This window comes from Pseudonocardia thermophila, assembly GCF_900142365.1.
GTDB classification, from domain to species: domain Bacteria; phylum Actinomycetota; class Actinomycetes; order Mycobacteriales; family Pseudonocardiaceae; genus Pseudonocardia; species Pseudonocardia thermophila.
This window is the reverse complement of sequence record NZ_FRAP01000001.1, coordinates 1-112,339: the sequence shown is the minus strand read 5'-3', so window position 1 is coordinate 112,339 and position 112,339 is coordinate 1. Positions and strand designations below refer to the sequence as shown.

108 protein-coding genes and 2 pseudogenes (1 of these 110 cut by a window edge) are annotated in these 112,339 nt (G+C 73.3%); 49 read left to right on the top strand and 61 right to left on the bottom strand.

The window, feature by feature from the left end; genetic code table 11:
• The 3 genes in view from zwf to tkt are tightly spaced (at most 11 nt apart) and all read right to left on the bottom strand, a layout consistent with a single transcriptional unit that may run on beyond the window.
• Positions 1-970: the 5' portion of a glucose-6-phosphate dehydrogenase gene (gene zwf / locus BUE41_RS00565; RefSeq protein WP_073454824.1), read on the bottom strand. It extends 557 nt beyond the left edge of the window; the window shows 970 of its 1,527 coding nt (coding positions 1-970); it begins with the start codon at positions 968-970; the stop codon falls past the left edge of the window.
• 10 nt (positions 971-980) lie between these two features.
• Complete coding sequence (gene tal / locus BUE41_RS00560; protein WP_073454823.1) at positions 981-2,087, bottom strand: transaldolase; 1,107 nt, start codon at positions 2,085-2,087, stop codon at positions 981-983.
• 11 nt (positions 2,088-2,098) lie between these two features.
• Entirely contained in the window at positions 2,099-4,210 is a 2,112-nt protein-coding gene (gene tkt, locus BUE41_RS00555; protein ID WP_234996856.1) for a transketolase, read from the bottom strand.
• 240 nt (positions 4,211-4,450) lie between these two features.
• Here tkt and BUE41_RS00550 point away from each other — a divergent pair, with 240 nt between their 5' ends.
• Positions 4,451-5,374: a heme o synthase gene (locus BUE41_RS00550; RefSeq protein WP_268794430.1), complete on the top strand. Its 924-nt coding sequence runs from the start codon at positions 4,451-4,453 to the stop codon at positions 5,372-5,374.
• Between the two features lie 391 nt (positions 5,375-5,765).
• Here BUE41_RS00550 and BUE41_RS00545 read toward each other — a convergent pair whose 3' ends face one another.
• From BUE41_RS00545 to mptB, 6 genes are all read right to left on the bottom strand, one after another.
• Complete coding sequence (locus BUE41_RS00545; protein ID WP_073454821.1) at positions 5,766-7,709, bottom strand: prolyl oligopeptidase family serine peptidase; 1,944 nt, start codon at positions 7,707-7,709, stop codon at positions 5,766-5,768.
• A 38-nt stretch (positions 7,710-7,747) separates the two neighbouring features.
• A complete protein-coding gene (locus BUE41_RS00540) occupies positions 7,748-8,692 on the bottom strand; it encodes a quinone oxidoreductase family protein (protein WP_073455113.1) in 945 nt (314 codons plus the stop codon).
• On the bottom strand, positions 8,692-9,612 hold the full coding sequence (locus tag BUE41_RS00535; RefSeq protein WP_073455112.1) for a COX15/CtaA family protein: 921 nt from the start codon (positions 9,610-9,612) through the stop codon (positions 8,692-8,694). The genes BUE41_RS00540 and BUE41_RS00535 overlap by 1 nt, the downstream gene beginning before the upstream one ends.
• A gap of 126 nt (positions 9,613-9,738) precedes the next feature.
• Complete coding sequence (locus BUE41_RS00530; RefSeq protein ID WP_073454820.1) at positions 9,739-10,518, bottom strand: ABC transporter permease; 780 nt, start codon at positions 10,516-10,518, stop codon at positions 9,739-9,741.
• Positions 10,515-11,438 carry an ABC transporter ATP-binding protein gene (locus tag BUE41_RS00525; RefSeq protein ID WP_073454819.1) on the bottom strand — a complete coding sequence of 308 codons (924 nt, stop codon included), beginning with the start codon at positions 11,436-11,438 and terminating at the stop codon, positions 10,515-10,517. The genes BUE41_RS00530 and BUE41_RS00525 overlap by 4 nt, the downstream gene beginning before the upstream one ends.
• A 10-nt stretch (positions 11,439-11,448) precedes the next feature.
• Positions 11,449-13,059 (bottom strand): polyprenol phosphomannose-dependent alpha 1,6 mannosyltransferase MptB, encoded by a 1,611-nt coding sequence (gene mptB, locus BUE41_RS00520; protein ID WP_073454818.1) that lies wholly within the window; start codon positions 13,057-13,059, stop codon positions 11,449-11,451.
• A 266-nt stretch (positions 13,060-13,325) separates the two neighbouring features.
• Between mptB and BUE41_RS00515 the strand changes: the two genes are divergently transcribed.
• From BUE41_RS00515 to BUE41_RS00485, 7 genes are read left to right on the top strand one after another with little or no spacing between them, the layout of a single operon-like run.
• A complete protein-coding gene (locus BUE41_RS00515) occupies positions 13,326-14,087 on the top strand; it encodes a helix-turn-helix transcriptional regulator (RefSeq protein ID WP_073454817.1) in 762 nt (253 codons plus the stop codon).
• Positions 14,071-15,498: a Fe-S cluster assembly protein SufB gene (gene sufB, locus BUE41_RS00510; protein WP_073454816.1), complete on the top strand. Its 1,428-nt coding sequence runs from the start codon at positions 14,071-14,073 to the stop codon at positions 15,496-15,498. Before BUE41_RS00515 ends, sufB begins: the two co-directional genes overlap by 17 nt.
• On the top strand, positions 15,495-16,661 hold the full coding sequence (gene sufD / locus BUE41_RS00505) for a Fe-S cluster assembly protein SufD (protein WP_073454815.1): 1,167 nt from the start codon (positions 15,495-15,497) through the stop codon (positions 16,659-16,661). Before sufB ends, sufD begins: the two co-directional genes overlap by 4 nt.
• A gap of 30 nt (positions 16,662-16,691) precedes the next feature.
• Positions 16,692-17,456: a Fe-S cluster assembly ATPase SufC gene (gene sufC, locus BUE41_RS00500; protein ID WP_073454814.1), complete on the top strand. Its 765-nt coding sequence runs from the start codon at positions 16,692-16,694 to the stop codon at positions 17,454-17,456.
• On the top strand, positions 17,453-18,721 hold the full coding sequence (locus BUE41_RS00495) for a cysteine desulfurase (protein ID WP_073454813.1): 1,269 nt from the start codon (positions 17,453-17,455) through the stop codon (positions 18,719-18,721). Before sufC ends, BUE41_RS00495 begins: the two co-directional genes overlap by 4 nt.
• The gene (gene sufU / locus BUE41_RS00490) at positions 18,721-19,164 is read left to right on the top strand and encodes a Fe-S cluster assembly sulfur transfer protein SufU (RefSeq protein WP_073454812.1); all 444 of its coding nucleotides are present in this window, start codon (positions 18,721-18,723) and stop codon (positions 19,162-19,164) included. Before BUE41_RS00495 ends, sufU begins: the two co-directional genes overlap by 1 nt.
• Entirely contained in the window at positions 19,161-19,583 is a 423-nt protein-coding gene (locus tag BUE41_RS00485) for a metal-sulfur cluster assembly factor (RefSeq protein WP_073454811.1), read from the top strand. The genes sufU and BUE41_RS00485 overlap by 4 nt, the downstream gene beginning before the upstream one ends.
• Positions 19,584-19,662: 79 nt before the next feature.
• Here the strand turns inward: BUE41_RS00485 and BUE41_RS00480 are convergent, their stop codons facing one another.
• Positions 19,663-20,112, bottom strand: a complete 450-nt coding sequence (locus BUE41_RS00480) for a universal stress protein (protein ID WP_073454810.1) — start codon at positions 20,110-20,112, stop codon at positions 19,663-19,665.
• A 74-nt stretch (positions 20,113-20,186) separates the two neighbouring features.
• A complete protein-coding gene (locus tag BUE41_RS00475) occupies positions 20,187-21,368 on the bottom strand; it encodes a lycopene cyclase family protein (RefSeq protein WP_084754112.1) in 1,182 nt (393 codons plus the stop codon).
• A 64-nt stretch (positions 21,369-21,432) separates the two neighbouring features.
• Between BUE41_RS00475 and BUE41_RS00470 the strand changes: the two genes are divergently transcribed.
• Complete coding sequence (locus tag BUE41_RS00470) at positions 21,433-22,890, top strand: deoxyguanosinetriphosphate triphosphohydrolase family protein (RefSeq protein ID WP_073454809.1); 1,458 nt, start codon at positions 21,433-21,435, stop codon at positions 22,888-22,890.
• A gap of 14 nt (positions 22,891-22,904) precedes the next feature.
• Here the strand turns inward: BUE41_RS00470 and BUE41_RS00465 are convergent, their stop codons facing one another.
• Positions 22,905-23,138 carry a ribbon-helix-helix domain-containing protein gene (locus tag BUE41_RS00465; RefSeq protein WP_073454808.1) on the bottom strand — a complete coding sequence of 78 codons (234 nt, stop codon included), beginning with the start codon at positions 23,136-23,138 and terminating at the stop codon, positions 22,905-22,907.
• 313 nt (positions 23,139-23,451) lie between these two features.
• Between BUE41_RS00465 and BUE41_RS00460 the strand changes: the two genes are divergently transcribed.
• From BUE41_RS00460 to BUE41_RS00450, 3 genes are all read left to right on the top strand, one after another.
• Positions 23,452-24,033 (top strand): GNAT family N-acetyltransferase, encoded by a 582-nt coding sequence (locus BUE41_RS00460; RefSeq protein ID WP_073454807.1) that lies wholly within the window; start codon positions 23,452-23,454, stop codon positions 24,031-24,033.
• Between the two features lie 258 nt (positions 24,034-24,291).
• Entirely contained in the window at positions 24,292-24,609 is a 318-nt protein-coding gene (locus tag BUE41_RS30600) for a protein kinase domain-containing protein (RefSeq protein WP_073454806.1), read from the top strand.
• A gap of 17 nt (positions 24,610-24,626) precedes the next feature.
• Positions 24,627-24,851 carry a protein kinase family protein gene (locus tag BUE41_RS00450; protein ID WP_143171893.1) on the top strand — a complete coding sequence of 75 codons (225 nt, stop codon included), beginning with the start codon at positions 24,627-24,629 and terminating at the stop codon, positions 24,849-24,851.
• 683 nt (positions 24,852-25,534) lie between these two features.
• Here the strand turns inward: BUE41_RS00450 and bfr are convergent.
• Positions 25,535-26,020 (bottom strand): bacterioferritin, encoded by a 486-nt coding sequence (gene bfr, locus BUE41_RS00445; RefSeq protein WP_073454804.1) that lies wholly within the window; start codon positions 26,018-26,020, stop codon positions 25,535-25,537.
• Positions 26,021-26,111: 91 nt separating this feature from the next.
• On the bottom strand, positions 26,112-26,309 hold the full coding sequence (locus BUE41_RS00440) for a (2Fe-2S)-binding protein (RefSeq protein WP_073454803.1): 198 nt from the start codon (positions 26,307-26,309) through the stop codon (positions 26,112-26,114).
• 115 nt (positions 26,310-26,424) lie between these two features.
• On the opposite strand from BUE41_RS00440, the gene ligD reads away from it, so the two are divergent.
• The 4 genes from ligD to BUE41_RS00410 all read left to right on the top strand — a co-directional run bounded on the left by ligD (position 26,425) and on the right by BUE41_RS00410 (position 31,231).
• On the top strand, positions 26,425-28,329 hold the full coding sequence (gene ligD, locus BUE41_RS32600; RefSeq protein WP_327194722.1) for a non-homologous end-joining DNA ligase: 1,905 nt from the start codon (positions 26,425-26,427) through the stop codon (positions 28,327-28,329).
• A 52-nt stretch (positions 28,330-28,381) separates the two neighbouring features.
• A complete protein-coding gene (locus tag BUE41_RS00420) occupies positions 28,382-29,179 on the top strand; it encodes a glycerophosphodiester phosphodiesterase family protein (protein ID WP_073454802.1) in 798 nt (265 codons plus the stop codon).
• Between the two features lie 72 nt (positions 29,180-29,251).
• Positions 29,252-30,565, top strand: a complete 1,314-nt coding sequence (locus tag BUE41_RS00415) for an MFS transporter (RefSeq protein WP_073454801.1) — start codon at positions 29,252-29,254, stop codon at positions 30,563-30,565.
• 321 nt (positions 30,566-30,886) lie between these two features.
• Complete coding sequence (locus BUE41_RS00410; RefSeq protein ID WP_073454800.1) at positions 30,887-31,231, top strand: RNA polymerase-binding protein RbpA; 345 nt, start codon at positions 30,887-30,889, stop codon at positions 31,229-31,231.
• A 141-nt stretch (positions 31,232-31,372) separates the two neighbouring features.
• On the opposite strand, the gene BUE41_RS00405 is transcribed toward BUE41_RS00410, so the two are convergent.
• The 5 genes from BUE41_RS00405 to BUE41_RS00385 all read right to left on the bottom strand — a co-directional run bounded on the left by BUE41_RS00405 (position 31,373) and on the right by BUE41_RS00385 (position 35,513).
• Complete coding sequence (locus tag BUE41_RS00405) at positions 31,373-31,879, bottom strand: phosphoribosyltransferase (RefSeq protein ID WP_073454799.1); 507 nt, start codon at positions 31,877-31,879, stop codon at positions 31,373-31,375.
• Positions 31,876-32,634 carry a polyprenol monophosphomannose synthase gene (locus tag BUE41_RS00400; RefSeq protein WP_073454798.1) on the bottom strand — a complete coding sequence of 253 codons (759 nt, stop codon included), beginning with the start codon at positions 32,632-32,634 and terminating at the stop codon, positions 31,876-31,878. Before BUE41_RS00400 ends, BUE41_RS00405 begins: the two co-directional genes overlap by 4 nt.
• Entirely contained in the window at positions 32,631-34,277 is a 1,647-nt protein-coding gene (gene lnt, locus BUE41_RS00395; RefSeq protein WP_073454797.1) for an apolipoprotein N-acyltransferase, read from the bottom strand. The genes BUE41_RS00400 and lnt overlap by 4 nt, the downstream gene beginning before the upstream one ends.
• A gap of 10 nt (positions 34,278-34,287) precedes the next feature.
• Positions 34,288-35,133 carry a PIG-L deacetylase family protein gene (locus BUE41_RS00390; RefSeq protein ID WP_073454796.1) on the bottom strand — a complete coding sequence of 282 codons (846 nt, stop codon included), beginning with the start codon at positions 35,131-35,133 and terminating at the stop codon, positions 34,288-34,290.
• A 182-nt stretch (positions 35,134-35,315) separates the two neighbouring features.
• Positions 35,316-35,513, bottom strand: a complete 198-nt coding sequence (locus tag BUE41_RS00385) for a PspC domain-containing protein (RefSeq protein ID WP_073454795.1) — start codon at positions 35,511-35,513, stop codon at positions 35,316-35,318.
• A gap of 245 nt (positions 35,514-35,758) precedes the next feature.
• Between BUE41_RS00385 and BUE41_RS00380 the strand changes: the two genes are divergently transcribed.
• On the top strand, positions 35,759-36,817 hold the full coding sequence (locus BUE41_RS00380) for a GDSL-type esterase/lipase family protein (protein ID WP_073454794.1): 1,059 nt from the start codon (positions 35,759-35,761) through the stop codon (positions 36,815-36,817).
• 249 nt (positions 36,818-37,066) lie between these two features.
• Here BUE41_RS00380 and BUE41_RS00375 read toward each other — a convergent pair whose 3' ends face one another.
• Entirely contained in the window at positions 37,067-38,206 is a 1,140-nt protein-coding gene (locus tag BUE41_RS00375) for a M24 family metallopeptidase (RefSeq protein ID WP_073454793.1), read from the bottom strand.
• Positions 38,207-38,255: 49 nt separating this feature from the next.
• On the opposite strand from BUE41_RS00375, the gene BUE41_RS00370 reads away from it, so the two are divergent.
• The gene (locus BUE41_RS00370; RefSeq protein WP_084754219.1) at positions 38,256-39,206 is read left to right on the top strand and encodes a 5'-3' exonuclease; all 951 of its coding nucleotides are present in this window, start codon (positions 38,256-38,258) and stop codon (positions 39,204-39,206) included.
• A gap of 6 nt (positions 39,207-39,212) precedes the next feature.
• Here BUE41_RS00370 and BUE41_RS00365 read toward each other — a convergent pair whose 3' ends face one another.
• From BUE41_RS00365 to BUE41_RS00310, 12 genes are all read right to left on the bottom strand, one after another.
• The gene (locus BUE41_RS00365) at positions 39,213-40,421 is read right to left on the bottom strand and encodes a GNAT family N-acetyltransferase (RefSeq protein ID WP_073454792.1); all 1,209 of its coding nucleotides are present in this window, start codon (positions 40,419-40,421) and stop codon (positions 39,213-39,215) included.
• Positions 40,422-40,449: 28 nt separating this feature from the next.
• Positions 40,450-41,520: a DUF4333 domain-containing protein gene (locus BUE41_RS32340; RefSeq protein WP_084754108.1), complete on the bottom strand. Its 1,071-nt coding sequence runs from the start codon at positions 41,518-41,520 to the stop codon at positions 40,450-40,452.
• A gap of 221 nt (positions 41,521-41,741) precedes the next feature.
• Positions 41,742-44,486: a DEAD/DEAH box helicase gene (locus BUE41_RS00355; RefSeq protein ID WP_143171891.1), complete on the bottom strand. Its 2,745-nt coding sequence runs from the start codon at positions 44,484-44,486 to the stop codon at positions 41,742-41,744.
• 48 nt (positions 44,487-44,534) lie between these two features.
• A complete protein-coding gene (gene aroC, locus BUE41_RS00350; protein ID WP_073455108.1) occupies positions 44,535-45,725 on the bottom strand; it encodes a chorismate synthase in 1,191 nt (396 codons plus the stop codon).
• Positions 45,726-45,793: 68 nt separating this feature from the next.
• Complete coding sequence (locus tag BUE41_RS00345; protein WP_159444832.1) at positions 45,794-46,474, bottom strand: prepilin peptidase; 681 nt, start codon at positions 46,472-46,474, stop codon at positions 45,794-45,796.
• Positions 46,475-46,606: 132 nt separating this feature from the next.
• Complete coding sequence (locus BUE41_RS00340) at positions 46,607-47,350, bottom strand: urease accessory protein UreD (RefSeq protein ID WP_073454789.1); 744 nt, start codon at positions 47,348-47,350, stop codon at positions 46,607-46,609.
• 7 nt (positions 47,351-47,357) lie between these two features.
• A complete protein-coding gene (gene ureG, locus BUE41_RS00335) occupies positions 47,358-48,020 on the bottom strand; it encodes an urease accessory protein UreG (RefSeq protein WP_084754103.1) in 663 nt (220 codons plus the stop codon).
• On the bottom strand, positions 48,010-48,693 hold the full coding sequence (locus tag BUE41_RS00330; protein WP_073454788.1) for an urease accessory UreF family protein: 684 nt from the start codon (positions 48,691-48,693) through the stop codon (positions 48,010-48,012). Before BUE41_RS00330 ends, ureG begins: the two co-directional genes overlap by 11 nt.
• A gap of 28 nt (positions 48,694-48,721) precedes the next feature.
• A complete protein-coding gene (locus BUE41_RS00325; RefSeq protein ID WP_073454787.1) occupies positions 48,722-49,006 on the bottom strand; it encodes a hypothetical protein in 285 nt (94 codons plus the stop codon).
• A 120-nt stretch (positions 49,007-49,126) separates the two neighbouring features.
• The gene (locus BUE41_RS00320; RefSeq protein WP_073454786.1) at positions 49,127-50,857 is read right to left on the bottom strand and encodes an urease subunit alpha; all 1,731 of its coding nucleotides are present in this window, start codon (positions 50,855-50,857) and stop codon (positions 49,127-49,129) included.
• Entirely contained in the window at positions 50,854-51,138 is a 285-nt protein-coding gene (locus BUE41_RS00315; RefSeq protein ID WP_073454785.1) for an urease subunit beta, read from the bottom strand. Before BUE41_RS00315 ends, BUE41_RS00320 begins: the two co-directional genes overlap by 4 nt.
• Positions 51,138-51,440, bottom strand: coding sequence for an urease subunit gamma (locus BUE41_RS00310; protein WP_073454784.1), 303 nt, complete (start codon positions 51,438-51,440; stop codon positions 51,138-51,140). Before BUE41_RS00310 ends, BUE41_RS00315 begins: the two co-directional genes overlap by 1 nt.
• A gap of 88 nt (positions 51,441-51,528) precedes the next feature.
• Here BUE41_RS00310 and BUE41_RS00305 point away from each other — a divergent pair, with 88 nt between their 5' ends.
• Positions 51,529-52,383, top strand: coding sequence for a spermidine synthase (locus BUE41_RS00305; protein ID WP_073454783.1), 855 nt, complete (start codon positions 51,529-51,531; stop codon positions 52,381-52,383).
• Here the strand turns inward: BUE41_RS00305 and mltG are convergent.
• The 6 genes and pseudogenes from mltG to shbA all read right to left on the bottom strand — a co-directional run.
• Positions 52,380-53,639 carry an endolytic transglycosylase MltG gene (gene mltG, locus BUE41_RS00300; RefSeq protein WP_200803701.1) on the bottom strand — a complete coding sequence of 420 codons (1,260 nt, stop codon included), beginning with the start codon at positions 53,637-53,639 and terminating at the stop codon, positions 52,380-52,382. The two genes, BUE41_RS00305 and mltG, sit on opposite strands and share 4 nt — an antisense overlap.
• Before the next feature lie 37 nt (positions 53,640-53,676).
• Positions 53,677-54,129 (bottom strand): Holliday junction resolvase RuvX, encoded by a 453-nt coding sequence (ruvX, locus tag BUE41_RS00295; protein ID WP_073454782.1) that lies wholly within the window; start codon positions 54,127-54,129, stop codon positions 53,677-53,679.
• Positions 54,126-56,786, bottom strand: coding sequence for an alanine--tRNA ligase (alaS, locus tag BUE41_RS00290; protein ID WP_073454781.1), 2,661 nt, complete (start codon positions 56,784-56,786; stop codon positions 54,126-54,128). Before alaS ends, ruvX begins: the two co-directional genes overlap by 4 nt.
• Before the next feature lie 63 nt (positions 56,787-56,849).
• The gene (locus tag BUE41_RS00285) at positions 56,850-57,158 is read right to left on the bottom strand and encodes a hypothetical protein (protein WP_073454780.1); all 309 of its coding nucleotides are present in this window, start codon (positions 57,156-57,158) and stop codon (positions 56,850-56,852) included.
• On the bottom strand, positions 57,155-57,574 hold the full coding sequence (locus BUE41_RS00280; RefSeq protein WP_073454779.1) for a DUF948 domain-containing protein: 420 nt from the start codon (positions 57,572-57,574) through the stop codon (positions 57,155-57,157). Before BUE41_RS00280 ends, BUE41_RS00285 begins: the two co-directional genes overlap by 4 nt.
• A gap of 214 nt (positions 57,575-57,788) precedes the next feature.
• Positions 57,789-58,364, bottom strand: a pseudogene (gene shbA, locus BUE41_RS00275) (RNA polymerase sigma factor ShbA); the annotation flags it as partial.
• A 414-nt stretch (positions 58,365-58,778) separates the two neighbouring features.
• Here shbA and BUE41_RS31035 point away from each other — a divergent pair.
• Positions 58,779-59,480 carry a TetR/AcrR family transcriptional regulator gene (locus tag BUE41_RS31035; protein ID WP_084754215.1) on the top strand — a complete coding sequence of 234 codons (702 nt, stop codon included), beginning with the start codon at positions 58,779-58,781 and terminating at the stop codon, positions 59,478-59,480.
• A 48-nt stretch (positions 59,481-59,528) separates the two neighbouring features.
• On the opposite strand, the gene rocD is transcribed toward BUE41_RS31035, so the two are convergent.
• The 3 genes from rocD to BUE41_RS00255 all read right to left on the bottom strand — a co-directional run bounded on the left by rocD (position 59,529) and on the right by BUE41_RS00255 (position 62,289).
• Positions 59,529-60,761: an ornithine--oxo-acid transaminase gene (rocD, locus tag BUE41_RS00265; protein ID WP_073454776.1), complete on the bottom strand. Its 1,233-nt coding sequence runs from the start codon at positions 60,759-60,761 to the stop codon at positions 59,529-59,531.
• Complete coding sequence (ddaH, locus tag BUE41_RS00260) at positions 60,758-61,531, bottom strand: dimethylargininase (protein WP_084754213.1); 774 nt, start codon at positions 61,529-61,531, stop codon at positions 60,758-60,760. The genes rocD and ddaH overlap by 4 nt, the downstream gene beginning before the upstream one ends.
• Positions 61,532-61,833: 302 nt before the next feature.
• Complete coding sequence (locus BUE41_RS00255) at positions 61,834-62,289, bottom strand: Lrp/AsnC family transcriptional regulator (RefSeq protein WP_073455104.1); 456 nt, start codon at positions 62,287-62,289, stop codon at positions 61,834-61,836.
• Positions 62,290-62,328: 39 nt separating this feature from the next.
• Between BUE41_RS00255 and BUE41_RS00250 the strand changes: the two genes are divergently transcribed.
• From BUE41_RS00250 to BUE41_RS00240, 3 genes are all read left to right on the top strand, one after another.
• Positions 62,329-63,591, top strand: a complete 1,263-nt coding sequence (locus BUE41_RS00250) for an arginine deiminase (RefSeq protein ID WP_073454774.1) — start codon at positions 62,329-62,331, stop codon at positions 63,589-63,591.
• A complete protein-coding gene (locus BUE41_RS00245) occupies positions 63,588-64,628 on the top strand; it encodes a DUF4185 domain-containing protein (protein WP_084754101.1) in 1,041 nt (346 codons plus the stop codon). The genes BUE41_RS00250 and BUE41_RS00245 overlap by 4 nt, the downstream gene beginning before the upstream one ends.
• Positions 64,629-64,775: 147 nt before the next feature.
• Positions 64,776-65,036 (top strand): hypothetical protein, encoded by a 261-nt coding sequence (locus BUE41_RS00240; protein WP_143171890.1) that lies wholly within the window; start codon positions 64,776-64,778, stop codon positions 65,034-65,036.
• Between the two features lie 3 nt (positions 65,037-65,039).
• Here BUE41_RS00240 and BUE41_RS31575 read toward each other — a convergent pair whose 3' ends face one another.
• Positions 65,040-65,546, bottom strand: coding sequence for an excalibur calcium-binding domain-containing protein (locus BUE41_RS31575; RefSeq protein WP_234996853.1), 507 nt, complete (start codon positions 65,544-65,546; stop codon positions 65,040-65,042).
• 86 nt (positions 65,547-65,632) lie between these two features.
• Positions 65,633-66,596 (bottom strand): annotated as a pseudogene (locus BUE41_RS32755) (helix-turn-helix transcriptional regulator).
• Here BUE41_RS32755 and BUE41_RS00220 point away from each other — a divergent pair.
• Entirely contained in the window at positions 66,542-66,718 is a 177-nt protein-coding gene (locus BUE41_RS00220) for a hypothetical protein (RefSeq protein ID WP_200803729.1), read from the top strand. The pseudogene BUE41_RS32755 and the gene BUE41_RS00220 sit on opposite strands and share 55 nt — an antisense overlap.
• 32 nt (positions 66,719-66,750) lie before the next feature.
• On the opposite strand, the gene BUE41_RS00215 is transcribed toward BUE41_RS00220, so the two are convergent.
• Positions 66,751-67,206, bottom strand: a complete 456-nt coding sequence (locus BUE41_RS00215; RefSeq protein ID WP_073454770.1) for a MarR family winged helix-turn-helix transcriptional regulator — start codon at positions 67,204-67,206, stop codon at positions 66,751-66,753.
• Positions 67,207-67,360: 154 nt separating this feature from the next.
• Here BUE41_RS00215 and BUE41_RS00210 point away from each other — a divergent pair, with 154 nt between their 5' ends.
• On the top strand, positions 67,361-69,112 hold the full coding sequence (locus BUE41_RS00210) for an ABC transporter ATP-binding protein (protein ID WP_084754100.1): 1,752 nt from the start codon (positions 67,361-67,363) through the stop codon (positions 69,110-69,112).
• A 14-nt stretch (positions 69,113-69,126) separates the two neighbouring features.
• On the opposite strand, the gene BUE41_RS00205 is transcribed toward BUE41_RS00210, so the two are convergent.
• The gene (locus BUE41_RS00205; RefSeq protein ID WP_073455101.1) at positions 69,127-70,338 is read right to left on the bottom strand and encodes an alpha/beta hydrolase family protein; all 1,212 of its coding nucleotides are present in this window, start codon (positions 70,336-70,338) and stop codon (positions 69,127-69,129) included.
• A 269-nt stretch (positions 70,339-70,607) separates the two neighbouring features.
• On the opposite strand from BUE41_RS00205, the gene BUE41_RS00200 reads away from it, so the two are divergent.
• The 8 genes from BUE41_RS00200 (at position 70,608) to BUE41_RS00165 (ending at position 77,050) form a co-directional block, all read left to right on the top strand.
• Positions 70,608-71,075, top strand: coding sequence for a cupin domain-containing protein (locus BUE41_RS00200; protein WP_073454768.1), 468 nt, complete (start codon positions 70,608-70,610; stop codon positions 71,073-71,075).
• 5 nt (positions 71,076-71,080) lie between these two features.
• A complete protein-coding gene (locus BUE41_RS00195) occupies positions 71,081-72,319 on the top strand; it encodes an MFS transporter (RefSeq protein WP_073454767.1) in 1,239 nt (412 codons plus the stop codon).
• Positions 72,316-72,681 carry a DUF3870 domain-containing protein gene (locus BUE41_RS00190; RefSeq protein ID WP_073454766.1) on the top strand — a complete coding sequence of 122 codons (366 nt, stop codon included), beginning with the start codon at positions 72,316-72,318 and terminating at the stop codon, positions 72,679-72,681. Before BUE41_RS00195 ends, BUE41_RS00190 begins: the two co-directional genes overlap by 4 nt.
• Positions 72,682-72,690: 9 nt before the next feature.
• Positions 72,691-73,590, top strand: a complete 900-nt coding sequence (locus BUE41_RS00185; protein ID WP_073454765.1) for an MBL fold metallo-hydrolase — start codon at positions 72,691-72,693, stop codon at positions 73,588-73,590.
• Positions 73,572-74,555 carry a quinone oxidoreductase family protein gene (locus BUE41_RS00180; RefSeq protein ID WP_073454764.1) on the top strand — a complete coding sequence of 328 codons (984 nt, stop codon included), beginning with the start codon at positions 73,572-73,574 and terminating at the stop codon, positions 74,553-74,555. Before BUE41_RS00185 ends, BUE41_RS00180 begins: the two co-directional genes overlap by 19 nt.
• Positions 74,555-75,562, top strand: a complete 1,008-nt coding sequence (locus BUE41_RS00175) for an NADPH:quinone reductase (RefSeq protein WP_073454763.1) — start codon at positions 74,555-74,557, stop codon at positions 75,560-75,562. Before BUE41_RS00180 ends, BUE41_RS00175 begins: the two co-directional genes overlap by 1 nt.
• 148 nt (positions 75,563-75,710) lie before the next feature.
• A complete protein-coding gene (locus BUE41_RS00170) occupies positions 75,711-76,331 on the top strand; it encodes a LysE family transporter (protein ID WP_073454762.1) in 621 nt (206 codons plus the stop codon).
• A gap of 29 nt (positions 76,332-76,360) precedes the next feature.
• A complete protein-coding gene (locus BUE41_RS00165; RefSeq protein WP_159444831.1) occupies positions 76,361-77,050 on the top strand; it encodes an HAD family hydrolase in 690 nt (229 codons plus the stop codon).
• A 13-nt stretch (positions 77,051-77,063) separates the two neighbouring features.
• Here the strand turns inward: BUE41_RS00165 and BUE41_RS00160 are convergent, their stop codons facing one another.
• From BUE41_RS00160 to BUE41_RS00150, 3 genes are read right to left on the bottom strand one after another with little or no spacing between them, the layout of a single operon-like run.
• Complete coding sequence (locus BUE41_RS00160; RefSeq protein WP_073454760.1) at positions 77,064-77,801, bottom strand: dienelactone hydrolase family protein; 738 nt, start codon at positions 77,799-77,801, stop codon at positions 77,064-77,066.
• 37 nt (positions 77,802-77,838) lie between these two features.
• Positions 77,839-78,564, bottom strand: a complete 726-nt coding sequence (locus tag BUE41_RS00155; RefSeq protein WP_084754098.1) for an HlyD family secretion protein — start codon at positions 78,562-78,564, stop codon at positions 77,839-77,841.
• Between the two features lie 15 nt (positions 78,565-78,579).
• Positions 78,580-80,160, bottom strand: a complete 1,581-nt coding sequence (locus BUE41_RS00150) for an efflux RND transporter periplasmic adaptor subunit (protein ID WP_073454759.1) — start codon at positions 80,158-80,160, stop codon at positions 78,580-78,582.
• A 197-nt stretch (positions 80,161-80,357) separates the two neighbouring features.
• Here BUE41_RS00150 and BUE41_RS00145 point away from each other — a divergent pair, with 197 nt between their 5' ends.
• The gene (locus BUE41_RS00145) at positions 80,358-81,011 is read left to right on the top strand and encodes a TetR/AcrR family transcriptional regulator (RefSeq protein ID WP_073454758.1); all 654 of its coding nucleotides are present in this window, start codon (positions 80,358-80,360) and stop codon (positions 81,009-81,011) included.
• 4 nt (positions 81,012-81,015) lie between these two features.
• Here BUE41_RS00145 and BUE41_RS00140 read toward each other — a convergent pair whose 3' ends face one another.
• Positions 81,016-81,846, bottom strand: a complete 831-nt coding sequence (locus BUE41_RS00140) for a PhzF family phenazine biosynthesis protein (protein ID WP_073454757.1) — start codon at positions 81,844-81,846, stop codon at positions 81,016-81,018.
• Between the two features lie 88 nt (positions 81,847-81,934).
• On the opposite strand from BUE41_RS00140, the gene BUE41_RS00135 reads away from it, so the two are divergent.
• Complete coding sequence (locus BUE41_RS00135; protein ID WP_073454756.1) at positions 81,935-82,447, top strand: mycothiol transferase; 513 nt, start codon at positions 81,935-81,937, stop codon at positions 82,445-82,447.
• Between the two features lie 505 nt (positions 82,448-82,952).
• Complete coding sequence (locus tag BUE41_RS00130; RefSeq protein WP_159444830.1) at positions 82,953-84,269, top strand: diguanylate cyclase; 1,317 nt, start codon at positions 82,953-82,955, stop codon at positions 84,267-84,269.
• Positions 84,270-84,502: 233 nt separating this feature from the next.
• Here the strand turns inward: BUE41_RS00130 and BUE41_RS00125 are convergent, their stop codons facing one another.
• From BUE41_RS00125 to BUE41_RS00115, 3 genes are all read right to left on the bottom strand, one after another.
• A complete protein-coding gene (locus BUE41_RS00125) occupies positions 84,503-85,375 on the bottom strand; it encodes an amidohydrolase family protein (protein ID WP_073454754.1) in 873 nt (290 codons plus the stop codon).
• A gap of 7 nt (positions 85,376-85,382) precedes the next feature.
• Entirely contained in the window at positions 85,383-86,939 is a 1,557-nt protein-coding gene (locus BUE41_RS00120; protein WP_084754092.1) for a flavin-containing monooxygenase, read from the bottom strand.
• Between the two features lie 98 nt (positions 86,940-87,037).
• Positions 87,038-87,892 (bottom strand): ketopantoate reductase family protein, encoded by an 855-nt coding sequence (locus BUE41_RS00115; RefSeq protein WP_073454752.1) that lies wholly within the window; start codon positions 87,890-87,892, stop codon positions 87,038-87,040.
• A gap of 101 nt (positions 87,893-87,993) precedes the next feature.
• On the opposite strand from BUE41_RS00115, the gene BUE41_RS31570 reads away from it, so the two are divergent.
• Together BUE41_RS31570 and BUE41_RS31565 are read left to right on the top strand one after the other, a co-directional pair.
• On the top strand, positions 87,994-88,362 hold the full coding sequence (locus tag BUE41_RS31570) for a DUF6027 family protein (protein WP_073454751.1): 369 nt from the start codon (positions 87,994-87,996) through the stop codon (positions 88,360-88,362).
• Between the two features lie 26 nt (positions 88,363-88,388).
• Complete coding sequence (locus BUE41_RS31565) at positions 88,389-89,207, top strand: methyltransferase domain-containing protein (RefSeq protein WP_073454750.1); 819 nt, start codon at positions 88,389-88,391, stop codon at positions 89,205-89,207.
• A gap of 42 nt (positions 89,208-89,249) precedes the next feature.
• On the opposite strand, the gene BUE41_RS00100 is transcribed toward BUE41_RS31565, so the two are convergent.
• From BUE41_RS00100 to BUE41_RS00075, 6 genes are all read right to left on the bottom strand, one after another.
• Positions 89,250-90,458 carry an RtcB family protein gene (locus BUE41_RS00100; RefSeq protein ID WP_073455099.1) on the bottom strand — a complete coding sequence of 403 codons (1,209 nt, stop codon included), beginning with the start codon at positions 90,456-90,458 and terminating at the stop codon, positions 89,250-89,252.
• 49 nt (positions 90,459-90,507) lie between these two features.
• Positions 90,508-91,452 (bottom strand): 2-hydroxyacid dehydrogenase, encoded by a 945-nt coding sequence (locus BUE41_RS00095; protein ID WP_200803698.1) that lies wholly within the window; start codon positions 91,450-91,452, stop codon positions 90,508-90,510.
• A gap of 60 nt (positions 91,453-91,512) precedes the next feature.
• Positions 91,513-92,100, bottom strand: coding sequence for a globin domain-containing protein (locus tag BUE41_RS00090; RefSeq protein ID WP_073454749.1), 588 nt, complete (start codon positions 92,098-92,100; stop codon positions 91,513-91,515).
• A 471-nt stretch (positions 92,101-92,571) separates the two neighbouring features.
• Complete coding sequence (locus tag BUE41_RS00085; RefSeq protein WP_073454748.1) at positions 92,572-96,954, bottom strand: hypothetical protein; 4,383 nt, start codon at positions 96,952-96,954, stop codon at positions 92,572-92,574.
• 23 nt (positions 96,955-96,977) lie between these two features.
• A complete protein-coding gene (locus BUE41_RS00080; RefSeq protein ID WP_073454747.1) occupies positions 96,978-97,691 on the bottom strand; it encodes a hypothetical protein in 714 nt (237 codons plus the stop codon).
• Positions 97,688-99,106 (bottom strand): hypothetical protein, encoded by a 1,419-nt coding sequence (locus tag BUE41_RS00075; RefSeq protein WP_073454746.1) that lies wholly within the window; start codon positions 99,104-99,106, stop codon positions 97,688-97,690. The genes BUE41_RS00080 and BUE41_RS00075 overlap by 4 nt, the downstream gene beginning before the upstream one ends.
• A gap of 369 nt (positions 99,107-99,475) precedes the next feature.
• Between BUE41_RS00075 and BUE41_RS00070 the strand changes: the two genes are divergently transcribed.
• On the top strand, positions 99,476-100,051 hold the full coding sequence (locus BUE41_RS00070) for a CGNR zinc finger domain-containing protein (RefSeq protein WP_073454745.1): 576 nt from the start codon (positions 99,476-99,478) through the stop codon (positions 100,049-100,051).
• Positions 100,048-101,232: a winged helix DNA-binding domain-containing protein gene (locus tag BUE41_RS00065; protein ID WP_073454744.1), complete on the top strand. Its 1,185-nt coding sequence runs from the start codon at positions 100,048-100,050 to the stop codon at positions 101,230-101,232. Before BUE41_RS00070 ends, BUE41_RS00065 begins: the two co-directional genes overlap by 4 nt.
• Here the strand turns inward: BUE41_RS00065 and BUE41_RS00060 are convergent.
• The gene (locus BUE41_RS00060) at positions 101,163-101,606 is read right to left on the bottom strand and encodes a hypothetical protein (protein WP_073454743.1); all 444 of its coding nucleotides are present in this window, start codon (positions 101,604-101,606) and stop codon (positions 101,163-101,165) included. The genes BUE41_RS00065 and BUE41_RS00060 overlap by 70 nt on opposite strands.
• A gap of 11 nt (positions 101,607-101,617) precedes the next feature.
• Entirely contained in the window at positions 101,618-102,265 is a 648-nt protein-coding gene (nth, locus tag BUE41_RS00055; RefSeq protein WP_073454742.1) for an endonuclease III, read from the bottom strand.
• A gap of 49 nt (positions 102,266-102,314) precedes the next feature.
• On the opposite strand from nth, the gene BUE41_RS00050 reads away from it, so the two are divergent.
• The 4 genes from BUE41_RS00050 (at position 102,315) to BUE41_RS00035 (ending at position 107,089) form a co-directional block, all read left to right on the top strand.
• Positions 102,315-104,423 (top strand): NAD(+) synthase, encoded by a 2,109-nt coding sequence (locus BUE41_RS00050; RefSeq protein ID WP_084754090.1) that lies wholly within the window; start codon positions 102,315-102,317, stop codon positions 104,421-104,423.
• The gene (locus BUE41_RS00045) at positions 104,420-105,829 is read left to right on the top strand and encodes a protein adenylyltransferase SelO (protein ID WP_073454741.1); all 1,410 of its coding nucleotides are present in this window, start codon (positions 104,420-104,422) and stop codon (positions 105,827-105,829) included. The genes BUE41_RS00050 and BUE41_RS00045 overlap by 4 nt, the downstream gene beginning before the upstream one ends.
• Positions 105,830-105,952: 123 nt before the next feature.
• Positions 105,953-106,132 carry a hypothetical protein gene (locus BUE41_RS00040; protein ID WP_073454740.1) on the top strand — a complete coding sequence of 60 codons (180 nt, stop codon included), beginning with the start codon at positions 105,953-105,955 and terminating at the stop codon, positions 106,130-106,132.
• Between the two features lie 66 nt (positions 106,133-106,198).
• A complete protein-coding gene (locus BUE41_RS00035) occupies positions 106,199-107,089 on the top strand; it encodes an NmrA family NAD(P)-binding protein (protein ID WP_073454739.1) in 891 nt (296 codons plus the stop codon).
• On the opposite strand, the gene BUE41_RS00030 is transcribed toward BUE41_RS00035, so the two are convergent.
• The gene (locus BUE41_RS00030; RefSeq protein ID WP_073454738.1) at positions 107,072-107,422 is read right to left on the bottom strand and encodes a DUF3140 domain-containing protein; all 351 of its coding nucleotides are present in this window, start codon (positions 107,420-107,422) and stop codon (positions 107,072-107,074) included. The genes BUE41_RS00035 and BUE41_RS00030 overlap by 18 nt on opposite strands.
• A 326-nt stretch (positions 107,423-107,748) precedes the next feature.
• Between BUE41_RS00030 and BUE41_RS00025 the strand changes: the two genes are divergently transcribed.
• The 5 genes from BUE41_RS00025 (at position 107,749) to BUE41_RS00005 (ending at position 112,175) form a co-directional block, all read left to right on the top strand.
• The gene (locus BUE41_RS00025) at positions 107,749-108,525 is read left to right on the top strand and encodes an enoyl-CoA hydratase/isomerase family protein (RefSeq protein WP_073454737.1); all 777 of its coding nucleotides are present in this window, start codon (positions 107,749-107,751) and stop codon (positions 108,523-108,525) included.
• The gene (locus BUE41_RS00020; RefSeq protein WP_073454736.1) at positions 108,522-109,274 is read left to right on the top strand and encodes a creatininase family protein; all 753 of its coding nucleotides are present in this window, start codon (positions 108,522-108,524) and stop codon (positions 109,272-109,274) included. Before BUE41_RS00025 ends, BUE41_RS00020 begins: the two co-directional genes overlap by 4 nt.
• On the top strand, positions 109,271-110,221 hold the full coding sequence (locus tag BUE41_RS00015) for a zinc-binding dehydrogenase (protein ID WP_073454735.1): 951 nt from the start codon (positions 109,271-109,273) through the stop codon (positions 110,219-110,221). The genes BUE41_RS00020 and BUE41_RS00015 overlap by 4 nt, the downstream gene beginning before the upstream one ends.
• A gap of 84 nt (positions 110,222-110,305) precedes the next feature.
• Positions 110,306-111,346 carry an ABC transporter substrate-binding protein gene (locus BUE41_RS00010; RefSeq protein ID WP_073454734.1) on the top strand — a complete coding sequence of 347 codons (1,041 nt, stop codon included), beginning with the start codon at positions 110,306-110,308 and terminating at the stop codon, positions 111,344-111,346.
• A gap of 10 nt (positions 111,347-111,356) precedes the next feature.
• Positions 111,357-112,175 carry an ABC transporter ATP-binding protein gene (locus BUE41_RS00005; protein ID WP_073454733.1) on the top strand — a complete coding sequence of 273 codons (819 nt, stop codon included), beginning with the start codon at positions 111,357-111,359 and terminating at the stop codon, positions 112,173-112,175.
• Positions 112,176-112,339 lie beyond the last annotated feature (164 nt).

Here is a 112,339-nt window from a genome sequence, read left to right as displayed (position 1 = left end):
CCTCCTTCAGCCCGGGCACCCACTCGCCGCCCTGCCAGCCGCCGAGGTACTGCCCGCGCGCGGTCGTCTCGTCGAGCGGGCCGACGAGCCGCGTCGCGTTGAGCACCTTGATCTTCTCGGTGCGCAGCTCGGCCGCGGAGAACGAGGTCGGCTCCTCCATCGCGGTGAACGCGAGCAGCTGCAGGAGGTGGTTCTGGATGACGTCGCGCGCCGCGCCGATGCCGTCGTAGTAGCCCGCGCGGCCGCCCAGCCCGATGTCCTCGGCCATCGTGATCTGGACGTGGTCGACGTAGTGGGAGTTCCAGATCGGCTCGAACAGCTGGTTGGCGAACCGCATCGCCAGGATGTTCTGCACCGTCTCCTTGCCGAGGTAGTGGTCGATGCGGAAGACCGCGTCCTCGGGGAAGACGTCGTTGACGATCGCGTTGAGCTCGATCGCCGACTTCAGGTCGTGGCCGAACGGCTTCTCGATCACCACCCGGCGCCAGTGCTCGCCGTCCGAAGCGGCGAGGCCCGAGCGGGCGAGCTGCTTGCACACCACCGGGAACGCCGACGGCGGTATCGACAGGTAGAAGGCGTGGTTGCCGTTGGTGCCGCGCTGGGCGTCGAGCTCGCGCACGGTCTGTGCGAGCCGGTCGAACGCCTCGTCGTCGTCGAACGAGCCCGGAACGAACCGGAACCCCTCGGCGAGCCGGTCCCACACCTCCTGGCGGAACGGAGTGCGGGCGTGCTGCTTGACCGCCTCGTAGACGATCTTGCCGAAGTCCTCCGCGGCCCAGTCGCGGCGGGCGAAGCCGGTGAGGGCGAAACCGGGCGGCAGCAGCCCGCGGTTGGCCAGATCGTAGATCGCCGGCATGAGCTTCTTGCGGGACAGGTCCCCGGTGACGCCGAAGATCACCAGGCTGCAGGGCCCGGCGATCCTCGGCAGCCGCTTGTCCCGCTCGTCGCGCAGCGGGTTCGTCCAGGTCATGGCTTCGTGATCAGCTCTTCGCGCCGTCTAGCTGGCCCTGCACCGTCTCGAGCAGCTCGGCCCAGGACTTGTCGAACTTCTCCACACCCTCCTTCTCGAGGGTGAGGAACACGTCGGTCAGGTCGACACCGGCGTCGGCGACCGCGTCGAAGACCCGCTGCGCCTCGTCCGCCCGGCCGGTGACGGTGTCACCGCGCACCTCGCCGTGGTCGGCGAACGCGTCGAGGGTCTTCTCCGGCATCGTGTTGACGGTGCCGGCCACGACCAGTTCGGACACGTAGAGCGTGTCCGGGTAGGCCGGGTTCTTCACGCCGGTGGAGGCCCACAGCGGCCGTTGCACCTTGGCGCCCTGCGCCTCCAGCTTCTTCCACCGCTCGCCGGAGAAGATCTCCTGGTATGCGGCGTAGGCGAGGACCGAGTTGGCGATCGCGGCCTTGCCGCGCAGCTCCAGCGCGCTGCCGCCGATGGCCTCCAGGCGCTTGTCGATCTCGGTGTCCACGCGGGAGACGAAGAAGCTGGCCACCGAGGCGATGCCGGACAGGTTGTGCCCGTTGGCCGCGGCCCGCTCCAGGCCCTCGAGGTAGGCGTTCATCACGTCGCGGTAGCGCTCCACGGAGAAGATCAGCGTCACGTTCACGCTGACGCCCTCGGCGAGCGCCTGCGTGATCGCCGGCAGCCCCTCCTTGGTCGCCGGGATCTTGACCAGGAGGTTGGGCCGGTCGACGGCCTTCCACAGGTCCAGCGCCTCGGCGACGGTCTTCTCCGTGTCGTGGGCCAGCCGCGGGTCGACCTCGAGCGACACCCGCCCGTCGATCCCGCCGGTGGCCTCCCACGTACCCGAGAAGACGTCGCAGCCCTGCTGCACGTCGGCGACGGTGATCTCGCGCACCGCGTCCTCGACGGAGGCGCCGCGGGAGGCCAGCTCGCGCACCTGCGCGTCGTAGGCGGCTCCGTTCGCCAGCGCGTTGGCGAAGATCGTCGGGTTCGTCGTGACCCCGACGACGTGCTTGTCGGTGATGAGCGACTGCAGGTTGCCGCTGTTCAGGCGCTCGCGGGACAGGTCGTCGAGCCAGATGGAGACACCGGCGGCGGCCAGGGCGCCCAGTCGGTCGGTCATGTCCAATCCCTTCAGGAGTTCGTGCCGGTCACTCGGGCGAGGCTGCGGCGGGCAGCGGCGACCACGTTCTCCGTGGTGAAGCCGAACTCCCGGAACAGCGTCTGGTAGTCGGCGCTGGCGCCGTAGTGCTCGATCGAGATCTGCTCACCGGCGTCGCCCGTGTACTTGAACCACGGCATCGCGATCCCGGCCTCGACGCTGACCCGGGCGCGCACCGCGGGCGGGAGCACCGAGGCTCGGTAGTCCTCGTCCTGCTCCTCGAACCACTCCAGACACGGCATCGACACCACCCTCGTGGCAACGCCGTCGGCCTCCAGGACCTTCCGCGCCTCGACCGCGATCTGCACCTCCGAACCGGTGGCGATGAGGATCACCTGCGGCTCGCCCGTGGACGCCTCAGCCAGCACGTACCCGCCGCGGGCCACGCCCTCGGCGGACGTACCCTCCAGGACGGGGACGTTCTGCCGGGTCAGCGCGATGCCCTTGGGGCCCTCCGGCCGCTCGAGCGCCGCCTGCCACGCGTACGCGGTCTCGTTGGCGTCGGCTGGCCGGATGATGTCCAGGCCGGGGATCGCGCGCAGCGCGGCCAGGTGCTCGATCGGCTGGTGCGTGGGGCCGTCCTCGCCGAGGCCGATCGAGTCGTGCGTCCACACGTAGATGACCGACGACTTCATCAGCGCCGCCAGCCGCACGGCGCCGCGCATGTAGTCGCTGAACGTGAGGAACGTGCCGCCGTAGGGGCGGGTGGGGCCGTGCAGCGCGATGCCGTTGAGGATCGCGCCCATCGCGTGCTCGCGGACGCCGAAGTGCAGCGTGCGGCCGTACGGGTGGGCCTTCCACATCTTGGTGGCGATCGACGCCGGGCCGAACGAGTCGGCGCCCTTCATCGTCGTGTTGTTGCTCTCCGCCAGGTCGGCCGAGCCACCCCACAGCTCCGGCAGCACGTCGGCCAGCGAGTCGAGCACCGCTTGAGACGCCTTGCGGGTCGCCAGCCCCTTCGGGTCCGGCTCCCAGCTCGGCAGCGCCTTCGCCCAGCCCTCGGGGAGGGTGCGGCCGAGCATGCGCTCGAACAGCTCCTTGCGCTCGGGCTCGCGGGCAGCCCAGTCGTCGAACGTCTTCTGCCAGGCGGCGCGCGCCCCGCGGCCGCGGTCGACGACCTTGCGAGCGTGCGCGAGCACCTCCGGCTCGACGACGAACGACGTGTCCGGGTCGAAGCCGAGGATCCTCTTGACCTCCGCCACCTCGTCCTCGCCGAGCGCGGCACCGTGCGCCTTGCCGGTGTTCTGCTTCGTCGGCGCGGGCCAGCCGATGATGGTGCGCAGCACGATGATGGACGGCCGGTCGGTGACCTCGCGGGCCTTCGCGATCGCGTCGAGGATGCCGGTGACGTTGTTGCCGCCCTCGACCTTCTGCACGTGCCAGCCGTAGGCCTCGTACCGCTTCGCGACGTCCTCGGTCAGCGCGATGCGGGTGTCGTCCTCGATGGAGATCTTGTTGTCGTCGTAGATGACGGTGAGGTTGCCCAGCTGCTGGGTGCCGGCGAGCGAGCAGGCCTCGGCGGTCACGCCCTCCTCGATGTCACCGTCGGAGGCGATGACGTAGATGTGGTGGTCGAACGGGCTCTCCCCGGCCGGGGCGTCGGGGTCGAACAGCCCCCGCTCCCGGCGCGCGGCCATCGCCATGCCGACGGCGGAGGCGAGTCCCTGGCCGAGCGGCCCCGTGGTGATCTCCACCCCGGGGGTGTGCCGGTGCTCCGGGTGGCCGGGGGTCTTCGAGCCCCAGGTGCGCAGCGCCTCGATGTCCTCGATCTCCAGCCCGTAGCCCGAGAAGAACAGCTGCAGGTACAGCGTGAGGCTGGAGTGTCCGCAGGAGAGCACGAACCGGTCGCGACCGATCCAGTCGGGATCGGTCGGGTCGTGCCGCATCACGCGCTGGAACAGCACGTAGGCCAGCGGGGCGAGGCTCATCGCCGTGCCGGGGTGCCCGTTCCCCACCTTCTGCACGGCGTCCGCCGCGAGCACCCGGATCGTGTCGACGGCCCGCGTGTCGAGCTCGGTCCAGTCGTCGGGCACGCTGATCTTCGTGAGACTCTCGATCGACGTCTCGGATGTCGGGTCGGCCACAGCTCTCCTCGTGGGTCACAGCAGGTAGGACGGACGGGCGGCGCTCTCGGTGCGGCGAGGCAAGCCGGCTCGGGGACACCCTAGCCGCGCAGCCACGTGCTGTGTGATCTCTTGCCGTTCGATTCACCTCACGGCTACCCGCGAACCGGTCCGGTCATGCGCCGGGCTACCATCGACACGTCGTAGAAACAACGCCGTGGAAAAGCGGTCCCACCACACGCGAAGAGGTTGCCGGTGAGCGTGCTCGTGTCCCGACGGGGCCCCACGCGGACACGGCGCATGCGCGACACGATCGGCGCTTATGTCGGTCTGACGAAGACGCGGATCATCGAGCAGCTGCTCGTCGTCACCGTCCCCGCGATGTGCCTGGCCCAGCGGGGGTTCCCGTCGGTCTGGCTGGTCGTCGCCACCCTGCTCGGCGGGGCGCTCGCCGCCGCCAGCGCACACGCGCTGAACTGCGTCGTCGACGCCGACATCGACCGGATCATGAAGCGCACTGCGCGCCGCCCGCTCGCCAAGGGTGAGGTGCCGCCGCTCAACGCGCTGGTCTTCGGCCTGGTGCTCGGCGTGGTGGCGACGCTGTTCCTCGGCTTGACCACCAACTGGCTCGCCGCGTCGCTCGCGCTCGCCGCCATCGCGTTCTACGTGCTCGTCTACACGCTGCTGCTCAAGCGGCGCACGGCGCAGAACATCGTGTGGGGCGGGGCCGCCGGCTGCATGCCCGTCGTCATCGGGTGGGCGGCGGTCACCGGCACCGTCGAGTGGCCCGCGCTGGTGATGTTCGCGGTGATCTTCTTCTGGACGCCGCCGCACTTCTGGGCGCTCGCGATGCGCTACCGCGACGACTACGCGAAGGCGAACATCCCCATGCTGCCGGTGGTGGCGACCCCGGTGCAGGTGTCGCGGCGCATCCTCGCCTACACGTGGGTGATGGTGCTGACGACGCTCCTGCTGCTGCCCGTCACCTCGTGGATCTACGCCGGGGCGGCCGTCGCCGGCGGGGGGTACTTCATCTACCAGGCGCACCGGCTGCACCGCGCGGTCGTGACCGGCGCCGACCCCGCCCCGATGAAGCTGTTCCACCTGTCGAACGGCTACCTGTGCGGCCTCTTCGCGGCCATCGCCGTCGACGCGATCATCGGCCTCCCGCCGCTGTTGGGCTGACGCACCCGCAGGTCCCGACACCGCTTCAGGTCGCCGCGCTGAATCCGGCCGTCCCGGGTGCACGTGCCGGCGAGTCGTGGGTCCCACGCCGGCGAGTTGCCCCTTCCGGGCCGGCGAGTTGGCTTCCCCGGGTTGGTGAACTGCCCGGACGGGGTGCCGAGCGGCTGAGGGGAAGACGCCTGGCGGGGCCCGGTACCACCGCGGTCACACCGGGCGACTCGCGGTTCCGCACAGGCAACTCGCTGTCGCGCTGGGAGCAACTCGGTGTCCTTCACGGGGCAACTCGCTCGCCCGGAGCGGGCAACTCGCCGGTGCGTGGACGGGGCAACTCGGCGTCGTGGAGCCCGCGGCCCGTCGTCGTCAGCTGCGAACCCCGCGCCGAGCGCGGGCCTCAGGTGAGGTCGTCCGGGGTCTGCCACTCCTCGCCCAGCACGTGGTGGTCGAGGAAGGCCAGCACCGTCTGGTACCAGACCACCGCGTTGCCCGGCGTGAGGATCCAGTGGTTCTCGTCGGGGAAGTACAGGAACCGGTGCGGGAACTCCTCCGGTGGTCCGTCGTGCCCGTTGACCAGGTCGTACCAGAGCCGCAGCGCCTCGCCGATCGGCACCCGGTAGTCCCTGTCGCCGTGGATCACCAGCATCGGCGAGGTGATCTTCTCGGCGAACCGGTGCGGGCTGTTGGCCTGCTCCATCGACGGAGACATCTCGTGCCGCCAGTACGTCGCCACGTCGGTGGTGGGTCCGAACTGGTCGAGCGCCCACAGGCTCGCGTGCGTGACGATCGCGCGGAACCGGTCGGTGTGCCCGGCGATCCAGTTCGCCATGTACCCGCCGAACGAACCGCCCGCGGCCGCGGTGCGGGTCTCGTCGATGTCCGGGCGGGCCACGGCGGCGTCGGTGAGCGCCATCAGATCGGTGTACGGCGCGGCACCCCACGCACCCCAGCCACGCTGCACGAAGTCGGAGCCGTACCCCGTGGAGAGGGCCGGGTCGGGCAGCAGCACCGCGTATCCGCGGGCCGCGATGAGCCACGGGTTCCACCGCCACTGCCAGGCGTTCCAGCTGCCCAGCGGACCGCCGTGGATCGCGAGCACGAGCGGGGCGGGCCGCTGCGCCGACGCGCCCTCGGGCAGCACCAGCCACGACCGCAGCGGCGTGCCGTCCTCGGCGGTGGCGGTGACCTCGGTGAGCGTGCCCGGCAGCTCGGGCGTCTCGGCCGGGGCCGGCAGGCCCACGGGCTCCTGCTCGGGCGTGGTCGGGTCGAGCCGGACGGGCGCCGGCATCCGGTCGATGCTGCTGCGCAGCGCGTACACCGCCGATCCGTCCGGGGCCACGACGAGATCCGTGTACGCGCCGTCGTCGCCGGTCAGCTTCGTGACGGCGCCGTCGAGCTCCAGGCGGAACACGGGGGAGCGGCCGCGGTCGTCCGCTGTCACGATCAGCGCCGCCGAGTCCGCGGTCCAGCGGTACCAGATCGGCCAGCGGTCCCAGCCCTCCGTGACGACGCGCGGCTCGGCGCTGCCGTCCACCGCCAGCACGACGAGGTCCTGCTCGGGGCAGCGCGTCGGCGTGGGCAGGGTGGAGCGGCTGCAGACGACCCGACGGCCGTCCGGGCTGACGACCGGGCCGCCGTAGTCGTGGGCGGCGTCGCCGGCCAGCACACGCCGCTCCCCGGACGCGACGTCGATCGCGACGATCTGCGCGCGCCGGTCACCCCGCTCCGCCGGCACCGTCCAGCCGGTGACGACGGTCGAGCCGTCCGGCGTGACGTCGTAGGAGGCGTTGCGCAGGGCCGGGCCCGCGTCGGGGGTGAGATCGTGCCACTGGACGTGCGCGCCGTCGTCCGGGATCGCGCTGACCCCGCGGTCCTTGCGCGCGGTGCGCCGCTGCTGGTCCTCCTCCGCGGTGCTCGCGGTGGGCAGCGTCAGCGACGTCACCACGACCGTGCCCGCCTCGCGCGCCACCATCGGCGTGGCGATCCCGCCGGGCCGGGTGCCGACCGCCCGCGCCTCACCGGCCTCCGGGAGCAGCCACAGCGCGGCGGGCGCGTCCTCGTCCGGCTTGGCCGCGGCCGGGTCCGGGCGCGCCGAGGTGAACAGCAGCTCCCCGGACGGCAGGAACTGCGCCGCGGTGTCCGGCTTGCTCCCCCGGGTCAGCCGCCGCGCCGGCCGCCGTCCGGCCGGGTCGATCTCCCACAGCGCAGACCGGAACCGAGTGCCCTTCGGGTCCGGCTCGGACACCGACGTGACCAGCCGGGAGCCGTCGGGGGAGAGGACCAGCCCGGACAGCCTGGGCAGCTTCTGGTACGCCTCGAGATCGTGGAACGTCGTCGGCACGCGGGCGAGTCTGCCCGAGCCCGGTTCGCCGCCCCCGATCAGGGCAGGAGCAGCAGCTTGCCGGTGGTGCGCCGGCCCTCGAGGTCCTCGTGGGCGCGGCGGGCCTCCGCGAGCGGGTACCGCCCGCCGATGCGGACCGTGAGGCTGCCGTCGGCCACCGCGCCGTAGACGGCGCCCGCGCGGTCGAGCAGCTCCTCCCGGGTCAGGACGTAGTCGAACACCTTCGGGCGGGTGAGGTACACCGAGCCGGCGGCGTTGAGCCGCTGCGGGTCGACCGGGGGCACGGGCCCGCTGGCCGCACCGCAGAGCACCAGCATCCCGCGCACCCGCAGCGATGCCAGGCTCGCGTCGAAGGTCGAGGCGCCGACCCCGTCGTAGACGACGTGCACCCCGGCCCCACCGGTGAGGTCCCGCACCGCGCCCGCGACATCGCTGACCTCCGTGTAGTTGATGATCTCCGCCGCGCCGGCCTCGCGGGCGAGCTTCGCCTTCTCCTCGGTCGAGACGGTGCCGATCACCCGCGCCCCGCGCTGCGCCGCCATCTGCACGAGCAGCAGGCCGAGCCCGCCGGCTGCGGCGTGGACGAGCACGTCCTGCCCGGCCTGCACGGGGAACGTGTCGACGATCAGCGCGTGCGCCGTGAGCCCTTGCAGCAGCGCCCCCGCGGCCAGCTCGTCGGACAGCTCGTCCGGCACGGGCACGACCCGCTCGGCCGGCAGCGTGACCCGCTCGGCGTAGCTACCCATCGGCCCGGCCCACGCTACGCGCTCACCGGTGCCGACGATGCGGCCGACGCCCTCGACACCGAGCACGAACGGCTCCTCGATCGGGTAGATGCCCGCGCGGTGGTAGGTGTCGATGAAGTTCACGCCGACCGCGGACACCTCGACGAGCACCTGGCCGTCCCCGGCGACCGGGTCGGGCACCTCGCTGACGGTGAGCACCTCCGGCCCACCGGGCTCGGTGATCTGGACCGCACGCATCACATCACCTCCGCAGGTGCCGGCTCGGGCACCGCTCGCTCTGATCGTGCTCGTCGGACGGTACCTGCCCACAGCGCCGACGCCGCCACGACGGCCAGCATCGAACCGAGGACGTGCAGCGACACCAGCACCTCGGGCACGCCGAGCGCGTACTGGACGCCGCCGAGCACCCCCTGCGCGGCCGCGACGGCGATCACCGCGGTGTACCGGCGCCACAGCTCGGCGGGCCCGCCGACCGCGCGGAGGGCGAAGCCGAGGCCGACCAGCAGCCCCAGGTAGGCGAAGACGAGGTCGGCGTGCAGCTGCGCGGTGGCCTGCACGCCCAGCTCCAGCCGCGGGACGTCCGAGTCGCCGGAGTGCGGCCCGGCGGCCGTCACCAGCGTGCCGGCGACGACGAGCAGACCCAGCACGACCGAGGAGGTGGCCACCAGCCCGCGGACCGGGCCCGGGACGACCGGGATCGGTGGCCCGTCGGCACCGCCGTCGAACGCGTCCCGCACGGCGCACACCAGCTGCACCGCCAGCCACACGAACACGACCGAGAGCAGGAAGTGCAGCCCCACCGACCACCACACCAGCTGCGACCGGACCACCAGCCCGCCGACGACCGCCTGCAGGATCACCCCGACCGGCTGCAGCCAGGCCAGCCGCACCAGCCGGGCGCTGCGCGGCCGCACGCCCCACGCGGCCACGACGCAGGCCGCCGCGACCAGGATCACCACGCCGGTGAGCAGGCGGTTGCCGAACTCGATCCACTGCGTGAGCGGCTCGACCTCCGGGTGCGGCGTGGGCACGAGGCTGCCGGGGAAGCACTCCGGCCAGGTGGGGCAGCCCAGCCCGGACCCGGTGACCCGCACGACCGACCCGGTGACCGCGATGCCCGCCTGGGCGACGACCGCGGCGATCGCGACTGCGCGCATCATCGAGCGCGACGTGGTGGGCAGGCGGTCGAGAAGGTTCACACTACAGATCGTAGAAGGTGGCGCCGGTCGCCTCGCATCCGCATCACCGCTGATCACGGGCACCCTGTTCCGCGATCGAGCGGTTCAGCGCCAGCGCACCAACCGCGCAGCCGCAGCGGTGGCGGCAGCGGTCCAGGCGAGCAGCACGAGCACCGGCTGCCAGCCGGGCGACGCGCCGGTGGTCAGCGCCGTGCGCAGACCCTCGGCCAGCGCCCCGGACGGCAGGACCGCGGCGACCCCGGCGATCGGGCCGGGCAACTGCTCCAGCGGCACGATGATCCCGCCGGCCAGCAGCAGTACGAACCACACGATGTTGGCCAGGGCGAGCGTGATCTCCGCACGGACGGTGCCGCCGAGCAGGATCCCGAGCGCGCCGAACGCGCCCACGCCGAGCACGACCAGCAGCAGCGCCCAGCCGAGCCCGGCGGGGGCCGGTTCCCACCCCAGCACGGCGGCGATGACGCTCAGCACCACCAGCTGCACGACGACCACGCCGATGACGGCGACGAGCCGGCCGGTCACCAGCAGCCAGCGCGGCAGCGCGGTGGCGGCGAGCCGGGAGATGACGCCGTAGCGGCGGTCGAAGCCCAGCGCGATCGCCTGCCCGGTGAAGGCGGTGGACATGACCGCCAGCGCCAGCACCCCGGGGGTGACGGCGTCGACGCGCGGCTCGGGCATCGGCACCAGCGGCAGCAGGGTCAGCCCGACCAGCAGCATCGCCGGGATCAACAGGGTGAGCAGCACCTGCTCGCCGTTGCGCAGCGCCAGCTTCAGCTCGGTCGTGGCCTGCACGGCCAGCATCCGCGCCGGGCGGCCGGGTCCGGGCCGCGGGGTGAAGGTCCCCTCGGGGAAGCGCGCGGTCATCGCAGCTCCCGCCCGGTCAGCTCGAGGAAGACGTCCTCGAGGCTGCGGCGGGTGATCTGCACGTCGTCCGCGAGCGCGCCCTGCTGCGCGCACCACTTCGTGACGGTCGCGAGCACTGACGGATCGATGCGGCCCTGCACGACGTAGCGGCCGGCGGCAGGCTCGGCGGCCCGGCAGTCGGGGGGCAGTGCGGCGGCCAGCTCGGCGACGTCCATGCCGGGCTTGGCGCGGAACCGCAGCTCCCGGTGGTCAGAGCCGGCGGTCAGCGCGGCGGGCGAGCCCGCGGCGACGACCCGGCCGTGGTCGATGATCACCACTTCGTCGGCCAGCGCCTCGACCTCCTCCATCAAGTGGGTGGTGAGCAGCACCGCCACCCCGTCCCGGCGCAGCGCCCGCACCAGCTCCCACACGAGGTGGCGGCCCTGCGGGTCCAGCCCGGCCGTGGGCTCGTCGAGGAAGACCAGCTCCGGCCGCCCGACGACCGCGCACGCCAGCGCGAGACGCTGCTGCTGGCCGCCGGACAGACGCTTGTACGACGTGCGGGCGCACGAGTCGAGCCCGAGGATCGACAGCAGCCAGTCGACGTCGAGCGGATGCGCCGAGCAGGCCGCGACCAACCTCAGCATCTCGTCGGCGCGCACCCCCGGGTAGGCCCCACCGCCCTGCGGCATCACGCCGATGCGGGCGCGCAGCGCGTCCGGGGCGCCCGCCGGGTCGGTGCCGAGCACGCGCACCTCGCCGGCGTCGGCGGTGCGGAAGCCCTCGCAGATCTCGACGGCGGTGGTCTTGCCGGCACCGTTCGGGCCCAGCAGAGCCAGCACCTGACCGGCGTCCAGGCGCAGGTCGAGACCGTCGAGGGCGGTCACGTCCCCGTAGGACTTCACGAGGCCGCGCACGTCGACGGCGGGGGGTGCACTCACACCTCGAAGCTTAGGACGACGGCCGGGAGACCTCGGCCGACACCTCGCCGGGCGCGGCGGCGTGCGCGGGGGAGCGGCCGGGCAGCATCTCGATGTCGTAGCCGGTCTGGCCGCGCAGCAGGTGGCGCTGCACGAGCAGCAGCAGGATGAGCAGGACCACGCCGGCGACGATCGCCAGCGGCAGCTGGAAGGCGCGGAAGTTGAAGTCCGCGCCGGTCGGCGGCACGACGACGGCGAGCACCGCGGAGATGGCGAGCACCGCGCGCCGGTAGGTCGGCACGGCCCGGGTGGCGGCGAGCGGGATGACCGCCCACAACAGGTACCACGGGTGCACGACCGGCCCGAGGAGCACGAACGCGGCCATCGCCGCGGCCATGCCGGTGAACGCGTCGACCCGGCCGCGGTAGGTGAGCCAGAGCACCCACGCCACCGCGGCGGCGCCGAGCAGCAGTCCGAGGGACCGCGTGACGCTCAGGACGCCCTGGGTGTGCTCGCCGAGGCCGAACAGGATGCCGAGCTGGCCGCCGAGCATCCCGAGATCGGTGGTCACCGACATCCACGACAGGATCAGGCTCGGGATCGCCAGCGTGGTGGCCCAGCCGATGCCGACGCCGAGCCCGGCCGAGAGCGGCACGTACACGACCAGCCCGACGACGAGCAGCAGCAGGGCGGCGAGCGCGACGTCGCGCACCCGGTTGCCGCGCTTGCGGGCCCAGTCCATGCCCAGGAAGCCCAGCGCCATCGCGGCCGGCAGCTTCACCGCCGACGCGCAGACGATGAGCAGCCCGCCGGTCAGCAGAAGCGGATCGAGGATCCGCGGGCCGGCGCGCAGCCCGATCTCCATCCCGACGAGCATGAGCCCGACCATCAGCGCCTCGTTGTGCACGCCGCTGATCAGGTGGAACAGCACGATCGGGTTGGCGGCGCCGAGCCAGAGCACGAGCCCGGCGTCGAGCCCGCACCGACGAGCGAGCCGCGGCAGCGCCCAGATGATCATCGCGAGGCCGGCCAGCGCGAGCACCCGGTAGCAGACGATGCCGAGCACGACGTCGTTGCCGGAGATCGCGGTGATGACCCGGCCGAGCACGAGGAACAGCGGCCCGTAGGGGGCGCCGGTGTCGCGCCAGATCGTCGGGATGCTGCGCACCAGCGGGTCGTCGACGCCCAGCGCGGTGGCCGGCGGCATCGTGTACGGGTCGAGCCCGCGCGCGAGCGTGGCGCTCTGCGCGAGGTAGCTGTAGACGTCGCGGGAGAACAGCGGCGGGGCCAGCGCCAGCGGGATCGACCAGAGGATCGCGGTCTTCCACAGCTGGACCTTGTCCGGCGCGGGCGCGACCGCCCCGTGGTGGCGCAGCATCTTGCCGATCCACAGCCAGCACAGCACCACCAGCAGCAGCCCGGTGTAGGTGATGGCGATCGCGATCGTGACGTTGCGCGCGGGCAGGCCGAGGATCCGCAGCCCGGAGACGGGGTTGGGCACCGGCAGCGCGCCGGACCCGAACGCGCCGATGCCCATCAGCAGGGCGCCGACGGTGCCGAGGCGCCGGGCCACCCGGCTCGGATCCCGCGGCGGGGACTCCTGCACGACGGCAGCCGCGCCGTCGACCGCAGGAGTGACCATGCCGGGAGCGTAGCCGGGAGCGATCGGGTGACCGGCGTCACCCGGCAGCGGGGCGGGCGGGGCCGCCCGGTTCGCGCACGTCGTCGCGGGTCCGCCTGCCCACCGGCGCCGGTGGCCCCGGCCCAGCGCGGCGGACCGCGGAACCTCACCCGTCGGACAGGAGCGCACCCCTGCCCACCTGCGCGTTCGGCCCTGGCGACCAGCGATCTGCGTCACAACCGGGGGGTGGGTTTGTGTCCTGGAGGGAAATAGGAAACACTGGTGTTGTGAAAAGCGCGGAGCAGTCCCATGCCGACGGCCTGGCGGCCGGCGGCGAGGGTCGCACGCGCGCGGCCGTGGCCCGGATGCTCATGGAGCAGGGCCCGGTCACCGCGGGCGAGATCGCGGCGGCGCTCGAGCTGTCCGCGCCGGCGGTTCGTCGGCACCTCGACGCGCTGCTCGCCGACGGCGAGGCTGAGGTGCGTGAGGCGCCCTCGCGGGGCCGGCGCCGGCGCGGCCGCCCCGCCCGCATGTACCTGCTGACCCAGGCGGGCCGCGACCGCTTCGGCCACGGCTACGACGACCTCGCGGTGGCGGCGCTGCGCTACCTGGCCGAGGAGCTCGGGCCCGAGGCCGTCGAGGGGTTCGCCCGCAAGCGGGCCCGGGACCTCATCGGTTCCGCGGCGGCGGTCGTCGGCTCGGGCGGCGACCCCGGCGAGCGCGCCGTCCGGCTGGCCACCGTGCTGTCCGAGCGCGGCTACGCGGCCCAGGCCCGGGAGACCCACGTCGGGTCCCACCGCGGCGTGCAGCTGTGCCAGCACCACTGCCCGGTCGCCCACGTGGCGGCCGAGTTCCCGGCCCTGTGCGAGGCCGAGACCGTCGCCATCGCCGACGTGCTCGGCACCCACGTGCAGCGGCTGGCGACCATCGCGCGCGGGGACGCCGCGTGCACCACCCACGTCCCGCTCGACGTTCCCGAGGTCGCGCGGCGCGCCCATCCCACCACAGTCCCGAGAGGGAGGCAGTCCACGTATGACGACCGCTCCTGAGTCGCTCACCCAGGAGGAGACCCTCGCCGCGCTCGGCCGGTACGAGTTCGGCTGGGCGGACCCGGACACCGCAGGTGCGTCCGCCCGGCGAGGCCTCTCCGCCGATGTGGTCGCCGACATCTCGGCGCTGAAGAACGAGCCCCAGTGGATGCTGGAGTTCCGGCTGAAGGCGCTGGAGATCTTCGAGCGCAAGCCGATGCCGCGCTGGGGCGCGGACTTGTCGGAGATCGACTTCGACAACATCAAGTACTTCGTCCGGTCCACGGAGAAGCAGGCCACGAGCTGGGACGAGCTGCCGCCGGACATCAAGAACACCTACGACAAGCTGGGCATCCCGGAGGCGGAGAAGGCCCGGCTGATCGCCGGGGTGGCCGCGCAGTACGAGTCCGAGGTCGTCTACCACCAGATCCGCGACGACCTCGAGAAGCAGGGCGTGATCTTCCTGGACACCGACAGCGGGCTGCGCGAGCACCCGGAGCTGTTCAAGGAGTACTTCGGCTCGGTCATCCCGGCCGGTGACAACAAGTTCGCCGCGCTGAACTCGGCCGTGTGGTCCGGTGGATCGTTCATCTACGTGCCGCCGGGCGTCCACGTCGACATCCCGCTGCAGGCCTACTTCCGGATCAACACCGAGAACATGGGCCAGTTCGAGCGGACGCTGATCATCGTCGACGAGGGTGCCTACGTGCACTACGTCGAGGGCTGCACGGCGCCGATCTACAAGTCGGACTCGCTGCACTCCGCCGTAGTGGAGATCGTGGTGAAGAAGAACGCGCGCTGCCGCTACACCACGATCCAGAACTGGTCGAACAACGTCTACAACCTGGTCACCAAGCGGGCCAAGGCCGAAGAGGGCGCGACCATGGAGTGGGTCGACGGCAACATCGGCTCCAAGGTGACCATGAAGTACCCGGCGGTGTGGCTCATGGGCGAGCACGCCAAGGGCGAGGTGCTGTCCATCGCTTTCGCCGGCGAGGGTCAGCACCAGGACGCCGGGGCGAAGATGGTGCACCTGGCTCCGCACACGTCCTCGACGATCATCTCGAAGTCGGTGGCCCGGGGCGGCGGCCGCACGTCCTACCGCGGACTGGTCCAGGTCAACCCGCGCGCCCACCACAGCCGGTCCACGGTGAAGTGCGACGCGCTGCTGGTCGACAACATCAGCCGCTCCGACACCTACCCCTACGTCGACGTCCGCACCGACGACGTCACGATGGGGCACGAGGCCACGGTCTCGAAGGTCAGCGAGGACCAGCTGTTCTACCTGATGAGCCGCGGTCTCACCGAGGACGAGGCCATGGCGATGGTGGTCCGTGGGTTCGTCGAGCCGATCGCGCGTGAACTGCCGATGGAGTACGCGCTGGAGCTGAACCGGCTCATCGAGCTGCAGATGGAGGGTTCGGTCGGATGACCGCGGACGTTGCCGGGCTCGCCCCGGAGCTGGCCGGTGCCAAGAAGGGTCAGGGGGACAGGCCGCTCGCCTCAGCGGGCGAGCGCTTCACCTCCTACGACGTCGAGGCCTTCGAGGTACCCGGCGGGCGCGAGGAGATCTGGCGGTTCACGCCCATGCGCCGGCTGCGCGGGCTGCACGACGGCACCGCGGCGTTCGACGGCACGGCCGTGGTGGCCGTCGAGGGCGCAGCGGCGGAGACCGTCGGCCGCGACGATCCCCGCATCGGTGAGGGCGGCGTCCCCGCCGACCGCGTCGCGGCCGCGGCCTGGTCGGCGTTCGACACCGCCACCGTCCTGACGCTGGACGGCACCCCCGAGCCGGTCACCGTCACCGTGCAGGGCCCGGGGGAGGGCAGGTGCGCGGCCGCGCACCTGCAGGTGCGCACCACCCCGCACACGCAGGCCACGGTGGTGGTCACCTACTCGGGTTCGGGCACGCTCGCGGACAACCTCGAGATCGTGCTCGCCGACGCCTCCCAGCTCACGCTGATCGTCACCGACGAGTGGGCCGACGACGCCGTGCACGTCGGCGCCCAGCACATCAGCGTGGGCCGCGACGCCGCGCTGCGCGGCGTCGCCGTGGCGCTCGGCGGGGACCTGGTGCGCAACAGCTCCACCGTGCAGTACCGCGGCCCCGGCGGCGACGCCGAGCTGCTCGGCCTGGGCTTCGCCGACGCGGGCCAGCACCTGGAGCAGCGGCTGCTCGTCGACCACGCGGTGCCGCACTGCCGTTCCAACGTGCACTACAAGAACGCCCTGCAGGGTGACGGCGCGCACACCGTGTGGATCGGCGACGTGCTGATCCGGGCGGCCGCCGAGGGCACCGACACGTTCGAGCTGAACCGCAACCTGGTGCTCACCCCGAAGGCGCGCGCCGACTCCGTGCCGAACCTGGAGATCGAGACCGGCGAGATCGCCGGCGCCGGGCACGCGAGCGCCACCGGCCGGTTCGACGACGAGCAGCTGTTCTACCTGCAGAGCCGGGGCATCCCCGAGGACGTGGCCCGCCGGCTCGTCGTCCGCGGGTTCTTCGGCGAGATCCTGTCCAAGATCACCCTTCCCGAACTGAGGGAGCGGCTCGAGCAGGCCGTGGAGGCCGAGCTCGCCGTGACCGGCGCCTGAGTCGCCCGAGCTACTGGAGTCCACCACCACATGTCCACCCTGGAGATCAAGGACCTGCACGTCTCGGTCGCGACCGAGGACGGGCCCAAGGAGATCCTCAAGGGGGTCGACCTGACCGTCGCGTCGGGCCAGACCCACGCGATCATGGGCCCGAACGGTTCGGGCAAGTCGACGCTCGCCTACGCGATCGCCGGGCACCCGAAGTACGAGGTCACGTCCGGCTCGATCACGCTCGACGGCGAGGACGTCCTCGCCATGTCCGTCGACGAGCGCGCCCGCGCCGGCCTGTTCCTGGCCATGCAGTACCCCGTCGAGGTGCCCGGGGTCTCGATGGCGAACTTCCTGCGCTCGGCCGCCACCGCGGTCCGCGGCGAGGCGCCGAAGCTGCGCACCTGGGTCAAGGAGGTCAAGACCGCCATGGCCGACCTCGGGATCGACCCGTCGTTCGCGGACCGGTCGGTCAACGAGGGCTTCTCCGGCGGCGAGAAGAAGCGCCACGAGGTGCTGCAGCTGGCCCTGCTGAAGCCGAAGATCGCCGTGCTCGACGAGACCGACTCCGGTCTCGACGTCGACGCACTGCGCGTGGTCTCCGAGGGCGTCAACCGCTACCGCGAGAGCGGCGACGCCGGCGTCCTGCTGATCACCCACTACACGCGCATCCTCAACCACATCCGGCCCGACGTCGTGCACGTGTTCGCCGGCGGCCGCGTGGTCGAGTCCGGTGGCCCCGAGCTGGCCGAGGAGCTGGAGAAGCACGGCTACGTGCGGTTCACGCAGGCAGGAGCTCCGGCGTGAAGCCTGCGGTCGCGCTCGACGTCGCGAAGATCCGCGCCGACTTCCCGGTGCTGCACCGCACCGTGCGGGGCGGCCGCCCGCTCGTGTACCTCGACTCGGGCGCCACGGCCCAGCGGCCGCGCCAGGTCGTCGACGCCGAGCGCAGCTTCCTGGAGCAGCACAACGCGGCGGTGCACCGCGGCGCGCACCAGCTCTCGGAGGAGGCCACCGACGCGTACGAGTCCGCGCGGGCGCGGATCGCGGCGTTCGTCGGGGCGCTGCCCGAGCAGATCGTGTTCACCAAGAACGCGACCGAGGCACTCAACCTCGTCGCGTACGGGATGAGCAATGCCGCCACGGCGGGCGAGGACGCGGCCCGGTTCGTGCTCGGCCCCGGTGACGAAGTCGTGATCACCGAACTCGAGCACCACTCGAACCTGGTGCCGTGGCAGGAGCTCTGCAAGCGCACCGGCGCCACCCTGCGCTGGTTCCCGATCACCGACGACGGGCGGATCGACCTGTCCCAGGAGCGCATCACCGAGCGCACCAAGGTGGTCGCGTTCGCTCACCAGTCCAACGTGCTCGGCTCCATCGCGCCCGTGCAGGAGCTGGTGCGCCGGGCGCGCGAGGTCGGCGCGCTGGTCGTGCTCGACGCGTGTCAGTCCGTGCCGCACATGCCCGTCGACTTCGCCGCGCTCGACGTCGACTTCGCCGCGTTCTCCGGGCACAAGATGCTCGGCCCGACCGGCATCGGTGTGCTGTACGGGCGCTCGGAGCTGCTGGCGGCGCTGCCGCCGTTCCTCACCGGCGGCTCGATGATCGAGCTGGTGCGGATGGAGGAGACCACGTTCGCGCCGCCGCCGCAGCGCTTCGAGGCCGGCACCCCGATGAGCTCGCAGGCCGTCGGGCTCGCTGCCGCCGTCGACTACCTCTCCGGCATCGGCATGGACGCGGTGCACGCCCACGAGCTGGAGCTGACCCGGCTGGCCCTGGAGGGCCTGTCCGAGCTGCCCGGCGTGCGGATCATCGGCCCGAGCGACCTGACCGACCGCGGGGGAGCGGTGTCGTTCGTCGTCGACGGGATCCACGCCCACGACGTCGGCCAGGTCCTCGACGACCGCGGCGTCGCCATCCGGGTGGGCCACCACTGCGCCTGGCCGCTGCACCGCCGCTTCGGCGTCGCCGCCACCGCGCGCGCCACCTTCGCCGTGTACAACACGCCGGAGGAGGTCACCGCGCTCGTGGAGGGCGTCCGGGCGGCGCAGGAGTTCTTCGGGGTGGCCTGATGCAGCTCGAGCAGATGTACCAGGAGATCATCCTGGATCACTACCGCAACCCGCACGGCTCTGGCCTGAAGGAGCCGTACGACGCCGAGTCGTTCCAGATCAACCCGACGTGCGGCGACGAGATCACCCTGCGGGTGCGCCTCGACGGCGAGACCGTGACCGACGTGTCGCACGAGACGCTCGGCTGCTCGATCAGCCAGGCGTCCGCGTCGGTGCTCACCGACCTGGTCGTCGGCCGCTCCGTCGGCGAGGCCATGAAGGTCCTGCAGGCCTTCCAGGAGATGACCCAGAGCCGGGGTACCGTCGAACCCGATGAGGACGTGCTCGGCGACGGCGTCGCGTTCGCCGGCGTCGCCAAGTACCCGGCGCGGGTGAAGTGCGCGTTGCTGAGCTGGATGGCCTTCAAGGACGCGATCTCCCGATCCCAGGAGGGAGCAGCATGACCGAGCAGCAGAGCAGCCAGACCACGCCCGAGGAGGACGTCGTCCGGGGCGCTGCCGGCATGCCGGAACCGCCCGCCCCGCCCGCCGAGCAGGAGCCCTCGATCGAGGACCTCGAGGAGGCGCTGCGCGACGTCGTCGACCCGGAGCTCGGCATCAACGTCGTCGATCTCGGCCTGGTTTACGGCATCCAGACCGACGGCCGGAAGAAGGCCACGATCGACATGACGCTGACGTCCGCGGCGTGTCCGCTGACCGACGTCATCGAAGAGCAGGCCCGCGCGGCGCTCACGGCGAACGGCGGCCCCGGCGGCCTCGTGGACGACATCGCGATCAACTGGGTCTGGATGCCGCCGTGGGGGCCGGAGCGGATCACGGAGGAGGGCCGCGAGCAGCTGCGCGCCCTCGGATTCCGGGTCTAGCGGCTCACGTCGTTGCAGGAAGGCCACGGCGTTGATCGCGCCCGGTGACGGAACCGGGCGCGATCAACGCCGTGTGGATCTACACCGTGTGGACGATGAGGACGTCCACACCGGACCGGCGGGCCACCTCCGACGGCACCGACCCGAGGATCCGCCCGGACAGCGTGTTGAGCCCCTTGTTGCCCACGACCAGCAGATCCGCGCCGTGGTCGACGACCGCCTGCCGGAGCACGTCCACCGGCGGGCCGTCGACGGCGACCCGGCGGATCTTGCGCGCCCCGGCGGCGACGGCGCGTTCCTCGGCGGTGCGCAGGGTCTCCTCGGCGGGGGTCCAGCCGACGACGAGGTAGGCCTCGTCCTTGAGCACGTCCTCGGCGGCCGCGGTGTCCTCGCGCGTGGCCGGGGTGTACGCGCAGACGATGACGAGCTCGGCGTCGCTGTCCACGGCGACGGCGGCGGCGCGGTCGACTGCGCGGAGTGACGTCTCGGAGCCGTCGGTGCCGACGACGATGGTGCGGTAGGCGGACATGCGTTGGCCTCCCTGGGAACGTCGCTGCAGGTTACCGCCGGTAGGCCGACGGCTGCGCGCCGGGTGGCCGATGGTCATCGGCCGTCCGGGGGAGCGGGCGGCAGCAGCGCGGGCCCGACGAGGCGCATCCGCATCCGCATGTCCGCGCGGACGAACAGCGCCGCCATCGCGGCGGCGGTCGCCCCCGGGGCTGGATCGGCGGCGAGGTAGGCGCGCTGGTGGCGGTCCGGCAGCGCGAAGAACGTCTCGAAGAACCCCGGAACCTCGGCGGGCGGCATCCGCAGGAGCGCTTCCAGGCCGATCCGGCGGATGCGGTGCACCAGGCACGCCGACGCCGGCCACACCGCCTGCCGGATCGCCCGCGGGCTGCCGTCCGCGAGCGCGTCGGCCAGCCGCGGGGCCGCGGCGAGGGTCGCGGCCACGCTGAACCCGGACGCGGGATGGACGAACGGGGCGGCCGCGCCGAACCCGATCGCGTGCGGGGCCCGGTGGCGGGGCACGTCGAGCGGGAACCGAACGCGTTCAACGGTGCACTCGGGCGGTGGGACGATCCCGTGCGCGGCCAGCCGGGCCGCCAGGCGCGCGCGGAGCACCCGCAGCGGCAGGCCGGGTCGGCGGGCCAGCGAGGTCTCCTCCAGCAGCACCTCACCGGAGCCCACCGGTACCCCGTACAGGAACGTCGGCGGGCCGGGCATACCGTGGTCGGCCCGCCAGTCCATGAACAGCGCCGTGCCCGGCGCGACCAGCGGCGCGGCCGTGGCCGCCGGCACCACCAGGCCGTACGCGGTCTGCTCCGCCGCCAGGACGGGCGGCGGCCGGGCGGCCAGCGGCTGGCGGTGCCCGGCCGCGTCGACGATCCACCGGGCGCGGACGCAGACCCCGCCGGACAGCAGGAGCCGGCCGGGTTCCGCGCGCACCGCGCGGCCCTCCCGCACCGGCACGTCGAGGGCGGCGAGCCGGCCGTCGAGGTGGCGGCGCAGGGCCGCGGTGTCCAGCACCCGGTAGCGCCGGCCCAGGTCGTGCCGGGTCAGCGCGACCGCGTGCCCGATGGCCTCGGCCGCCACGCAGTCGGGCGGGAGATCGGCGGGCAGCTCGTCAGCCCAGCTGCCGTAGGTCGCCGTCCACGCCGCCGCGGGCCGCCGCTCGACGAGGACCGTGCGCAGGCCGCGCTCGGCGCAGGCGACGGCGAGCGCCCGACCGGCCGGACCGCCGCCCACGACGGCGACGTCGGCCTCGGGCCCGGATCCGCCGACCACACACGTCCTTCCACTGGGGCGGCCCCTCGTCACCCGGGCACGCCGATGCCCCTAGTCTCCAGCCATGCGAACCGTCCGGCGGTCCCGGGCCGCGGAGTTCTCCGCCGGCCGGGCCGGCTCGCCGTTCCGCATCGACCGCGACCGCATCGCGGCGTCCCCGTTCTTCGCCCGCCTCGCCGGCGTCACCCAGGTGGTGAGCCCCACCGGTCACGGCCTGCTCGTGCACAACCGGCTCACGCACAGCCTGCAGGTCGCGCAGGTGGCCCGGGCCATCGTGGAGCGGCTGACCGCCGATCCCGCATCCCGGGCGCTGCTGGAACGCCTGGGCGGCTGCGACGCCGACGTCGTGGAGGCCGCTTCCCTGGCGCACGATCTCGGACATCCGCCGTTCGGCCACCTCGGCGAGAAGGTGCTCGACCGGCTCGCCCGCGAAGAGCTGGGCCTGCCCGACGGGTTCGAGGGCAACGCGCAGACCTTCCGCATCGTCACCACGATCGACCTGCACGGACCGGTAGGCGGTGGGCTCGACCTCACCGCGGCCGTGCGGGCTGCGCTGCTGAAGTACCCGTGGACCCGGCGCACCCATCCCGATCCGCACCCCAGCACGGCCGTGCTGCCGCCGCGCGGCGCGGGCCCGGCCCCCGACGCGCCGAGGGCCGGTTCGGCGAAGTTCTGCTGCTACGACACCGAGCTGGACGAGCTGATCGAGGCGCGCCGACCGTTCAAGGCGGTGCTCGGGCCGTGGCAGCAGACGGTCGAGGCGGCGATCATGGACACCGCCGACGACATCGCCTACGCCATCCACGACCTGGAGGACTTCCACCGGGTCGGGGTGCTGCAGCCCACCGGGGTGGCCGCGGAGCTGGCGGGATGGCGCGGTGCCCGCGGTGGTGGCGGAGCGGGCGCCGACCTGGAGCGGCTGCGGCAGCGCTTGCGCGCCAAGGACGGCTGGGCGTACGACGACGACGCGTTCGCCGAGGCCGTCGACCGGGTGCGGGAGGACCTCGTCGAGGGGCTGCTCGCACGGGCGTTCGACGGGTCGATGGCGGCCGAACGGGCCGTCGCGGAGTTCTCCGCCCGCTGGACGGCCCGGCTCGTCGGCGGTGTGGAGGTGGTGCCGGATCCGCCGGTGCGGTCCGCGCACGTTCGGCTGGGTACCGCGCAGTGGCACGAGGTGGCGGTGCTGAAGTTCGTCCACCAGCGGTTCGTGCTGCGCCGGCCGGACCTCGCCTCGTACCAGCGGGGTCAGGCGACGGTGCTGTCCGAGCTGGTCGGCGCGCTGGGGGACTGGCTGGACTCCGAGGACGACGGCCCTCGGCTCCCACCGCGGCTGCACGACCTCGTGGAGCTCGCCCGTGCCCAGTACGCCCGGATGGTGCCGCGCCGGGACGTGGAACGGCTGGCCCGCGGCCGGGCCGTCGTGGACTACGTCGCGTCGCTCACCGACGGGCAGGCAGGCGCGCTGCTCGACGTGCTGACGGGCCGCTCGCCGCGGATCTGGACGGACGCCGCGGTGCTGTGAGGGGGGGAGTAGCTCTACTTCGCCGGTGTGACCCCGAGATCACGCCGGACGGCCTCGAGGACGTCGGCCGGGGGTGGACCACCGAACACCCGTTCGAGTTCGGCGAGTCCGCGGGCGCGGGCGACGTGCGCACGCACCGCGTCGGCGACGAACGCCGACACGCTCTCCGCAGCTCCCGTCGCGACGGCTCGGCGAGCTGCGTCGAGCAACTCTGTCGGGAGGCTCACCGTGACCCGCTCCGTGGCCATGGGAGCGAGGGTAGCCGGCACCGAAGTCGCAGGCCACCGGCGACGCGCCACACGGTCAGGTCGATCCTCGGCGCCAACGCCGGCCGGGCCCTGGGTGAACGAACGGCACTTTCGTCCACGCCGAGTGGACGAAAGTGCCGTTCGTTGCAGATGGGGCTCGTGCGGTGGGTGAGAACGGAGGGGTCCCCCGACTAGGGCCGGCGCCACCAGTAACTGTCATAACGCCGATTATCGGATCTGCGTGGCAGCATGTCAGCGCAGGTGGACGGTCCCTCCGGTTGTCTCGTGCGCGGACTGCCGCCACCGTGCTGACATGACCATCTCGGTGCGTCCCGCGTCGGTCTTCGAGGACGTCCGCGCCGTCCTGGGGCCGAAGTCGCCGACGGCGAACGTCTGCTGGTGCCTGAGCTACCGGATCGACGCGAAGCTCAACAGGAAGCTGCAGGGTCCGGCCCGCGGCGAGTACGTCGAGGAGCTCTGCGCCCGGGAGCCCGCTCCGGGTGTGCTGGCCTACGACGGCGACGAGCCGGTCGGATGGGCCGCCGTCGCCCCGCGGGCCGAGACGTCCTTCGCTCGCAACCGGAAGATCCCGCACGTGGACGATCTGCCCGTGTGGTCGCTCTGGTGCGTGCGGGTGCGGCCCGGGCACCGCAAGCAGGGCCTGTCGCGCGTCCTGATCGACGGCGCCGTCGCGTTCGCCCGTGCGCACGGAGCGCCGGCTGTCGAGGCCTATCCGCTGGACAACGGCGACGCCCGCGTCGATCTGACGATGGCCTACCCGGGCCTGAGGAAGAACTTCGAGCGGGCCGGGTTCGTCCACGTCGCCGACACCGGCTCCGTACTGGCCGGATTTCCCCGCGTGCTGATGCGGCGGGATCTGCGAGAACTGTCATAACGTGCGGGGTGTGCGTAGATCCACGCGGTCGGCGCACTCACCGCTGTCTCCGCCACCGGCGTGGAACCACTCCGGCCCGCCGAGCCGCGCACGACCGGCCGCTTCCGGCTCGTCGGCCGGATCGAGTCCGGTGGCATGGGCCGGGTCCACCTGGGGACCACGCCGGAGGGCCAGCGGGCTGCGAGTGAAGCTCATCCGCGACGACGTGGCCGACGACCCAGCGTTCCGAGCCCGGTTCCGGCGCGAGGTCGAGCCGCCGTGTCGGTCGCTGGGATCTTCGCCGCCCGCCTGCTGGACGCCGATCCCGAGGCCGATCCGCCGTGGTTGGCGACCGAGTACGTCGAGGGCCCGTCGTTGCGCGCCGTCGTCGAGTCCGGCGGGCCGCTGCCGGTCGATCGGCTCGTCCCGCCGACCACGCAGTTGTGCGGCGCGCTCGGATCGATCCACGCCGCTGGGCTGGTGCACCGCGATCTCACCCCGGCGAACGTGCTCCTCTCCCCCACCGGGGCCCCGGGTGATCGACTTCGGGTCGCCCGAACGTCTACTTCAACCCGGGGACCGCGAGCGGCGAGGTGATCGGCACACCCGACTTCATGTCCCCCGAACAGGTGACGGATGATCCGGTCACGCCCGCGTCGGACGTGTTCTCCCTCGGCGCCACCCTCGTCTTCGCCGCGACCGGCCGCGGGCCCGTTCGCGCCCGACCGGGCCGCGGCGACCTCTACCGGATCGTGCAGGCTGCCCCCGATCTCGACGGGGTACCGGCGGTGCTGGTGGAGATCGTGTCGGCGTGCCTGGTGAAGGACCCGGCCGAGTGACCGACCGTGGCGGAGCTCGCGGCCGCGCTGCGGGCCCTCCTGCCGGACGGCAGGTCCGACCCGACCGCGCCACCGCCGATCACCGGCCGCCCCGGCCGATCGACATGCAGCGACTGCGGGCACAGTGCCCGCGCGCCCTGGTGGCCACGGAGACGATCCGGGCCGCCGGCGGTGACCGACCCGACCGGCATCACCGGCACGGCGACCGCGGGCCCTCCGGGCGTGGATCCGGCTGATCCGCGGTTACCGCTACGTCAACCGGCTGTGCGGCTCGGGTGCGTTGCTGATGGCCGTGGCGGACTCGTTCGCTCCGGCCACCGCCACGTCTGATCCGGCCGTGGCGAAGCGGGCCTTCCTCGCGAACGGACCGGCTGACGGCGACCATCGATCTCGCGGTCGCCGACTTCGTCCCGCTGCGCGACGAGGCGTCGACGGAGCAGGCCCGAGCCGCGTTCAGGCTGATCGTCACGCAGTTCACCACGGCGCGCGCTGCGCTGCACGCGCTGCCGGCGCTGCTGCCGAGCCGCTGACGGAGCCGGTGTACGCGGCGGCGATCGAGAAGTTCGCCGAAGGTGCCGGCAGCCTCGCGCTCGTACCGAGCATCCAGCAACAGATCACGCTGCCCCCGAGTACCCGGCGCTGCGGCCGTGGCGCGGAAATGTGCGCAGCACCCGCCGAGCTGATCAGCCCGCGGCCGGGGGCTGGTGGACCAGCTGGGCCAGGAAGAGCTGCTCGCCGAGCTTGTCGATCAGCTCGAGGTTGGTCTCCAGGTAGTCGATGTGGTGCTCCTCGTCCTTGAGGATCTCCTCGAAGAGGTTCGCCGTGGTGTGGTCGCCCTTCTCGCGGCACAGGATGATGCCGGGGCGCAGCCGCTCCACGACGGCGAGCTCGATGGCGAGGTCCGACTCGAACTGCTCCTTGATCGTCTGACCGATCCGCAGCGTGCCGAGCCGCTGGTAGTTCGGGAGGCCCTCGAGGAAGAGGATGCGGTCGGTGATCGTCTCCGCATGCTTCATCTCGTCGATGGACTCGTGCTTGGTGTACTCGGCGAGCTTCGTGAAGCCCCAGTTCTCCTGCATCTTGGCGTGCAGGAAGTACTGGTTGATCGCGGTCAGTTCGCTGGTCAGCTGCTGGTTGAGCAGCTCGATGATCTCCGGGTCGCCACGCATGCGGGCGAGGATAGCCCCCGCGGTTACAACGGGTACGACCCAGGATCGACTCTGCGTAACCGAGCCAAACCTCAGCAGAGGTGAGGCATGGTCACGCGCTGCGCGGCAGGTCAGCGAGCTCGGAGGGCTGGCGCGCCGCCTCGAGGAAGACGTCGATGTGGTCGTGGCACGAGCCGCAACCGGTGCCTGCCTCGCAGGCCTCACCGACCTCTTCGATGGTGCTGGCGCCTGCGGCGATGCACGACCGGACCTCTTCGTCGGTCACCGCCATGCAGATGCAGACGTACACTGAGGCCCTCCTTGGCTCCGGTTAGGCGAGCCTATGCTCTCAGTAGATCGGGTCAAGTGCAATACCGTTCGTCGACCTCACAGATCCGGACCGGACCGGCCTCTAGCCTGATCGCGTGTCGCTCGAGGAGTACCGCCGCAAGCGCGACGCCCGCCGCACCCCGGAACCGGTGCCCGAGGCCGACCCCACCGAGACCGGGCCCGGCACCCGGTTCGTCGTGCAGGAGCACCACGCCCGCTCCCTGCACTGGGACCTGCGGCTGGAGCGCGACGGCGTGCTCGTGTCGTGGGCGGTGCCGAAGGGGCTGCCGCCGGACCCCGAGACCGTGCGCATGGCCGTGCGGACCGAGGACCATCCGATCGAGTACCTCACGTTCTCGGGCGAGATCCCCGCGGGCGAGTACGGCGCCGGCCGCATGTCGATCTGGGACACCGGCACGTACGAGACCGAGAAGTGGCGCGACCGCGAGGTGATCGTGCGGCTGCACGGCGAGCGGACCACCGGCCGTTACGTCCTGATCAGGGCCGACCGTGCCGAGCAGCGCGGCGTGGACCGGGGCGAGTCGTGGATCCTGCGGCGTTCTGATCCTGTGCCCGACCGCGACCCCCTCCCCCACGACGCGCTGCCGATGGTCCCCAGCCCGGGCGAGCTGCCCCCGGACACCACGGGCTGGACGCTGCAGGTGCTGTTCGGCGGCCGTCGGGTGATCGTCCGGGTCGACGGCGGCCGGGCCCGGTTCACCGACGCGGCCGGCGAGGAGGTGCCCGCGCCCGGCCTGCGCGGGTTCGGCGCGTCACTGGGCACCACGCAGGTCCTGCTGGACGCCGAGCTGGTCGGCGGCACCGAGCTGTGGATCGGCGACCTGCTGCACGTCGACGGCCGCGACGTGCTCGACGAGCCGTTCACCCGCCGCCGGGAACTCCTGGAGGAGCTGGGGCTGGCCGGGCCGCACTGGCGGCTCGCCCCGGTGTTCCCCGGTGCCGGCGAGGAGGTGCTCGTCGCCGTCCGGGAGCAGGGCCTGGCGGGCGTCGTCGCCAAGCGGGACGACTCGCCGTACCGGCCGGGCAAGCAGAGCGGCGACTGGATCGAGGTCCTGGCCCGGCCGCGCAGCACCGCTCCCCCACCGGCCGCGGCGCGCACCGGCGTCGGCCGCGCCCGGCTCACCAACCCGCGCAAGGTGCTCTACCCGCTGTCCGGCACCACGAAGAGCGACGTGCTGGCGCACTACCTCGCGGTCGCCGAGGTGATGCTGCCGCACCTGCGCGATCGCCCGGTCACGCTGGTCCGCTGGCCGGACGGGGTCGAGAAGCCGTCGTTCTTCGAGAAGGACGTGTCGCGGCACGCGCCGTCGTGGATCCGCACCGCCCGGGTCGGCACGCCGGGCGGGCGCTCGGAGAAGGCCGACTTCCCGGTGATCGAGGACGCCGAGGGGCTGGCGTGGGCGGCCAACCTGGCCGCCCTGGAGCTGCACGTTCCGCAGTGGCGGGTGGGGCCGGACGACGAGCAGCTGCTACCCGATCTGCTCGTGTTCGATCTCGATCCCGGCGAGGGTGTCACGATCGTCGACTGCGCGCGGGTGGCCGAGCGCATCGCCGAGCGGCTGGCCGACCACGGCCTGTCCGCCTGCCCGCGCACGAGCGGCGGCAAGGGCATGCAGCTCTACGCGCCGGTGACCGTGAGCAGTGCGGAGACCACGTCGACCTTCGCGAAGGCGCTGGCCGAGGACCTGGCGCGGGAGACCCCGGCCACGGTCACGGCGACGATGGCGAAGGCGCGCCGGCGCGGCAAGGTCTTCATCGACTGGAGCCAGAACAACCCCTACAAGACGACGATCGCGAGCTACTCACTGCGCGGGCGGGCCCGCCCGACCGTGGCCACCCCGATCACCTGGGACGAGGTGCGGGCCTGCCGGCGCCCCGAGCAGCTGGTGTTCACGATCGACGACCTGCCCGGCCGGATCGCCGAGTACGGCGACCTGATGGCACCGGTGCTGCAACCCGGTCCACAGTTGACGGTGTAACCCGGCGGAAACGGGGTGCCGCCGGGGGCGGTCGCCGTGGGAGGCTGCACGCGTGGAGCGCCACCCGTACCTGGACGGCCCCTATCCCCGCGCGTACGCGCACCGCGGCTGGCACACCGGGGACCTCGCGGGACTGGAGAACACGTTCGCGGCGTTCTCGCGGGCGGTCGAGGAGGGCTTCACCTACCTGGAGCTCGACGTGCACGCCAGCCTGGACGGGATCGCCGTGGTGCACCACGACTCGACCCTGGACCGGACCACCGACGGCACGGGCCGCGTCGCCGACTTCCCGGCCGCCGAGCTGGCCGAGGTCAAGGTGGGTGGGCGCGAGCCGATCCCGCTGCTGGAGCAGGTGCTGGCCGACCTGCCCGACACCCGGGTGACGATCGAGCTGAAGGCTGCGGCCGCGGTGACCCCGGTGCTGACGGTGCTCGAGAAGCTGGACGCCTGGGACCGGGTGTGCGTCGGCAGCTACCGCGAGTCGTGGCTCGCGGCAGCGCGGGCGAGCGCCGGGGATCGGCTGTGCACCTCGCTGGCGTACACGTCGGCGCTGGGGCTGCGCGGGCGAGCCTGGCTCGACCGGCTGCCCGGGCCGCTGTCGCGGCTACCGTCGCTCCCGGTAGCCGGTGCGCTGGCGCAGCTGCCGCACCGCTACGGCCCGGTGACCGTCGTCGACGAGGCGTTCCTGCGCACCGCGCACGCCGGTGGCCGCGAGGTGCACGTGTGGACGATCGACGACCCGGCGGAGATGACCCACCTGCTCGACATCGGCGTCGACGGGCTGCTCTCCGACCGGCCGGACGTGCTGCGGGAGGTGCTGCGCGCCCGCGACGCATGGCCGGAGAGCTGAGCAGGAGCCGGGCGCGGCGCGTCGAGTAGATCTACGGGGTGCGCCGGTCCCGGCCGCCGCTACGCTCCGCGCATGACCGCAGCCGCGCCTCCCGCGCAGCCCGCGACCCGCGGGCAGGTGATCGCCTGGGGCTTCTGGGACTGGGGCTCCGCGGCGTTCAACACCGTCATCCTCACGTTCGTCTTCTCCGTGTACCTGACCCGGGCGGTCGGGGACGGAGAACCGAGCGCCAGCGCCGCGCTGGGCTGGGCGGTCGGCATCGCCGGCGTCGCCCTCGCGATCGCGGCGCCGGTGATCGCGGCCCGCGCCGACTCCGCGGGCCGGCGCAAGCGCGCCACCGGCGTCTGGACAGCGATCACGATCGTCACGATGGCGCTGCTGGTGTTCGTCCGCGACGACGAGCAGTACCTCGCTCTGGGGCTGATCCTGCTCGCGCTGGGCTCGGTGTTCTGGGAGCTCGCGTCGGTGTCGTACAACGCGATGCTCTGCCAGGTCTCCACGCCCGCGACGATGGGCCGCGTCTCCGGCTTCGGCTGGGGAATGGGCTACCTCGGCGGCATCGTGCTGCTGCTCGGCCTCTACATCGGGTTCATCAGCACCAACGACGACGGCACCGCCGGTGTGTTCCACATCGCCACCGCCGACGGTTGGAACATCCGGCTCGTCGCGCTGATCGCCGCGGGCTGGTTCCTCGTGTCGGCGCTGCCGATGTTCATCTCCGTGCCGGAGATCCCGCCGGACCCGAACCGGCCGGCCCGCATCGGCATCGTCGCCTCGTACAAGCGGCTCGTGGAGGACGTGCGCGCGGTGCACCGCCGCGATCCGCACGCGCTGTGGTTCCTGCTGTCCAGCGCGGTCTACCGGGACGGCCTCGCCGGGGTGTTCACCTTCGGTGTGGTGCTCGCGGTCGCCGTGTTCGGCATCCCGGAAGACGACGTGCTCCTCTTCGGGGTGGTGGCGAACGTCGTGTCCGCGATCGGGGCGTTCGCCGGCGGCGTGGTCGAGGACCGCGTCGGCCCGAAGCCGGTCATCGTGGGATCGCTGCTCGGGCTGATCGGCGTCGGCGTCGTGCTGCTGTTCCTGTCCGGCCCGACCGTGTTCTGGGTGCTCGGCCTGTTCCTGTCGCTGTTCGTCGGCCCGGCCCAGTCGTCGTCGCGGACGTTCCTCGCCCGCATCGCGCCGCGCGGGCAGGAGGGCCAGTTCTTCGGGCTCTACGCGACCACCGGCCGGGCGGCGTCGTTCCTCGCCCCGAGCATGTTCGCGCTGTTCGTCACGCTGTTCGACGCGGAGCGAGCCGGCATCGCCGGGATCGTCCTGGTGCTGCTCGCGGGATTGCTCACGTTCCTGCCCGTGCGCTCCCCCGACCGGTCGCCCGCCCGCAGCTGAGTGGAACCCGCCGGCTCGGGCGCAGCGGTGATACGACGTGCCCGAGCCGGGTGTAAATCGCGGAGAACACCAGGTTAAGAGCACGTCGCAGGCCCGTGACATAGGTCACAAGTGGCTGACACGTCACATCCGCGTGTGTAACCGGGCCTGATGGTGGACACTCATCCCCCGGGACGGCAAACGTCCGGTGCACGTCGCCTGACGGCACCTGGGCACGACCGTTCGCGACAGGTCGGGAATGTACGTCGTAGGGATAGACGTTACACCCGACGGTGATGGCCGGGGGAGGCTCCCTCGGCATCGAGAACGGGAGGGTGACGCATGGCCGACCGCGTGCTCCGTGGCAGCCGGCTAGGGGCCGTCAGCTACGAGACGGACCGCAACCACGATCTCGCGCCGCGGAAGACCATTCGCTACGAGTGCCCGCGCGGGCACGAGTTCGAGGTGCCCTTCGCAGACGACGCTGAGGCCCCGACCACCTGGGAGTGCCGCCTGCACGGCAGCATCTCCCGGCTGGTGGACGGTGGCGAGCCGGAGCAGAAGAAGGTCAAGCCCGCGCGCACGCACTGGGACATGCTTCTCGAGCGCCGCACGATCCCCGAGCTCGAGGCGCTCCTCGCCGAGCGGCTCGAGATGCTGGCGGAGAAGCGACGCGAGATCGCCTGAGCGCAGATCGTTCAGCGCTCGTCATCAGCGCAGATCGATCGGCGCCATACGCAACCTGCGGAGGGCCGGGACGGATCACCGCGATCCGCCCGGCCCTCAGGCTGTCCGGCACTGCCTCCCGGCACTGATTCCGGGCGTCGATCAGGCGTCGAGGACCTGGCCCCTGCGCCGCACCACCGGCGGCAGCGTCGACCACGGGAAGTTGATCCACCGGTCGGTGCGCCGCCACACGTACTCGCACCGCACCGACGAGTGCGGCTTCTCGTACACCACTGCGCAGCGGACGTCGGCCACGTGCCCGGCGCAGAAGTCGCGCACCAGCTTCAGCGTGGCCCCGGTGTCGGCGACGTCGTCGGCGATCAGTACGCGTGCGCCGGAGAGGTCCACGACGCTCGGCACCGGCGGCAGCATGATCGGCACGGGCAGGCGCTCGTCGACGCCGGTGTAGAACTCGACGTTGGCCACGTGCAGGTTCTTGACGTCGAGCGCGTAGCCGAGCGCCCCGGCCACGAACAGCCCGCCCCGCGCGATCGACAGGATGATGTCGGGTTCGTATCCGTCTGCGGCGACCTGCTGGGCCAGCTCCCGCGACGCGGCGCCGAACGCCTCCCAGCTCAGCTCCTCGCGCTCGTCCGCCGGCTCGCTCATGTCCGCACACCTCGGCGCGCTCGACGCCGGTTGAGCAGCCGCTCGGCGCCCCAGGCAGCGACCCGCCAGAACGCCTCGACCATGACGGCGCGGTCCATCTTCGACGTGCCGTGCTCCCGCTCGGTGAACGTGATCGGGACCTCGGCCACCCGGAACCCGGCCTGCACGGCCCGCCACGCCATGTCGATCTGGAAGCAGTAGCCCTGCGACTGCACCGCACTCAAGTCGAGCTCCTCGAGCACCTGCCGGCGGAATGCGCGGAAGCCCGCGGTGATGTCGCGGATCGGCACGCCCAGCGCGACGCGCGCGTACAGGTTCGCACCCTTCGACAGCGCGTAGCGGTGGGCGGGCCAGTTGCGCACCCGCCCGCCCGGCACGTAGCGGGAACCGAGGACGAGATCGGCGTCCTTCAGGGCGGCGAGCAGCCTCGGCAGGTCTTCGGGGGCGTGCGAGCCGTCGGCGTCCATCTCCACGATGGCGCCGTAGTCACCGTCGAGGGCGCGGGCGAACCCGGCCAGGTAGGCGGCACCCAGGCCGTTCTTGGCTGTGCGGTGCAGCACGTGCACGCGCGGGTCGGCCGCCGCCAGCTCGTCGGCGATCGCGCCGGTGCCGTCCGGGCTGCCGTCGTCGACGATCAGCACGTTCACGTCCGGCACGGCCGTGAGCAGCCGATCGACGATGGGCCGGATGTTGTCGCGCTCGTTGTAGGTCGGGATCACCACCAGCACCGGCCCCGGCGCGTCAGCCCCTGTCATTCCGCCCCTGTCTTCCCGTTCCCGGCAGTGCCGGCGTCTCCCTCGCCGGGTGCGGTTCGCCGCGCCCGACCCGTCCACAGCGCGGCCCCGACCGCCAGCACACCGAGTGCGGCCAGCGTCCACTCGGGAACGCCGCGCAACCGGGACGCCAGCGTAGTGGTGTCGCGCAGGACGGTCTCATGCACCAGGTACCCGGCCTCGAACTGACCGGTCGCCTGAGTGACCGTGCCGTCGGGGTCGATCGTCGCGCTGACCCCGCTCGTGGTCGCGATGATCGAGGTGCGGTCATGCTCGACCGAGCGCACCTGCGAGATCGCCAGCTGCTGGTAGGTCATCTCCGACAAACCGAACGTGGCGTTGTTGCTGGGCACGGCGAAGACCTGCGCGCCGGCGTCGATCTCGTCCTGCACCGCGTCGTCGAACGCAACCTCCCAGCAGATCGCGACGCCGACCGCGATCCCGGCCATCGTGACCCGCCCGGTCCCGGTGCCGGGCACGAAGTAGCCCGCGCGGTCCACGTACGGGGAGAACAGCCGGAAGAACTCCCGCCACGGCATGTACTCACCGAACGGCTGGATGCGCCGCTTGTCGTTGCGCTCGACGACCCCGACGCCGGCCTCCCAGACCAGCGCGGAGTTGGAGGTGGTCACGCCATCGGGGTTGCGCAGCACCGCGCCGACGAGGATCGGCACCCCGATCGCCCGGGCCGCACGGTCGATCTGCGCGGCAGCGTCGGCGTTGAGCAGCGGATCGATGTCGCTGGAGTTCTCCGGCCAGATCACGATGTCCGGCTCGGGGACCTTGCCCGCGGCGACGTCGGCGGCGAGGGCCTCGGTCTGCCGGACGTGGTTGTCGAGCACGGCGCGGCGCTGGGCGTTGAAGTCCAGGCCCAGCCGAGGGACGTTGCCCTGGATCGCGGCGATCGTCACCGTGGGACCCACGGGCCCGGTGGGCGGCACCAGACCCGCGAGCGGGCCGGACGCCACCGCCGCGGCCGTCAGCAGCGCCGGACCGCCCAGCGACCGGGGCTGCCGCTGTCCCGCCAGCGCCCGGCGCACCAGCTCACCGAGCGCGAGTCCGGCCAGCACCGTGATGAACGACAGCAGCGGCTCCCCACCGATCGCGGCGAGCGGGACCAGCGGTCCGTCGGGCTGGCTGAACCCGACCCGCCCCCACGGCATGCCGCCGAACGGGACCCGGCTGCGCACCGCCTCCCCCGCGATCCAGACACACGCCATGAGCACGACCGGCGTGAACCGCACCCGGGCGACCAGTGCCATCCCGACGGCGGCGACGGCCATGAACAGCGACTCGAACACGGCGAGCGCGATCCACGGCAGCGTCTGGACGAGCGTCGACACCCAGTGCAGCAACGGGACGAAGACGCCCATCGAGAACAGGAAGCCGTAGCCGAACGCGGCACGGGGCCGGCGGCCGTCGAGCACCAGCCGCAGCAGAGCGAACGCCGGGATGGCGAGGAACCAGGTCGGGCGGGGCGGGAAGGCCAGGTAGAGCAGCACGCCACCGCCGGTCGCGGCGACGATCCGCAGCAGCGCGGTAACCACCGACCGGGCCCGCGCCGGCACCGCGGGCGGCTTCGCAGCGGGATCGGGAACGCGCGGCTGCGCGGTCGGGACGGCCACGCAGCAGAGCCTACGGGGCCGGTGTCACGGCCTTGTGATCTGCGCCGTGATCTGCCCTGTGATCCGCCCTGTGACCCGTGAGTGCGGCGAGCACCTCGAGCGGGCCGGGTTCCCCGCCGGTACGGCGGAACCACTCCTGGCCGTAGGCCGCGGCGAAGCCGTCCTCCGGCAGGTCGGACTCGGCGACCTGGCTCTCGTGGGCGAGGATCGCGGCCCGCTTCACGGCGAGGTCCTCGGCGGTCCCGGTGACCGAGAGCGAGATCTCCTCGGCGCGGCGCCCGTAGCGCACCCCCGCCGCGCCCGCGGCGCCGTGCACCAGGTGACCCGCTGGGGTGCGGGAGTCGAGCGCATCCCGGTCGACGGTGGTGCGGTAGGCGGGCAGCCCGGCCAGGTCCGCGGCCGCGGCGCCGATGCGGTGGGTGGCGGCGTGGTCGGGGTGGCCGTAGATGCCGTCCTCGTCGTCGTGGATGAGGGCGGTCGCGCCCTCGGCATCGGCCAGCTCGGCGAGCGCGCGAGCCAGCGGCAGCACCGGCGCGGCGGCCAGCGCGCGGGCGTGCCTGGTGCTCTCCCAACCAGGCAGGCCCGAGTCGCGGTGGCCCAGCAGCACCAGCCGGTCAACACCGAGCAGCTCGGCCGCGCGCTCCAGCTCGGCGGTGCGCCGCTGCGGGACGGTCTCCCCCGGGCGCAGCGGGACGCGGGACTCACCGAGGTCACCGGAGGTGGCGACCACCAGCACGGTGCGGGCCCCGGCCGCGGCCAGCCGCCGCAGCGTGATGCCGGTGAAGATCGCCTCGTCGTCGGGGTGGGCGTGCAGGGCGACGACGGTGTGGCCGGCGAGGGTGGAAGAGGATGCCATGGAGAGTCGCAGACGTACGGGCCACCGGCGCGAAGCGGTGGCGGAGCGGTCGAGGGCGGGTCAGCTGCGGCAGCAGCGACAACACGCCGGACAGCAGTGGGCCATGGCACCCACGAAGCCGTCCCGACCGGTCACGCGGGCCAGTATGGCACAGGCCGGTCCCCCGGCCCGTGCCGACTGGCTCACACCGCGCGTTTGGGCATGAGCACCCAGAGGATCAGGTAGAGCACGAACTGCGGGCCCGGCAGGAGGCAGGACAGCAGGAACAGCACGCGGACCAGGCCGCGGCTCAATCCGAAGTAGTCCGCGAGACCTGCGCAGACGCCCGCGATGACGGTGCCCTCCCTGGGGCGGCTCAACGAACGGACGGGTGCGGACATGCCGGCTCCTTCGGTCGTCGATCAGAGCACTCGATCTCGGTGCTCACATCCACTGCTCACCGTCCACTCTGCCTCCGCGGTGGCCGCTGCGGGGTGGGGGATGCCCCTGATGTGCCCCTGAGAGCACCCCGGACCTGCGGTGCGTGATCACGAGTGGCCGACGATCGGGTGACGATCGGCCGCAGCCGGTCGAACTCGCCCGGACTCCTGGTGACGCACGTCCAGCGCTGCCTACGGTCACGCGCATGCGGTGGCGGGGACGAGCTGCGGTGATCGGTCTGCTCACGACGGTGCTGCTCGTCCCGGCAGCGGTCGCCGACCCCGGCGCGTCCGCGGCTCCGGCCGCCCGGCCACCGGCCGTCGTGGTGCTGGGCGACAGCGCGGCCGCGGGCGACGGCGCGGGCGACTACGAGCCCGGCACCCGAGGCGAGGACGGCAACTGGTGCCACCGCTCCCCGCACGCCTACGCCCACCGCACCGGCCTGCCCGGTACGTCGATCAACCTGGCCTGCTCCGGTGCCGACACCGGCGACGTCGCCTTCCCCGCGCCCGGGCACTACACCGAGCCGTCCCAGGCGCGGCGGCTGGCCGAGATCGCCCGGCAGTACCGGGTGCACACCGTCGTCCTGCAGGTCGGCGCCAACGACGAGGGCTCGCTGACCCAGATCGGCAAGGACTGCGTGCGGACGTTCATCGACCCCGTCCAGCCGGCGTGCCGGACCACGATCGGCCCGTACCTCGGCGAGCGCACCGCCGCGGCGGCGGCCGGGATCGAGCGGGCCGCCCGCGACGTGCGCGAGGCGATGCGCCGGGCCGGATACGGCACGACCGACTACGCGCTGGTGCTCACCTCGTACGCGCCGCCGGTGACCGGGAAGATGATCTCGGTGCCGATCGCGATCGGGTGCCCGTTCAGCCGGCCCGACGCCGAGTGGGGCCACGACGTGCTCTTCCCCGCTTTCAGCGACGCCGTGCGGGGCGTGGCGCAGCGGGTCGGCGCCCAGTTCCTCGGCCTCGATCTCGCCACCGACGGCCACGAGGCGTGCACCAGCACCGACCCCGCGGCGGAGTGGCACCGGCGCATCACCGTCGACCCGCACGCCTTCGTCCACGGCGGGCTGGACGCGTTCGGCTGGCACCTCGCGCAGGAGTCGTTCCACCCCACCGCGGCCGCGCACGAACGCATCGGTGCGTGCGTGGGCGAGATCGTGCGGGCGGGCGTCGCCGCCGCGGAGTGCGTCACCGGGGCCGACGGCGTGACCCGGCTGGTCACGGCGGGCACCGAGCGGCCGGCCGCGGCCTGACCGGACCGCCGGCGAGCCGCCCCGCACGGGTGCGCGAGTTGCCCCCACGAGGTCGGCGAGTTGCCCCCACGAGGTCGGCGAGTTGTCCCTCCGGGTCGGGCGAGTTGCCCGCAGCAGGTCGGCGCGTTGCCCCGTTCAGCACGGTGAGTTCACCGGCTGGGTCCTCAACGGAGAACTCGCGCACTCGTGCGGGGCAACTCGCGCACCTCAGCGGGGCAACTCGCGCACCCGTGCGGGGCAACTCGCTGCTCAGAGCACGACGAGGTCGCGGGGGCGGTTGTTGAGGCGCTCGGCGCCGTCGGCGGTCACGACGACGATGTCCTCGATGCGGGCGCCCCAGTCGCCCTCGAAGTAGACCCCGGGCTCGATGCTGAACGCCATGCCCGGTTCGAGCGCGATGCCGTTGCCGGCCACGATGTTCGGCTGCTCATGGACGTCGAGGCCGATGCCGTGGCCGGTGCGGTGCAGGAACTTCTCCCCCAACCCGGCCTCGGTCAGCACGCCGCGGGCGACCGCGTCGATCTCCTCGGCGGTGACACCCGGGCGCACCGCCGCGACGGCCCGCTCCTGAGCCTCCTGCAGCACGGCGTACGCCTCGGCGACCCGTCCCGACGGCGCCCGGCCCACCGCGTAGGTGCGGGTGCAGTCGGAGTTGTAGCCGCTGGGCAGCGGCCCGCCGATGTCGATCACGACGACGTCGCCGGTCTCGACGACGCGCTCCCCCGCCTCGTGGTGCGGGCTCGCCCCGTTCGGCCCGGAGCCGACGATGACGAACGCCGCCTCCGCGTGCCCCTCCTCGACGATCGCGGCCGCGATGTCGGCAGCGATCTGGTTCTCGGTGCGGCCCGGTTCGAGGAACTCGCCGATCCGGGCGTGCACGCGGTCGATGGCCGCCCCGGCCGCGCGCAGCTGCGCGACCTCGTCGGTGTCCTTGCGCATGCGCAGCTCACGCAGCACCGGGCCGGCCAGGGTCAGCCGGGCGTCCGGCAGCGCGTCGCGCAGGCCGAGGACGTGGTCGGCGGTCATCGCGTCGGACACGCCGAGCACCTGCGGTCCGCCGGCCAGGTCGCTGACCAGCAGGTGTGGGTCCTCGCCGTCGGACCACGTGACCACCTCGACGCCGAGCTCCTCGAGCAGGGGCGTGTTCAGTCGCGCCGCCTCCAGGCGCGGCACCACCAGCGCCGGCGGGGCCCGGTGCCCGGACGCCGGGATGAGCAGGCACAGCAGCCGCTCGTGCGTGTCGGCGGAGCAGTCGATGAGGTACCGCAGGTCGGTGCCCGGGGTGACCGCGAGCAGGTCGACACCCTGATCCGCGGCGACCTCGCCGGCCCGGCGGATGCGGTCGGCGAGCAGCCCCGCGGCAGGAGCGGAGGGGACGGCCGGTGACATGCGGCCGAGGGTAATCCGGCAAGCTGCCCGTGTGACCCCGGCCCCACTGATGCTGCTCGACGCCGCCAGCATGTACTTCCGTGCGTTCTACGGCGTCCCGGAGTCGATCACCGCACCGGACGGCACCCCGGTCAACGCCGTGCGCGGCTTCACCGACATGGTCGCCCGGCTGATCAACGACCACCGCCCGGCCCGCCTCGTCGCCTGCCTCGACCTGGACTGGCGGCCGGCGTTCCGGGTGAACGCGCTGCCCACCTACAAGGCCCACCGGGTGCCCGGCGAGCCGGAGACCGCACCGCCCGGGGTGCCCGAGGAGGTGCCCGACGCGCTGGCGCCGCAGGTTCCGGTGCTGCTGCAGGTGCTGGCCGCCGCCGGCATCGCGACCGCCGGCGCGGAGGGCTACGAGGCCGACGACGTGATCGGCACGCTCGCGGCGCGCGAGCGCACCCACCCGGTGCTCGCGGTGAGCGGCGACCGGGACCTCATGCAGATCGTCACCGACGACGACCCCGGCGTGCGGTTGCTCTACGTCGGGCGCGGCCTGGCGAAGGCCGAGCTGCTCGGGCCGGCGGAAGTCGCGGAGAAGTACGGCGTGCCGCGGGCTCGGGCGGGCGAGGCGTACGCGGAGATGGCGATGCTGCGCGGAGACCCGTCCGACGGGCTGCCCGGCGTGCCCGGGATCGGCGCGAAGACCGCGGCCACCATCGTCGGGCGCTACGACACGTGGGCGAAGCTGCTCGCCGCTGTGTCCGATCCGAGCGACACCCGCATGTCCCCGAACGTGCGCACCAAGCTCGCAAAGGCCGCGGACTACCTCGCCGTCGTCGAGCCGGTGGTGCGGGTGGCGCGGGACGCCGACGTCGTCCTCGACCGCGATGACACCCTGCCCGTCGAGCCCGCCGACGGTGCGAAGCTGCTGGAGCTGGTCGAGCGCTGGGGCATCGGCGGCTCGGTGGAGCGGCTGCTGCAGGCACTGCAGAACGCCGCCAGATCGCGGTAGCCCGCGTCAGAAGAACGTGCCGCACCAGGGCATGACGGAGGTGGCGAACGCGCGATCGGCGCGCCGGCCGGCCGCGGGATCGCCCTGCCACCACCCGGTGGCGAGCAGCTCGGAGGGGCGTCGGTCGCCGAGGTAGGCCATCGCCAGGCCGGCGACCGTGCACGACAGGTCGGCCGTCTCCGATACCGGGCCGATCCGCTCGGCTGCGCCGTCCGCGATGCGGTACGTGCCGTCGTTGGCCGGCAGCAATCCGTCGTGCACGGCGATCGTGACCGGCTCGGCCGGCTCCCACGAGCGGGCGGCCAGCGCAGCCGGCACGTCGAGGATCCGCAGCCACGTCTCGTCGTCCACGGAGGAGACGGTGACGTCGCGAGGATCGTTCAGCAGCAGATCCAGCGGCTCGTCGAGCGGCCGCTGCGCTGCACGCACGGTGCCGGCCAGGTCGACGTCGAGCAGGAACCGCCACAGGTCGCAGAGCGCTGCCGCGTCGGTCGCGTGGAGATCGGACACCACGAGCGGGCGGGCGGTGAAGTCCGAGCCCTCGCCGAACGAGGCCACGCCGAACCCGTCGTCGCCGTGCGGGCCGCGGTGCACGAGCACGAGCAGGTGCCGGCCGGACCGCGCCGGTGCGACGAGGGTGCGGTCCCACCAGTCCAGGAACCGCGTGAGCCCACCGGGGCGGCGCAGCGCGATCTGCTCGTGCAGCGGCGCCAGCAGCTCGATCGCCCCCTCGGGTTCGACGAATCGCACCGGGCCGCTCGTCGGCGCATCGACCCGCAGCCCGCGTCCACCCCGCCGCCGCACCTCGACCGTGCGGAAACGGGTAGCGAGACCGTAGCCGAACCGGCCGTACAGCACCGCCTCGCTCGCGCGCAGCGAGGCGAGGACGTCACCGCGGCCGACCAGATCGGTCAGCTGTGCGTGCATCAGCGCGGTGAGCATGCCGCGGCGGGTGTGGTCGGCGCGGACCCCGACCCGCGACACCCCCGATGCCTGTACGACCCCACCGGGCACTGCGGCGCGGCAGCCGAACGACCACGCGGTGGCGACCAGTTCCCCGGCGGCGCGGATGCCGAGCGACCTCCCCGGCTCCCACGCGGCCTCAGCTCCGCTGATCCGGGCCTCGTCCGCGGCCGGGAGGCCGATGGCGCGGCCGAAGACGCGGATCGCCGCGCGGGTGTCCGCGCGCGACAGGACCTCGACGTCGTGGCTCACAGGACGGCTCGGCCCAGGATCGCTCTGCTCAAGATGATGACGGCCGGCCGACCTCGTAGGTGCCCTGGTCGTCCTTCACCGTGATCTCGATCCGGGACCGGTCACCGTCGATCGTCGCCTCGCAGACGAACGTGGTGCCGGCCTTCACCTCCCGGCCGGGCGGGCAGCTGACGCCGGTGACGTTCTGCAGGCCGTAGTCGGTCGTCAGCACGCGGGTGACGCCCTCCTGCACAGCCTTCTCGTCGAACACCTTCGGGAGAAGGAAGCCGGGCCAGACGAACAGCAGCACGGCCGCCACCCCGACCACCACCAGGGGCAGGACCACCGCACCGAGGATCAGCCCCAGCCTCGACTTCTTCTTCGGCGCCCCGGCGGCCGGTCCGCCCCCGAAGCCCGGCTGCTGCCCCCACTGCTGAGCACCCCACTGTTGACCGGGCTGGCCGGGCTGCGGTTGTTGCTGCAGCTGTTGCTGCGGCGGGGCGCCCCACTGGGCCTGGCCGGGCACCTGTGGTTGGACCGGCGCCTGCTGGCCGGCCGCCTGCTGGCCCCATCCGGGCGGCGCCGCCGGCGGCGCGTACGGGTTGGGCTGGCCGCCGTGCTGCTGCGCCCCCCCGCCGTACCCGGTCTGCGGAGCGCCCCACTGCTGCTGCGGCTGGCCCGGCTGGGGCGCACCCCACGCCGGGGGCTGCCCGCTCTGCGGTGCAGCTGGTTGGCCCCACTGCTGCGGCGGGGGGTACCCGGCCGGGGCGCCGGGAACCGGCTGGCTGGGCTGCTGGGGCTGGGCCCCGCTCTGTGCCGGGCCCTGTGCTGGATCCTGTGCCGGATTCTGGGGTGCGGCCTGCTTGGCGGCGGCGAGTTGCTGGCTCCACACGGCGGGGTCAACGCGCTGGGTACGGTCGGGATCGGCGTCGCCAGGCTGCGCAGCAGCCGCCGCAGGCGGCGGAAGGGACGACGGCGTGGCCGGCGAGGCGGCGGGGGCGGCGCCGGCCTGCTGACCCCAGCCCCCGGGCGGGGCTTGACCCCACGAAGCCTGCTCGGTCGGCTGCTCGGCGGCGTCGCCGGGCGTCGGGTTCGAGCCGGAGCCCTGGGGCGTACTCATCTCAGACCCTCTCATCACTCCCCGCCCGCGGCCGAGCGGTGTCGCGATCAAAGCACAGGCGCCGAGCGGCGGGCACCCCCTGGGCCCGATCGGCGTCACCGTTCTCCGCGGCTGCCGTCGTCAGCCTGCCGCCGGCCGATGGGGAGCCCTCCCGGGGCTCCGCAAGCCGGTGCTCCACCGATCATGTCAGCGTTCGGCGGGCCCGCACACCAGTCGGCTGGTCACTCGGTGCCGGCGGCGACCACACCGCGCCGGATCGCCTGCACCGCGGCCCGCGCGGTGCGCCCGATCGGGGTATCCCGACCAGCGACCCCGGCGACCTGGTCGAGCAGATCGACCACCTGTCGGCACCAGCGCACGAAGTCCCCGGCCGACAGTTCCGCGCCGTTCTGCTCGGCCGCCCGCAGCACCGCCGCCAATGACTCGCCGCGGGCCCAGCGGTGCACCGGCCAGGCGAACCCCAGGTCGGGCTCGCGGGTGCGGTCCACCTTGTGCCGCCGCTCGTCGGCCTCCAGTTCTGACCACAGCCGCAGTGTGGCCTGCAGGCCCTCCGCGATCGGGCCCTGCGGGACCCGCGGCAGCGGGCCGCCGTCCCGGCGCGACTCGTACACCAGCGACGACACCACCGCCGCCAGCTCAGCGGGGTTCAGCCCGGCCCACACGTCCTGGCGCAGGCACTCGGCGGTGAGCAGGTCGGACTCGCCCCACAGCCCGGCGAGCCTGCGGCCGTGCTCGGTGACGGTCTCGCCGTCGAGGTAACCGCGCTCGGTGAGCAGCGCACAGATCCGGTCGAACGCCCTGGCCAGCGAGTGCGTGGTGGCCTGCACCTTCTGGCGCAGCGCCTCGGTCTCCCTGGCCAGCCGGTCGTACCGCTCGGCCCAGCGGGCGTGGGCCTCCCGGTCGGCGCAGCCGTGGCAGGGGTGCGCCCGCAGCGCCTTGCGCAGCTCCGCCAGCTCCTCGTCCTGCGCGGCCGGGCCGCGGTGGCGGCGGCGCGGCACAGGTGGCGCCTCGATGCCGGTGTTGCGCAGGCTCGACGCGAGATCGCGGCGCACCCGCGGCACCCGGTGATCGACCCGCTTCGGCAGCCGCATCCGCCCCAACGGCTCGACCGGCCCCGGGAAGTCGGCCGCGGTCAGCCGCCCGGCCCAGCGATCCTCGTTCACCACCAGCGGGCGCGGATCGTCGTCGCCGTCCAGCCCCGGGTCGAGCACCACCGCGAGTCCCGACCGGCGGCCCGCCGGCACCGCGATCACGTCGCCCGGCTTGAGCCTGCGCAGCGACGCCGCCGCGGCCTCCCGCCGATCCGCCGTGCCCTTGCGGGACAGCTCCTTCTCCCGCCGCGACACCGCGCGGCGCAGCCGTGCGTACTCGGCGAAGTCGCCGAGGTGGCACTGCATCGACTCGCGGTACCCGGCGAGCGCCTCCTCGTTGCGCTCGATCCGCCGCGACACCCCGACCACCGAGCGGTCGGCCTGGAACTGGCCGAACGACTGCTCCAGCAGCGACCGCGCCGCCGCCGTGCCCATCCGGCCGACCAGGTTGACCGCCATGTTGTAGCCGGGCCGGAACGAGCTGCGCAGCGGGTAGGTGCGGGTGGAGGCCAGCCCGGCCACCTGCCGCGGGTCCATGCCCGGGTGCCAGATGACCACCGCGTGCCCCTCGACGTCGATGCCGCGACGGCCCGCACGCCCGGTGAGCTGCGTGAACTCGCCCGGGGTCAGCTCGGCGTGGCTCTCGCCGTTGTACTTGACCAGCTTCTCCAGCACGACCGTGCGCGCCGGCATGTTGATCCCGAGCGCCAGCGTCTCCGTGGCGAACACCGCCCGCACCAGACCGCGGACGAACAGATCCTCGACGGTCTCCTTGAACGCCGGCAGCAACCCCGCGTGGTGCGCGGCGATGCCGCGTTCGAGGGCCTCGCGCCACTCCCAGTAGCCCAGTACCTCGAGGTCGGCCGTAGGCAGGTCGGCGGTGTGCCGCTCGATCGTGCGGCGGATCTCGGCGACCTCCTCGTCGGTGGTCAGCCGCAGCCCCGCCCGCACGCACTGCCCCACCGCGGCGTCGCAACCGGCCCGGCTGAACACGAAGGTGATCGCCGGGAGCAACGCGTTGCGGTCGAGCCGGTCGATCACGGTGACCCGCGACGGCGGCCGGAACCGGGTCGCCGGACGCGCTCCGCCGCGCCCGCGGCCGCGGGACCCGCGGTCCCAGACCACGCTCTGCCGCTCCAGCTCGGCGGTGTGCCGGACCAGCTCGGGATCGACCTGCAGCTCGCCGCGCTCGTTCTCCCCGGCGAACAGGTCCATGAGCCGGTTGCCGACCATCATGTGCTGCCACAGCGGCACCGGGCGGTGCTCGTCGACCACCACGGTGGTGTCGCCGCGGACCGCCACCAGCCAATCGCCGAACTCCTCGGCGTTGCTGACCGTGGCCGACAGCCCTACGACGGCGACGTGCTCCGGCAGCTGCAGGATCACCTCCTCCCACACCGCACCCCGGAACCGGTCGGCGAGGTAGTGCACCTCGTCCATCACGACGTAGCCGAGGTGGTCGAGCCGGGTCCCGCCCGCGTAGATCATGTTGCGCAGGACCTCGGTGGTCATGACCACGACCTGCGCGTCACCGTTGATCGCGGTGTCGCCGGTGAGCAGCCCGACGGCCGACGCCCCGTGGCGCGCGACGAGATCGGCGTACTTCTGGTTCGACAGCGCCTTGATCGGCGTCGTGTAGAAGCACTTCAGGCCCTGGGCGAGCGCCAGGTGCACCGCGAACTCGCCCACGACGGTCTTGCCGGCGCCGGTGGGAGCGCAGACGAGCACGCCGTGGCCGTCTTCGAGAGCGGCACAGCCCTTGACCTGGAAGTCGTCGAGGTCGAAGGGGAGTCCGGCCGCGAACTCGGCGAGGTGGGGGCGAGCGGCGCGGTTCCGGGCGGCGGCGTACGCCTCCGCGGGACTCCTGGTGGGCACGGGTCCAGGTTTGCACACCCCGGCCGACCGGTCCCGGGCGGGAGCTGCTCAGGGGTTGAGCGGGAACCTCGCCTTGGTGGCCTCCAGGTACGACTGGACGTTGCGCCGGACCTCGGCGAGCGAGTCGCCGCCGAACTTCTCCGACGCGGCGTCGGCCAGCACCAGCGCCACCATCGCCTCGGCCACCACACCCGCTGCCGGCACCGCGCAGACGTCGGAGCGCTGGTGGATGGCCGGCGCAACCTCGCCGCTGGCGATGTCGACGGTGCGCAGCGCCTTCGGCACGGTCGAGATCGGCTTCATCGCCACCCGCACCCGCACGGGCTCGCCGTTGGTCATGCCGCCCTCGATGCCTCCTGCGCGGTTGGACAGCCGCCGCACCGGGTCACCGGGCACCATCTCGTCGTGCGCCGCGCTGCCGCGGCGGTGCGCGGTGCGGAAGCCGTCGCCGATCTCCACGCCCTTCATCGCCTGGATGCTCATCAGCGCACCCGCGAGGCGGGCGTCGAGCCGGCGGTCAGCCTGCACGTACGAGCCGAGCCCGACCGGGCAGCCGTAGGCGATCACCTCGACCACCCCGCCGAGGGTGTCGCCGTCGCGGTGGGCGGCGTCGACCTCGGCCACCATCGCGGCCGTGGCCTCCTCGCTGAAGGCGCGCACCGGGCTGGCGTCGATCCGCTCCAGGTCGCCGGGGCCGGGCAGCGGCCCGTCGGGGGCGTCCACCGAGCCGAGCGACACCACGTGCGAGACGATGCTGACGCCGAGCGCCTGCGCCAGGTACGCCTTGGCGACGGTGCCGAGCACGACCCGAGCGGCGGTCTCGCGGGCGCTGGCGCGCTCCAGGACCGGCCGGGCGTCGTCGAAGCCGTACTTGGTCATCCCGGCGAGATCGGCGTGGCCGGGCCGCGGCCGCGTCAGCGGTGCGTTGCGGGCCCGGTTGGCGATCAGCTCCGGATCCACCGGGTCGGCCGCCATGACCGTCTCCCACTTGGGCCACTCGGTGTTGCCGATGCGCACCGCGACCGGGCCGCCCTGGGTGACCCCGTGCCGGATCCCGCCGATGACCTCCAGCTCGTCGGCCTCGAACTTCATCCGGGCCCCGCGGCCGTAACCGAGCCGCCGGCGGGCGAGCTCCGCGGCCATCTCCTTGGTGGTGATCTCGACGCCGGCGACCATGCCCTCCAGCACGGCGACCAGCGCAGGACCGTGGGACTCCCCGGCGGTGATCCAGCGCAGCACGGACCGATTGTCGCACCAGCACCGCCGGTCGCCGGGCCCGGTGTCCAGCCCGGTCGGCGGCGCTCGGCTCACGGCGGCGCGCCGGCGGCGAACACCGTCGCCAGCGTGACGACGGTGGCGGCGAGCATCGACGGCCCGTGCGCGATCGCCGCCGGCCGCGGCCGGCGCCGCAACCGGGCCGCCACGACCACGGTCGCCGCCGCTCCTCCGGTGAACACGGCGGCCAGCCCGGCCGCGAGCAGCGGGGCCGGCCAGGCGGCCGCGGCGAGCACCGCGCCGAGCGGTGCCGCCAGCTTCACGTCGCCCGCCCCGAGCGCCCGCGGGGCCAGCAGGTGCCACGGCGCGTGCGCCGCAACGGTGAGCAGCGCCCCGGTGGCCGCGCGGAGCACCGCTTCTCCCCCGAGCGGCGCCACCAGCAGCAGCGCCGCCGGGAACGCCGGCAGGACGAGCGCGTCCGGCAGCCGCCGGTGGACGAGATCGGTGACCGAGGCGGCCACGACCAGCCACCAGAGCCCGACCAGCACCGCCACCCACGGCGGCGGTACGAGCCCGAGCGCCCATCCCGCACCGCACGCGGCCCAGCCGACCGCGACGGCGAGCTCGCACACCGGCGCGCGCACCCGCGCACCGCGGCGCAACCGCGCCAGCAGCAGCCGCGCGGCCGCGCCGGCGAGCACCCCGGCGGCACCGGGCGTGAGGACCGCGGCGACCAGCGGCGGACGGGTGAGGAGCGCGCTGAGTTGTTCCACGCCGTCGATCGTCGAGGCCGTGTCCGTCCGCGGCGAGCCCGACGGCGGATCTGTGGATGGACGCGGGCCGCTGGGGACAACCCGGACCGGCGAGCCTCGAACCGTCGCGGTCGTGTGGTAGAGATCCCGCCCCTACCGCGTCGCGGCGGGCACGGCGGCGTTCGTCAGTCCCACCAGCTGCTCGTGCAGCACCGCCGACACCGCCCCCGGATCCCCGACGGCCAGCAGGACCGCGCCGGGCCCGGCCAGCGGCGACCACGCCCACCGCACTCCGGGCAGCTCCCCCGCGCCGGAACCGCCGGCGCGGCCCACGACCAGCACGGACCCGACCGCGCGGGCCCCCGCCGACCCGCCTGGCCCGCTCAGCACCGGATCGGCCCCGTCGAGCTGCGTGACGTGCGTGAGCAGCGGCCTGCCCGCCCACGTCGCGACGAGCTCGCCCCGGTAGCGCCCGCCGCGCTGCCCGTGCCGGCCCAGCACCGCCGTCTCCACGACGACCGCGGAACCTCCGCGGGCCACGTCGATCCGCAGCCGGGAGTCCAGCTCGGCCCCGTCGGTGACGATCGACGGCTCGGGCGCCCAGTGCAGGCACCCCGCGACCGCGGCGGTCACGCTCCAGCGGGCGCAGCCGCCGTCCGCGCCCGGCTGCACCACCGTGGCGGCCGCGCTGCGCAGATCCAGCCGCGCCCCGGCACCCACGTCGAGGGTCAGCGACAGCTCGTCGCCGCCGAGCGGCCCGCCCGCACCCTGGACGAGGTGCACGCGGTCGTCCCCGGTGGGGCGCAGCAGGATCGGCCACGCCTGGCTCCACCGGATCCGCTGCCGCTCCCCGGGCAGCACCTGCACCGACGCGGCTGCGCTGACGCCGTAGCGCATACCGGGCTCAGCCCCGCCGCGCGGCGACCTGGGTGGCCACCCACTGGGCGACCGGCCCTGCGTCGGGCTGCTCCCGCAGCGACAGGAAGACCGTGGGGCGGCCCTCCCGGACGGCGTCGGCGTCGCGCCGCATCACCTCCAGGTCGGCCCCCACCAACGGCGCGAGGTCGATCTTGTTGACGACGAGCAGGTCGGACAGGGTGACGCCGGGGCCGCCCTTGCGCGGCACCTTGTCGCCGCCCGCGACGTCGAGCACGAAGATCTGCGCGTGCACGAGCCCGTAGCTGAAGGTGGCGGTGAGGTTGTCGCCGCCGCTCTCCACCAGCACCAGGTCGGGATCGTGCCGGGCCACCAGCTCCTCGACGGCGTCGAGGTTGGCGGTGATGTCGTCGCGGATGGCGGTGTGCGGGCAGCAGCCGGTGCGCACCGCGGCGATGCGCTCGTCCGGCAGGACGCCGTTGCGGCGCAGGAAGTCGGCGTCCTCGGTCGTGTAGATGTCGTTGGTCACGACCACGATCGAGAACCGGTCGCCGAGGGCTCGGCACAGGGCGGCGACCAGTGCGGTCTTGCCGCCGCCCACCGGTCCGCCGATGCCGATCCGCAGCGGACCGGCCGGCCCGGCGGCCAGCGGGGCGTGGTCGTGGACGGTCAGGGCGTGGTCACGATGCAAAGAGGGTCACCTCGGCAGATTCCTGGAGTTGAGCGAGGACGTCGTGCAGCGGGCTCCCGCCTGCGGGCAGGAGGGCGGGATCGCCCGCGGCGACGGCCGTGCGGGCGGCCGCGGCGGCCGATGCGGCGATCGGGCGTGCGGCCCGGGCCAGCTCGGCCGTGACGGCGGCGACGGCGAGCGGATCGAGCCCGAGCAGCCGCACCGCGGCCGTGGCCGCCCCACCGGTGAGGTGGTGCAGCGCGAGTGCGGCGGCGTCCTCCGCGGTCGCGGACGCCCCGGCCGCGGCGGCGCCGAGCACGATCGGATGGTGCGGCCGCACCAGTGCGTGCAGGGCGGTGATCGCGGGTCCCGGCCAGGCCCGGGCCACGGTCCGCAGTAGCGCGGCCCCCTGCCCGCGGGAGGCGGTCCGCAGCGCTGCCGACGGGGTGCGGGCGTCGACCGCGGCGTCCCACGGCGCCCACTCGGGCGCGCCGGTGCCCGCGAGCAGGCAGGCGGCTGCCGCGGCGGCGGCGATCGTCTCCCCGCCGGTGCGCAGCCGCCCGTGCAGGAACAGCGCGAGATCGGCCGAGGCGCGCAGCAGGCCGCGCGTCGCTAGCGCCTCGACACCGCCGGAGTGGCCGTGTCCCCCGGACGGGAGCCGGGCGTCGGCCAGCACCAGGAGCTCGGGGTTCACCGCCCCGGCTCCCGCCCTGCCCGCGGGCCTACAGGAGCAGGCCCGGCAGCACGGCCGCCGCGACGATCCCCAGGACGACCAGCACGGCGATCAGCGCGATCAGCGCGGCCGGCAGCCGGTTCCGCTCGGGCTCGGCGAGCGCAGCGGAGACCGGCGCCGCATCGGACGCTGCCGGGGCCACGGCCGCCGACGGGCCCGTCGGCGGGCCGTCCGAGACCACCCGCGGATCGGGGACCTCGGCCGGCACCTTCTCCGCCGTGATCACCGGGAGCGGGCCGGTCGGGACGTCGTTGCCGTAGTGCTGGACGATCATCACGGATCCTTCTGGGCAGGCCGAACCGATCCGGCCGAGCGTGACGCTGTGCGTCTGCTCGTTCGCGGCGGGTGATCCGTTCGTTACGCCTGCGGCGTGTCGGAGTGGCCGGGTCGGGCATCAGAACAGGAAGTACCGCTGGGCCATCGGCAGCTCGGCGGCCGGTGCCGCCTCCACCACCTCGCCGTCGACCCGGACCGTGAACGTGTCGGGCTCCACTTCGATCCGCGGCAGCGCGTCGTTGCGGGGCATGTCCGACTTCGTGAGCGAGCGGGTGTCGCGCACCGGCACCAGTCGCCGCCGCACCGCCAGCCGGGAGGCCAGCCCGTTCTCGATCGCTGCGGGCGCCACGAAGTGCACCGACGTGGCCGCCGCCGTGACCGGGGACGCGCCGAACATCGGCCGGGGCAGCACCGGCTGCGGGGTCGGGATGGACGCGTTCGCGTCGCCCATCGCCGCGTAGGAGATCACCCCGCCCTTGATGACGAGCGCGGGCCGGATCCCGAAGAACGCCGGCTGGTACAGGACGAGATCGGCGAGCTTGCCGACCTCGATCGAGCCGATCTCGCCGTCGAGGCCGTGCGCGATCGCCGGGCAGATCGTGTACTTGGCGACGTAGCGCTGGGCGCGGTGGTTGTCGGCGGGGCCGTCGCCGGGCAGCGCGCCCCACCGCCGCTTCCCGACGTGCGCGGTCTGCCACGTGCGCAGCGCGACCTCGCCGACGCGGCCCATGGCCTGGGAGTCGGAGCCGATCATCGAGATGGCGCCGATGTCGTGCAGCAGGTCCTCGGCGGCGATCGTCGACGGGCGGATGCGGCTCTCGGCGAACGCCAGGTCCTCGGGCACCGACGGCTTGAGGTGGTGGCAGACCATCAGCATGTCGAGGTGCTCGTCGACGGTGTTGACGGTGTGCGGCCGCGTCGGGTTCGTCGAGGACGGCAGGATGTTCGGCTCGCCGGCGACCGTGATGATGTCCGGCGCGTGCCCGCCGCCCGCGCCCTCGGTGTGGTACGCGTGGATGCTGCGCCCGTTGATCGCGGCGAGGGTGTCCGCGACGTAGCCGGCCTCGTTCAGCGTGTCGGTGTGGATCGCCACCTGCACGCCGGCCTCGTCGGCGATCCGCAGGCAGGCGTCGATCGCCGCCGGGGTGGAGCCCCAGTCCTCGTGCAGCTTGAACCCGGCGACGCCGGCCTCGACCTGCTCGCGCAGCGCCGCTTCGCCCACCGTGTTGCCCTTGCCGAGCAGCGCGATGTTGATCGGGTACTCGTCGAGTGACTCCAGCATCCGCGCGACGTACCAGGCGCCCGGCGTGACGGTGGTGGCCTTGGTGCCCTCCGCGGGCCCGGTGCCGCCGCCGATCCAGGTGGTGACGCCCGCGGCGAGCGCCTCGGGGATCTGCGTGGGCGAGATGAGGTGCACGTGGCAGTCGACGACGCCCGCGGTCATGATCAAGCCGTTGCCCGCGATGATCTCCGTGGAGGGGCCGATCACCAGGTCGGGATGCACCCCGTCCATCACGTCGGGGTTGCCGGCCTTGCCGAGAGCGACGATCCGGCCGTCGCGGACGCCGACGTCGGCCTTGATCACGCCCCAGTGGTCGAGCACGACGACGCCGGTGATGACCAGGTCCGGGGCACCCTCGGCGCGGGTGGCGCGCGACTGGCCCATCGACTCGCGGATCACCTTGCCGCCGCCGAAGACCACCTCGTCACCGCCCTGGGGCCCGCGGCAGCGGTCCTCGGTGATCTCGATGACCAGGTCGGTGTCGGCCAGCCGGATCCGGTCGCCGGTGGTCGGCCCGTACAGCTCGGCGTAGCGGGCCCGGTCGATCTCCCACCTCGGTGCGGTCATGGCAGCCTCAATCCCGGGACGACCTTGGCGCCGCCCAGCTCCACCAGCGCGACGGTCTTCTCCACGCCCGGCTCGAACCGCACTGCGGTGCCGGCGGGCACCGCGAGCCGGCGACCCTGGGCCGCGGCGCGGTCGAACCGCAGGGCCGGGTTGGCGGCGGCGAAGTGGTAGTGCGAGCCGACCTGGACGGGCCGGTCCCCGGTGTTGACGACGACGATCTCGATCCGCTCGCGCTCGATCCCGACGGGCTCGTCGGCGAGCAGGTACTCCCCCGGGACCATCACGCGATCGGCCGGTGGACGGTGACGAGCTTCGTGCCGTCGGGGAACGTCGCCTCGACCGCGACGGAGGTCAACATCTCCGGCACACCCTCCATCACGTCGTCGCGGGTGAGCACCTGCTGCCCGCCGGTCATCAGCTCCGCGACGGTGCGGCCGTCGCGCGCGCCCTCCAACACGTAGTCGGAGATGATCGCGACCGCTTCGGGGTAGTTGAGCCGCAGGCCACGGGCCCGACGTGCCCGTGCCACGTCCGCGGCGACGTGCAGCATCAGCCGCTCCTGCTCATGGGGCGACAACAGCAACTCGGGTCCTCCTCGGGGAACGGATGATCGCGACAGTAGCCGCGTCTCGTGACAGCGACGTAACACAGCCGCCTTCTGAGCGGGCAGGATGGGAGGTGTGACGGGGTTCGCGCGCGGGGTGATCCGCGCCCAGGTCGGGCACGGGTTCGCCGAGCTCGTCGGTGATCCGGACCGGCCGCGCGGCTGGACCCTGCTGGTGGACGGGACCGCCCAGAGCCACGTCGACCTCGACGACCCGGAGCACCTGGAGTTCGAGTACGTGCGGCGGCTCGCCCACGTCGTGGACCTGATGGCGCCGCCGCTGCGGCCGCTGCGGGCGATGCACCTCGGGGGCGGGGCGTGGACACTCCCCCGGTACGTGGCCGCGACCCGCCCCGGCTCGGCCCAGCAGGTGGTGGAGCTCGACGGGGAGCTGGTGGACCTGGTGCGGTCCCGGCTGCCGGCCGACGATCCCGGTCTGGAGGTCGTCGTCGGGGACGCGCGCGCGGTGCTGGCCACCGCCCGGCCCGCGGCGGCGGATCTTGTCGTGCTGGACGTGTTCGCCGGGGCCCGCACGCCCGCGCACGTGACGAGCGTGGAATTCCTGGAGCTGGCCGACGCGGCGCTGGCCGCCGGCGGCGTGTACGCCGCGAACGTCGCCGACGGCGGGGCGCTCGAGTTCGCCCGGGGGCAGGTCGCGGCGGCGCGGGCGGTGTTCGCGCACGTCGCGGTCGTCGTCGCGGCCGACGTGCTGCACGGGCGCCGGTTCGGCAACCTCGTGCTCGTCGCGTCGCAGGACCCGCTGCCGGAGGCCGAGCTGGCCCGCCGGGCCGCGGCCGACCCGTTCCGCGCCACCGTGCTCGACGATGCGGAGACGGCCCGGTTCACCCGGCGCGCGAAACCGCCGCACGACCGGGAGGCGCGGCCGTCGCCCGTGCCTCCCCTCGGGGTGTTCGGCCGCTAGAAGGCGCCGTTGCGCAGCGCCTTGTTCACGTTCTCCTGGTGCTCGTCCAGCGTGCGGGCGAAGCAGGACGTGCCGTCGGTCTCGCAGCGGACGAAGAAGAACCAGTCCCCCGGCTCCGGGTCCAGCGCCGCGGCGATGGCATCGGCGCCCGGTGCCGCGATCGGGGTCGGGGGCAGTCCGACCACCTGGTAGCTGTTGTACGGCCCGGGCCGGGCGCGGTCGGCCGCCGTGGTGCGCAGGGACTGCACATCGAGCGGATAGTTGACCATCGAGTCCAGCTCGAGCCGCTGCCCGACGCCCAGCCGGTTGTAGATCACCCGCGCCACCTTGGGCATGTCCTTCGTGATCGCCTCCTTCTCGACGAGGGAGGAGATGATCAGGACCTGGTAGGGCGAGGACCCGATCTCGCGCGCGCCCGACACCAGCCCGCTGGCCTGCAGCTTCGACGCGGAGACGGCGAGCAGCTCCCGCAGTACGTCCGCTGCGGGCTTCTCCGGTGCGACGTTGTAGCGACCGGGGACGAGCAGCCCCTCCAGCCGCCGGTTCGGATCGGCCTTGGCGACGTCCTCCAGCGCCCACTCGGGCACGCCGAGCTCGGCTGGGTCGGTGGTGGACATCGCGGTGCGCAGCTCATCGGCGGAGACGCAGCGGCGCTGGCCGTCGACGGTCAAGCAGGTGGCCTCGGAGATGAGCGACAGCACGCCCGGGGTGACCGCCCCGTCGGGTGAGCGCGTGTCGTCGAGCTGGGTGCCGCCGCGGATCTCCAGCTGGCCGACGCGGGAGTCCGGGTTCAGCATCAGCTCGACGGCCGCCTCCCCGGACATCCGGGCGCGCAGCTGGTAGTAGCCGGGCTGGATGGCGCGGACGCGGTCGTCGTCGGCGGCGGCCCGCAGGAACGCCCGCGGATCGGCCACGACCCCGCGCCCGGCGAGCTCGGCGGCGATCGCCGAGGTCGTGTCGCCGTCGGCGACCTGCACGACGACGCTGCCGGTGCCCTCCCCGTCGAAGTCGGGCACCCCGAAGAACGACTGGTACAGCAGGTATCCGCCGCCTGCGAGGGCGGCCAGCAACACGGTCACCACGACCGCCAGCACCCGCCGCCTGCGGCGGATGCGCTGCTCGCGGGCCCGCCGGGCGGCCAGCCGGTCGTGGCGGCGCGGCACGGTCGCGAGCCGCTCGGTCGGACCGTCCGCCCGCGTCGGGTCCGTGCCGGCTCCGCTGCCGTACGGCCTGCGGGGGGATCCGTCAGGGCTCACAACGGCGCACTGTAACGGCGTCCCGGTGCCGGGCGGGTCACCGGGGCTCTCCCTGCGCCGATCGGCGCCGGTCGAGCCAACTCTGGAGGATCCCCACGGCCGCGACCTGGTCGACGACGGCCCGCTGACGCTTGGCCGAACGGCCCGCGGCGCGCAGCTGCCGCGTCGCGACCACGGTGGTCAGTCGTTCGTCCACGTACTCGACGGGGACGTCCAGCACGGCCTCCAGCGCGGTGCCGAACTCGCGCGCGGCGGCCGCGGCGGGGCCCTCCTCGCCGCGCATGGTGCGCGGCAGCCCCACCACGACGCCGGCCGCCTCGTGCTCGGCGACGAGCGCGGCCACGGTGCGCACGTCGGAGCCGCCCTCGCGGTCGCGCGGCACCGTCTGCAGCGGGGTGGCGAGCAAGCCCTCGGGATCGCAGATCGCGACACCGACCCGGACGGCGCCGACGTCGATGCCGATGCGCCGCCCGATGCGCTCCCCGCTCACCCGCGCAGCGCGGCCCGCAGCGCGCCGATGGCCGCGGGGATGCCGTCCGGCTTGCTGCCGCCCCCCTGCGCCAGGTCGGGCTTGCCGCCGCCGCGGCCGCCGATGGGCTCGGCGAACGTGCGCACGAGCTGGCCCGCGGCGAGGCCGCGGTCGCGCGCCTGCGGAGTCGTGGCGACCACGAACGCCACCTTGCCGTCGGTGGGCGCGAACAGCGCCACGACGCCCGGGCGGTTGCCCAGCCGGGACCGCACGTCGGAAGCGAGCACGCGCAGGTCGTTGCCGGTGACCCCGCTCGGGGCCTCGGCGGCGACGAGCGCGACCCCGTCGACGTCCTCGGCGCCGGCCGCGAGTGTGCCGGCGGAGGCCAGCGCGGCGTCGATGCGCACCTTCTCCAGGTCGCGCTCGGCCTGGCGCAGCCGCTCGGTCAGCGCCGCGATCCGGTCGGGCAGCTCCTCCGGCTTGGCCTTGAGCTGGTCGGCCAGCGAGGTGACGAGCAGGTGCTCGGTCGAGACGTGCCGGAACGCGTCCAGCCCGACCAGCGCCTCGACCCGGCGCACGCCGGACCCGACCGAGCCCTCGGACAGGACCTTGATCAGGCCGATCTCACCGGTGCGGCCGACGTGCGTGCCACCGCAGAGCTCGCGGGAGTACTCCCCCATGTCGACCACGCGCACGCGGTCGCCGTACTTCTCGCCGAACAGCGCGATCGCGCCGATCCGGCGGGCCTCGTCCATCGTGGTCTCGTAGGCCTCCACCTCGCGGTTCTGCTGCAGGACGGTGTTGATCTCGTCCTCGATCTCGGCGAGCGCCGTGGGCGAGACCGCGCCCGACGGCGAGGTGAAGTCGAACCGCAGCCGGCCGGGCGCGTTGAGCGAACCGGCCTGCGCGGCGGACGTGCCGAGCGCGTTGCGGACCCCGGCGTGCACGAGGTGCGTGGCGGTGTGGGCGCGGGCGATCGCGGCGCGGCGGGCGTGGTCGACCTCTGCGATCACGGACGCGTCCAGCGACACCTCGCCCTCGGTGACGACACCCCGGTGCACCCGCAGCCCAGGCACCGGAGACTGCACGTCGTCGACCCGGACGGTGAACGACGCGCCGCGCAGGAAGCCCTTGTCCGCCTGCTGGCCACCGGACTCGGCGTAGAAGGGGGTGCGGTCGAGCACGACCTCGACGTGCTGGCCGGTGGTGGCGGCGGGCTGCGCGACGCCCTCCACGATCAGCCCGGTGATGCGGGCCTCGGCCTCCAGCATCGTGTAGCCGAGGAACTCCGTGGAGCCGTGCCGGTCGAGCACCGCGCGGTAGACCGAGCCGTCGCCGTGGCCGACCTTGCGCGCCTTGGCATCGGCCTTGGCCCGCTCGCGCTGCTCCTGCATGAGCGCGCGGAACCGCTCCTGGTCGACGTCCAGCCCGGCCTCGGCCGCCATCTCCAGTGTGAGGTCGATCGGGAAGCCGTAGGTGTCGTGCAGCTGGAAGGCGTCCTCACCGGGCAGCACCTTCGCCCCGCGCTGCTTCGCGGCGGCGACGGCGGTGTCGAAGATGCGCGAGCCGGTGGTCAGCGTCTGCAGGAACGCCTCCTCCTCAGCGGAGACCACGGCGGCGATGCGCTCGAAGTTGGTCTTCAGCTCGGGGTAGGTCGGCGCCATCTCGTCGCGGACGACCTCGGCGAACGAGCGCAGCACCGGCTCCCGCACGCCGAGCAGCCGGGCGGAGCGCACGATCCGGCGCAGCAGGCGGCGCAGCACGTAGCCGCGGCCCTCGTTGGAGGGCGTGACTCCGTCGTTGATGATCATGACACCGGACCGGGCGTGGTCGGCGATCACGCGGAAGCGCACGTCGTCCTGGGGCGAGGCGCCGTAGCGACGGCCGGAGAACTCCTCGGCGCGGGTGATGACCGGGCGGACGAGGTCGGTCTCGTAGACGTTCTCGACGCCCTGCAGCAGGTAGGCGACACGCTCAACGCCCATCCCGGTGTCGATGTTCTTCTTCGGCAGGGTGCCGATCGGCGGGTGCCCGTACTTGGGCGACTGCTCGCCGCGCACGTCCTGCATGAAGACGAGGTTCCAGATCTCCAGGTAGCGGTCCTCGTCGGCGACCGGGCCGCCCTCCTCGCCGAACTCCGGGCCGCGGTCGAAGTAGATCTCCGAGCACGGGCCGCCGGGGCCGGGCACCCCCATGTCCCAGTAGTTGTCCTGCCCCCCGCGGCGCTGGATCCGCTCGTCGGGGAGGCCGGCGATCTTCTTCCAGAGCGCGATCGCCTCGTCGTCGTCCTCGTAGACGGTGACCCAGATGCGGTCGGGATCGAACCCGTAGCCCCCGGCGTCCTGGCTGGTCGTCACCAGGGTCCAGGCGTGCTGGATGGCGCCTTCCTTGAAGTAGTCGCCGAAGGAGAAGTTCCCGGCCATCTGGAAGAACGTGTTGTGCCGGGTGGTCTTGCCGACCTCGTCGATGTCGCCCGTGCGCACGCACTTCTGGATCGACGTGGCGCGCGGGTAGGGCGCGGGCGCGTCACCCAGGAAGTACGGCTTGAACTGCACCATGCCGGCGTTGACGAACAGCAGGGTGGGGTCGTCGAGGATGAGCGACGCACTGGGCACCGGCGTGTGCCCGTTCTTGACGAAGTAGTCGGTGAAGCGACGGACGATCTCGTGGGTCTGCACGGAAAGCTGCCTCGGTTGCGGTATGGGGGTGGGTCGGCCCGGTGACGGCAGGAGCGCTGGTGCTTACGCCCCTGCCCCGCGCGCTCGCCGGCCGGGTCGGTGGGCCGGCTCCTCCGCGAGCGCGTTCGCGTAGGTCGGGAGCGCGGTCCCGGTGCGCCGCTCGACGAGCTCGGCGAGCTCCCGCTCCCGGGCGGCCATCCCGGCGCGCACCTCCGCGCCGAAGGCGCCCAGCCCGGCGCCGAGCTCGCGCAGCCCGTCGGCGAGGTTGGCGCCGATGCCGGCAGGTGTCAGGTTACGCGCCGCCTCGCTGGCGCGCCGCTGTGCGTAGACCCCGATGGCGATGCCGAGGCCGAGCCAGAACAGTCGTTTCATCGCGCAGCCCTCGCCAGTCGCTTGCGGCCGCGGCGCTTGCGCGCCGCGTGCGCCCCGGCGTCCTTGCCCGCCCGGCGGGCCTTGACGGCCTTGGACAGCCCGTAGGAGAAGGCGGCCGCGCGCACCAGCGGGCCGCCCAGTGTGGCGGTGAACAGGGAGGTGAGCACCGAGACGTTGCTCGCCACCGTCTGCGCGTTGGTGGTGATGCCGTCGACGCGCTCGAGCTGTGCGTTGACCACGTTGAGCGTGGTCTGCGCGTTGTCGAGCAGCGGTGCGCTGCCCTCGTGCGCCTTGCGGATGGCGATGGTCGCCTCGTCGAGCGTGCGCCCCAGCTTGAGCAGCGGAACGGCCAGCAGCAGGACGAGGACGACGAACGCCCCCGCCGCGATCAGTGCGGCGATCTGGCCAGCCGACACGAGCCCTCCCGGGCGTTCGAGAACCGGATTTTGATCGCGCCCAGGCTACTCCGAGGTGACCGCGTGGCCGGACTTAGCCCTGGCCACGCGGTCACGGATCGGTCACGGCGGGTTGTGTGACGCGGATTCGGGGCCGCGTTCAGCCCTCGGCCCCCTCCTCGGCGCCTACCCCGGGGAACAGGTCCTTCGCGGCGGGCAGCCCGAGCACGTCCCCATCGACCCCGATCTCAGCGCGCAGCCGGTTGAGCGCGCGGTGCTGGGTGACCCGCACCGCGCCGGGGGTGGAGCCGACCGCCGCCGCCGTCTCCTCGGCCGACAGCCCCACGGCGATCCGCAGGACCAGCACCTCGCGCTGGCGCGGGGTGAGCCGGTCGAGCAGCCGGGACAGCCGGTCGAGGCGTTCCCTGGCCAGCACCTGCGCCTCCGGCCCTCCGTGCACGACCGGCGCGTCGGGGACCTCGGCGACGGGATCGCAGCGGTTGCGACCCATCGCGCGGAAGGTGTCGGCGACCTTGTGCGCGGCGATGCCGTACACGAAGGCGCGGAACGACAGCCCCTTCAGCTGGTAGCCCGGCAGAGCGGTGACGACCGCCAGGCAGACCTCCTGGGCCACGTCGTCGGCCGAGCCCATGACGGACTCGCGGTTGCCGATGCGGGCGCGGCAGTAGCGCAGCACGAGCGGCTGCAGCAGCCCCAGGAGCCGGTCGCGGGCTCCGGGGACACCGTTGATGGTGTCGCGGACGAGGTCGTCGAACTGCGGTGGAGCCTCGGCCGGATCAGGTTCGGTGATCGCGTCGAGCGCTGTGCCGGCCAGCGCTGCGCCGGTCGATCCTGTGCCGGCGTGATCCGGGTCAGGTTCCGGTGTCGGCCCCGTCCCCCAGGCCGCTGCGATCATGACTCAACGCTGTTCTGCACACACTTTGTTCTCAACCTGCATTGAATTCCAGGCTCCACGAACGTTCCCCTCCCTGGAAGCGTGCGAGCGCTCTGAACGTGCCCAGGGATGAAGCGGGCGTCCGTGGACCACAGTGCCGAAGTCCCCCAGACGACGGCGCGGACGCCGTTCCGTCCCCGTACTGTCCGGTCGCGGGCGTGCCCTGCCTGTGGCCGGTGTGCCGACTCGCATCGGCACTGTCGTCATCTTGGGTGACACCCAAACTGGAGTCAAGCGAAGCTTGGGTCTCACATCGATTACGCTGTGTTCATGTCGACGCCCGAGGACCCGCGAGCAGACGATCCGCGGGCCCGGGCGGCGCGCACGAAGCGCGACCGCACCCGCCGGGCCCTGCTGGACGCCGCCGAGGCCATCTTCGGCTCTCGGGGCTGGCAGCGCACGCGCATGGAGGACGTCGCCGCGGCGGCCGGGGTGAGCGCCGCGACCGCGTACAACCACTTCCCCACCAAGCACGCGCTCGTCGCGCACGTGTTCAACCCGGTGATCCATCCACTGCGGACGGAGGCCGAGTACGACGTGGCCGCCGGCCGCTCGGCGACCGAGGCGCTGAAGGACCAGGTCGTCGGCCTGGCCCGGCTGAGCAGCCGGTATCGGCTGCTGATGAGCGCGTTCTGGGCGGCGGTCGAGGACTACACGCTGCGGGTGGGCCGGGTCCCGGATCCCGCAACGCCCGACGCCGACGCGGATCCGCGGCTGATCGCCCCGGTGCCCGCGCCGCTGGAGATGGTCGTCGAGTACGGCCAGCAGCGCGGCGAGTTCCGCGGGTACCCGCCGGCGCGGGAGATCGCCGCGATGGTGGTCAACATCCTGCTCACGCGAGCGGTGAACCGACCCGAAGAACGCCCGGAGGACCTCGCCGAGCTATTACTCACCGTGATGTTCGGAGCACTGAAACCGGAACTGCTGCTTTCCGAATCGTTAGCAGATCGTCCCTTTCGCGACCTCCGGTAGGGGTACACTCGTCCTCCGTTCGTACCAATCGCCCACCACTGGGTGCGTTCAGCCGGCGAGCTCCGCGAGCGCCCCGCGCAGTGCCGTGACGGCCTGGTCGAGCTCTTCCCGCCCGACCACGAGCGGAGGCGAGAGCCGCACCGTGGAGCCGTGGGTGTCCTTGACGAGCACGCCCCGCCGCGCCATCGCCTCGCTCACCGCGCGGCCGGTGCCCAGGCGCGGATCGACGTCGACGCCGGCCCACAGCCCAGCTGTACGCACTGCGACGACGCCCGCACCCACCAGCTCGTCCAGGCGGGTGCGCAGGTGCCTGCCGAGATCGCGGGCCTGGTCGAACAGCGCGCCGTCGCGAAGCAGCGCGATGACCGCCCGGCCGACCGCGCACGCGAGCGGGTTCCCGCCGAACGTGCTGCCGTGCTGCCCGGGCCGCAGCACGCCGAGGACCTCCGCGTCGGCGACGACGGCCGACAGCGGCACGATCCCGCCGCCGAGCGCCTTGCCGAGCAGGTAGACGTCGGCCTCCACCCCGGCACCGCGGGTGGCGAGCAGGTGACCGGTCCGGCCGAGCCCGGACTGGATCTCGTCGGCGACCATCAGCACGCCCCGCGCGTCGCAGATCCGCCGGACGTCGGCGAGGTAGCCCGCGGGCGGCACGATCACACCTGCCTCGCCCTGCACCGGCTCCAGCAGCACCGCCACGGTGTCGGGGGTGATCGCCGCGGCCAGCGCGTCCGCATCGCCGTACGGGACGACGTCGAAACCGGGGGTGAACGGGCCGAACCCGGACCGTGCCTCCGGGTCGGTGGAGAAGCCGACGATGGTCGTGGTGCGGCCGTGGAACCCGCCGGCCATGACGACGATGCGGGCCCGGTCGGGGGCCACGCCCTTGACCTCGTAACCCCACTTGCGGGCCACCTTGATGCCGGACTCGACGGCTTCGGCACCGCTGTTCATCGGCAGCACCATCTGCTTGCCGATGAGTGCGGACAGTTCGGCGCAGAACGGCCCGAGCTGATCGTTGCCGAAGGCGCGGCTGGTGAGGGTGACCCGGTCGAGCTGCTCCTTCGCCGCCGCGACCAGCACCGGGTGGCGGTGGCCGAAGTTGAGCGCCGAGTAGCCGGCCAGGCAGTCCAGGTACCTGCGGCCCTCCACATCGGTGACCCAGACGCCCTCCGCCGCGGCGATCACGACCGGCAGCGGGTGGTAGTTGTGCGCCGAGTGCTCCTGCACCAGCGCCTCGTGCCGGCCAGTGACCGTCCGGTCCAGGTCCGTGATCGTCATGCGCGCACCTCCAGCGTGCAGCACTTGGCCCCGCCACCGGCCTTGAGCAGCTCGGACAGGTCCACGGGGACGGGGACGAAGCCGCGCTCGGCGATCTGCTCGGCGAGCCCGGTGGCGGCGGCCGGGAGCACGACGTGCCGGCCGTCGGACACCGCGTTGAGACCGAGTACCTCCGCGTCGGCCGGGCTCGCCTCGATCGCGTCCGGGTAGCTGCGGCGGACGATCTCCTGGGAGGCGGGGGAGAACGCGGCCGGCAGCCACGCGATCGTCGTGTCGTCGAGGACGGCGATCGCGGTGTCGAGGTGGTAGAAGCGCGGATCGACCAGCTCGAGGCTGATCACCGGGCGGCCGAGCACGATCGACGCTTCGCGGTGCGCGGCCGGGTCGGTGCGGAAGCCGCTGCCGGCCAGCACGACGTCGCCGACGACGAGGAGATCGCCCTCCCCCTCGTTGACGTACTCGGCCTCCACGACCGTGAACCCGGCCGCGCGGAACCACGCCAGGTGCGCCTCGGCCTCGGCGGCGCGCTGCGGGTGACGGAAGCGGGCGCCGAGCACCCGGCCGCCGACGACGGTGGCACCGTTCGCCGCGAACACCATGTCGGGCAGACCGGGCAGCGGCTCCAGCAGGTCGACGCGGTGCCCGAGCTGCAGGTACGTGTCGCGCAGCGCCGACCACTGGGCCATCGCCCGCTCCTTGTCGACGGGCACGGTCGGATCCATCCAGGGATTGATCGTGTACGTGACGTCGAAGTAGGTGGGCGGGCACATCACGTAGTGGCGCGGGGTCGCGCGGCGCTCGGTGGCCGCGCGCACGGAGCGGGGAAGAACGCTGGTCACGGTCTCCTCCACACGGTTCGTGCGACGGTGCTTCCACGGTAGGCAGACCGGCGGCGCACCGAACCGGCGAAGCTTTGCTCATCTGCGCAACACCGTTGCGAGATCGAGCGGATCGACGCATGAACGTTGCGCGGTCGGGTGTCGGCGAGGGGTGCGCGTCGAGAACGCCGCTGCTGCCGTTCGAAACGTTTCCAGAGCACAGCGCCGTCGTCCCGCACGCCGCCCCCGGCCGGCTACTGGTGCGCGGGCACCACCGGCCTGCGGATCAGCGGCGACAGGACGAGCACCGACTTCGTCCGCGCCACGAACGGGAACGCGCCGATCTGCTCCAGCACCTGCTCGAAGTGCCGCATGTCCGCCGCGACGATCCGCAGCACCGCGTCGGCCTCCCCGGAGACCGTGCTCGCCTCCACCACCTCGGGGAACCGGTGCACGGCGTCGCGGATGGTGGCGGGCGCGGTGCTCATGCGGCAGTACAGCTCCACGTAGGCCTCCACGGTCCAGCCGAGTGCGGCCGGATCGAGCCGCACCGTGAACCCGGTGATCGCGCCCCCGGCCCGCAGCCGGTCGACCCGCCGCTTCACCGCGGAGGCCGAGAGCCCCACCTCGGCGCCGATGTCGGCGTAGCTGCGGCGGGCGTCGGCGACGAGCAGGCCGATGATCCTCTCGTCGAGGCCGTCGAGGTCCACGACCGCATCCTGCCCGACCGGATGCGACAGGATGACGCCATGCTCCGTGGCCACAGCCGCGTCGACGGCGTCCGCGTCGGCAGCTTCCGCGTCGACTCCGAGGTCGGGCCGCTGCGGCAGGTGATCCTGCACCGGCCGGGCCTGGAGCTGAAGCGGCTCACGCCGGGCAACAAGGACCGCTTGCTGTTCGACGACGTGCTGTGGGTGCAGCGAGCCCAGGAGGAGCACGACGGCTTCGCGGCGCTGCTGCGCGAGCGCGGCGTGACCGTGCACCTGTTCGCCGACCTGCTGCGCACGACCCTGGGGATCCCCGAGGCCAAGACGTACGTGCTCGACCGGATCTTCGACGAGCGCGTGTACGGCCCGCTGGCGATCGACGCGCTGCGCAACTGCTTCGACGCGATGGACACCGACGCGCTGACCACCCACCTCATCGGCGGGATCACCAAGCGCGAGGTGCTCGACCACATCCCCGAGCCGCGCTCGATCGCCTTCCACGTGCTCGATCCGGACGACTTCGTGCTCGAACCGCTGCCGAACCACCTCTACCCGCGCGACACGTCGTCGTGGATCCACAACGGGGTGTCGATCAACAGCATGCGCAAGATGGCGCGGATGCGCGAGACCGTGCACTACGAGGCCGTCTACCGGTGGCACCCGCTCTTCGCCGGCGCCGGGTTCGAGGTGTGGTCGGAGGGTTCGGTGAACGGCCCGGCCACCACCGAGGGCGGCGACATCCTGGTCCTCGGGAACGGCGCGGTGCTGGTCGGGATGAGCGAGCGCACCCAGCCGCAGGGCGTGGAGCGGCTCGCGCGGCGGCTGTTCGCCGGTGGCGAGGTCGACCGGATCGTCGCGCTGCGGATGCCGCAGACCCGCGCGTTCATGCACCTCGACACCGTGCTCACGATGATCGATCCCGAGACGTTCACGACGTACGCGGGCCTGGGCATGCTGCCCGCGTACACGGTGCGGCCGGGCGACAACGAGAAGGAGCTGCACGTCACCGACCACCCACCGGAGCAGATGCACGCGGCGATCGCGGCCGCGCTGGGCCTGCGGGAGATCCGGGTGCTCACCGCCGAGCAGGACGTCCACTCCGCCGAGCGGGAGCAGTGGGACGACGGCTGCAACACGCTCGCCGTCGAGCCCGGCGTCGTGGTCGCCTACGAGCGCAACGTCACCACGAACACCCACCTGCGCCGCCACGGCATCGAGGTCCTCGCGATCCCCGGCAGCGAGCTGGGCCGGGGCCGCGGCGGGCCGCGGTGCATGAGCTGCCCGATCGAGCGGGGGCCCGCGTGACGGGTGCGGTCCGGGTGCTCGCCTCGAAGGTGCGCGACCTCACCGGGCCGGGCGTCACGGACCGGTTCGGCATCGGCGGCACCGATCTCGGCGTCTCGGTCGCGGCCCCGGACGGGCGGCTGGTCGCGGTCTTCGGCGACACGTTCCGCCGCGCCGGGGTCGGCGGTCGCGGCTGGCGGGCCCCGGTGGTGCTCTTCGGCGACCCGGACAGCGTGCCGACCGGGCTGCGCTGGACCGGCTCGGCCGGCCGCGGCGAGTACGCCCGCCAGATCGTGCGGTACCTCCACCACGGCGTCCGGCGGCACCGCGGGATGCGCTGGCGGCGGGTCACGACCGTGCTGCCGACGGACGTGATCACCCTCGGCGACGAGATGTTCCTGCACGTCATGGTGTGCCGGCAGCTGGGCAACGTGCACTGGACGGAGATCCACCGCTCCGCCGACGACGGACGCACCTGGCGGCCGACCGGCGTGCGCTGGCCCGCCGACCACCTCGGCGGGCTCTTCCAGATGCTCACCTGGGAACGCGGCGGCGACGGCTACGTCTACGCGTACACGACCGGGTTCCAGCGGGCCCACGGGCTCGTGCTGTCCCGGGTGCCGCAGGATCGCCTCCTCGACCGGGACGCCTGGCAGACCTGGGGCTTCGACGGGAGCACGTGGGGCTGGGACCGGCCGCCGACCGAGGCGCTGCCCGGCAGGTTCGGCGAGCTGGGGCTGCGCAGGCTCGCCGACGGCGCCTGGGTGCTCACCGCCTTCGACGAGGCCAACTACCGCATCGACGTGCGGCTGCTCGACGGGCCCGTCGCCGACCTGCACACCGCGCCGTGCGTGACGGTGCTGGAGGGCTGCGACTGGGGCGAGGAGGACCACGCGGCCGGCCGGGTCGCGCAGCTGTACGGCGGCTACCCGCTGCCCGGCTCCACGCTGGCCGATCTGCACCTCGTGGTGAGCCAGTGGAACACGGCGACCAACTGGCCGTACCGCGCGATGCAGTTCCGGGTGGACCTCAGCGGCGTGCGCGCGGGCCGGGCCTGACCGCTCGCCCGTTCGTCGCGCGATCGGACCGATACCGAGCGTGTCGATCTTCCCGGCGGCCCACCGACGACCGGCCGTCATCACGCGGTGACGGGTAGTGTCGACCCCGCCGCCGGACACGCTCGGGAATCGGCTCGAATGGGTGACATGCACCACGCTTCGCAGCGTCATCCGTTCGCTCGTCGGTACGGCCACGCCGTTGCGGTCTCCGCGCTCCTGATGATCCTCGCCGGGTGGGCCGGCTCGTGGTTGTCGGCCCCGTTCTCGCTCACGTTCGTGCTCGCGGCCTACCTGTGGAGCATCGGCCACTCTCCGTCCGGCTCCGCCGCTGTCGGGTGCGACGGGTGCCCGGCCGGGTGCGTCGGCTGCCGCGAGCGGATCGACCCGTCGCTGCCCGAGCCGCGCTGACGGTCACTCGCAGGCCACGCCGTCGTTGTCGCGGTCCAGGTGGCTCGCGTAGCCCGGCTGGCCGCGGCGGATCGGCGCCGCACCCGCGGCCCGCGCCTCGGCGCAGTTCTTGTAGCGCACCGATCCGCCGCCGCTGCTGCTCCCGCCGGAGCTGCCCGAACTGCCGCTGCGGCTGCTCGAGCTGCCGGAGCTGCTCGCGTTGGGATCGACCAGCGGAACGGCGCGCGTGGCCGGTGCCTTCGTGGTCGTCGGGACTGCTCGGGTGGTCGCGCGGGCCGGTGCCGAGGTCGGCGCCACGAGGACCGGAGCAGGCGTCGGTGACGGGGTCGGGCGCAGGTACGGCGAGGTGGTCGGCACGCTCGTCGGGACCGGAGCCGCGAGCTGGGCCGGGGTCCCGTCGGGCTCCGACGCCCCGCACGAGCCGAACATCATCACGACGACGACGGCGATCGCGCTGCCGACGGTCCAGCGGTTCACGGGCACGGGCCCGATCCGGGCAGGTGCGGACATGGTTCGGGGAGCTCCTTCGAGGGTTCGGGGAACGGAGCCGCGATGGCTCGCCCCGAAGCACTCGGCCACGCGCCGCAGGGGGTTACTCACGCCTGGTGAGACGGTCCCGCCGGTCGGGAGCGATCCGCGGCCCGGCGGTAGCGCGCGGCCAGCTCGGGCGCGTCGACGACCTCGAAGTCGGCGTCGAGCAGGCCGCGGTGGTGCGCGAGCATCCGCGGCGAGTCCGAGCCGGGCCGGAACACGCAGCGGTCCTCGCCGAGCGGCTCGACGTCGGACCGGATCGGCATCCGGCGGCGGACGTGCTCGGCCGGCGCGTGCACGGATCACCCGGGCGCGGTACTGCCAAGTCGCCTCGCCGATGCCGCGGGCGGTCCGGTCGACGACCTCGCGGTCGGCCGGCAGCTGCCGGGGGACGAACCGCGGCCCGTTTCGGGGTGCGCAGCGCCATGCGGTCGACGCGGAACGTGCGCCAGTCGTCGCGCTCCACGTCCCAGCCGACGAGGTACCAGCGCCGCCCGCCGTGCAGCAGGCGGTACGGCTCGATCTCCCGCCGCGCCGTCGCGCCGGAGTGGGTGCGGTAGCCGAACCGCAGCCGCTCGTGATCCCGGCAGGCCGCAGCGGCTGCCGTCAACAGGTCCGGATCGACCTGCGGCGGCGCCCCGGCCGTGGGCGAGGTCATCGCCAGCAGGTGCGTGCCGGACGCGCCGATCCGGTGGCGCAGCCGGGACGGCAGGATCTGCTGCAGCTCGGTCAGTGCCCGGACCGACGTCTCCTCGATCCCCGTGACCGACCGGTGGCCGCGGCGCGCAGGCCGATCGCGACCGCGCCCGCCTCGTCGTCGAGCAGCAGCGGCGGGAGGGTGGCACCGGCACCGAGCCGGTAGCCGCCGGTCACCCCGGGCCGGGCCGCGATCGGGTGCCCCAGCTCGCGCAGCCGTTCCCCGTCGTGGTGCACGGTCCGGGTGGTGACGCCGAGCCGGTCCGCAGGGGTTCGCGGTGTTCGGCGCCGACGAGACCGTGGGCCGCCTGGTGCCCGCCCCGCCGGGCGCACACTGGAGCGAGTACGAACGCGGCGGCCACTTCCCGGCCATGGAACTGCCGGACGAACTGGTCGCGGACCTGCGCACGTTCTTCGGCCCACTCGCTGACCTCGGCGCTGGCCTTCGGCGCTGACTCTGGACGCCGATCTGGGTGCCGACCGGGCCCTACCCGGCGAGCAGCAGGAGGATCCGCCGCAGCTCGGCCCGGTCGGCCTCGTCGAGACCGGCGAAGAACGACTCCGCCTCCGCGGCTCGTGCCGCCCGGATCGCCTCGCCCAGCTCCCGGCCGGCCGGGGTGAGCCGCACGACGGTCGCCCGCCGGTCGGCCGGATCGGGCACGCGCTCGGCCCAGCCGCGGGCTGCCAGCGCGTCGAGGACGTCGGTGGCCGAGCGCGCAGCGATGCCGAGCCGCGCAGCGAGCGCCCCGGCGCGCATGTCCCCGTCGCGGCGCAGGACGCCGAGCGCCCGGGCCTGCGAGGGCGTGATGTCGTACGGGGCCAGCGCCTCGGCGGTGGCGCGCCGGAGTCGGCGGGCCACGGAGCGGAACAGGTCCGACAGCGTCGATCCGGCCGTCGATCCGGCCGACTCCTCGGGTATGGCGGAACTCTCGTCCTCTCCCATGGAATTCCTCTCGCGCAGATGCTGTTGCTACCTCATAGTGAGGTTACCTCAGTAAATCTGCGAGAGACAGGAGCCCTCCGTGGACCACGCATCATCCGTGCTCGTTCCCCCCGATAACCGTCCCCGCCACGACGGCGGCCCCGGCCGTCGCGCCGTGACCGCGGCCGAGAAGCAGCAGGCCAGCGATGTGTCGCTGTGGCGCATCGGCGCGCTCTTCCACCCCCACCGGGGGCCGCTCGCCGTCGTCGTCACGATCATCGTCGCCTCGTCCGTCCTCGGGATGGCCTCGCCGTTCCTGCTCCGGGCGGTCATCGACGACGCCCTCCCCCACGGCGACCTGCCGCTCCTGGCCTGGCTCACCGCAGGCATGGTCGCGGTCGCCGCCGTCACAGCGGCGCTGGGGGTGCTGCAGACCTGGATCTCCACCCGGATCGGCCAGGAGGTCATGCACCGGCTGCGCACCGACGTCTTCGCCCACCTGCAGCGGCAGTCGATCGCGTTCTTCACCCGCACCCGCACCGGCGAGGTGCAGAGCCGCATCACCAACGACATCGGCGGCATGCAGGGCGTGGTCACCTCCACCGCCACCTCGCTCGCTGCCAACCTGACCACCGTGATCGCCACGCTGGTCGCGATGGTGGCGCTGTCCTGGCAGCTCACGCTGATCTCGCTGGTGGTGATCCCGCCGTCGATCTGGCTGTCGCGGCGCGTGGCCCGCATCCGCCGGGCCGTCACGGCCCAGCAGCAGCGCGAGCTCGCCGAACTCTCGGTGACGATCGAGGAGAGCCTGTCTGTCAACGGCGCCACCCTGGCGAAGACCACGGGTTCCTCCGCCGCGCTCGTCGACCGGTTCACCACCTCGTCGCAACGGCTGGCCGACCTGGAGCTGCGCGCCCAGCTCGCCGGCCGGTGGCGCATGGCCACCACCAGCATCGTCTTCGCCGCGATCCCCGCGGTGATCTACCTGGTCGCCGGCCTGCCCATCGCCGAGGGTGCGATGTCGATCGGCACCCTGGTCGCGTTCACCGCGCTGCAGTCCGGCCTGTTCCGCCCGCTCACCGCGCTGCTCGACGTCGGTGTGTCCGTCGTCAGCTCGCTGGCGCTGTTCCAGCGGATCTTCGAGTACCTCGACCTGCCGGTCGACGTGGCCGAGCCGGAGCACCCCGTGCGGGTCGACCCGGCCGCGGTGCGCGGCGAGGTCCGCCTCGAGGACGTCACGTTCGCCTACCCGGACAGCCCGACCGCCGCGCTCGCCGGCGTTTCCCTGACCGTGCCCGCGGGCTCCCACCTCGCGATCGTCGGCGAGACCGGCTCCGGCAAGAGCACACTGGCCGCGCTCGTCGCCCGGCTGCACGACCCGACGGCGGGCCGGGTCACCATCGACGGCATCGACCTGCGTGATCTCGCCTTCGCCGATCTCGCCGCGATCGTCGGCGTGGTCAGCCAGGAGACCTACCTGCTGCACACGACCGTCCGGGAGAACCTGCGCTACGCCCGCCCGGACGCGACCGACGCCGAGATCGAGGCCGCCGCACGAGCCGCGCAGATCCACGACCTGATCGTGAGCCTGCCCGACGGCTACGACACGATCGTCGGCTCCCGCGGTCACCGGTTCTCCGGCGGCGAGAAGCAGCGCATCGCGATCGCGCGCACGCTGCTGCGCGACCCGCGGGTGCTCGTGCTGGACGAGGCCACCAGCGCGCTCGACACCGAGACCGAGCGCGCCGTGCAGCGGGCCCTCGACGAGCTCTCCCGCGGCCGCACCACGATCACCATCGCGCACCGGCTCTCGACCGTGCGCGACGCCGACCAGATCGTCGTGCTCGACCACGGCCGCGTCGTCGAGCGCGGCGCCCACGACGACCTGGTCGCCCGCGGCGGGCGCTACGCCGCGCTGGCGCGCTGAGCGTCCGTGGAGGCTCAGCGGAGGTGCTCGGAGAGCCAGCCGAACATCCTGGCCTGCGTGAGCCCGCGGGCCAGCGGCTGGCAGTGCAGGTCCGCCCCGTCGGCCGCGGTGAACTCGACGACCTCGTGCGGGCAGGTCAGGAGGGCCGCGAGCGCGCCCGACTGCCCCGGCCAGAACTGCTCCCCCTCCGGGTCGGTGATCAGCAGCGGGGTCCTGATCCGACCGGCCACCTCACGCAGCTGGTAGCGGCGCACCTCGGTGAACAGGTCGAACGGATCGTCCATCCCGTACGGGCGGGCGCGGAACGCGAAGGTGCGCTCGGCGTCCGGGTCCGGTGAGGCCTGCGCCAGGTACTGGTCGAACAGCTCCTTCTGCCCGCTGTCGAGCAGCTGGATCATCTCCGGCGGCAGGTAGGACAACCACGACGCGGAGACGTCGACGACCCCCGGATCGGCCACGGCCGCCTTGAAGCGGTGCTCGAACGCGAGCGCGCGCGGCAACCAGTAACCGGCCTGGCTGATCCCGTACGCGGTCAGCGCGTCCGCGTCGACGTCCGGCCGGGCCGCCACCGCGTCGACGACCGGGGTGAGCACGGCCTCCCAGTCCGGCCGGAACGCCGTGCCGTGCTCGAACAGCATCGACTGCTGCCCGGGCCCGTCGTAGACGAACGCGTTCCAGCCGCGCGCCAGCGCCGCCGCCCCCGCCCCGGCCCACAGCGCGGGCAACGCCCCGTCGCTGCCGTTGGTGATCACGAGCGTGGGCCGCGGCCGTCCGTCGGCGGCCGGGCGCAGCAGGTAGCCCGGCATCGTGATGCCGTCACCGGGCACGTCGACGCGCACGTGCCGGCCGCGGGACCGGTCGATCATCGCGTCCCACGCGCGGCGGCCCGCCCGGAACGTCGGCAGCAGCACGGCGTCGGCGCGCTCGGCGGGCAGCCCGTCGACCGCACCGAGCGCTCTCGAGTACGCCGCCGACGCGGCCAGCCACGTCCACGCCGCCGACGCGTCGTCGGTGAGCGACCCGGCCAGCTCGGCGAGCTCGTCCGCCCGCGCGCTCCACGCGTCGAACCAGCTCGACCGGTCGCCGTCACTGATGCGGGCCGCCGTGGCCAGCCACAGGCCGGGATCGCCCACGGCTCCGGCGGTGTCGCCGAGCGCGCAGCGGAACTCGAAGTCGAAGTCGGGATCGGAGAAGAACGGCCGGGTCGCCGGCGGAGTCAGCGTCATCATCGCCTCCGGGATCGGGTCGCGGGAGGCCGGGTGGCGACCCGCGCGTCCCTGACTCGTTCCGGAGGGGCGAAACGGAACACCCGCCCAGGGCGTTGCGGAACGGCGGTGGCATCGCCTAACGTTCCGCGTCGCCACACAGTCGACGTCGACGGTGCAGCGCCGCGAGAGCGAACGGCTCCCCCGCCGCACACCGTGGTCGCGTCCACTCCCTGGGCTGGTGTCGCAGTCGCGCCACCGTCTACCGCGCAGCATGCGCACGGAGTGCGATGTCCATCCACGCTTCCGGCGCGTCCGTTCCCGAGGACGTCGCCGACATGGGTTCCGCCTCGTTCCGCACCAAGGCCGTCTACGGCGGCAGCTCGTCGCTCATGATCGCGACGCGGCCCGCCGGCTACCACTCCCGGCCCCACACACACGACTGCGAGCAGCTGAACTGGCTGCAGTCCGGCGAGCTGTGGGTGTTCGTCGAGGACCGCGCGTTCCACATGCGGACCGGCGACTTCCTGCGGATCCCCCCGGGGAAGATCCACTGGTCCTGGAACAAGTCCGACGTGCCCTGCACGCTCGTCGAGGTCCACACCCCCGGGATGCAGCACGACCGGTTGATCTCCGGGTTCGCCGTCGGCCTGTTCGACGACGGCGAACCGCAGGAGTTCCTCGGCTCCCCGGTCACCGAGTTCCTGCCGGAGGACTCGACGTTCGATCCCGGCGTCGCCGAGAAGCTCGCGGAGTAGCCGTCATGCGACGCAACGGCGCGCGCAACCCCGCGACGTACCGCTGGGTGATCCTCGCGGTGCTCTGGTTCACCCTGCTGGTCTCCTACTTCGACCGCGTCGCCATCGCGGCGGCGCTGCCGTTCCTGTCCGCCGACCTCGCGCTCACCCCGGCGGAGATGGGGCTGGTCTCCGGGGCGCTCCTGCTGAGCTACACCCTCGTGCAGGTACCCGCCGGGTACCTGTCGGACCGCTTCGGGCAGCGCCGCATCATCCTGATCGCGATCGCGTGGTGGACGCTGTTCAGCATCCTGACGGGTGCGGCCTGGAACCTGCTCGTCCTGCTCGCCGTCCGGTTCCTCATGGGCGCGGGCGAGGGTTTCCATCCGCCGCCGCTGTGGCGGATGCTGTCGAACTGGTTCCCGCACGGGCGGCGGTCCCTGCCGCTCGCGCTGATGCTCACCGCGCTCACGCTCGGTCCTGCGCTCGCCCCGTCGATCGCGCTGCCGCTGGTGTCCGAGCTCGGGTGGCGGTGGGTGTTCTTCCTGACGGCGCTGCCCGGGGTGCTCGCCGTGGTGCTGGTCGTGCGGTACCTGCGCGACAGCCCCGAGCACGCCGACCTCACGATCCGCACCGCTCCCCCGCCGCCCTCCACCGGGCGCCGCTCGTGGTGGGTGCCGCACATCTACCTGACGTTCGCCGCGTTCTTCTTCTTCGGCTTCGTCCTCTACGGGCTGATGAGCTGGCTGCCCACCTACCTGATCACCTACCGCGGGCTGGAGCTCGCCCACGCCGGTGTGCTCTCCACGACTCCGTACGTGGCGGGCACCGTCGGCCTGCTCGTCGGCGCCGCGGTGTGCCAGCGCTGGTTCAACCACGTGCGGCGGCGGTTCATCGCCGTCGGGTACCTGGTGACCGCGGTGTGCATCGTGGGCACCGTGCTCGCGCCGTCGATCACCCTCGCCGGCATCGCCCTCACGCTCGCGGGATTCTTCCTCTACTCCGGCCTCGGCCCGTTCTGGTCGGTGCCGATGGACGTGGTCGCGCCGCACGAGGTCGGGATGTGGCTCGGCTTCATCAACATGGGCACCCAGATCGCCGGGTTCGTCGGGCCCGTCGTGATCGGTGGGCTGCTGCAGGCCACGGGGTCGTTCGAGCCCGTGCTGGTGGCGATGATCGTCTCGATGGTGCTCGCCGCGCTCTGCCTGAGCCTGGTGCGGGTCACGACCACTCCCGCAGCGGAGAAGGCGGTGACCGCGCCATGATCGTCGCCGAGGTGCAACCGGTGCACTGGGACACTGCGCCGGTGGCGAAACGCGACAGCATCATCGTGATCGGCTACGCGCGGGTCGCGGCCGGCGCCGCCGCCCACGCCGTCCAGGAACACCTCGCGATCAGCCTGCGGATCGACCGGGAGACCCACGTCGTCACCGAGGTCGACTCGACCGCCGCCACCGGGCTCGTGCGGCGCTGGCTCGCCGAGCTGCTGACCGGTGTGGACTTCAGCGCGGACATCACCCCGCTGCTCGCGGAGATCGAGACCGCTTACCTCGGCCACGGCAACGGGGCGATCCGGCAGGCGATCGGCGATGCGTGGCGGCGGTACGCCGCCCGGGCGGCGAAGTAGGAGGCGAGCGTGTACGAGATCCACCGACTGAACTTCGGATCGGTGCGCATCGACGCGGCGATGCGCGTGCGCGGCACCGCACCGGGCCGGATCATCGAGGTCCCCGCCCAGGGGTTCCTGCTCATGGGCCCGGACGGCCCGATCCTCGTCGACGCCGGCTACCGCGATCCGTCCGTGCTCGGGATGGGCGGCACGGTCGCCCCGGGTCAGGGCTTCCACGAGCAGCTGGCCGCGCACGGACTGGAGGCCGGCGACCTGGCCTGCGTGCTCATGACGCACCTGCACCGCGACCACGCGGGCCACCTGGACAAGGTGCCGATGCACGTCCCCGTCGTGGTCAACCGCAGCGAGCTCGCCGGGGCGTGCAGCGGCATCCAGGGCCGGGCCTACGCGAAGGACGACCTGCACCACCTCATCGAGCGGGTCTACCACCCGGGCTCGCTGGTCTTCCTGGACTTGGAGACCTCCGGGCCGGAGCAGCTGTTCCCCGGCATCAGCTGCCGGCTCTCCGGCGGGCACACCCCCGGGTCGATCGGGATCGTCGTCGAGACCGCCGAGGGTGAGGCGTACCTGTGCGGCGACCTGCTCTACGACGTGGAGGGCTCCCTGCACCGCCCGCCGCGGGAGGGGGCCGTCGCCGGGGTGCAGCCGACCTACCTCGTCCCGACAGACCCGGGACTGACCAACAACTTCACGACATCGGTGCTGCAGGAGATCGGCGCGGTCAAGCACGCCCGCCGGTACCGGTTCGTCATGCCCGCGCACGACGATCCGGGCGTGCTCGACGGGGGCCGCTACATCGGCCGGATCACCGGGGACGTGATCCCCGGCCCGGTCACCCCCGTCGCGGACTCCGCCGAGGAGGCAGCACCCGACGACCGAGGAGCCACATGCGCGCGCTCGTCATGAGCGGACCCGCCCTCGGGCCCGAGCGGACCGCCCTCGCGGAGGTGCCCGTGCCCCGGCCGGCCGACGGCGAGGTGTCGATCGAGGTCACCCACGCCGGCGTCAACTTCCTCGACGTCATGGCCCGCCGAGGCGATCCCGGGTACGTGCCGGCCTGGCCGTACGTCGCTGGGCTGGAGGTTGCCGGCCGGGTCCGCGAGACCGGGCCCGGGGTCACCGGGCTCGTCCCGGGGCAGGCGGTGGCGGCGTTCACCCGCGGTGGCGGGTTCGCCGAGGTCGCGGTCGCGCAGGCCGCGTCCGTCGTCCCGATCCCGGACGGGGTACCGGCCCACGTGGCGGCCGCGGCCCCGCTGATGCTGTCCAGCGCCCTCCTGCTGGTCGACTCGGTCACGCGGGTCCAGCCGGGCGAGGCTGTGCTGATGCACTCCGCCGCGGGCGGCATCGGCAGCGCTGTGGCCCAGCTGGTCCGCGACGCGGGCGGGGTGCCGGCGATCGGCACCGTCGGCCGGCCGGAGAAGGTGGCGGACGCGCTCGCCGCCGGGTGGGACGCCGTCCTGCCGCGCGCCGAGGCGACGGCGGACAAGGTGCTGGCCACGGTCGGGCGCAGGATCGACGTGGTGCTCGACCCGCAGGGCACGAGCATGATCGATCTCGATCTCGGCGTGACGGCCGCGGGTGCCCGGATCGCGCTGTTCGGCAACCCCGGCGGCACCGCCCCCGGGCCGCTGCCCGGCCTCGGCCGGCTCATCGCCGGGAACGTGGCGATCGCCGGGTTCAGCATCAGCCGGCTCGAGGCCGGCGCACCGCAGAAGACGGCGGCCGCGCTGCGCCGGGTGCTCGAGCTGGTCGCGGCCGGCCGGTTGCGGCCGGCCGTGACCGTCGTCGACGGGCTGACCGAGGTCCCGGCCGTCCACCAGCTGCTGGCCGAGGGTCGGGGCGTCGGCAAGTACGTCGCCGCCGTCGCGTGATGCGGGCGGCCTGGTACGAGCGGACCGGACCGGCCGCCGAGGTGCTCGTCGTCGGGGACCGGCCCGAGCCGGTCCCCGCACCCGGAGAGGTGCGGGTGCGCCTGGCCGTGGCCGGGATCAATCCGCGCGACGTGAAGCGGCGGGCCGGCGCCGGTGACCGCGTCATGGAGGATCCGCTGGTGATCCCGGGCGACGACGGCGCCGGGACGATCGACGCGACCGGTGCCGGTGTCGCCCCGGCGCGGATCGGGGAGCGGGTGTGGGTGCACGGCGCGGCGTTCGGCAGGCCCTTCGGCACCGCTGCCGAGTACGTGACGGTGCCCGCCGAGCAGGCCGTGCCGCTGCCGGACGGGGTGCCGTTCGAGATCGGGGCCTGCCTCGGGGTGCCCGCGCTGACGGCGCACCGGTGCGTGTTCGCCGACGGCCCGGTCGACGGCCGGACCGTCCTCGTCACCGGCGGTGCCGGGGCGGTCGGTCGGTACGCGGTGCAGTTCGCGGCGCTCGCCGGGGCGACCGTGATCGCGACGGCCAGCACGCCGGAGAAGCGGCGATCGGCCCGGGAAGCCGGGGCGCACCATGTCGTCGACCACCGCGATCCGATGGCGGCGCAGACCATCGCTTCGCTCGCCGGACCGGGCGGCGTCGCAAGGATCGTCGACGTCGCGTTCGGCGCCAACCTGCCGCTGACCTCGGCACTGATCGCACCCGGTGGCACCATCGCGACGTACGGGTCGGACGCCGAGCCCCAGCCTCGGCTGCCGTTCTACCCGCTGATGCGCAAAGGCGTGGTGATCCGCACGGTGCTGGTGTTCACCATGCCGCCACAGGCCCGGGAGGCTGCGGTGCGGGACGTGACCCGGTGGCTGGCGTCCGGGGCCCTCACCCACCCCGTCGCGCAGGTGTACCCGCTGGACCGCATCGCCGAGGCGCACGAGGCGGTGGAGCGGGGTGGCCGGGTCGGGCGGGTCCTGCTCGACGTCCGGCGGACCGGCCCCGAGCACGCGTGACCGACGCCGCGCGGAACTGCGTTGCCCGCCGCTGCGCGTCCGGCGATGCTGGAGCCGTGATCTGCAACCGCTGCTGCCCGCTGCCCGTCGACGCCGCGTCGGCGTCGCAGCAGCAGCCGGCCCCGGTGGTGGTCGCCCCTCCGCGGCCGTGACCGCCGAGCTGGTCCCGGCGCTCGTCGCCGGGGTGCTCGCCGGGTACGGGATCGCGGTGCCGATCGGCGCGGTCGGCACCTACCTCATCCAGCTGTCGGCCCGATCGCCGTGGCGGACGGGGGTGGCCGCGGCCCTGGGCGTCGCCACTACCGACGGGGTCTTCGCCCTGGTCGCCGTGCTGGGCGGGGCGGCGGTGGCCGAGCTGCTCGCGCCCGCGATGCCGGTGCTGCGGTGGGCCTCGACGATCGTGCTCGTGCTGCTCGCGGTCCGCGCGATCGCGGCGGGGCTGCGGCCGTCCGGCGCGGTGGCACACGTTCCGGCGGCCGCACCGGGGCGCACCTACGCCGCACTGGTCGGGCTCACCGCCGTGAACCCGGCGACGCTGATCTACTTCGCCGCGCTCGTGGTCGGCCTGCCGGACCGGCCGGCGGGCGCGGCGGCCGCGGTGTTCGTGGCCGCCGCGTTCACCGCTTCGGCGAGCTGGCAGCTGCTCCTCGCCGGGGCCGGGGCGGCGCTGGGCCGGCTCGCGCACTCACGGTCGGCCCGCCGGATCACCGCGGTCGTCTCCGGCGCTCTGATGCTCGTGCTCGCCGCGTACGTCGGGTCGAGCGCCTGAGGTCTTGCCCGGCAGGGAGGATGGGGTGCGTGGCCAGGTTCCGGGCGATCGTCTTCGACTTCTACGGCACGCTCACCCCCGGCCGCACGGGCGCGCAGCAGCTCGCCGCCCGAGCGGCGCAGGCGGCGGCGCTCGGGATCGATCCGCACGTGTTCGACGCGGAGCTGACCGCCACCGTCGACGAGCGGTTCCGCGGTGCGGGCGGGTCGATCGAGGGGTCGCTCGCGTGGCTCGCCCGGCGCCTGGGGGTCGAGCCGGAACCGGCCGCGCTGCGGGAGGCGGCGCGGGTGCGGCTGTCGGCGGAGCGGCGGTTCGGCCAGCCGCGGCCCGAAGCGGTTGCGGTGCTCACCGCCGTGCGGGCCCGCGGGCTCGCCGTGGGGCTGGTCAGCGACTGCAGCGCCGAGCTGCCCGCCTACTACCCGCAGCTGCCGATCGCCCCGCTCGTCGACGCCCCGGTGTTCTCGTTCGTCCACGGCGTCCGCAAGCCGGACCCGCGGATCTTCACCGCCTGCTGCGCCGCGCTCGACGTGGACCCGGCGGACTGCCTCTACGTCGGCGACGGCGGCAGCAACGAGCTGCCCGGGGCCCGGGCCGTCGGGATGCACGCGGTGCACCTCGCCGTGCCGGGCGAGCAGCACGGTGTGGTCTACGGCCGGCACGAGACCTGGGACGGGCCGCGCATCGCCGCCCTGCCCCAGGTCCTCGACCTGCTGGACTGACTCGGCCGGCGGATCAGCGCAGCGTGGTCGCGTACAGCTGCTCCAGCGCGGCCCAGTGCCGCTTCTGCGCCTCCGGGTCGTAGGTCGGGTTGTCCGGCACGGCGAACCCGTGCAGCGCCGGGTAGAACTCCAGCGTGTGCGGCACCCCGGCGTCGGTGAGCGCCTGCTCCAGCAGCTCCGCCTGCTCCGGGGTGTAGGAGTTGTCGTTCTCCGCGCCGGCGACGTAGACGGTCGCGGTGATCTTGTCCGCGCGCAGGTGGGGGCTGTTGGGGTTGTCCGGGTCGGCGAGCCCGCCGCCGTGGAACGACGCCGCCGCGCCGATCTTGTCGCCGAGGTGGCCGGCGACGGTGAGCGAGATCCGCCCTCCCATGCAGTACCCGGTGGTGCCGATCGGCCCGTCCGTCACCTCGGGCCGGGCGTGCAGCGCCTCGATGAACGCCTCGGTGTCGGCGACGACCATCTCGTTGGTCAGCGACTTCAGCATCGAGAACAGGCGGGCCCGCTCAGCCTCGTCGGAGAACGCGGTCTTCATGTCGAAGGGCGCCCAGTCGCCGTGGCGGTAGTAGACGTCGGGGAGCAGGACCGCGTAGCCCATGCCGGCGAGGTGGTCGGCCATCTCCGCCATCGTCGGGCGGGCGCCGCCCGCGTCGGGGAAGAGGATCACGCCCGGCCACGGTCCGCTGCCCTCGGGGGTGTGCAGCGTGGCCGGGCAGGTGCCGTCGGGGGTGGTGATCGAGAGATCGTGGCGCATGCGGAGAGTTCTACACCGCGGCCCGTCGCCTGCGGACTCAATCCTTGTGGATCCGCACCGTGACGTTCATGCCCGGCACCAGCGCGAGCCCCTTGGTGTCCGAGATCGCGATCTTGACCGGGATCACCTGGGTGACCTTCTGGAAGTTGCCCGAGGTGTTGGACTGCGGGAACGCGGAGAAGATCCCGGCCGCTCCACCCTGCACCTCGCGCACGGTGCCGGTGAACTTCTCGCCGGGGAACGCGTCGACGGTGATGTCGACGAGCTGGCCGATGCGCACGTCGTCGATGTCGGTCTCGTCGACGCGGGCGGTCACGTAGATCTTCGAGAAGTCGTAGGCGATGGCGAGCTGGGTGCCGGCCGCCACGAACGCGCCCTCCACCCCGTTGTCGACGACGACGGTCGCGGTGCCGGGCGCTCGGATGGCCTGCTGCGGTTGCACGAACCCGCCCTGGACGCGGATCCGGCCGACGATCTGGTCCTTCTTGATCACTCGGCCCTGGGTGGCCTGCCAGTCGACGAGGGTACCGCTGGTGGGCGCGTTCACGACGATCTGGTCGCCGTCGATCTGGGCGTTGTCGGTGCTGACGTACCGACCCGCCTCGACGACGTAGACCGCGACCAGCACGATCGTCGTGATCACCGCGACGACGCTGATCACGATCAGTGCGATGCGGGTCGACCGCTTGAGCGGGCGGCGCGCGGGTGCGCCCCCTTCGACCGGCGCCGCCTCGACCGATCCCCCGGCCGCTCCCCCAGCCATACCGCGACCCCTCTCCTACTGCCCCACCGGGAGCAGCACCTGCTGCCCCTCCTGCAACCCGGACACGACCTCGGTGCGGTCCAGCCCCACCTGGCCGGGCTGGAACGGCACGTCCGCCGGGCCGTTCGGGCCGAGCACGGTGACGACGCTGCGGCCGTCCACGTTGCGCACCGCCGACGACGGCACCGTCAGCACGTCCTCCGTCTCGCCGGTGATGACGTTGGCAGTGGCCGTCAGGCCGCTCTTCAGCCGCGGATCGTCGCTGTTCAGCGTGATCGTCGCGTAGTAACTGATCACACCGCCGATCGAGGTGGCCACCGGCGCCACCGAGAGCACCGAGCCGGGCGCGGTCAGGTCGGGGATCGCGTCGAAGGTGACGTCGGCCCGCTGGCCGGGCTGGATCTGCACGGCGTCGGACTCGTTGAACGGCACCACGACCTGGAACTGGTCGACGTCGCTGAGCACGATGAACTGGGTGCCGCCCGGCCGGTTCGCGGACACCCCGGTGGCCGCCGCTGCGGCCCCGCCGCCGGTCGCGCCGCCCGCCCCGGGGATCGGGGCGTCGCTGCCGGGCGCCAGCGCGCTCGTGCCGGTGCTGGGTGCCAGGTATTCGCCGACGGTGCCGTTGATCACGGCCACAGTGCCCGCGACCGGGGCGCGCAGCGTGCAGTTCTCCACGTCGCGGCGGGCCTGCTCGACCGCCGCCCGGGCGGCGGCGACGAGCGCGGCCTGCTGATCGATGCTGTGCGGGCGGTCCGCGGAGGTCGAGTCGAGGTTGTTCTGCGCACTCACCACGGCCTGTCGAGCGTTCTCGATCTGCACCCGGCCGTTGGCCTCATCGATCTCGCGCTTCTGCTCGGCCTGCTCCAGCGCGGCCTTCGACGCGGCGACCTGCTGCTTCGCAGCCGCTACTGCCTGCTGGTCGGCAGTGCAGCTGGGGCTGGTCAAGAGCGACGTCGAGCGGCGCGGCCACCCGGTGTCGTCGTCGTCAGCGTCGTCGTACGACGCGCTGGATCGTCCTGACCCGCAGCTGGCCGCCGCCTTGGCCTCGGCCTGGCGCAGCGCGTTCTTGTCGGCGGACAGCTGGCGCTCGGCGGCGCCGATCGAGACGTCGTCGGCCTCCAGCATCGCCTCGACGGAGTCCTCGGTCGCCTCGAGGATCTGCTGGGCCTGCGCGAGGGTGTTCTCCGCGCCGGACACCGCGGGCGAGTCCGTGATCCGCGCCAGCGCCGCCTCCTGCGCGGCGAGCTGGGCCTCCTGCTGCTTGAGCACCTGCTTCGCCGCGAAGTCGTCGACGGTGGCCAGCACCTGCCCGGCCTCCACCCGATCGCCCACCTTGACCAGCACGGAGGTGAGCTGCCCCCCCTTGGGGAACCCGAGGTTCTGCTCGGTGATCGCGGTCAGCGCACCCGGGGCGGAGACCCCGGTCGTCAACGTCGCGCGCTCCACCGTCGCGGTGCGCGGCTTGTCCGACTCGGCCGCCGTGCAGGCGACCGCACCGATGCCGACCACACCGACGAGCGCGGTGGCGGCGGCGAGCACACGGGTCCGGTTGATCACGAAACCTCCGCCGGACCGGGCGTGGCGGGCGTCCATCGAGCTCCTTCCCGCACGACTGCTCCACTCGGGGGACGAATGGGTCGTCATACGGACCGTCCGTGGCGGTTCCGCCGTCACGGAACCACCGTGTGGCGCAATGTAAACCACGTGGATCGGTATCTGAGAGACACCCCTCCGCTTTTCTGCAGCGGTCGAGTGATGCGACACTCGTCCGAACGGAGGACGAAACGGACATGGATTCCGAACAGCCGACGACGGCACGCGGTTCGGCGCCGCTGCGCGCCGACGCGCGCCGCAACCGTGACCGGATCATCGCAGCCGCTGCTCAGGCCTTCGCCGTCCGGGGCCCGGACCTCCCGGTCGAGGAGATCGCCCGGGCGGCCGGGGTCGGCATCGGCACCGTCTACCGGCGGTTCCCGGACCGCGACGCGCTCATCCGCGCCGTCGCGCAGGAGACCGTCCGCAGTGCGATGGCGCACGCGCGCGCCGCGGTGATCGAGGAGCCCACCGCCTGGGCCGCGCTGGAGCGCTTCCTCCGCCAGTCCCACGAGGTTCGGCTGGCGGTGCGGCTGGTCATCGACTCCCCCGGCGCCCGCGCCGCGATGGAGGACGACCCGGAGATCTACGAGCTGCGCCGGGTCATGCTCGACGTGCTGGACCGGATCGTGCACGCCGCCCAGGCCGAGGGCAGCCTGCGCGCTGACGTCGGCACCGGGGACGTAGCCGCCGCCTTCCTGCTGCTGGTGCGGCCGCTGATCGTCCCGGAGGCGGACACCGCCGCCTCCGCGCTGGAGCGCTGCCTCGGGGTGCTGCTCGACGGGCTGCGGGCGAGCGCCGCGACCTCGCTGCCCGGCGAGGCGCTCGCCCGCACCGCCCTTGAGCACTGACTCGTCAGATCTCCACCTCGCCCCGGATGTGCGTGCGCACCGCACCGCCCACCCAGACGGTGCCGGCGGCGTCGCGCTCGACGTCCACCCGACCGGCCCGGCCGAGCGCGGTGCCCTGCCGTGCCGCGTAGGGCCCGCTCACCCGGCCGCTGGCGTAGAGCCACTGGGCGACACCGGCGTTGAAGCTGCCTGTGACCGGGTCCTCGCAGGTAGCGCCGTTCTTGACGAAGAAGGCGCGCACCTCGAAGGCGAACTCGCTCCCTGCAGGGTACGGCCCGATGATCCCCACGTCGCCGGGCACCAGCCCGGGCTGGACGGCCAGCACGGCGTCGGCGTCCTCCAGCAGCACGGCCCGCCAGCCCGGCCCGTTGGACACCCACTCGGCGGCCCGGATCGCACCCGGATCGATGCGCAGGCCCTCGGCGAGCGCGGCCCGTTCGGCGTCGTCGACCGGCCCGGACCGCAGCAGGGGCGGCGCAGCGAAGGCCAGCCCGCTCGCCGTGCGCCGGACGGTGACCGCCCCGGCACCGCAGTCCTGCACCACCGCGTCCGCGGTGTGCTCCGGATGCGCGGTGAGCCATGCGTACGCGCTGCCGAGCGTGGGGTGACCGGCGAAGGGCAGCTCCCGGTCCGGGGTGAAGATGCGGGTGCGGTAGTGGGCGCCCTCCCGGGTGGGCGGCAGCAGGAACACCGTCTCGGACAGGTCGGTCCACTGCGCGAACCGCTGCATCTGCTCATCGGCCAGCCCGGTGGCGTCGTGCACCACCGCGAGCGGGTTGCCGGTCAGCGGGCCGGTGGCGAAGACGTCGAGCTGGGCGAACGGATAAGTGGTCACCCCGTCATCGTCGCCGCGGCCCTCCGCCGGGCAAGGTCCACCTGGGCCGGGGTGGCGTTCGGCGCCCGGGCGGGCAGACTCGGGGCTCATGAACACCGCGGAGTTGCTGCTCGACGGCTTCGACCGGGTCCGGGGCTCGGTCCACGCGGCCGTCGAAGGCCTGGACGTCGACCGGCTCACCCATCGGGTCGACCCGGACACCAACACGATCGCGTGGCTCGTCTGGCACCTGACGCGGGTGCAGGACGACCACGTGAGCGAGGTGGCCGGGATCGAGCAGGAGTGGACGGCGGGCGGCTGGGCCGAGCGGTTCGGGCTGCCGTTCGACCCGGCGGCCACCGGCTACGGGCACACCAGTGCGGAGGTCGCCGCGGTGCGCACCCCCGCCGCGGACCTGCTCGCCTACTACGACGCCGTGCACGAGCGGACGACGGCCTTCCTGCGCACCCTCACCGACGCCGCGCTCGACCGGATCGTCGACGAGCGCTGGGATCCGCCGGTCAGCCTCGGCGTCCGGTTGATCTCCGTGCTCGACGACGACCTCGAGCACGCGGGGCAGGCGGCGCTCCTGCGCGGGATCGCCGACCGGGTACACCGCTGATCGCTTTTCCGGACACCCGGCAAGCGTGCCTCACACCACGCACGAAAATTGCGCACCTGCAATTGCAGATGCACCCACGGATGCGGTGCGTGAACCTCAGGTCACACCGTGTCGCTGCGGGACCGACCAGCGCCACAGGCCGACCCGCCGACCAGGTGATCTTGTATCGCTGCAGGTCAAAACCAGTCCCAGCCGCGCATGTCCCCCTCCTTCCGCGCTTCGCGGGTGGTCGACGAGAGGTCGGCGAACGCACCGCAAGAGGCAGGACAATGGACCGACAACGGTCCGTCGCGCCATGGCACCGCAGATCATCCCCGACTCCGGATCACCATTACACAACCATTAGCGCCGAACAAGGCGATCATTTTGACAAGTGTCCAGAAGTCGGTGTCGATCAACTCCGTTCAGCTGATAAGTGCTGCGCTGAACGGAGTAGGCGGGTGTGACGAATCCCGGCGGTTACGATCGGGATCTGGCATGAACGCCGCTTCGGGGGGTGACCGACGTGCAGAGCCGGCGGTTCCCCGTGTTCGCCCTGCCCGGGCGGGCACTGGCGGTGGTCGTCGCCGTCGAGCTGGCGACCGCGCTGCTGGTCGTCGGCGACGTCGTGCGGGTGGCGACCGGCGCGGTCGCCGTCACTCCGCATCACCTCGCGACGGCCGGCCTGCTCACCGCGGCGGGCGTGCTGCACCAGGAGGTCTCGTCCCGGGTGGAGCGCTACCGCAGCCGGGTCGCGAGCGGCAGCGGAACGGCGGCGCTCAACCTGGGCTCGCTGTGGATCGCGACGGCCGCGCTGCTCTGCCCGACCCCGGTCGCGGTCGCCGTGGCGGTGGTCAGCTACCTGCACCTGCGCTGCTTCGTCTACCCGGCGCACGCCAACCGGGATCTCTACAAGATCGTCTACTCGGCGTCGGCCACCCTCCTGGCCGTGCACGCCGCGAGCGCGGTCACCGACGGTGACGTCACGCTGGCGACGACGGTGGGCGCGCTCGCCGCCTACCTCGCGGTGGACACGGTGGCGGTCGTCGGGGTCGTCGTGCTGTCCGGGGTGCTCAAGATCCGTGACCTGCCCCGGCTGCGGCCCGAGCTCACCCTCGAGACCGCGCTGCTGTGCCTGGCCGCGCTGCTGACCGCGGCCATGTCGATCCAGCTGTGGCTCATCGCGTTCGTCTTCCCGCCGCTCCTGCTGCTGCACCGGGCGCTGTTCGTGCGCCAGCTGGAGCTCGCCGCACGCATCGACGGCAAGACCGGGCTGCTCACCGCGGCGACGTGGCACGAACTGGCCACCGCTCACCTCGACGAGGCGCGCGTCCGTGGCCGGTCAGTGGGGGTGCTGATCGTCGACATCGACCAGTTCAAGGAGCTCAACGACCGCTACGGGCACCTGGCCGGCGACGCCGTGCTCGCGGCGCTCGCCCGCACGCTGCGCACTACGCTGCGCCGGCGCGACGCGGTCGGCCGGTTCGGCGGCGAGGAGTTCGTCGTGCTCCTGCCGCTGCCGCACACCGCGCCCGGGGAGAGCGCGCGCGCCGAGCTGGGCACGGTCGCCGAGCGGATCCGTGCCGCGGCGGAGGCGCTGCGCGTCGAGGCCGGTACCGGACCGGAGCCGGTCGTGATCGACCACGTCACCGTGTCGGTCGGCGGTGCGGTCTTCCCCGACCACGGCCACCACCTGCTGGACGTGGTCGCCGCGGCGGACGCGGCGCTCTACGAGGCCAAGCGGAGCGGCCGGAACGCGGTCCGGCTCGCCAAGCGCCGACCCGCGCCGGCGGGCCGGGCGGGCGCCGAGCAGACGGGCAGGCAGGCCGACCGCGATCGCTGACGACCCGTGTTCCCCGCTCTGGCAGACTTTCCGGACTGCTCCGTGCGCGGCCCGGGCCCGCGTCTGGCGGCCTCGGATGCGCCGATCGCCGACGAACTGCGCAGGATTCACCCGCCGGTATCCGGAGGATCAGCACGGACGACCGCCCTGATCGAACGACGAGCATCCCGGTGTGCGGCTCCGCGACCTCCCCGCACACGCAAAGACGATCCTCTGATTCGTCCTCCTGGTCGTCAGCCGAGCAGGCGCGCCACCGCGACCGTCTCCAACCCCGCGCCGGGCAGCGGATCGGTGTAGCGGGCGTACGGCTCGTCGCTGCCGGCGACCATCTGCTCGACGCCCAGGGCCTCCGCCACGGCGCCGGTCGCGCGGGCACCGTACGACGAGGTCTCCACGAACACGCCCGGATCGGTGGTGACCGGCCCGCCCCGGGCGACCGCCCGTTCCGCGTGCAGCGGGGCGAGCCCGGCCAGCATCGCGAAGCACACCCGCAGCCGCGGGTGCCGGGTTCGGCCCGCCGCGGCGAACGCGAACCAGGCCGCGTGCATCTGCTGCACGTAGGGCACGAGGGCGGCCCACCACGCGGGAGCGCCCGGGGTGGCCGGGGCCGGCCCGGGATGGACGAACAGCGGCCGGTTCCACCGCTCCAGTTCGTGGAGCAGCGGGGCGACCCGCCGCAGCCCCGCGGCGTCGCCGAGGGCAGTGGCGGGAAGCTGGAGGCCGACGCAGCCGGCGTCCAGCGCTGCGGCCAGTGCGGCGGGGTCGGGCTCGGAGACGGCCGCTGCGGCCCACACCCCGAACGGCCCGGGCAGTTCCAGCGCGCCCGCGTGGTAGGCGGTGAGCAGCGGCGCGGCCTCGGCCGCCGGCAGGTGCTCGATGCCCAGCGGCGACGACAGCGACACGAGCGCCCGGCCGAACCCGGCCGCGGCGAGCCGCTCGGCGCGCGCGGCGGGATCGTGGTCGGCCGGATCGACGGCGAACGGTGGCTCTCCGGCCAGGTGCAGGGTCCAGCCGTCCAGCCGCGGCGGATCGCGTCGGGCCCGCAGCGCCTCGATCAGCGCGGCGGGCCAGATGTGCTGGTGGACGTCGGTGCGGCCGGGGGTCACCCGGCCATCATGCCGATGCCTCCTGCGCGCGCGCCGCAACCCGCGTGCGCGGCCGTTCGAACCGCATCCCGACGGTCACCCTGGCCCGCTTCATCTGCAGCCGCTCCAGCGGGTAGTTCATCCGCACGGTCCACGGGCTGCGGCTGCCCTGCTTCGGCAGCTGGTCCAGCGATCGGCGGATGTAGCCGGGCGTGAAGTCGAGCAGGGGGCGGCGGACGACCGTCGGATCGGTGTTCACCGGGACGGCCACCGCGTAGCCGTGGTCGCGCATGTGGGCCAGCAGCCGGGTGACGAAGTCGGCCACCAGGTCGGCGCGCAGCGTCCACGACGAGTTGACGTAGCCGAACGTGTAGGCGAAGTTCGGGACGCCCTCGAGCATGAGCCCGCGGTAGGTCATCACGTCGCGCGGCAGGATCGGTGTGCCGTCCACGGACGGGACGACGCCGCCGAGCATCCGCAGGTTCAGCCCGGTGGCGGTGACGACGACGTCCGCTTCCAGCTCCTCCCCGGACGTGAGCCGGATGCCGCGCTCGGTGAACGACTCGATCTGCCCGGTCACGACGGACGCGGTGCCCGCGCGCAGGGCCCGGAACAGGTCGCCGTCGGGCACCACGCACAACCGCTCGTCCCACGGGTCGTAGCGCGGGGTGAAGTGGGTGTCGAGGTCGAAGCCGGGCAGCTCGCGCTCGGTCATCCGGCGGATCAGCGCCCGGGCCTGTCGCGGGAACGCCTGCATGAGCTGGTAGTTCGCCATCTGCAGCAGGACGTTCTTCCACCGCACGATCGGGTAGGTGAGCCGGACCGGCAGCACCTTGCGCAGCTTGGTGTCCAGCGGGTCGCGCTTGGGCAGCGACACGATGTACGTCGGCGAGCGCTGCAGCATCGTGACGTGGGCGGCCTCGTCGGTCATCGCGGGCACGAGCGTGATCGCGGTGGCCCCGCTGCCGATGACGACGACCCGCTTGCCCGTGTAGTCGAGGTCCTCGGGCCAGTGCTGGGGGTGGACGATCCGGCCGGTGAACCGCTCCGCGCCGGGGAACTCGGGGGCGTAGCCGCGCTCGGCGTCGTAGTAGCCGGAGCAGTGCCAGAGGAACCCGCAGGTGATCGTGGACCGGTCCCCCGTGACCGGGTCCGCGAGCTCGACGGTCCAGCGCTGGTCGGCGCTCGACCAGTCCGTGGCCACGACCCGGCGGTGGAACCGGATCCGCTGGTCGATGCCGTACCGGCGGGCGGTCTCCGTGAGGTAGTCGAGGATCGCCGGGCCGTCCGCGATGGAGACGTCGGACAGCCACGGCGCGAATCCGTACCCGAGGGTGTGCATGTCGGAGTCCGACCGCACCCCCGGGTAGCGGAACAGGTCCCACGTGCCGCCGATGGCCGCGCGGGCCTCGACGATCAGGTACGAGCGCTCGGGGCAGCGGCTGCTCAGGTGGTAGGCGGCTCCGATACCGGAGATCCCGGCGCCGACGATCAGCACGTCGACGTGCTCGGGGTCGTGCTCGGCGTCGTGCTCGGCGTCGTGCTCGGGACCGTGCTCGGGGTCCGGGGTGGTCTGCTGGGCCATGCGGGCTCCTCCGGGTAGGGCGGCGCAGCCAACTTACTCACGGTAACTTACTCCGGGTAGGCTGGCCAGCCCTGGAGGAGGAACCAGATCGATGCAGGTCAGCCCAGGATCGCGGCGACCGCCGACTTCGTAGCGGGCGCCTTCCCGGGCAGGGCGCGCAGGATCGGGCCCGCGATCGCGTCCAGCTCGAGCGTCGCCCCGGCGACCCGGTCCTTGAGCATCGACGAGCGCATCGACGCCGGCACCCCCGCGATCCGGGCGCGGACGGCGTCCGGATCGATCCTCGCGCCCCACTCGGCCGCGGCGGCGCACGCCTCGTCCACCAGCGCGGCCAGCTCGCTGGGCCGAGCCTCCCGGGCGGGCCCGATCGGTGCCTGCGTCGCGGTCGTCAACAGGGCTACCGGGGCCAGGAACGCCAGCTTCCGCCACAGCAGGGTGGCCTCGTCGGCGGCGGAGGTGTCGACGTCCAGCCCGGCCTCGGCGAGGAGCACGCCGGGCTCGGTCTCCCCGGCCGTGGCGTAGCTCGCGAACGGCGACAGGTGCTCGATCACGCCGGGTGCGGTGCGGGTGGCCTCCACCGAGACCGTCATCGGGACGACCTCCGCCTCCGGGTACACCCCCCGCAGGTACGCGACGTGGTCGACGCCGTTGAGCAGCGGCACGACCGTCGCCCGGCCGACCACGGCGGCGGGGGCGCGCAGCAGCGCGGCCGCGAGGTCCGGCGCCTTCGTGGCGACGACGAGGACGTCCGGGGGCTCGACGAGCCAGCTGCGGGCCTCGACCGCCGCGGTGATCTCGCCGTAGGTGTCGCTGGCCAGGCTCAACCCGTGCACGGCGATCGCCGCGGTCGTGCGGTCCGAGCCCAGCACGACCACCTCGTGACCGGCCTTCGCCAGCAGTGCCCCGAGCATGCCACCGACCGCACCCGCACCCAGCACCGCGACCCGTGCCATCAGTCCGACTCCCCCTCTCGTTGCGTGCAGCACTCATCCAACACCGCCCCCGAGGCGCCCCGGCAGGCGGCAGGGCCGTCGTCCACCCCTACCGTTCGCCCATGACCGCCGAGCCCCACATCGTCCTGGAGCGCTGGTCCGGCCCGTGGCCCGACGACGACCCGGACGCCGCGTTCAAGGCCGAGGTAGCCGACTACACCCGCCTGGATCCCACCGTCACCCTGCAGGGCCTGTCCGCCCGCACCGGCATCCCGGTCGGTGCGCTGGCCCGCTACGTGCTGGCGAAGTGGGCCACCGCGGGCAGCGGCGGGCTCATGGAGCTGGGCCCGCAGACCCTGCACCGGCTGTGGGAGCCGATCGCCGCTGCCGAGCAGGCCGGCACCGATACCGTCCGGCTCGCCGCGTACGAGCAGCTCAAGGGGATGCTGTCGTGGCTGCGGGTGCCGCTGGAGCACCCGGAGGTCTACTGACCGGGGACCGGGCGCAGAATCGCCGGGTGAGCGTCGAGCGGGAGAAGACCTACACGCACGGCCACGCGCCGAGCGTCCTGCGGTCCCACCTGAACCGGACGGTCGCCAACTCCGCGGCGTACCTCGCCGACCGCCTGGTGCCCGGCGCAGCCGTGCTCGACGTCGGCTGCGGGCCGGGGACGATCAGCATCGACATCGCGCGGCGGGTGGCGCCGGGTCGCGTGCTCGCGATCGACGCCGCCGAGGCCCCGCTGGCGGGAGCCCGCGAGCGGGCGGCCCAGGCCGGGATCGACACGATCACGTTCGAGGTGGGCGACGCCTACGCGCTCGATCTGCCCGACGACAGCTTCGACGTGGTGCACGCCCACCAGGTGCTGCAGCACCTCGGCGACCCGGTCGCGGCGCTGCGCGAGATGCTGCGGGTGTGCCGGCCCGACGGCGTCGTGGGCGTGCGCGACGCCGACTACGCGGCCATGACCTGGTACCCGGCCGATCCGCTGCTCGACCGCTGGCTGGCGATCTACCGCGCGGTCGCGCGGGGGAACGGCGCTCAGCCCGACGCCGGCCGCCACCTGCTGGCGTGGGCACGCGCCGCCGGGGCCGCGAGCGTCGTCCCGTCGGCGTCGGTGTGGTGCTACGCCACCCCCGAGGAGCGGGAGTGGTGGGGCGGCATGTGGGCCGACCGCATCGTCGAGTCCGACCTGACCCGCCAGGCGATCGACGGCGGCCACGCCGACTTGGCCGAGCTGCGCGCGATCTCCGCCGCGTGGCGGGCGTGGGCGGTGCACCCCGACGGTTGGTTCGCCATCCTGCACGGCGAGGTGCTCGCCGCACCCGCCCGCTGATCCCCACCCGCTGATCGCAGCTGGAGATCTCAGCCGGAGATCTCACCCCTTCACGCAGACCAGTGCGCGCAGCCGCGCCACGACGTCGACCAGGTCGGACTGCTGCGCCATCACCGATTCCAGGTCCTTGTAGGCGCCGGGGATCTCGTCGAGCACTCCGCTGTCCTTGCGGCACTCGACGCCCTCGGTCTGGGCCTGCAGGTCGGCGATGCTGAACGTGCGCTTCGCCGCGGCCCGCGACATCTTCCGACCCGCGCCGTGGCTGGCCGAGCAGTACGCCGCAGGGTTCGCCCTCCCGCGCACGATGTAGGAGCCGGTGCCCATCGAGCCGGGGATGATGCCCAGCCGCCCGTCGGCGGTGGAGATGGCGCCCTTGCGGGTGACGATCAGGTCCACCCCGTCGTAGGTCTCCTCGGCGACGTAGTTGTGGTGGCAGCTGATCTCCTCGCCGAACTCGACGGGCCGGCTCAGCGCCCGCACGAACGCCGACTTGACCAGCTCCATCATCACCATGCGGTTCAGCCGGGCGTACTCCTGCGCCCACCGCAGGTCGGCCAGGTAGGCGGCCATCTGCGGGGTGCCGGCCAGGAAGACCGCCAGGTCGCGATCGGGGAGCCCGGCGTTGTGCGGCAGCGCCTTCGCGGCCTCGATGTGCTCGTCGGCCAGGACCTTCCCGATGTGGCGGGAGCCGGAGTGCAGCATCAGCCACACCCGTTCGTCCTGGTCGGCGCAGACCTCGATGAAGTGGTTCCCGCCGCCCAGCGAGCCCACCTGCTGGTGGGCCCGCTTGCGCAGGTCGTCCGCCGCCGTCGCCGACATGCCCTTCCGCAGGGCGTGCAGCGCGTCGAACCGGGCCCAGAAGTCGTCCCAGTCGTAGGCGCGGTGCAGGCCCACCCGGCGCAGGTCGAGGCCGTTCCTGTGCAGGGCGAACCCGACCGGCACGGCCCGTTCGACGGCCGCGCGCACCCCGCGCAGCGAGTCCGGCAGCTCGGCCGTCGTGACCCCGGTGGGCACCGCCGACATCCCGCAGCCGATGTCGACGCCGACGGCGGCGGGCGCGACCGCGTCGCGCATGGCGATCACCGAACCGACGGTCGCGCCCTTGCCCAGGTGCACGTCGGGCATGACGGCCACGCCGTGGGTCCACGGCAGGTCCGCCACGGTGCGCAGCTGCTGCAGCGCCGCGGGCTCCACCGTCGCCGGATCGGTCCACATGCGCACCGGGGCCCGCGTTCCCGGCAGGATCTCCATGGCCGCCATGGTGGCGCACCCGCCCGCGGGGGTCCCGGGAATTCCGTGGTCAGGGCACGGGCGTGAGCGCTGTCCCGCGCTCGAACCAGGAGATCAGGTTGTCGACGACGAGCTGCCCCATCGCGCGGCGGGTGGCGAGGCTCGCCGAGCCGACGTGCGGCAGCAGCACGACCGTCTCCATGTCGATCAGCTCCTGGGGCACGTGCGGCTCGTCCTCGTAGACGTCGAGGCCGGCACCGCCGATCGTGCCCTCGCGCAGGGCCGTGATCAGCGCCTGGGTGTCGACGACGGAGCCGCGGCCGATGTTGATCACGATGCCGTTCGGGCCGAGGGCGGCGAGCACGTCGGCGTCGACCAGGTGCCGGGTCGCCCGCCCGCCCGGCACGACGACCATCAGCGTGTCGACGGCGGCGGCCAACTCACGCGCGGACGGGTAGTACGGGTAGTCGACGTCGGTGCGGCGGTTGCGGTTGTGGTAGGCGATGCGCAGCCCGAACGGCTCGGCCCGCTTGGCGATCTCCAGCCCGATCCGGCCCAGCCCGAGGATGCCGAGCGTGCGGCCGGCGAGCGTGTGCGGGGTGAGCCGGTACGGGCCCTCGTGCTCCCAGCGGCCGGCGCGCAGGTAGCGCTCGGCAGCGCCCAGCTCACGCACCGTCATGAGCAGCAGGCCCATCGCGGTGTCGGCGACCTCGGCGTCGAGCACCTCGGGGGTGTTCGTGACGACCACCCCCCTGGCCCGCGTGGCGTCGGTGTCGACGCTGTCGTAGCCGACCCCGAAGTGGGCCACGATCTGCAGCTTCGGCAGCTGGTCGAGCAGGGCGTCGTCGACCGGGCGCTGGCCGTTGGTCGCCACGGCGAGCACCTCGCCGCCGCGCTCTCGCAGCAGCACGGCCGGGTCGTCGGCCTCCCAGAGCTTGACGAGGTCGAACCGCTCCTCGCAGGCCTCGACGACGGTGGGGAGCATCGGGGTCAGCATCAGCACGACAGGAGCCACGGGGTCACCCTACGTGCCGGCCCGCCGGCGGGGCTGGCCGCCGGCGGGTGGGGCGGTCGGTCAGTAGTTGGGTGCGAAGCGGGTGTCGTGCGGGCCGCGCGGCTGCGGCAGCGGCTCGACGGGCCGGGGTGCCTGCGCGGGGACCGGGTACTGCGGCCGCTCCTCGGCGACCGGGGCCGGGCCGGCGGCCTCCGGTCCTGCGAGCCGGGCGTTCTCGGCGCCGGCGATCATGTGCGCGGTCACCCACTGCGCCAGCGCGATCCACGAGGAGCTCATCGCGCCGGAGAACGCGGGCCCGGCGACCTCGCGCACCGCGCGGACGAGTGCGTGCCCGATGTAGGTGTACTGCCAGGGCTCGACGCCGTAGCGGAAGAAGTGCCGGCGGCCCAGCTCGTGCAGCCGCGCCTCGAGCTGCGACAGGTCGGGCTCGGTCAGCCCGGTGATCGCAGCGAGGAGCATCTCGGTCATCTTGTACATCTGACCGGAGAGGTCGTGCGGGAACACCGCGCGCAGCCGTGGCTCCATCGCGAACAGCTCTTCGTAGAAGACCTCGGCCAGTTCCAGCGGTCGGTCCACCACGGCCTGCAGTGACTGGCGCACTGCGGCGATCGCGTCCGGCGCGGGCCGCGGGGGCAGCATCCCGGTCATCGGCCCGACCGCCGATCGGAGTACTGCACGTGCACAGCTGACACAGGTTGCCAATCGTCAGTGGTTTCGGGGGTGCCACGAACGTATCGAGACCAGACCGCGCGTCGCATCCCTGCCACGCCGACATGACGTTCCCTCGCGCTGGGCGGAAACTTGCGGTCACGGACCGTGTACGCGGGGTACGGGTTGCACCTCACCCGGAACGGGGTTCCCTGTTTCCGGGCCCCTTGACCGACGCCGCTTGCCCCACCCGGTCGTCCGCGTCGGGCTGATCACCCATCGGCACTGGTCACGATCCCGTGGCCACAAGCATGCTGCTCCGTGCCCCGACACCGACCGGCGGCAAGGCCGGATGCACCCGATCCGCGGCGGTGGCGGCGGCTACCGCCGACCGACCAGAACCCTCCGGCCACCGATGACATAACACCGGTTACGGGCCAGCGATCAGTGACGCTCCGTCACATGTGATCTTCATAGCAGGGTCAGCTCCGGGTTCTCCCGCCACAGCCGGGTGACGTCGACGGCGGCCGCCGGGTCGGTCTCGGCCACGGTCCGCTCGGCCACGCTGACGTACTCGCGCGAGCGCGACCGGGAATTGCGCAAGCGCACCACGTTCGGGAAGCGACCAACGGCCTTGAGGTCCCCCACCCCGGTCAGGAACACCAGCTGGATACCGTTGGCGGCGGCGACCTTGCGCTGCAGGTCGAGGAAGACCACGTAGTTCGCCTTGCCGAGCGGGTTGTCCAGCGGCAGCACACCCAGCCCCGGCTGGTCGCGGCCGCGGCCGGCGGCGCGCAGCTTGGCCACCGTGCAGAACAGCAGCAGCGAGATCGTCACCTTCTCGCCGCCGGACCACTTCCGCATCCGCTCCACCGACACCCGTTCGATCGCGTACGTGGTGGACGGCTTGAGCACCCGCGCCTTCCAGTTGCCCTCTCCGACGACCGCGCTCGTGGCCTGCCACAGCAGCTCGTGCCCGCGCGGGACCGGGCTGCCGCGGCCGGCCAGCGAGTCGACCAGCCGCGCGCAGCGGTCGCGCAGCACCGCGTCGGCCGTCTCCACGGTCGCCCGTGGCCCGACCTCGAGGAACCGCTGGCCGGCCCACTCGCCGAGGGTGTCCGGCAGCTCCGACAGCGCCTGCGCCCTGGCCAGCGCCTTGAGCGCCTGGCGCACCATGCCGACCATCGCGGTGACGACGACGCCCTTGTGCTCCTCCAGCTCGCCGAGGCGCTCCCGCAGCTGCGCGGCGTAGAGATCGAAGTCGCCGGCCAGCCGTTCGGCGTCGGGGAGCAGGTCGTCGAGCAGATCCCGGGCCGGGTCCTCGGTGCGGAACCGGTCGCGCACCGCGGGCTTGACCGAGCTGAACCGGTCCTCCGCCGCCCACAGCGCGAGCCTCTGCCCCTGCTGCTCCAGCGCCCGGCGCGCCTTCCGGGAGGCGGCCGCGGCTTGGTCCCACGCCTCGCGCGCCGTCTTCACCGCGGCGCGGGCGTCGTCCAGCGAGCCGGCGAAGGGCTCGGTGTCCGGCGCGCCGCCACGGGTGACGTCCTGGTCGGGCAGGGTCAGCAGCGCTGCGATGTCGCGCAGACCGGCCGCGCGCTGGCGGGCGGCCGTGACCTGCGCGGTCGCCTCAGCGGCCGCGGTCCTGGCCCGCTCCCCCGCCCGGCGGTGCTCCGCGGCACGGTGCTCGGCGGCGGCCGCGGCGGCGAGGGCACCTCCCCGGTCGGTGCCGCCGGGATCCACCGCGGCGTCCTCGGCGTCGAGCGCACCCACTTCCGCCAGCTCGGCGCGGGCGGCCCGCAGCTCCGCGCGGGCGTCGGCGGCGACGGCGACCGCGGCGTCGTGGGCGTCGGCCGCCCGTGCCGTGGCGGCGGCCTGGGCGTCGGGGTCGAGCCCGGAGGCCGCGTCGAGCAGCGCGACGGCGGCGGTGACGTCGCCGGCCGGCAGCGCGGCGACCTGGTCGCGGGCCCGGGCCTCGGCGTGCCGGGCCTCCTCCAGCGCCGAGGCCAGCGCGGACTCGGCCACCTCCCGGCGGTAGGCCCGGTCGGCGGCCTTCCACGCGGCGCGGGCCGCGTCGACCGAGAGATCGGGGTCGGATCCACCGTCCGGCACTGCACCGAGAGCGGCACGTTCGTCGCGGCGGGCCTGCTGGGTGCGGGCGAGCGCCTCAGCGTGGCGGCGGGCCGCCTCCGCGAGCGCCCGGTGGCGGGCCTCGGCCGCGGCTGCCTCTTCGACGTCCCGCGCGGCGGCCGCGAGCGCGGCGGGCAGTGCGGCGAGCTGCTCGCGGGGGGCTTCGGCGGCGCGTTCGGCGAGCGCACCGAGCACGCCCAGCGCCGCGGCCGCGGCCCGGCGGACCTCCTCGGCAGCACTGCGGGCGGCGTGCAGCTCGGCGTCGCGGACGGCGAGCGCATCCTCGGCCTCGGCGAGGTCGGCCGCCTCCCGGGCCAGCTCGGCCAGCCGCTCGTCGGCGGCCTCGCGGGCGGCCGCCAGCGCGTCGAGCGTGCCGGGTGGGCAGGCGGCGACCAGCTCGCGCAGCCGCCCCTGCAGCTCGGTGTCGCGCTCCAACGCGGCGAGCAGTTCCGCGTCCTGAGCGCTGCGGCCGGCCCGTGCCCGCTCCCGGGCCTCGAGCTCCGCGCCGGCGGCGGTCCGGTCGGTCAGGGCGGGGGCGGGTGGGACCAGGAACCCCGGTGCGGCAGCAGCCGGATCCGCGGCAGCCGCGGCGAGCTGTGCGGTGGTGCCGACGACGATCGCCGACAGCGGCCGCAGCCCGGCCTCGTCGAGCACCTTCATCGCCAGGGGCAGATCCTCCGGGTCGTGCACGAGCAGCCCGGACGCCAGCGCGGGGGCGGCCCGCAGCACCGCGGAGCGGGCCTGCGGCTCAACGTGGTCGGCGAGGTAGCGCCATCCGGTGACGGCGCTGATCCCGGCCTGCTCCAGCACGTCGTGGGCGTGGACGAGATCGAGGCTGCCGGGCAGCAGCTGGGTGGCCGACAGCGCCGCGAGGGCGCGCTCGTCCTCGGCCCCATCGACGGCGAGCTCGATGCGCCGCCGCTGGGCCCGGGCGATCGCGTGGGCGAGGGCATCGCCGAGATCGCGTGCCTCGGCGACCGGGTCGGTCAGCTCCCCGTCGCTCAGCGAGCGCAGGCGCTCGTCGGCGGCCAGCTCGGCGACCCGCGTGGACAGCTTGCGGTGACGGGCGTCGAGCTCGGCCCGTTCGCGTTCGACGACGGCCCGCTCGGTCAGCAGCGCTGTTCCGCGTTCCCGCAGCTCCTGACGTTCGGCGGCGAGGGCCCGCTGGGCGTCGGCGAGCCCGGCCAGCTCGGCCTGGGCGGCCGCGTCCGCGGCGCGGTGCCGGTCCAGCGCGGCCGCAGCGTCCTCGCCCTCGAGCAGGTGCCCGGCTGCCACGGCCGCGGTCAGGTCGCGGTCGAGCGCGGCCAGCGCCGCACGTGCGGTCTCCAGCTCGACGGCGACCCGGGCCCGCACGTCCCGCGCGGCCTCGGCCCGGTCCCGGGCGGCGCGCTCGGCCTCGCGCTCGGCTTGGGCCTCCGCACCCGCCGCGGCGATCTCCTCGTCGAGGGCGGCGACGGCGCGGTCGAGCGCGGCGGCGTAGTCGCGGGCGGCGGCGTCACGGCGTTCCCGCAGCGGTTCGGCGTCCTCGGTGGCGGCGGCGAGCTGGAGCTCGAGGTGGCGGGTGCGCTGCTCGGCCGCGCGCAGGGCGTGGACCGTCGGCACCGCGCGCCACGCCGCCAGCCGGGCGGCGGCCTCCTGCTCGGCTCGGGTGTGCGCCTCCACCGCGTCCTGCGCGGCGGTGTGCCGGTGCTGAGCGGCCACGCGCCGCCAGCGCCGGGCGGCGCGCTGCTCGGTCTGCTCGGCGGCGGCGTGTCGGGTGGCGTCGGCCTCGTGGGCGGTGACCGCCGCCGCGGCGACCTCCGCGGCCGCGTCCGCCTCGGTGGCCGCGGCGGCGAGCCCGGCGAGCAGGCTGCGCGCCGCCGCGGTCTCGCGCTCGAGCGCGTCGGCGGCCGCGCGATCGGCCGCGCCGGCGGCGACCAGTTCGCGCAGCCGCGGCCCGGCCTCCTCGGCGAACGCGAGGTCGGCCAGCAGCTCGGGCCGTTCGGCCAGCCCGGCGCGCACCCGTTCGAGGATGTCCGCGACGGCACCGGGCACCTCGGGATCGACGATCAGCTCCAGCAGGTACTGGACGAACTGGTCGGCGGTGCGGAACTGGAACTGCCCCTCGATCCCGCCCTCGGTGGCGTTCATCTGCAGGATCGGGGTGAAGATCTCCGGGTCGAGGCCCTGGGCGTCGAGCATCTGCCGCCAGCGGTCCATGCCGTCGGTGACCGCGGCCCCGCAGTGCGGGATCGCGTCCCACGCCCGCACGGCGGCCACGAACTCGCGCAGCGGCGTCTGCCGCCCGTCCTCGGTGCGGAACGGCAGCAGGTCCAGCTCCGCCCTCCCCGGCTGCGGGGTGAACAGGTACCAGCGGGAGACGAGCCGGTCGTGGTCGCGGGTCGGGTCGGCGGGCTGGGTGCGGTCGGCCCACTCGTACACCGCCCCGGTGACGAGGGTGCGCCCGTCCGGGCCGGACCACTCGACGACGACGTGCGCGGTGTCGGAGCCGAGCACGTAGTCCTCGAGGTGCTTGCCGGTGGCAGCGGTGGCGAGGAAGTCGCGCCGGTGCGGCCGGATCAGCGCGCACACCAGCGAGAGCACCGTCGACTTCCCGCCGCCGTTGCGCAGCCAGAGGATCGTGTCGAGCGGATGCCCCTGGGCGTCGGTGAAGTCGAGGGTGACGTCGAGGAACCGGGCGGCCGCCGGTCCGATGTGGTCGAGGCGGATCCGGCGGATCTGCCACATGACCGGTCCTCGGCCGGTCGCCATCAGCTCGCCTCCGCCGCGGTCTCGCGGCGCACCGCGCGCAGCGCGTCCAGCGCGGTGGTGCCGGCGCTGTCGGCGACGAGCAGCCGGAAGTGGTCGGTGAGGTGGAACGTGTCCGGCCCGAGCGAGGTGGCCTCGCGGGCCGCGCCCTGGCTCACCAGCCAGGCCAGGACCTCTTCGATCGCCCGCAGTGTGCAGCCGCGGGCCCGCCGCCCGGTGCTGGTCAGCACGAGCGCGGGCAGATCGGCGTAGAGCTCGGCGGCGGCCCGGGCCCGTTCCTCCGCCTCCGACAGGTCCGCCTTGGCGACCGCGGTGCGCAGGAACTCCTCGATCGCGGTGACCTCGACCAGCCGGGTCTCCGGGTCGTCGAAGTCGACGTCGTTCGGGTAGGCGTAGGCGGCGATCCCGACCAGGACCAGCCCGAAGATCAGCTTCTCGTGTTGGTCCATGGCCCGCAGGTCGCCGAGGCGGGTCGCGAACGGGCCGCCCGGCTCGGGGGCGAGCACGATGCCGGCCCGCGGCGTGCCGAGGACCTCCAGCCCGAGCCCCTCGGCCATCGTGTCGACGACGTCCTTGAACCTCAACTCGTCGCGGTAGCGGTCGAGCAGCTTCCGGTACTCGCTGCCCTCCACCGGGCGCACGCGCCGGGAGAGGCCGAACTGCAGCAGCTCGGCCGCGGCGCGCACATCGGTGAGGTCGGCGGCCACAGCGGTCACTCGGCGTCCTCCTGCAGGGGAACGGGTTCGGGCATCGGGCGGGTGAGCAGCAGGTCGGGACCGCGGAACGGGCCGTCGGTGATCACCTCGCCGGTGGGGACGGCGACCAGCCCCGCGGCGAGGAACCCGACGTCTGATCCGGCCGTGTCGTCATCACCCGGATCGGGTGCGAAGGCCCACAGCGCCGACAGGGCCACCAGCTCGGCGACCTCGTCGGGCAGGTCGGCGGCGAGCAGGTCGGACAACGCGGTCTCGCCGTCGTCGACCCGGGCCAGCACGTCGCGCGCGGCCTCGACGACCTCGGGCGGGTAGCCCTGCGGGTCCTCGGCGTCCTCCGGGAGCTCGGCCTCCTCCGGCGGTGCCTCGGGCTCGGGAGCCCGCGGGGCGGCCCACAGGGCCTCGATCAGGTCGTCGAACCGGGGCAGCCGCGGCACCGTGACCCCGAGCGCGCGGTCGGCGAACGGCTCGGTCACCGCCAGTGCCTGCTCGACCGGCAGCTCGAGCACCGGCGCGAGCACGTCCTGGCCGAGGTTGAGCATGCGCAGCCTGCGCCGGCGCGCGATCCGCTGCCGCACCTGCGCGGCGAGGAACACCTCGCGGGCCCCGACCAGTCGCTTCTCCAGGTCCAGGTGCACCTGCTTGGCCCGGGTCAGCAGGTCGACGATCTGCCCGGACACCGCGCGGACCTCCGGGGACACCTCGGTGTCCAACCCGTGCTGCACGTGCTCCAGGAACCGGTCGTCCTCCGCGATCCGCTCCTCGACGTGCTTGCGGGCTCGGGTCAGCCGCTCCGGCAGGTCGGCCACCCAGTCCGTCGACGTCACGTCCCGGCGGGTGGCGTCCAGCAGCTCCGCCAGGGTCGCCGACAGCCCGACGCTGGTCCGCTCCGCCTGCGCCGCCGTGCGCGCGGCGGCGTCGAACCGGCGGTCCTCCAGCTGCCGCTGCAGCACGTGGGCGAGCGCCCGGTCGGCGTCCTCCAGATCGACGTCCAGCCCGTGCAGGAACAGCGTGATCGCCTGGTCGCTGGCCACCAGCACGGGACCGAACTCGGTGTCGCGCAGCGAGAGCAGCCGGAAGCTGTACGGCTCCCACCGCGCCGTCTCGGGATCGGACAGGTCCGCGAACCGGTAGGTGAACCGCCGCCCGTCGTTCGCGTCGTTGAGCAGGCCCTTCAGCACCGTCTGCGCGACGAGGGGCCATTCGTGCGGCGCGTCGGGATGCATGCGGGCGCACAGCCGCGCCAGCGCGTCCAAGACGTCGTCGAGCGTCGCCTCACGGGCGAACCCCATCTGCCCCACCACGACGTCGATCGCCGCCAGAGCCAGCCGGCGCAGGTCGTAGCGTCCCTCGTCGACGCCCGCGATGCCCGCGTGCGCGGCGTTGCGCACCAGCCGCGAGATGGGGTCGGTGAGCACGAGCGACCGCCAACGGGCCCGGGCGCTGGCATCCGCAGCGGGCGACACGACGGGCTCTGGGCCAGCCCCGATCGATCCCGGCACCGGGCGAGCGTACGAGGCGGGCCCGGGCGCCCGGTCAGGGGATACCGTTGGGCCGGACGCACCGCGAGCCGTGGTATCGCCGCCAGTTGCGCGCTGCGTCGGCACGTGGTCGCCGCTGCGCGTCGTCCGCCGCCTCGGGCGCCGCACCGGCGCTGCCGGGTGGTCACCCAGCCCCGCGCTCAACAGCACCCGACACGGAGGGACGAGACGACGGCGCCGGCGTGCGGTGCCCACCGATCCACCGCGCGACCAGACGGCCGATCGGTAACCACTTAGACTGGTGACATGGCTCCCGACCCCGACGCCCGCCGCTGGCGCAGCGGCCGGCCCTGCCTGGACTTCGTCCACAGCGGCGGCGCCCCGGAGCACGCCGCGCACTGGGAGCTCATCCACGACGCCGCCGACCTGCGCCGATGGCTACCGACGATCCTCCACGCGCCCGGCTTGGAGATCAGGGCGTCGGACGCCGACGTCGAGCCGTTCCGCGAGCTCCGCACCGCCGTCACCCGCCTCGCGTACGCGGTCGCGGCGGGTGCCTCCCCCGCCGATCCGGTGCTCGCCGAGCACATCGCGGTCGTCAACCGGTTCGCGGCGACGAGCCCGCTCGTGCCGGCGCTCGACGGCGCATCGACGACGTTCGTCGCCCCGACCGCCGCACAGGCGCTGGCGACGCTCGCCCGCGACGCGGTGGACCTGTTCGGCGGCCCGCTGCGCGAGCGGGTCCGGGTCTGCGCAGCTCCCGACTGCGGCCTGCTGCTGCTCGACACCTCCCGGCCCGGCAACCGCCGCTGGTGCTCGATGCAGCGCTGCGGCACCCTCGCCAAGGTCCGCGCCCACCGGTCCCGCGGAGGTGCGCGGTGACCCCGCGGTTCACCGCCGACCAGGTCCGGGCGTGGCGGATGGCCCGCTGCCTCGACTTCGACCAGCCCGTCGACGCCGACACCGTCGTGCGGCGACTCGCGGGCGTCCAGGCGCAGGTCGCCTCCTGCGCGGAGCAAGCGGTGGCCGTGCGCGGCGCGGGCCTCGGCGCCGTCTCCGCGGCCCTGCACGACCGCACGCTCATGCGCACCTGGGCCCACCGCGGCACGCTCCACGTCCTGCCCGTCGACGAGGCCCCGGCCCACCTCGCACTGCTCGCCGCGGCCCGGACGTGGGAGAAGGGGTCGTGGCAGCGCACGTTCGCCACAGCCGCGCAGGTCGCAGCGATCACCGAGGCCGCCGCGGACGCGTTGGAGAACGCCGAGCTGACGCGGGAGGAGCTGGCCGCCGCGATCCTCGACCGCACCGGTGACGACTCGCTGCGCGGACTGCTCGGCTCCGGGTGGGGCACACTGCTCAAACCCCTGGCCTGGCAGGGCGTGCTCTGCAACGGCGACCCGGCGCCGGACGGCGCGAAGGTCACGTTCACCAGCCCCGCCAGCCGCTTCCCCGGCTGGTCCGGCCTGCCCGATCCCGACGTCGCCGCCGCCACGGTCATCCCGGCCTACCTGGGGGCGCACGGCCCAGCGACCCCGGCCGCGTTCGACCAGTGGCTCCTGCGCGGTGGCAGCCGCAGGGCCGCGGTGAAGCGGTGGTTCGGCGAGCTCGTGGCGGCCGGGGAGTTGACCGAGGTGGAGGTGGACGGCGAGCGCCGCCACGCCCGCACCGCCGATCTCGACGCCCTCGCCGACGCCCGCCCCACCGGCCGGGTCGTGCTGCTGCCCGCCTTCGACCAGCTCGTCCTCGGCCCCGGCACCGCCGCCGCGGAGCTGCTCGACCCGACCCGCCGTCCCCAGGTCAGCCGGGCGGGCGGCTGGATCGCGCCGGTGATCGTCCGCGACGGGCGCGTCGTCGGCACCTGGGAGCCGGCCGGCGACCGCGTCGATGTCACCGTGTTCCCGGAGGAGGCGCCCGTGGCCGGGCTGGACGAGGCCGTCGCCGCCCTGCGGGCCGCACTGCGCTGGACCCGTGACGGCGCTGGACCGGTGATGGCCTACCGTCCGGCTGCAGCACGCGCCTCGATGCGGAACCGGACTGCCGTCCACCCGAGAGCCAGCAGGTAACCGGCCCCGAGGACCCGGCCGACGATGTCCATCCGGATCGGGTGGCGCGCTCGCACGCCGAGCAGATCGAAGATCGGCACCCAGCGGGCGCCGTCAGCGACGTCCGGCGCCAACGCGCCGAAGGCGACCAGCGACAGCGCGCACAGCACGAACGGCACCGCGAGCCGGGCGGTCAGCCGCTCCAGCCGCAGCGCCGCCACCGCGAGGGCTGCCGGCAGCAGCGCCAGCAGCGGCGCGATCACCGTGGCCACCAGGAACTCCGTGACGAGCCCCGGTCGCGCCGCCCGCAAGGCGACCGCGAGGAGGAGGGCGACCAGCTGCACGCCGAGGTTCACCCGGGCGGACAACCCCTGCGCCGCGGCGGTCTGCATCATGTCGGTCCTCGTCAGCCGAACTGCCCCGCCGAGGGACACACCCCAGCGAGCACGCAGCTCCCGCAGGCTGGTCTGCGCGCCGTGCAGACGCGCCGGCCGTGCAGGATCGCGGTGAGGGTCAGTCTGCCCAGCTCGGCCGGGTCGAACAACGCCGCGACCTCGGCCTCCACCTTGTCGGCGTCATCCTGCGTGGTCCAGCCGAGCCGCTTGGCCAGCCGCTTGACGTGGGTGTCGACGGCGAGCGCAGACCCACCGAACATGCTGACGACCAGCAGGTGCGCCGACTTGCGGCCGACCCACGGGATCGACACCAGCTCCTCGACGGTCCGCGGCACCTCGCCGTCGAACCGCTCCACGAGCGCGGTGGCGACGGCCTTCACCGCCTTCGCCTTCTGCCGGTAGTAGCCGACCGGGCCGAGGATGCGCTCCAGGTCGGCGAGGTCGGCGGCCGCGTAGTCGGCGGCGGTGCGGTAGCGGGTGAACAGCTCGGGCGTGACCGAGTTGACCCGCTCGTCCGTCGTCTGCGCGGACAGCACGATCGCGATCAGCAGCTCCAGGGGATTGCTCGCGGCCAGCTCGACGCGGGCGTCCGGGTACGCCTCGGTGAGCAGCCGCAGGACGATCTCGGGATCCGCGCGGTCCGGCTGGCGGGAGGGCACGGCGCGAGCCTAGGGGTTTGCCCCGACAGGTGTCGGGCAGACTTCGGACATGGACTTCCGCTCGGTCTACCGGCACGGGTTCGCCCGGATCGCCGCTGCGACGATCACGACGACGATCGCCGATCCGGCCGCGAACACCGCCGCGGTACTGGCCACCGCCCGGGAGTGCCACGACGACGGGGTGGCCGTCGTCGTCTTCCCGGAGCTGACGCTGTCCGGCTACTCGATCGAGGACATCCTGCTGCAGGACGCGCTCCTCGACGCGGTCGAGGCGGCGCTGGCCGATCTCGTGGCGGCCTCCGCCGAGCTGCGGCCCGTCCTCGTCGTGGGTGCGCCGCTGCGCTACCGGCACCGCATCCACAACTGCGCGGTCGTGATCCACCGCGGCCGCGTGCTCGGCGTGGCACCGAAGTCGTACCTGCCGACCTACCGGGAGTTCTACGAGCGCCGCCAGGTCGCCCCCGGCGACGACGTGCACGACGTCCTCACGCTCGCCGGCCAGGAGGTGCCGTTCGGGCCCGACCTGCTGTTCCGCGCGTCCGACGTGCCCGGGCTCGTGCTGCACGTGGAGATCTGCGAGGACATGTGGGTCCCGGTGCCGCCGAGCGCGGAGGCGGCCCTGGCCGGGGCGACGGTGCTGGCGAACCTCTCGGGCAGCCCCATCACGATCGGCCGCGCCGAGGACCGGCACCTGCTCGTCCGCTCGGCGTCCGCGCGCTGCCTCGCAGCCTACGTCTACGCGGCGGCCGGCGAGGGCGAGTCCAGCACCGACCTGGCCTGGGACGGCCAGACGATGATCTACGAGAACGGGGTGCTGCTCGCCGAGACCGACCGGTTCCCGCAGGGGCCGCGGCACTGCGTCGCCGACGTCGACCTCGACCTGCTGCGCGCCGAGCGGCTGCGCATGGGCACGTTCGACGACAACCGCCGCCACCACGCTGCCCGCCTCGCGTCGTTCCGCACGATCGACTTCCAGGTCGATCCGCCGGACGGCGACATCGGCCTGCGGCGCGTCGTGGAGCGGTTCCCGTTCGTGCCCGCGGACGAGTCGCGGCTGGAGCAGGACTGCTACGAGGCCTACCTCATCCAGGTGTCCGGGCTGGAGCAGCGCCTGCGCGCCATCGGCCAGCCCAAGGTCGTCATCGGCGTCTCGGGCGGGCTCGACTCGACGCACGCGCTGATCGTCGCCGCGAAGGCGATGGACCGGCTGGGCAGGCCACGGTCGGACATCCTCGGCTTCACCCTGCCCGGCTTCGCCACCGGCGAGCGCACGAAGAGCAACGCGTGGCGGCTGGCCGAGGCGCTGGGCATCACGTTCGAGGAGCTGTCGATCACCGAGACGGCGCGGCAGATGCTGCAGAACCTCGGCCACCCGTTCGCCGCGGGCGAGCCCGTCTACGACATCACGTTCGAGAACGTCCAGGCTGGACTGCGCACCGACTACCTGTTCCGCGCAGCCAACCAGCGCGGCGGCATCGTGCTGGGCACCGGCGACCTCTCCGAGCTTGCCCTGGGCTGGTGCACCTACGGCGTCGGCGACCAGATGTCGCACTACAACGTCAACGCCGGCGTGCCCAAGACGCTCATCCAGCACCTGATCCGCTGGGTCGTGTCGTCCCGCCAGTTCGACGACCGGGTCGGCGAGGTGCTGACCGACGTCCTCGACACGGAGATCACCCCGGAGCTGGTGCCGACCGGCGAGGACGAGGAGGTGCAGTCGAGCGAGGCCACGGTCGGCCCGTACGCGCTGCAGGACTTCACCCTGTTCCACACCCTGCGGCACGGCATGCGCCCGTCGAAGATCGCGTTCCTGGCCTGGCACGCGTGGCACGACGCGAAGAACGGCGACTGGCCGGCCGGCTACCCGGAGGACAAGCGGCCGGAGTACGACCTGGCCGAGATCAAGCACTGGTCGCAGGTGTTCGCGCGGCGGTTCTTCCAGTTCAGCCAGTTCAAGCGCTCGGCGCTGCCGAACGGGCCCAAGGTGTCCGCGGGCGGGTCCCTCTCCCCGCGCGGCGACTGGCGGGCACCGTCGGACATGTCGGCGCGGATCTGGCTCGCGGACCTGGAATCGGTCCCCGACGCCTGGCCCGCGACGCGCTTCCCGTCGACGCGCGGCTTCGACGCACCGCCTCGGGCACGTAGCCTCGAAGGATGACCACCGCCGCGGACATCGTCACGTTCTCGCACACCTACGCGCGGGACGTTCCGGGCCTCGTGCTGCGGTGGTCGGCCGCCGAGGTCGAGTCGCCGCAGCTGCTCGTCCTCAACGACGAGCTCGCCGTCGAGCTGGGGCTCGACCCGGCCGCGCTGCGCGAACCGGCGGGCCTGGCCCTGCTGGTCGGCAACGGGGTGCCGGACACGGTGGCGCTCGCCTACGCGGGCCACCAGTTCGGCAACTACTCCCCCCGCCTCGGCGACGGGCGGGCGCTGCTGCTGGGCGAGTTGATCGACACCGCTGGGCGGCGCCGCGACCTGCACCTCAAGGGATCCGGGCCCACCCCGTTCGCCCGCGGCGGGGACGGGCTGGCCGCGGTCGGCCCGATGCTGCGCGAGTACCTCGTCGGCGAGGCGATGCACGCCCTCGGCATCCCCACGACCCGGGCGCTCGCGGTGGTGGCGACCGGGCGCCCCGTCGTCCGGGAGCAGGTGCTGCCCGGCGCCGTGCTGGCCCGGGTCGCGGCCAGCCACATCCGGGTGGGCACCTTCCAGTTCGCGGCCGCCACCCGCGACGAGGCGCTGCTGCGCAGCCTCGCCGACCACGCCGTCGCGCGCCACCACCCCGAGGCCGCCGAGGCACCCAACCCGTACCTCGAGCTGTTCCGCCGCGTGGTGCTCGCGCAGGCGGAGCTGGTGGCGCGGTGGATGCTCGTCGGGTTCGTGCACGGCGTCATGAACACCGACAACATGACGATCTCCGGCGAGACCATCGACTACGGTCCGTGCGCCTTCCTGGACACCTACCACCCGGCCACGGTGTTCAGCTCGATCGACCACGGCGGCCGCTACGCGTACGGCAACCAGCCGGCCGTGGCCCAGTGGAACCTCGCCCGCTTCGCCGAAGCGCTGCTGCCGCTCATGGCCGACACCCCTGAGCAGGCCGTGGAGCTCGCGACGCCGGTGCTCGGCGAGTTCGCCGACGCCTACCACGCCGCGTACCGGGCCGGGATGGCCGCCAAGCTCGGGCTGGCCGAGCACGACCAGCAGCTCGTCGACGACCTGCTCGCGCTCCTGCGGGACCAGCGGGTGGACTTCACGAACTTCTTCCGCGCACTCGCCGACGGCACCGCCCGGGACCTCTTCCTCGACCGGGCAGCGTTCGACGCCTGGGAGGCGCGGTGGTCGGCGCTCGGCCCGGACCGCGCGGCGATGAACCGCGTCAACCCGGTCCACATCCCGCGTAACCACCTGCTGGAGGACGCCCTCACGGCGGCCGCGGCGGGTGATCTCGCGCCGTTCCTGGAGATGCTCGAGGTCGTGCGGCGGCCGTTCGAGCCGCGGCCGGAGTGGGCCCGGTACACGCAGCCGGGCACCGGGCCGTTCGTGACGTTCTGCGGAACCTGACCACCCCCGAATGGAGTAGACACCTCCTCTGATCGTCACCCGGTCGGACCATCGATCGCACCGGATCGACCACTCAGCGCGCACGACCGGCTGGTGAGGCAACCCTCTGCCTACTCTCGGGTCATGTCCGCGAACGCTCCCCACCTCCTCGCCGGACCGCTCCCCAGCACCACCGAGCAGCCCGGGTACGACCTCGATCACTGGCTCTGCGACGACGGGCCCGACCTGCGCCCGCTCGCGCGCGTCCTGGCCGCGGTGGTGACGGTGCTCCTCGCCGTCGTGGCCGTGGTCATCGGGCGGTAGGTCCTCGTCACACCCGGCGCAGAAGAGCGCCAGGAGCTGTCAGGTTTGGCTCCTAGCGTCGCGCGCATGCCGAACGACCACACGATCGCCGTCACGGGGGCCACCGGACGCATCGGCTCCCGCGTGGCGCAGCTGCTCGTCCAAGCAGGCGCCCGGCCCGTGCTGCTGGTCCGCGACCCCGACCGGCTGGCGCCCGGGCTGGCGGAGTCCGCCGAGGTCCGCGTCGTCGATCTCGCCGATCCCGTCTCCGTCCGCAGCGCGACGAAGGGCGTCTCCGCCGCGTTCTGGCTCGACGGGGTGGGTGAGTCCGCACCCGATCCCGTCGCCGCATCCGCCGCGTTCGGCGAAGCCGCGGCGGCCGCGGTGCGGGCCAACGAGGTCCGCCGCAACGTGTTCGTCTCCAGCATCGGCGCCGAGCTGCGCGGCGGCGCCGGCGCGATCGACGGGCTGGCCGCGATCGAGCAGGCGCTGGACGCCACCGGCGCCGACGTCACGCACCTGCGCTGCGGCTTCTTCTACACGAACCTGCTGATGGACCTCGACGGGCTGCGGGTGGGCCGGCTCACCGGCACGCGCAGCCCCGGCGAGCGGATCGCCTGGGTGGATCCGCGCGACATCGGTGACGTCGCCGCAGCGCGGCTGCTGTCCGCCGCCTGGTCCGGCCGCCACGTGCAGGGCGTGCACGGCCCGCAGGACCTCAGCTGGGCGGACGTCGCGGCGATCCTCACCGGCGTGCTCGGCCGCCAGATCACCTACACGCAGATCGGCGACGACGCCGTGCGCCAGGCGCTGCGCGGCGCCGGGCTGCCGGCCGCGGCGGTGGAGGCGATCGTCGGGATGACCGCCGGCACGCGCGGCATCACCCCGGAGCAACCGCGCGACCACGTCACCACCACACCGACGACGCTGGCGGCATGGGCGTACGCGAACCTGCGGCCCCTAGTGACGGCGGGGTGAACCGACGGGCTTGAGCGGATCGTGCCCGATCCGCATGAGCTTGCGGCGCCAGTGCGCCTGCCCGGCGGTGGGCTCCATGTCCACGCCGCGCTCGGCGTGCACCCGGTCGACGACGCGGCGCATCACGGCCACGTCGTCGACGGTCAGGTCACCGCGGCGCTTGGCGAGGACAGCGAGCGTCGCCCGGCCGGTCGGGGTGCCGATCGGACCGACGGCGGGCTCGCTGTCCTCCTGCGCGTCGTCGGTCTCCAGCCACTCCCGCAGCTCGCGCGAGGTCATGTTCACCACGCGGTGGAACTCGTTCCAGAGGTCGTCGTCGACGTGTTCGGCCATGGCGCGGGCTACCCGTTGCACGGCCGGTCAACCCTCCCGGTCGGGGCGGCGTGTGGTTCGTCCTCGCTGCACGGGGTTCATCGGCTGCCCGCTCCGGGAGCGCAGTCCCGTGGGCTAACGGTGCCCAGAGGTGTGCCGGGCCTGCCCCGGACGCCGTCCCGGTAGCAGCACCGACACCGCGGGTAGCCAAAACGAGCCAACTCCAGTAACTTCTCGTTAACAGCAGATAGGAGCCTCGGATCGTCCTCCTGAAACGGGGTCGGCCAACAACGTCTAGATGCGACAACGCTTGACATGTGAAGCACGACTAACTAATCTCCCGGCGCGTGGCACGCAGTGCGATCACAGTGCAGCAAAGCAGGGAAGGGGTCGCGGTCGTCAGCATCGACCGACCGCCGGCGAACGCGCTGACGACGGAAACCGTCACGCAACTGCGCGAGATTCTCGACGGCTTTGCACCTGAGGGACGAGCCGTCGTGATGAAAAGTGACAATCCCCGGTTCTTCTGCGCAGGCGGGGACATCAACGACTTCGCCACGATGGACGGCGATCAGCTCGATGAGCGGATGACGCGGTTCCACGAGTGGCTGATCAGGCTGGAGACCTACCCGGGTCCGCTGGTCGTCGCGATCAACGGGATCGCTGTGGGCGCGGGCTGCGAGATGCTGCTCTACGCGGACCGGGTCGTCTCCGGCAGTGCGACGCGGATCGGGTTCCCCGAGGTCCGAAACGGCGTGCTGCCCGCCGCCAAGGGGATCTACGACCTGCAGTGCGCCGTGGGCTACCTGCGTGCCCGCAAGATCATGCTCTCCGGCGAGCTGCTCCACGTCATTCAGGCGCGTGACCTGGGGCTCGTCGATGAAATCGTCCCGGAGGAGGAGCTCGTCGACACCGCGATCCAGTGCGCCGGGGAGTACGCGGCGCGTCCGGCCGTGTTGCATGCGGCGATCAAGGCGCAGGCCCGGCCCGGGCGCCGGGCCACGAACGACGAGCTGCTCGCGGAGTCGCTCGAGCGGATGCACGCCTACCGGAACGACCCGGCGACCCAGCAGGCCCGCAGCCGGTGGCGCGGAGACCCGACCGGGTCGCGGAAAGAGCGATGACAGCGCTCGGCGGACTCGCCTGGCCGGAGGTCGCAGACCGGCTCGCCGGCGGCGCGACGGTCGTCCTGCCGTGCGGCGCGACCGAGCAGCACGGCCCGCACCTCCCGCTGGACGTCGACACCCGGCACGCGGCCGAATTGGCGTCCCGGCTGGCGCAGCGACACGCGAACTGCCTTGCCGCCCCGGTGGTTCCGATCGGGGTTTCAAGCCATCACATGCCTTTCGCCGGCACGCTGAGCATTTCGGAACCGACCTTTCTGCAGGTAGTTCGGGAAACTGTCGGGTCGTTGCGCGCGCACGGCGCAGAGCGGATCTGCGTGTTCTCTGCGCACATCGGGAACTTCGCAGCACTGGCGAAGTACTCGGCGGAGCTGTCCGAGCAGGAGAAGGAGAAGGTGACGGTCTTCTCGGACCGGGACGCGTTCATCGGGGTCTGGCAGGAGACGGTGGCCCGACGCACCGGCACGGCGGACAACGTGGGGGCCCACGCCGACGTCGCCGAGACGTCGATCATGCTCGCGCTCGCCCCGGAGGCGGTGCGCACCGCGGAGCTACCGGTCCACGGCACCGGCAGGCTACGCGCGGAGGACTACGCGCACATCTTCGCGGACGGGATCGCGAGCGTCTCCGAGACGGGAGTACTGGGCGACACCCGCGGCGCCGACGCCGCGCTGGGCGAGGAGCTGATCACGAACGTCCTCGACCTCCTGGATGCGTTCTTCTTCGGTTCGGCCGGGGTGGCGCGATGAAGGCGGTCACCGTCGACGACGGCGGCCTCACCGTCACCGAGGTGCCGATCCCCCGCCCCGGGCCACGCGAGGCGCTCGTGCAGGTGCGCGCCTCCGCGATCAACGGGGCTGACCACTACCTGCGGGTGGGCCGCTACCCCGACACCAGCAGCGGGGGCGGACCACTGATCCCCGGACTCGAGGTGGCTGGCGTCGTGGCCGAGGTGGGCCCTGGGACGGAGCTCGAGCCGGGCACCCGGGTCATGGGCCTGACCCCGTGGGGCGGTCACGCGGAGTACGTCGCCGTCGACGAGCGCCTGCTCCTGCCGGTGCCCGAGCAGTGGAGGTGGACCGAGGCCGGGGCGTTCTGCGAGGCGTTCACCGCGGCGCACGACGCCCTGGTCACCCAGGGTGGCGCCCGGGAAGGCAGCCGGGTGCTGATCACCGGAGCCAACGGCGGTGTCGGTACGGCCGCGCTCCAGATCGCCCGGACGACCGGCTGTGCGGTGAGCGCGCTCGTCCGCGATCCAGCGGTCGCCGAGCACGTCCGCCGGCTCGGGGCCGACGAGGTCCACCTCCACCCGGACGACCTTTCCCCCGACCGGTTCGACGTCGTTCTGGAGCTGGTCACGGGCGCCAACATCACCAAGCAGATCGCCGCACTCCGCACCGGCGGGCGAATCGTCGTCCTCGGCTGCGCGGCCCATCCGCGGGCCGACTTCAACCTGCTCAAGCTGATGGCCAAGCGAGCCTCCATCGGCGGGTCCACGCTGCGGTCCCGTCCGGTCGAAGAGAAGGCGCAGGCTCTCGCGCTGGCGTACCGCGCGGTGGAGCACGCCGCCCGGGACGGGAGCGTCACCATCCCCGTCGACGCGATCTTCGAGCTGGCCGATGCCCCGCAGGCCTACGAACGCTTCGAGATGAAGGGGAAGACCGGGCGCGTCGTGCTGGTCACCAGCAGTGCCTGAGCCCCGCTTCCCCAGAGCGAAGACACCCCCTCTCATCCCCTCGAAGGATCACGAGCGATGCGTATCCCCCTGCCATCGAGAACCGTGAAGACGCTCATCGGCGCCGTACTCAGCGTCACCGCGCTGCTGCTCACCGCCTGCGGCGGCGGCGCGAGCGACGACCAGCCGGGCTCCGGTACCGGTACCGGTACCGAGCGGAAGCACCTCACCTTCGTCACCCCCTACGGGTTCGACCTCGCCGTGGTCCCGGTGCTCTACGCCGCGGCGTCCGGCGGCTTCGAGCAGGCCGGGCTCGACGTGGAGGTCGTCGCCAGCAACGGGACGGCCCAGACCATGCAGCAGGTGATGGCCGGCAACGCCGACCTGGGCCAGGCGGTCGGCATCGACCTCATCAGCGCGGTCGTGGACAACGACGCGCCGCTCACGGCGTTCGGCACCGCGGACCAGACCTCGCCGTTCCACTGGATCAGCCTCGCGTCGGCGCCGCTGAAGGAGCCGAAGGACTTCGTCGGCAAGCGGGTCGGGGTCATCTCGGTCGGCGGATCAAGCGAGGCCTCGCTGGACATCATGATGGCCAGCGCGGGATTCAACCCGAGCGACGTCGCACGGCAGGCGGTCGGTGAGTCCGCGGGCGTGGTCGAACTGCTCAACCAGGGCCGCATCAACGCGTTCGTCGGCTCCAGCGACATCTTGGAGGTCGCCCGGAGCCAGGGCTACGACATCTACAGCTTCCCGCTGAACCAGTACGTGCCGACCCCGGGCGGCGTCTACTTCACGACTACCAAGAAGGCCAAGGACAGCGCCGAGGAGATGACCGCGTTCCTGACCGCCGCCAAGGCGGCGATGCGCCACACCATCGCGAACAAGGACAACCTGAGTGAGGTCATCGGCAAGCTCCGCGAGAAGTACGGCGACAAGATGCCGGTCCTTGCGAACGAGGAAGAGGCGCGCGCCGGCATCGTCTCCCGGATCGAGATGTGGACGGCGTTCGGCGAGGACAACCTGCTGAAGAACAACGAGCAGCAGTGGAAGGACGCGGTCGCCACGCTGCACCGCGCGGGCAAGCTGAAGTCCGACGACCCGCCGGCGCACCTCTTCACCAACGACCTCCAGCCTGCGAGCTGAATCGGTTGACATGACGAACGCGCCGACCCCCAGCACCCTGGCGGCGGAAGCCGGGGTGACCACCGAACCGATCGTCCGCATCGAGAACGTCAGCAAGATCTACCGTTCCGGGGACGACACGGTCACCGCGCTCAGCCCGACCGACCTGGCGATCGCCGAGGGTGAGTTCATCGTCCTGCTCGGCCCATCGGGCTGCGGCAAGACCACCCTGCTGCGGCTCGTCGCCGGGCTGATCAGCCCTAGCACCGGTCGAATCGACATCCGCAGCGGCGATCATCCGCCGGCCGGCCGGGAGGGTGCACACCTCGGCATGGTCTTCCAGGAAGCCAGCCTCTTCCCGTGGCTGAACATCGAGGACAACGTCGCGCTGCCCATGCAGCTCGCCGGGCACAAGGCGAAGGAGCGGCGCAAGCGGGCGCGCGAGCTGTGCAAGCTGGTCGGGCTAGAGGGCTTCGAAAAGCGCTGGCCACGTGAACTGTCCGGGGGCATGCAGCAGCGGGCCGCGATCGCCAGGGCGCTGTGCGCCGACCCTGCCATCCTGCTGATGGATGAGCCCTTCGGCGCGCTCGACGCGTTCACCCGTGACCGGCTCAACCTCGAGCTGCAGGACATCTGGCTCAAGACCGGGAAGACCGTCGTGCTGGTGACGCACTCGATCAGCGAGGCGGTGTTCCTCGCCGACCGCACCGTCGTGCTCAGTCCCCGGCCTGGGCGCGTCGTGGCCGTCGAGGACATCGGCTTCGAGCGACCGCGGACGCTCGAGCTGCAGGCGACGCCGGAGTTCCAGGACCGCGTCCTGGAACTCCGGCGGATTCTCGGGCAGGTGTGAGATGCGAGCGTTGCGGTCCTTCAACAAGAAGTACAGCTGGGTGTTCGCCACCCTGCTCATCGTGCTCTTTGAACCGTCCTGGGTTCGCGAGAGGCTGAGGTTCAGGCCACCTCGCCCCGTTGGGCGATGGTGTCACTATACATGACTTCCCACTCTATGGGTGT

What these genes read in the sequence shown, in the direction of transcription:
- BUE41_RS00015 (WP_073454735.1), top strand. Translation starts at nt 109,271, where the DNA reads ATGAAGGCGGTCACCGTCGACGACGGCGGCCTCACCGTCACCGAGGTG.
- BUE41_RS32340 (WP_084754108.1), bottom strand. Translation starts at nt 41,520, where the DNA reads ATGAGTACGCCCCAGGGCTCCGGCTCGAACCCGACGCCCGGCGACGCC.
- BUE41_RS00120 (WP_084754092.1), bottom strand. Translation starts at nt 86,939, where the DNA reads ATGGCCCAGCAGACCACCCCGGACCCCGAGCACGGTCCCGAGCACGAC.
- BUE41_RS31570 (WP_073454751.1), top strand. Translation starts at nt 87,994, where the DNA reads ATGACCGCCGAGCCCCACATCGTCCTGGAGCGCTGGTCCGGCCCGTGG.
- sufU (WP_073454812.1), top strand. Translation starts at nt 18,721, where the DNA reads ATGCAGCTCGAGCAGATGTACCAGGAGATCATCCTGGATCACTACCGC.
- BUE41_RS00325 (WP_073454787.1), bottom strand. Translation starts at nt 49,006, where the DNA reads ATGATCGTCCAGCACTACGGCAACGACGTCCCGACCGGCCCGCTCCCG.
- BUE41_RS00465 (WP_073454808.1), bottom strand. Translation starts at nt 23,138, where the DNA reads ATGGCCACGGAGCGGGTCACGGTGAGCCTCCCGACAGAGTTGCTCGAC.
- BUE41_RS00040 (WP_073454740.1), top strand. Translation starts at nt 105,953, where the DNA reads ATGTCCGCGAACGCTCCCCACCTCCTCGCCGGACCGCTCCCCAGCACC.
- BUE41_RS00030 (WP_073454738.1), bottom strand. Translation starts at nt 107,422, where the DNA reads ATGGCCGAACACGTCGACGACGACCTCTGGAACGAGTTCCACCGCGTG.
- BUE41_RS00305 (WP_073454783.1), top strand. Translation starts at nt 51,529, where the DNA reads ATGGGAGGTGTGACGGGGTTCGCGCGCGGGGTGATCCGCGCCCAGGTC.
- BUE41_RS00410 (WP_073454800.1), top strand. Translation starts at nt 30,887, where the DNA reads ATGGCCGACCGCGTGCTCCGTGGCAGCCGGCTAGGGGCCGTCAGCTAC.
- BUE41_RS31035 (WP_084754215.1), top strand. Translation starts at nt 58,779, where the DNA reads ATGTCGACGCCCGAGGACCCGCGAGCAGACGATCCGCGGGCCCGGGCG.
- BUE41_RS00035 (WP_073454739.1), top strand. Translation starts at nt 106,199, where the DNA reads ATGCCGAACGACCACACGATCGCCGTCACGGGGGCCACCGGACGCATC.
- BUE41_RS00390 (WP_073454796.1), bottom strand. Translation starts at nt 35,133, where the DNA reads ATGGCATCCTCTTCCACCCTCGCCGGCCACACCGTCGTCGCCCTGCAC.
- BUE41_RS00285 (WP_073454780.1), bottom strand. Translation starts at nt 57,158, where the DNA reads ATGAAACGACTGTTCTGGCTCGGCCTCGGCATCGCCATCGGGGTCTAC.
- BUE41_RS00160 (WP_073454760.1), bottom strand. Translation starts at nt 77,801, where the DNA reads ATGCGCCACGATCTCTCGATCACCACCCCCGACGGCACCTGCCCGGCC.
- BUE41_RS00400 (WP_073454798.1), bottom strand. Translation starts at nt 32,634, where the DNA reads ATGACAGGGGCTGACGCGCCGGGGCCGGTGCTGGTGGTGATCCCGACC.
- BUE41_RS00535 (WP_073455112.1), bottom strand. Translation starts at nt 9,612, where the DNA reads ATGCGCGCAGTCGCGATCGCCGCGGTCGTCGCCCAGGCGGGCATCGCG.
- BUE41_RS00005 (WP_073454733.1), top strand. Translation starts at nt 111,357, where the DNA reads ATGACGAACGCGCCGACCCCCAGCACCCTGGCGGCGGAAGCCGGGGTG.
- BUE41_RS00415 (WP_073454801.1), top strand. Translation starts at nt 29,252, where the DNA reads ATGACCGCAGCCGCGCCTCCCGCGCAGCCCGCGACCCGCGGGCAGGTG.
- BUE41_RS00540 (WP_073455113.1), bottom strand. Translation starts at nt 8,692, where the DNA reads ATGCGTGCGGTCCAGATCACCGAGCCCGGTGGGCCGGAGGTGCTCACC.
- BUE41_RS00485 (WP_073454811.1), top strand. Translation starts at nt 19,161, where the DNA reads ATGACCGAGCAGCAGAGCAGCCAGACCACGCCCGAGGAGGACGTCGTC.
- ddaH (WP_084754213.1), bottom strand. Translation starts at nt 61,531, where the DNA reads ATGTGCCCGCCCACCTACTTCGACGTCACGTACACGATCAATCCCTGG.
- BUE41_RS00195 (WP_073454767.1), top strand. Translation starts at nt 71,081, where the DNA reads ATGCGACGCAACGGCGCGCGCAACCCCGCGACGTACCGCTGGGTGATC.
- BUE41_RS00145 (WP_073454758.1), top strand. Translation starts at nt 80,358, where the DNA reads ATGGATTCCGAACAGCCGACGACGGCACGCGGTTCGGCGCCGCTGCGC.
- sufD (WP_073454815.1), top strand. Translation starts at nt 15,495, where the DNA reads ATGACCGCGGACGTTGCCGGGCTCGCCCCGGAGCTGGCCGGTGCCAAG.
- BUE41_RS00320 (WP_073454786.1), bottom strand. Translation starts at nt 50,857, where the DNA reads ATGACCGCACCGAGGTGGGAGATCGACCGGGCCCGCTACGCCGAGCTG.
- BUE41_RS00450 (WP_143171893.1), top strand. Translation starts at nt 24,627, where the DNA reads ATGTCCCCCGAACAGGTGACGGATGATCCGGTCACGCCCGCGTCGGAC.
- BUE41_RS00340 (WP_073454789.1), bottom strand. Translation starts at nt 47,350, where the DNA reads ATGCGCTACGGCGTCAGCGCAGCCGCGTCGGTGCAGGTGCTGCCCGGG.
- BUE41_RS00240 (WP_143171890.1), top strand. Translation starts at nt 64,776, where the DNA reads ATGCACCACGCTTCGCAGCGTCATCCGTTCGCTCGTCGGTACGGCCAC.
- BUE41_RS00405 (WP_073454799.1), bottom strand. Translation starts at nt 31,879, where the DNA reads ATGAGCGAGCCGGCGGACGAGCGCGAGGAGCTGAGCTGGGAGGCGTTC.
- BUE41_RS00180 (WP_073454764.1), top strand. Translation starts at nt 73,572, where the DNA reads ATGCGCGCGCTCGTCATGAGCGGACCCGCCCTCGGGCCCGAGCGGACC.
- sufC (WP_073454814.1), top strand. Translation starts at nt 16,692, where the DNA reads ATGTCCACCCTGGAGATCAAGGACCTGCACGTCTCGGTCGCGACCGAG.
- BUE41_RS00190 (WP_073454766.1), top strand. Translation starts at nt 72,316, where the DNA reads ATGATCGTCGCCGAGGTGCAACCGGTGCACTGGGACACTGCGCCGGTG.
- BUE41_RS00070 (WP_073454745.1), top strand. Translation starts at nt 99,476, where the DNA reads ATGGCTCCCGACCCCGACGCCCGCCGCTGGCGCAGCGGCCGGCCCTGC.
- BUE41_RS00060 (WP_073454743.1), bottom strand. Translation starts at nt 101,606, where the DNA reads ATGATGCAGACCGCCGCGGCGCAGGGGTTGTCCGCCCGGGTGAACCTC.
- BUE41_RS00380 (WP_073454794.1), top strand. Translation starts at nt 35,759, where the DNA reads ATGCGGTGGCGGGGACGAGCTGCGGTGATCGGTCTGCTCACGACGGTG.
- BUE41_RS00530 (WP_073454820.1), bottom strand. Translation starts at nt 10,518, where the DNA reads ATGACCGCGCGCTTCCCCGAGGGGACCTTCACCCCGCGGCCCGGACCC.
- BUE41_RS00375 (WP_073454793.1), bottom strand. Translation starts at nt 38,206, where the DNA reads ATGTCACCGGCCGTCCCCTCCGCTCCTGCCGCGGGGCTGCTCGCCGAC.
- BUE41_RS00135 (WP_073454756.1), top strand. Translation starts at nt 81,935, where the DNA reads ATGAACACCGCGGAGTTGCTGCTCGACGGCTTCGACCGGGTCCGGGGC.
- BUE41_RS00460 (WP_073454807.1), top strand. Translation starts at nt 23,452, where the DNA reads ATGACCATCTCGGTGCGTCCCGCGTCGGTCTTCGAGGACGTCCGCGCC.
- BUE41_RS00100 (WP_073455099.1), bottom strand. Translation starts at nt 90,458, where the DNA reads ATGGAGATCCTGCCGGGAACGCGGGCCCCGGTGCGCATGTGGACCGAT.
- BUE41_RS00385 (WP_073454795.1), bottom strand. Translation starts at nt 35,513, where the DNA reads ATGTCCGCACCCGTCCGTTCGTTGAGCCGCCCCAGGGAGGGCACCGTC.
- BUE41_RS00175 (WP_073454763.1), top strand. Translation starts at nt 74,555, where the DNA reads ATGCGGGCGGCCTGGTACGAGCGGACCGGACCGGCCGCCGAGGTGCTC.
- BUE41_RS00150 (WP_073454759.1), bottom strand. Translation starts at nt 80,160, where the DNA reads ATGGACGCCCGCCACGCCCGGTCCGGCGGAGGTTTCGTGATCAACCGG.
- mptB (WP_073454818.1), bottom strand. Translation starts at nt 13,059, where the DNA reads ATGGTCACTCCTGCGGTCGACGGCGCGGCTGCCGTCGTGCAGGAGTCC.
- BUE41_RS00045 (WP_073454741.1), top strand. Translation starts at nt 104,420, where the DNA reads ATGACCACCGCCGCGGACATCGTCACGTTCTCGCACACCTACGCGCGG.
- BUE41_RS00050 (WP_084754090.1), top strand. Translation starts at nt 102,315, where the DNA reads ATGGACTTCCGCTCGGTCTACCGGCACGGGTTCGCCCGGATCGCCGCT.
- sufB (WP_073454816.1), top strand. Translation starts at nt 14,071, where the DNA reads ATGACGACCGCTCCTGAGTCGCTCACCCAGGAGGAGACCCTCGCCGCG.
- BUE41_RS31575 (WP_234996853.1), bottom strand. Translation starts at nt 65,546, where the DNA reads ATGTCCGCACCTGCCCGGATCGGGCCCGTGCCCGTGAACCGCTGGACC.
- BUE41_RS00020 (WP_073454736.1), top strand. Translation starts at nt 108,522, where the DNA reads ATGACAGCGCTCGGCGGACTCGCCTGGCCGGAGGTCGCAGACCGGCTC.
- BUE41_RS00155 (WP_084754098.1), bottom strand. Translation starts at nt 78,564, where the DNA reads ATGGCTGGGGGAGCGGCCGGGGGATCGGTCGAGGCGGCGCCGGTCGAA.
- BUE41_RS00480 (WP_073454810.1), bottom strand. Translation starts at nt 20,112, where the DNA reads ATGTCCGCCTACCGCACCATCGTCGTCGGCACCGACGGCTCCGAGACG.
- BUE41_RS00090 (WP_073454749.1), bottom strand. Translation starts at nt 92,100, where the DNA reads ATGACCGGGATGCTGCCCCCGCGGCCCGCGCCGGACGCGATCGCCGCA.
- BUE41_RS00470 (WP_073454809.1), top strand. Translation starts at nt 21,433, where the DNA reads ATGCGAACCGTCCGGCGGTCCCGGGCCGCGGAGTTCTCCGCCGGCCGG.
- BUE41_RS00215 (WP_073454770.1), bottom strand. Translation starts at nt 67,206, where the DNA reads ATGGGAGAGGACGAGAGTTCCGCCATACCCGAGGAGTCGGCCGGATCG.
- BUE41_RS00200 (WP_073454768.1), top strand. Translation starts at nt 70,608, where the DNA reads ATGTCCATCCACGCTTCCGGCGCGTCCGTTCCCGAGGACGTCGCCGAC.
- bfr (WP_073454804.1), bottom strand. Translation starts at nt 26,020, where the DNA reads ATGCGTGGCGACCCGGAGATCATCGAGCTGCTCAACCAGCAGCTGACC.
- rocD (WP_073454776.1), bottom strand. Translation starts at nt 60,761, where the DNA reads ATGACGATCACGGACCTGGACCGGACGGTCACTGGCCGGCACGAGGCG.
- BUE41_RS00115 (WP_073454752.1), bottom strand. Translation starts at nt 87,892, where the DNA reads ATGGCACGGGTCGCGGTGCTGGGTGCGGGTGCGGTCGGTGGCATGCTC.
- BUE41_RS00205 (WP_073455101.1), bottom strand. Translation starts at nt 70,338, where the DNA reads ATGACGCTGACTCCGCCGGCGACCCGGCCGTTCTTCTCCGATCCCGAC.
- tal (WP_073454823.1), bottom strand. Translation starts at nt 2,087, where the DNA reads ATGACCGACCGACTGGGCGCCCTGGCCGCCGCCGGTGTCTCCATCTGG.
- BUE41_RS00370 (WP_084754219.1), top strand. Translation starts at nt 38,256, where the DNA reads ATGCTGCTCGACGCCGCCAGCATGTACTTCCGTGCGTTCTACGGCGTC.
- BUE41_RS00315 (WP_073454785.1), bottom strand. Translation starts at nt 51,138, where the DNA reads ATGGTCCCGGGGGAGTACCTGCTCGCCGACGAGCCCGTCGGGATCGAG.
- BUE41_RS00085 (WP_073454748.1), bottom strand. Translation starts at nt 96,954, where the DNA reads ATGTGGCAGATCCGCCGGATCCGCCTCGACCACATCGGACCGGCGGCC.
- BUE41_RS00250 (WP_073454774.1), top strand. Translation starts at nt 62,329, where the DNA reads ATGCTCCGTGGCCACAGCCGCGTCGACGGCGTCCGCGTCGGCAGCTTC.